This is a genomic window from Chitinophaga tropicalis (genome assembly GCF_009758205.1).
GTDB classification, from domain to species: domain Bacteria; phylum Bacteroidota; class Bacteroidia; order Chitinophagales; family Chitinophagaceae; genus Chitinophaga; species Chitinophaga tropicalis.
Window position 1 is genome coordinate 1 of sequence record NZ_WRXN01000009.1, and the last position, 115343, is coordinate 115343.

Annotated in this window: 96 protein-coding genes (1 of these 96 running past the window's edge); 46 read left to right on the forward strand and 50 right to left on the reverse strand. The window is 46.2% G+C overall.

Annotation, left to right across the window (positions count from 1 at the left end; translation table 11 throughout):
- Positions 1–182: 182 nt before the first annotated feature.
- Positions 183–2930 (reverse strand): putative LPS assembly protein LptD, encoded by a 2748-nt coding sequence (locus GO493_RS19145; protein WP_157307842.1) that lies wholly within the window; start codon positions 2928–2930, stop codon positions 183–185.
- 240 nt (positions 2931–3170) lie between these two features.
- On the opposite strand from GO493_RS19145, the gene GO493_RS19150 reads away from it, so the two are divergent.
- The 9 genes from GO493_RS19150 to GO493_RS19190 all read left to right on the forward strand — a co-directional run bounded on the left by GO493_RS19150 (position 3171) and on the right by GO493_RS19190 (position 14099).
- The gene (locus GO493_RS19150) at positions 3171–4787 is read left to right on the forward strand and encodes an N-acetylmuramoyl-L-alanine amidase family protein (protein ID WP_157307843.1); all 1617 of its coding nucleotides are present in this window, start codon (positions 3171–3173) and stop codon (positions 4785–4787) included.
- A gap of 152 nt (positions 4788–4939) precedes the next feature.
- Positions 4940–5938 carry an MlaD family protein gene (locus tag GO493_RS19155; RefSeq protein WP_157307844.1) on the forward strand — a complete coding sequence of 333 codons (999 nt, stop codon included), beginning with the start codon at positions 4940–4942 and terminating at the stop codon, positions 5936–5938.
- 2 nt (positions 5939–5940) lie between these two features.
- Complete coding sequence (locus tag GO493_RS19160; protein ID WP_157307845.1) at positions 5941–7740, forward strand: OstA-like protein; 1800 nt, start codon at positions 5941–5943, stop codon at positions 7738–7740.
- Between the two features lie 146 nt (positions 7741–7886).
- A complete protein-coding gene (locus GO493_RS19165; RefSeq protein ID WP_157307846.1) occupies positions 7887–8348 on the forward strand; it encodes a hypothetical protein in 462 nt (153 codons plus the stop codon).
- Positions 8349–8382: 34 nt separating this feature from the next.
- Positions 8383–8895, forward strand: coding sequence for a hypothetical protein (locus GO493_RS19170; protein WP_157307847.1), 513 nt, complete (start codon positions 8383–8385; stop codon positions 8893–8895).
- Between the two features lie 107 nt (positions 8896–9002).
- Positions 9003–10541 (forward strand): NAD(P)H-hydrate dehydratase, encoded by a 1539-nt coding sequence (locus GO493_RS19175; protein WP_157307848.1) that lies wholly within the window; start codon positions 9003–9005, stop codon positions 10539–10541.
- An 84-nt stretch (positions 10542–10625) separates the two neighbouring features.
- On the forward strand, positions 10626–12851 hold the full coding sequence (locus GO493_RS19180; protein WP_157307849.1) for a sodium-translocating pyrophosphatase: 2226 nt from the start codon (positions 10626–10628) through the stop codon (positions 12849–12851).
- Between the two features lie 151 nt (positions 12852–13002).
- On the forward strand, positions 13003–13416 hold the full coding sequence (locus tag GO493_RS19185; protein ID WP_157307850.1) for an Rrf2 family transcriptional regulator: 414 nt from the start codon (positions 13003–13005) through the stop codon (positions 13414–13416).
- A gap of 53 nt (positions 13417–13469) precedes the next feature.
- Entirely contained in the window at positions 13470–14099 is a 630-nt protein-coding gene (locus GO493_RS19190) for an NAD(P)-dependent oxidoreductase (RefSeq protein ID WP_157307851.1), read from the forward strand.
- A gap of 78 nt (positions 14100–14177) precedes the next feature.
- Here the strand turns inward: GO493_RS19190 and GO493_RS19195 are convergent, their stop codons facing one another.
- Positions 14178–15182 (reverse strand): helix-turn-helix transcriptional regulator, encoded by a 1005-nt coding sequence (locus GO493_RS19195; protein ID WP_157307852.1) that lies wholly within the window; start codon positions 15180–15182, stop codon positions 14178–14180.
- A 106-nt stretch (positions 15183–15288) separates the two neighbouring features.
- Here GO493_RS19195 and GO493_RS19200 point away from each other — a divergent pair, with 106 nt between their 5' ends.
- The 7 genes from GO493_RS19200 (at position 15289) to GO493_RS19230 (ending at position 23416) form a co-directional block, all read left to right on the forward strand.
- Positions 15289–15504, forward strand: coding sequence for a hypothetical protein (locus GO493_RS19200; protein WP_157307853.1), 216 nt, complete (start codon positions 15289–15291; stop codon positions 15502–15504).
- A 125-nt stretch (positions 15505–15629) separates the two neighbouring features.
- The gene (locus tag GO493_RS19205) at positions 15630–18008 is read left to right on the forward strand and encodes a TonB-dependent receptor (RefSeq protein WP_157307854.1); all 2379 of its coding nucleotides are present in this window, start codon (positions 15630–15632) and stop codon (positions 18006–18008) included.
- Positions 18009–18028: 20 nt separating this feature from the next.
- On the forward strand, positions 18029–18898 hold the full coding sequence (locus tag GO493_RS19210) for a DUF4249 domain-containing protein (RefSeq protein WP_157307855.1): 870 nt from the start codon (positions 18029–18031) through the stop codon (positions 18896–18898).
- Between the two features lie 80 nt (positions 18899–18978).
- The gene (locus GO493_RS19215; RefSeq protein ID WP_157307856.1) at positions 18979–19590 is read left to right on the forward strand and encodes an outer membrane beta-barrel protein; all 612 of its coding nucleotides are present in this window, start codon (positions 18979–18981) and stop codon (positions 19588–19590) included.
- A gap of 199 nt (positions 19591–19789) precedes the next feature.
- Positions 19790–20182 (forward strand): BlaI/MecI/CopY family transcriptional regulator, encoded by a 393-nt coding sequence (locus tag GO493_RS19220; protein WP_157307857.1) that lies wholly within the window; start codon positions 19790–19792, stop codon positions 20180–20182.
- Positions 20183–20212: 30 nt separating this feature from the next.
- Positions 20213–22165 carry a M56 family metallopeptidase gene (locus tag GO493_RS19225; protein ID WP_157307858.1) on the forward strand — a complete coding sequence of 651 codons (1953 nt, stop codon included), beginning with the start codon at positions 20213–20215 and terminating at the stop codon, positions 22163–22165.
- Positions 22166–22270: 105 nt separating this feature from the next.
- Complete coding sequence (locus GO493_RS19230) at positions 22271–23416, forward strand: C1 family peptidase (protein ID WP_157307859.1); 1146 nt, start codon at positions 22271–22273, stop codon at positions 23414–23416.
- A 41-nt stretch (positions 23417–23457) separates the two neighbouring features.
- Here the strand turns inward: GO493_RS19230 and GO493_RS19235 are convergent, their stop codons facing one another.
- The 14 genes from GO493_RS19235 to GO493_RS19300 form a co-directional block, all read right to left on the reverse strand.
- Entirely contained in the window at positions 23458–23733 is a 276-nt protein-coding gene (locus GO493_RS19235; RefSeq protein WP_157307860.1) for an acylphosphatase, read from the reverse strand.
- Between the two features lie 213 nt (positions 23734–23946).
- Entirely contained in the window at positions 23947–24555 is a 609-nt protein-coding gene (locus GO493_RS19240; RefSeq protein ID WP_157307861.1) for a 2'-5' RNA ligase family protein, read from the reverse strand.
- Positions 24556–24747: 192 nt separating this feature from the next.
- Entirely contained in the window at positions 24748–25509 is a 762-nt protein-coding gene (tpiA, locus tag GO493_RS19245; RefSeq protein WP_157307862.1) for a triose-phosphate isomerase, read from the reverse strand.
- Positions 25510–25551: 42 nt separating this feature from the next.
- On the reverse strand, positions 25552–26712 hold the full coding sequence (locus tag GO493_RS19250; RefSeq protein ID WP_157307863.1) for a putative sugar nucleotidyl transferase: 1161 nt from the start codon (positions 26710–26712) through the stop codon (positions 25552–25554).
- Between the two features lie 70 nt (positions 26713–26782).
- Entirely contained in the window at positions 26783–27031 is a 249-nt protein-coding gene (locus GO493_RS19255; RefSeq protein ID WP_157307864.1) for a type B 50S ribosomal protein L31, read from the reverse strand.
- 159 nt (positions 27032–27190) lie between these two features.
- The gene (locus tag GO493_RS19260; RefSeq protein ID WP_157307865.1) at positions 27191–27682 is read right to left on the reverse strand and encodes a YajQ family cyclic di-GMP-binding protein; all 492 of its coding nucleotides are present in this window, start codon (positions 27680–27682) and stop codon (positions 27191–27193) included.
- A gap of 139 nt (positions 27683–27821) precedes the next feature.
- Positions 27822–28562: a head GIN domain-containing protein gene (locus tag GO493_RS19265; RefSeq protein WP_157307866.1), complete on the reverse strand. Its 741-nt coding sequence runs from the start codon at positions 28560–28562 to the stop codon at positions 27822–27824.
- Between the two features lie 53 nt (positions 28563–28615).
- Positions 28616–29698 (reverse strand): hypothetical protein, encoded by a 1083-nt coding sequence (locus tag GO493_RS19270; protein ID WP_157307867.1) that lies wholly within the window; start codon positions 29696–29698, stop codon positions 28616–28618.
- Positions 29682–30233 carry a hypothetical protein gene (locus tag GO493_RS19275; protein WP_157307868.1) on the reverse strand — a complete coding sequence of 184 codons (552 nt, stop codon included), beginning with the start codon at positions 30231–30233 and terminating at the stop codon, positions 29682–29684. The genes GO493_RS19270 and GO493_RS19275 overlap by 17 nt, the downstream gene beginning before the upstream one ends.
- Positions 30233–30802 (reverse strand): RNA polymerase sigma factor, encoded by a 570-nt coding sequence (locus GO493_RS19280; protein WP_157307869.1) that lies wholly within the window; start codon positions 30800–30802, stop codon positions 30233–30235. Before GO493_RS19280 ends, GO493_RS19275 begins: the two co-directional genes overlap by 1 nt.
- 177 nt (positions 30803–30979) lie before the next feature.
- Positions 30980–33442, reverse strand: a complete 2463-nt coding sequence (locus GO493_RS19285) for a TonB-dependent receptor (protein ID WP_157307870.1) — start codon at positions 33440–33442, stop codon at positions 30980–30982.
- A gap of 264 nt (positions 33443–33706) precedes the next feature.
- Positions 33707–34132: a hemerythrin domain-containing protein gene (locus GO493_RS19290; RefSeq protein WP_157307871.1), complete on the reverse strand. Its 426-nt coding sequence runs from the start codon at positions 34130–34132 to the stop codon at positions 33707–33709.
- 2 nt (positions 34133–34134) lie between these two features.
- Complete coding sequence (locus GO493_RS19295) at positions 34135–35433, reverse strand: prolipoprotein diacylglyceryl transferase (RefSeq protein ID WP_157307872.1); 1299 nt, start codon at positions 35431–35433, stop codon at positions 34135–34137.
- Between the two features lie 198 nt (positions 35434–35631).
- Positions 35632–36045: a BrxA/BrxB family bacilliredoxin gene (locus tag GO493_RS19300; RefSeq protein WP_157307873.1), complete on the reverse strand. Its 414-nt coding sequence runs from the start codon at positions 36043–36045 to the stop codon at positions 35632–35634.
- 237 nt (positions 36046–36282) lie between these two features.
- On the opposite strand from GO493_RS19300, the gene GO493_RS19305 reads away from it, so the two are divergent.
- Positions 36283–36738, forward strand: a complete 456-nt coding sequence (locus tag GO493_RS19305) for an Hsp20/alpha crystallin family protein (RefSeq protein WP_157307874.1) — start codon at positions 36283–36285, stop codon at positions 36736–36738.
- Between the two features lie 162 nt (positions 36739–36900).
- Entirely contained in the window at positions 36901–37758 is an 858-nt protein-coding gene (locus GO493_RS19310; protein WP_157307875.1) for a hypothetical protein, read from the forward strand.
- A 352-nt stretch (positions 37759–38110) separates the two neighbouring features.
- Here GO493_RS19310 and GO493_RS19315 read toward each other — a convergent pair whose 3' ends face one another.
- Positions 38111–39508, reverse strand: a complete 1398-nt coding sequence (locus GO493_RS19315; RefSeq protein WP_157307876.1) for a type III PLP-dependent enzyme domain-containing protein — start codon at positions 39506–39508, stop codon at positions 38111–38113.
- Between the two features lie 231 nt (positions 39509–39739).
- Positions 39740–40375, reverse strand: a complete 636-nt coding sequence (locus GO493_RS19320; protein WP_157307877.1) for a WbqC family protein — start codon at positions 40373–40375, stop codon at positions 39740–39742.
- Positions 40376–40715: 340 nt separating this feature from the next.
- Here GO493_RS19320 and GO493_RS19325 point away from each other — a divergent pair, with 340 nt between their 5' ends.
- Positions 40716–41171, forward strand: coding sequence for an LEA type 2 family protein (locus GO493_RS19325; protein ID WP_157307878.1), 456 nt, complete (start codon positions 40716–40718; stop codon positions 41169–41171).
- Between the two features lie 78 nt (positions 41172–41249).
- Here GO493_RS19325 and GO493_RS19330 read toward each other — a convergent pair whose 3' ends face one another.
- Positions 41250–41627 carry a heavy-metal-associated domain-containing protein gene (locus GO493_RS19330; protein ID WP_157307879.1) on the reverse strand — a complete coding sequence of 126 codons (378 nt, stop codon included), beginning with the start codon at positions 41625–41627 and terminating at the stop codon, positions 41250–41252.
- A 99-nt stretch (positions 41628–41726) separates the two neighbouring features.
- Positions 41727–42374 (reverse strand): orotate phosphoribosyltransferase, encoded by a 648-nt coding sequence (pyrE, locus tag GO493_RS19335; RefSeq protein WP_157307880.1) that lies wholly within the window; start codon positions 42372–42374, stop codon positions 41727–41729.
- 27 nt (positions 42375–42401) lie between these two features.
- On the opposite strand from pyrE, the gene GO493_RS19340 reads away from it, so the two are divergent.
- Entirely contained in the window at positions 42402–43028 is a 627-nt protein-coding gene (locus GO493_RS19340) for an NUDIX hydrolase (RefSeq protein WP_157307881.1), read from the forward strand.
- 36 nt (positions 43029–43064) lie between these two features.
- Here GO493_RS19340 and GO493_RS19345 read toward each other — a convergent pair whose 3' ends face one another.
- The 8 genes from GO493_RS19345 to GO493_RS19380 all read right to left on the reverse strand — a co-directional run bounded on the left by GO493_RS19345 (position 43065) and on the right by GO493_RS19380 (position 48912).
- Positions 43065–43499 (reverse strand): hotdog fold thioesterase, encoded by a 435-nt coding sequence (locus GO493_RS19345; RefSeq protein WP_157307882.1) that lies wholly within the window; start codon positions 43497–43499, stop codon positions 43065–43067.
- Positions 43500–43543: 44 nt separating this feature from the next.
- Positions 43544–44017, reverse strand: a complete 474-nt coding sequence (gene coaD / locus GO493_RS19350; protein ID WP_157307883.1) for a pantetheine-phosphate adenylyltransferase — start codon at positions 44015–44017, stop codon at positions 43544–43546.
- 4 nt (positions 44018–44021) lie between these two features.
- The gene (locus tag GO493_RS19355; protein WP_157307884.1) at positions 44022–44573 is read right to left on the reverse strand and encodes an RsmD family RNA methyltransferase; all 552 of its coding nucleotides are present in this window, start codon (positions 44571–44573) and stop codon (positions 44022–44024) included.
- The gene (locus GO493_RS19360) at positions 44564–45439 is read right to left on the reverse strand and encodes a DUF3822 family protein (RefSeq protein WP_157307885.1); all 876 of its coding nucleotides are present in this window, start codon (positions 45437–45439) and stop codon (positions 44564–44566) included. Before GO493_RS19360 ends, GO493_RS19355 begins: the two co-directional genes overlap by 10 nt.
- Before the next feature lie 134 nt (positions 45440–45573).
- Complete coding sequence (locus GO493_RS19365) at positions 45574–46329, reverse strand: tetratricopeptide repeat protein (protein ID WP_157307886.1); 756 nt, start codon at positions 46327–46329, stop codon at positions 45574–45576.
- Positions 46330–46466: 137 nt separating this feature from the next.
- Positions 46467–46817: a dihydroneopterin aldolase gene (locus GO493_RS19370; protein ID WP_157307887.1), complete on the reverse strand. Its 351-nt coding sequence runs from the start codon at positions 46815–46817 to the stop codon at positions 46467–46469.
- A gap of 63 nt (positions 46818–46880) precedes the next feature.
- Complete coding sequence (gene trxB / locus GO493_RS19375; protein WP_157307888.1) at positions 46881–47831, reverse strand: thioredoxin-disulfide reductase; 951 nt, start codon at positions 47829–47831, stop codon at positions 46881–46883.
- A gap of 223 nt (positions 47832–48054) precedes the next feature.
- Positions 48055–48912: a sigma-70 family RNA polymerase sigma factor gene (locus GO493_RS19380; RefSeq protein ID WP_012793808.1), complete on the reverse strand. Its 858-nt coding sequence runs from the start codon at positions 48910–48912 to the stop codon at positions 48055–48057.
- Positions 48913–49241: 329 nt separating this feature from the next.
- Between GO493_RS19380 and GO493_RS19385 the strand changes: the two genes are divergently transcribed.
- The 3 genes from GO493_RS19385 (at position 49242) to GO493_RS19395 (ending at position 53589) form a co-directional block, all read left to right on the forward strand.
- On the forward strand, positions 49242–50261 hold the full coding sequence (locus GO493_RS19385; protein ID WP_157307889.1) for a threonine aldolase family protein: 1020 nt from the start codon (positions 49242–49244) through the stop codon (positions 50259–50261).
- Between the two features lie 139 nt (positions 50262–50400).
- On the forward strand, positions 50401–53046 hold the full coding sequence (locus GO493_RS19390) for a valine--tRNA ligase (RefSeq protein ID WP_157307890.1): 2646 nt from the start codon (positions 50401–50403) through the stop codon (positions 53044–53046).
- A gap of 60 nt (positions 53047–53106) precedes the next feature.
- Positions 53107–53589, forward strand: a complete 483-nt coding sequence (locus GO493_RS19395) for a hypothetical protein (protein WP_157307891.1) — start codon at positions 53107–53109, stop codon at positions 53587–53589.
- Here GO493_RS19395 and GO493_RS19400 read toward each other — a convergent pair.
- From GO493_RS19400 to GO493_RS19425, 6 genes are all read right to left on the reverse strand, one after another.
- Positions 53586–56384 carry a TolB family protein gene (locus GO493_RS19400; RefSeq protein WP_157307892.1) on the reverse strand — a complete coding sequence of 933 codons (2799 nt, stop codon included), beginning with the start codon at positions 56382–56384 and terminating at the stop codon, positions 53586–53588. The genes GO493_RS19395 and GO493_RS19400 overlap by 4 nt on opposite strands.
- Positions 56385–56490: 106 nt before the next feature.
- Complete coding sequence (locus GO493_RS19405; RefSeq protein WP_317165443.1) at positions 56491–57924, reverse strand: L-serine ammonia-lyase; 1434 nt, start codon at positions 57922–57924, stop codon at positions 56491–56493.
- A 206-nt stretch (positions 57925–58130) separates the two neighbouring features.
- On the reverse strand, positions 58131–58634 hold the full coding sequence (locus GO493_RS19410; RefSeq protein ID WP_157307894.1) for an FKBP-type peptidyl-prolyl cis-trans isomerase: 504 nt from the start codon (positions 58632–58634) through the stop codon (positions 58131–58133).
- Positions 58635–58685: 51 nt separating this feature from the next.
- On the reverse strand, positions 58686–59189 hold the full coding sequence (locus tag GO493_RS19415; protein WP_157307895.1) for an FKBP-type peptidyl-prolyl cis-trans isomerase: 504 nt from the start codon (positions 59187–59189) through the stop codon (positions 58686–58688).
- A gap of 132 nt (positions 59190–59321) precedes the next feature.
- Positions 59322–60956, reverse strand: a complete 1635-nt coding sequence (groL, locus tag GO493_RS19420) for a chaperonin GroEL (RefSeq protein ID WP_157307896.1) — start codon at positions 60954–60956, stop codon at positions 59322–59324.
- Between the two features lie 58 nt (positions 60957–61014).
- On the reverse strand, positions 61015–61296 hold the full coding sequence (locus tag GO493_RS19425; RefSeq protein WP_072356767.1) for a co-chaperone GroES: 282 nt from the start codon (positions 61294–61296) through the stop codon (positions 61015–61017).
- Positions 61297–61583: 287 nt separating this feature from the next.
- Between GO493_RS19425 and nusB the strand changes: the two genes are divergently transcribed.
- From nusB to GO493_RS19455, 6 genes are all read left to right on the forward strand, one after another.
- Positions 61584–62513 (forward strand): transcription antitermination factor NusB, encoded by a 930-nt coding sequence (gene nusB / locus GO493_RS19430; RefSeq protein WP_157307897.1) that lies wholly within the window; start codon positions 61584–61586, stop codon positions 62511–62513.
- Positions 62514–62540: 27 nt separating this feature from the next.
- Positions 62541–62975: a DUF1573 domain-containing protein gene (locus GO493_RS19435; protein WP_157307898.1), complete on the forward strand. Its 435-nt coding sequence runs from the start codon at positions 62541–62543 to the stop codon at positions 62973–62975.
- Positions 62976–63031: 56 nt separating this feature from the next.
- Positions 63032–63376: a preprotein translocase subunit YajC gene (gene yajC, locus GO493_RS19440; protein WP_232538897.1), complete on the forward strand. Its 345-nt coding sequence runs from the start codon at positions 63032–63034 to the stop codon at positions 63374–63376.
- A 69-nt stretch (positions 63377–63445) separates the two neighbouring features.
- Positions 63446–64036 (forward strand): dephospho-CoA kinase, encoded by a 591-nt coding sequence (coaE, locus tag GO493_RS19445; RefSeq protein ID WP_157307900.1) that lies wholly within the window; start codon positions 63446–63448, stop codon positions 64034–64036.
- 24 nt (positions 64037–64060) lie between these two features.
- The gene (locus GO493_RS19450; RefSeq protein ID WP_157307901.1) at positions 64061–66934 is read left to right on the forward strand and encodes a DEAD/DEAH box helicase; all 2874 of its coding nucleotides are present in this window, start codon (positions 64061–64063) and stop codon (positions 66932–66934) included.
- Between the two features lie 59 nt (positions 66935–66993).
- Entirely contained in the window at positions 66994–68115 is a 1122-nt protein-coding gene (locus GO493_RS19455) for a glycoside hydrolase family 5 protein (protein WP_157307902.1), read from the forward strand.
- Between the two features lie 246 nt (positions 68116–68361).
- On the opposite strand, the gene secDF is transcribed toward GO493_RS19455, so the two are convergent.
- Positions 68362–71526 (reverse strand): protein translocase subunit SecDF, encoded by a 3165-nt coding sequence (secDF, locus tag GO493_RS19460; protein ID WP_157307903.1) that lies wholly within the window; start codon positions 71524–71526, stop codon positions 68362–68364.
- Positions 71527–71746: 220 nt separating this feature from the next.
- On the opposite strand from secDF, the gene GO493_RS19465 reads away from it, so the two are divergent.
- The 4 genes from GO493_RS19465 to GO493_RS19480 all read left to right on the forward strand — a co-directional run bounded on the left by GO493_RS19465 (position 71747) and on the right by GO493_RS19480 (position 75837).
- Positions 71747–72964 carry a serine hydrolase gene (locus tag GO493_RS19465; RefSeq protein WP_157307904.1) on the forward strand — a complete coding sequence of 406 codons (1218 nt, stop codon included), beginning with the start codon at positions 71747–71749 and terminating at the stop codon, positions 72962–72964.
- A gap of 38 nt (positions 72965–73002) precedes the next feature.
- On the forward strand, positions 73003–73707 hold the full coding sequence (locus GO493_RS19470) for a DUF4397 domain-containing protein (protein WP_157307905.1): 705 nt from the start codon (positions 73003–73005) through the stop codon (positions 73705–73707).
- Between the two features lie 165 nt (positions 73708–73872).
- A complete protein-coding gene (locus GO493_RS19475) occupies positions 73873–75072 on the forward strand; it encodes a pyridoxal phosphate-dependent aminotransferase (protein WP_157307906.1) in 1200 nt (399 codons plus the stop codon).
- 237 nt (positions 75073–75309) lie between these two features.
- A complete protein-coding gene (locus GO493_RS19480) occupies positions 75310–75837 on the forward strand; it encodes a DUF7935 family protein (protein WP_157307907.1) in 528 nt (175 codons plus the stop codon).
- 5 nt (positions 75838–75842) lie between these two features.
- Here the strand turns inward: GO493_RS19480 and GO493_RS19485 are convergent, their stop codons facing one another.
- A complete protein-coding gene (locus GO493_RS19485) occupies positions 75843–76772 on the reverse strand; it encodes a M23 family metallopeptidase (protein WP_157307908.1) in 930 nt (309 codons plus the stop codon).
- A 113-nt stretch (positions 76773–76885) separates the two neighbouring features.
- Between GO493_RS19485 and GO493_RS19490 the strand changes: the two genes are divergently transcribed.
- Positions 76886–78433, forward strand: a complete 1548-nt coding sequence (locus GO493_RS19490) for an acyl-CoA mutase large subunit family protein (protein WP_157307909.1) — start codon at positions 76886–76888, stop codon at positions 78431–78433.
- Between the two features lie 49 nt (positions 78434–78482).
- On the forward strand, positions 78483–79376 hold the full coding sequence (locus tag GO493_RS19495; protein WP_157307910.1) for a class I SAM-dependent methyltransferase: 894 nt from the start codon (positions 78483–78485) through the stop codon (positions 79374–79376).
- Between the two features lie 113 nt (positions 79377–79489).
- Here GO493_RS19495 and GO493_RS19500 read toward each other — a convergent pair whose 3' ends face one another.
- The 8 genes from GO493_RS19500 to GO493_RS19535 all read right to left on the reverse strand — a co-directional run bounded on the left by GO493_RS19500 (position 79490) and on the right by GO493_RS19535 (position 88951).
- Complete coding sequence (locus GO493_RS19500; protein WP_157307911.1) at positions 79490–80311, reverse strand: M57 family metalloprotease; 822 nt, start codon at positions 80309–80311, stop codon at positions 79490–79492.
- A 524-nt stretch (positions 80312–80835) separates the two neighbouring features.
- Positions 80836–82242 (reverse strand): dihydrolipoyl dehydrogenase, encoded by a 1407-nt coding sequence (lpdA, locus tag GO493_RS19505; protein ID WP_157307912.1) that lies wholly within the window; start codon positions 82240–82242, stop codon positions 80836–80838.
- A 109-nt stretch (positions 82243–82351) separates the two neighbouring features.
- Positions 82352–83020: a LolA family protein gene (locus GO493_RS19510; protein WP_157307913.1), complete on the reverse strand. Its 669-nt coding sequence runs from the start codon at positions 83018–83020 to the stop codon at positions 82352–82354.
- Positions 83021–83130: 110 nt separating this feature from the next.
- Positions 83131–85713, reverse strand: coding sequence for an FtsK/SpoIIIE family DNA translocase (locus tag GO493_RS19515; protein ID WP_157307914.1), 2583 nt, complete (start codon positions 85711–85713; stop codon positions 83131–83133).
- A 77-nt stretch (positions 85714–85790) separates the two neighbouring features.
- Positions 85791–87197, reverse strand: a complete 1407-nt coding sequence (locus GO493_RS19520) for an alpha/beta hydrolase family protein (RefSeq protein WP_157307915.1) — start codon at positions 87195–87197, stop codon at positions 85791–85793.
- Between the two features lie 77 nt (positions 87198–87274).
- On the reverse strand, positions 87275–87670 hold the full coding sequence (locus GO493_RS19525) for a DUF423 domain-containing protein (RefSeq protein WP_157307916.1): 396 nt from the start codon (positions 87668–87670) through the stop codon (positions 87275–87277).
- Positions 87663–88184, reverse strand: a complete 522-nt coding sequence (locus tag GO493_RS19530) for a shikimate kinase (protein ID WP_157307917.1) — start codon at positions 88182–88184, stop codon at positions 87663–87665. Before GO493_RS19530 ends, GO493_RS19525 begins: the two co-directional genes overlap by 8 nt.
- A gap of 53 nt (positions 88185–88237) precedes the next feature.
- Positions 88238–88951, reverse strand: a complete 714-nt coding sequence (locus tag GO493_RS19535; protein ID WP_157307918.1) for a 4'-phosphopantetheinyl transferase family protein — start codon at positions 88949–88951, stop codon at positions 88238–88240.
- Positions 88952–89049: 98 nt separating this feature from the next.
- On the opposite strand from GO493_RS19535, the gene dcd reads away from it, so the two are divergent.
- Entirely contained in the window at positions 89050–89586 is a 537-nt protein-coding gene (gene dcd, locus GO493_RS19540; RefSeq protein WP_157307919.1) for a dCTP deaminase, read from the forward strand.
- Between the two features lie 98 nt (positions 89587–89684).
- Here the strand turns inward: dcd and GO493_RS19545 are convergent, their stop codons facing one another.
- Both GO493_RS19545 and GO493_RS19550 read right to left on the reverse strand, forming a co-directional pair.
- On the reverse strand, positions 89685–91625 hold the full coding sequence (locus GO493_RS19545) for a hypothetical protein (protein ID WP_157307920.1): 1941 nt from the start codon (positions 91623–91625) through the stop codon (positions 89685–89687).
- An 18-nt stretch (positions 91626–91643) separates the two neighbouring features.
- Positions 91644–93098: a 3-keto-disaccharide hydrolase gene (locus tag GO493_RS19550; RefSeq protein ID WP_157307921.1), complete on the reverse strand. Its 1455-nt coding sequence runs from the start codon at positions 93096–93098 to the stop codon at positions 91644–91646.
- 254 nt (positions 93099–93352) lie between these two features.
- Between GO493_RS19550 and GO493_RS19555 the strand changes: the two genes are divergently transcribed.
- The 6 genes from GO493_RS19555 to GO493_RS19580 all read left to right on the forward strand — a co-directional run bounded on the left by GO493_RS19555 (position 93353) and on the right by GO493_RS19580 (position 106027).
- Positions 93353–95554, forward strand: a complete 2202-nt coding sequence (locus GO493_RS19555; RefSeq protein WP_157307922.1) for a TonB-dependent receptor — start codon at positions 93353–93355, stop codon at positions 95552–95554.
- A 45-nt stretch (positions 95555–95599) separates the two neighbouring features.
- Complete coding sequence (locus GO493_RS19560; protein WP_157307923.1) at positions 95600–96196, forward strand: RNA polymerase sigma-70 factor; 597 nt, start codon at positions 95600–95602, stop codon at positions 96194–96196.
- Between the two features lie 106 nt (positions 96197–96302).
- Complete coding sequence (locus GO493_RS19565; protein WP_198315772.1) at positions 96303–97472, forward strand: FecR domain-containing protein; 1170 nt, start codon at positions 96303–96305, stop codon at positions 97470–97472.
- A gap of 315 nt (positions 97473–97787) precedes the next feature.
- Positions 97788–101060, forward strand: a complete 3273-nt coding sequence (locus GO493_RS19570) for a TonB-dependent receptor (RefSeq protein WP_198315773.1) — start codon at positions 97788–97790, stop codon at positions 101058–101060.
- A gap of 17 nt (positions 101061–101077) precedes the next feature.
- A complete protein-coding gene (locus tag GO493_RS19575; protein ID WP_157307926.1) occupies positions 101078–102523 on the forward strand; it encodes a RagB/SusD family nutrient uptake outer membrane protein in 1446 nt (481 codons plus the stop codon).
- A gap of 81 nt (positions 102524–102604) precedes the next feature.
- Positions 102605–106027, forward strand: coding sequence for a carbohydrate-binding protein (locus tag GO493_RS19580; RefSeq protein ID WP_157307927.1), 3423 nt, complete (start codon positions 102605–102607; stop codon positions 106025–106027).
- Between the two features lie 73 nt (positions 106028–106100).
- Here GO493_RS19580 and GO493_RS19585 read toward each other — a convergent pair whose 3' ends face one another.
- Complete coding sequence (locus tag GO493_RS19585; protein ID WP_157307928.1) at positions 106101–106589, reverse strand: protease; 489 nt, start codon at positions 106587–106589, stop codon at positions 106101–106103.
- Positions 106590–106681: 92 nt separating this feature from the next.
- Complete coding sequence (locus GO493_RS19590) at positions 106682–107125, reverse strand: lipocalin-like domain-containing protein (RefSeq protein ID WP_157307929.1); 444 nt, start codon at positions 107123–107125, stop codon at positions 106682–106684.
- 182 nt (positions 107126–107307) lie between these two features.
- On the opposite strand from GO493_RS19590, the gene GO493_RS19595 reads away from it, so the two are divergent.
- A complete protein-coding gene (locus GO493_RS19595; RefSeq protein WP_157307930.1) occupies positions 107308–108108 on the forward strand; it encodes a hypothetical protein in 801 nt (266 codons plus the stop codon).
- 23 nt (positions 108109–108131) lie between these two features.
- Here the strand turns inward: GO493_RS19595 and GO493_RS19600 are convergent, their stop codons facing one another.
- Positions 108132–109247: an AAA family ATPase gene (locus GO493_RS19600; protein ID WP_157307931.1), complete on the reverse strand. Its 1116-nt coding sequence runs from the start codon at positions 109245–109247 to the stop codon at positions 108132–108134.
- Complete coding sequence (locus GO493_RS19605) at positions 109225–109941, reverse strand: RNA ligase family protein (RefSeq protein WP_157307932.1); 717 nt, start codon at positions 109939–109941, stop codon at positions 109225–109227. The genes GO493_RS19600 and GO493_RS19605 overlap by 23 nt, the downstream gene beginning before the upstream one ends.
- Before the next feature lie 789 nt (positions 109942–110730).
- Between GO493_RS19605 and GO493_RS19610 the strand changes: the two genes are divergently transcribed.
- The 3 genes in view from GO493_RS19610 to GO493_RS19620 are tightly spaced (at most 21 nt apart) and all read left to right on the forward strand, a layout consistent with a single transcriptional unit that may run on beyond the window.
- Positions 110731–113790 carry a SusC/RagA family TonB-linked outer membrane protein gene (locus GO493_RS19610; RefSeq protein WP_198315774.1) on the forward strand — a complete coding sequence of 1020 codons (3060 nt, stop codon included), beginning with the start codon at positions 110731–110733 and terminating at the stop codon, positions 113788–113790.
- A gap of 17 nt (positions 113791–113807) precedes the next feature.
- Positions 113808–115310, forward strand: coding sequence for a RagB/SusD family nutrient uptake outer membrane protein (locus tag GO493_RS19615; RefSeq protein ID WP_157307934.1), 1503 nt, complete (start codon positions 113808–113810; stop codon positions 115308–115310).
- 21 nt (positions 115311–115331) lie between these two features.
- Positions 115332–115343, forward strand: the 5' portion of a protein-coding gene (locus GO493_RS19620; RefSeq protein WP_157307935.1) for a glucoamylase family protein. 1362 nt of this gene lie beyond the right edge of the window; 12 of the gene's 1374 nt are visible here — the first part of the coding sequence; the start codon lies at positions 115332–115334; the stop codon falls past the right edge of the window.

Consider the following 115343-nt stretch of genomic DNA (forward strand, 5'->3'; position numbering starts at 1 on the left):
GATTTACCTTAGGCTTCCTTCAGATTCCTCCTCACGAAGGACACCCTTGCCATCGGTTAACGCTTCCCACTATCAAGGCGCGTTCGGGACTTACACCCTAGAGTTTGCGCCCGTGCCGGGCGCACCATCAAGAAGAAGGGTATTGCCAACTGACAATACCCTTCTTTATATAACATAAATAGCTAGAGATCATAGAACGTTCGCGATCGATTGATCCTGAGGTCCCGCAATATCCCCGACTTCGGACTGATAGTGATACTGAACTGACGATACGTACCAATCGGTATCAGGTTGATAGACATCTGCCAGCAGTGCAGATCGCGGGAAATGTATATGGTAGTATATGCCAGCTGCCTGTTAATGAAGTCAAAACCGCTGTTCATACCTATCTTCCATTTAGGCGTCAGGCTGAAATCACCGTTAAAGCTCAGGTACTGGTTAAAGGATGTCACCACCCCGCCGGAATCCGGTATGATCGTTTTACTGTAAGACAAGCTATAAGACAGGTCCAGCTTCCACGGAATATCAAAGTCTACATACTCTCCCGGGTTCTTCCTCACAGCCGCCAGCTGACGTTGCTGTGCCTGGAAGGCAGCATCTGTGCTCTGCTCATTCTCCAGGTTCTGTATCTCCTGCTCTTTTGCCTTACTCTTTTTATCTGACGACTGGAAAGAGGTGCTCATCGCAATAGTTCCACTCGTTAAGCGGCCCAGGCTGAAACTCCCCTCCTGCCATACATACTTATCCAGCCTTTTTCCTCTGGCATTAACCACGTAAGGATCTATATTACCGCTGGCCGTGATATTCAGCTTATCGAACAGGTTGGTACGGGCATAAATGTTGAACGTAGACAGCTTAAAGCTATCTGCCAGCAGGTTGTAAGAGCCGGTAATACCAAAACCATCCAGCAGCTTGATCTTCTTCTCTTTATTGGCCGATGTATCTTTTTTGGAAAAGACCTTCATTTCCAGGTTGTTATCCAGACCAAAGGAGATCGATCCCGATCGTCCTTCAGAAGGTACACCCACAGATGAACTGGTATAATATGATTGCCTGATGCTATCCCCACCCCTGTTATATCTCAGATCGTAATACGCACTTCTGGCCAGGTCAGGCTGATAACTTGCACTCAGCGTAGGCCTCATTACGTGCCTGATAGCCTTGATCTTGGAATTTTTACCAAACTGGTACATACCATACAAAGCTGTAGAAAGCGATATGCTGGCGCTTGCCTGTCTGGCAGCAAAGAAACCAGCCTGGTATGTAGTATCTATACCACCCACGGAGTCTATACTTACACGCTTGGTATCATTCCAGGTACGGATAGTCTTTTTGGTATACCAGTATTCCGCATAACTGACACCTGGTGAAAGCGTAAAGTTCTTCATAACGGGTATAGAGAACGAAATAGGTACATTATGTTTCATTCCTGACTGCAAGGCGTCAAACATCTTTGACTTACCAAAAACAGAGTCCTTGAAAGTCACGTTGTTAGCCAGCGTAGTAGTATACCCAATACCCAGCTTATGATACCATTTAGCCTTACCTACCACTTCCTTGGGCTGGAAAGGATACAGCGTATTTACTGTAAATGTAGCCGCGGGAAAAGATATACTTACATCACGCGTACTCAGGTTCTGAGAGTGTGTAAGACCGGCTGTAAAGTTATACGGCTTTCCCTGCCATGTCTTGGAGAACGTGATAGAGGAACCGATGTTATTATTTACGCGTGTAGAGTAGTCATAAACGTTGTACGTATTATAACTGGAGGTACCGAAGTTCACGCTGGCGCCAAAGTTTACGCCAGGACGGGCCTTGCTGTCCATACTATGGTTCCAGGTAACACGGAAGTCACGTGACCGGCTAAACTCAGTCTTTACCGACGGGTCTCCGAAACGGGTATTGGCAAAGCTGAGCGTCATACCACCATTATAATGGTAGCGTTTCCGGTAGGTAGGGCTGGCTGTCAGCGACCAGCTGCCGTAAGAATATACATCCCCACGGATGGTCAGGTCCATATTATCCCCCAATCCCAGGTAATAACCACCATTTTCCAGGCCCATACCCTTCTGGGCATTCACCACATAGCCAGGTACCAGGATACCGGAAGCCTGTCCGTGGGTGATAGGGAATATGGCAAAAGGTATAAATAAAGGTGTGGGTACCCCTTCAATTTCCAGGTTAGCGGGACCGGAAATCACCAGTTTATCAGGTATCACCTTTATCTTACGGGCCCTGAACTGGAAGTGCGGGGTATCCAGGTTACAGGTGGTATACCCGTTCCTGAAGCCGAAAATACTGTTGTCAGGGGCCCTTTTGGTCTGTTCGCTATGCACGTACCCCTCTCCGTACTGGGAGCGGGTATGGTAGATCTTGGCCCTCTGGGTATTGATATTATATCTTAAGGTATCTGAATCAAAAGCCTGACCGGCGTCTTCCAGCTGCGGGCGGCCATAAGGATTACCACTGGTGTCCGTAGCTGTGGTAGCCTCCATGATGCCGGTGCTCTGGCTGTAGTTCATACGCTCTGCAGAGAGGGATGTTTTCTTATATTTGGTATTGGCCGTTCCATAGAAGTAGAACTTTTTGTCCGGCACCACCAGTATGATAGAGTCCTTCGCTTTATAGGTAATAGGCGCATCCAGGCTGTCTTTAGACAATTTAGGCCCGTTTAAATGAAGGCTGTCGGTCCCCGTACTGTCTGTATACGCAGGAATACTGTCTGTAGAGGGCAGATTTGCCTTAACAGGTTTCAAAGTGTCCCTGATGGTATTTACCTTTGAAGAATCAGGAACTTTGCCGGCAGGCACCGTATCTGTGAAACTTTTGTTAAAAAGGAAGGAGCCATCTGGCGTGGGACTGGCAACAGCGTTAATAATAAAAGGAATGACTATTATTATACCGGCAAAAAGCAGGTATATCTGTCGCAAAAACTTTTTATAATTATTTTTGTGATTCAGGTGCATGTGTTAAGCGGGCACAAACCTACAAGATTTTATACAAATTATTATCAATTGTAAAACGAAAAAGAGTGCAAGGCCGAACAAAGCATCTAATCATTTTCAGCTTTCAATTTACATCCGAAGGCTTAAGGATCAAAACACAAGCTACGAACTGCGGACAATTTAACAAACTACTAACGCCCATTAAAATATAATAAAAACTGAGTCATGCGCTGGAACCGATTTTGGATTTTTTTAGGATGTGCCATCTTTCTTGGAAGTATTATTCTTTACGCAGCCAATCGCCCTGTCATCAGCGGAAAGCAGCAACCTCCCCTCAGGACCATTGTCATAGATCCCGGTCATAGCGCCCAGACTCCCGGTGCACGCGGTAAATATTCTACGGAAGAAGAAGTTGTGCTGGATGTGGCCCTGAAACTGGGCAAATTGATCGAGGCCAATATGAAGGATGTACGCGTTGTGTATACACGTAAAAACAGGAATGCCCTGGCGGGTACCCTCCGGGCCGACCTTAACGAAAGAGCAATTATTGCCAACAGGGAAAAAGGAGACCTTTTTATATCTATTCACTGTAACTCTGCTGGCCCTACCCGCAGGGTAACCGGCTATAAAACAGTATATGTTAAGAAAGGTAAGCGTAAAGTGCCTGTAAAGAAGGCCATTTATGCCACCTCCCCCAGCACGGCAAAAGGTACTGAAACGTACGTATGGGCAACGGGAAAGAACAATGCCAAGACAGAATCACTGAAAGAAAGCTCCGTTATCATGCTGGACGCCAATTCTGAAGATGCCAATTCCGTACTGGATATGAGCGATCCGGAGACCTTTATATTATTAAACACCCTCAGGAACGCATACTTTGACCAGAGCCTCCGTCTCTCCACTCTTATTGAAGACGAGTTCACCAACGTAGGCCGTATCAGCCGCGGAGCCCGTCAGCGTGACGAGAAAGGTATCTGGGTACTGCAGGCTACCGCCATGCCAAGCGTACTGGTGGAACTTGGCTTTATCAGCAATCCCGAGGAAGAAGAATACCTGAACTCAGACGATGGCCAGCAGGAAGCTGCCAGCTGCATCTACAAAGCCATCAAACGCTATAAAGACGAACTGGGAAGATACAGCTCTCCGGAAGACCGCCAGGCCGCCCCTGCAGAGTCCACCCCTGCCCCTGTCACTAAGAACAAAGGCAAGAACAACGCTGGCAGAAAACCGGCAACTATAGCCAAAAACCAGGGCACCCGGAAAAACGAACAGAAAGAAACCGTTACCTCCCGTAAAGACTATGATTATAATGTACAGCTGCTGGTGAGCGATAAAACCTATACCCGCAACGCCTCCATATTTCATACACTACGGGGCACTATCCGGAAGGTGCCTGTCGTCATAAACAGGAAAAAGACAAATAAATATATCTGGGGTGGCTTTAAGTCCCAGACGGAAGCCACCGCTGCCTTGCGACGCGCAAAGCAGGTGGGCTTCCGTAAAGCGGTGCTCATATCCCCCGAAGGAGAAACACAGCTGGCCGCAATCACTCCCAAAACAAATACATTCTCAAATACTTCTAAATCAGTCTCTTCTTCCTATAATATCCAGTTAGTGATCACAGAAAAGACCTACACCCGTTCAGCATCAGTGTTCACTAACCTCCGTGGTACCATCAGGAGAGTACCCGTTGTTATTAACAGGAAAAAACTCAATAAATATGTATGGGAAGGTTTCAAAACTGAAAAAGAAGCCAATACTGCCCTAAATAAAGCCAAAAAAGCGGGATTCTGGAATGCCTCTGTAGTATCCCCAAACGATAACACTCTGGCCCGCCGTTAATCCTACCCCTGCAATACACCACTGCATTAGCCCCTTCCCTCAACCTACTTACACTTTTACAAAGATTTTCCGCTTTATTCCCTGGTATTGAAAACCCGGTATCAGATTTGGTATTGTTTTGTTTATTTTTGCACGAACGTATAACGTATTCTATGTTTAAAGTATCGAACGAAACCAAAGTAGGCGTACTTGCGGCGCTAGCCATCGCAATGCTGATATTGGGTTTTAACTTGTTAAAGGGCAAAAGCCTTTTCTCAAAAAGTAAGACTATTTATGCTGTATATACCCAGGTGAACGGACTCCAGCCCTCTGCCACAGTTCAGGTGAACGGCCTTGTAGTAGGAAGTGTGGCTAACCTTGACCTCATGGACCAGAAAGCCGGTAAAATATTGGTAACTATCAGGATCACAAAAAAAATTGACATCCCTTATAATTCTGTAGCACGTATCACTAGTGACCTTCTCGGCACCAAAGCTGTACAGATCGACTTTGGTAACGCTAATGAATATCTTAAAGATAAAGATACCATCTACGCAGCAGTTGATGGTTCCATCACTGACGCTCTGAAGGAACAGCTTAATCCGCTGGTGAAAAAACTGGAAGGCACACTGGGATCTGTTGATTCTGTGCTTCTTACAGTAAATTCTATCTTTGATACCACTACCAAAGGTAACCTGCGTCAGGCCATTGGCCACCTGAACACCACTATGAGCAATTTTACCAGGACTTCCGCATCCCTCAACAACATGCTGGATCCCGATCATGGTAACGTAAAAGCTACCTTCGATAACCTGGAATCACTCACGGCCAATCTGAAAAATAATAACGATAAGATCACAGCTATCCTTGGCAATGCCGAAAAAACTACGGCAGCACTGGCTAACGGACAACTGGACAAAACGCTTGCAGAACTGCAGCAAATGGCTACACGCCTCAACGAAACGCTTGCTAAGCTGAACAGCACCGATGGTACTGCCGGAATGCTCCTGAACGATAAGAAAGCATATTACAATCTTCAGAATTCGCTTAACAGTCTGAATAAGCTGCTGGAAGACCTTCGCATAAATCCAAAACGGTACGTGCATTTCTCTCTGTTCGGCAAAAAGTCCAAAGTACAGCCCATACCATCTGACACCGCAAAGGCACTATGATTTTGAAAAAGAAGCAATTAGCAAGATACGGGCTTATCCTGGCAGGGATCTGTCTGGGCTGGCTACTACCCGCCTCCGCCCAGGAGACTAAGGACGATACCACAAGGGTGATCCACATCATCCAATCCGATAAACTGAACGTGATCACGAAAGACAGTGTACAGCTGAACAGGTTTATCGGTAACGCCATTTTCCGCCAGGCCAATACCTTGTTTTATTGCGACAGCGCCCTCATTAACAGGGCCGCCAACATACTGGATGCCTACGGTCATATTCATATTAACCAGGCAGATAGTATTCATATCTATGGTGAATACCTTCATTATGAAGGAAATACCAAAATAGCCACGCTCAGGGATAATGCCCGTCTTACTGACAATAAGATCGTCCTTTCCGGCCCCGAGCTGGAATACGATATGGGCGCCAGGATAGGCACCTACACACAGGGAGGTAAACTGGTGAACGGCAGCAGCGTACTGACCAGCCAGGAAGGCTATTACTATGCTGATACCAAAGACGTGTATTTCAATAATAATGTACTGCTTGTAGATCCGGAATACACACTTACCACAGATACATTATTATATAATACAGAAACAAAAATTGCCACTATCATGGCCCCTACCACCATCAATGACGGTAAAACGGTCATGTATACTACTTCCGGCGATTATAACACCGAAACCGGCCAGGGCAATTTTGACAGTCGCCCTACCATCGAAGACAGCACTGCCACTATCACGGCAGACAGGATCACAATGGACAAACGTACCGGCCTGGCATTCGCTACCGGCAACATGGTCTACCGCGATACCGCACAGAAAATGACACTGCTTTCCAACTATGGAACGGTAAACCAGGTAAATAAAACCGTCCTGGCTACCCAACATCCGCTCATGATCCTGGAAAGAGAGAAAGATACCATGTATCTCACCGCAGACACCCTCTACTCTGCTGTTATTAAACGGGACAGCATTACCGTGGCGCCTGTAAAAACAGCCGGTACAATGCCGGACACGCTCACTGCCTCCGTTATACCAGACAGTACCGCAACGGTCAGGCCGGACAGCATAACAATTGTTGCGGCAGACAGCACAGCGGTGGTCCCGAAAGACTCCTCGCTGGCGTTACAGCCTCAACCACTGGCTATTAATGCTGATACATCATCAGCAAAAGACACTTCCGAGATCCGGTATATTATGGCCTGGCATCATGTACGCATCTTCTCCGACTCCCTGCAGGGCGTAGCAGACAGCGTCTACTATTCCAGCAAAGATTCTATCTTCCGCTTCTACCGCAACCCGGTATTATGGGCCAATATGACCCAGCTAAGCGGAGACAGCATCTTCCTCTACACAAAAAACCAGCAGGCAGATAAAATATTACTTGACCAGAACAGCCTGATCGTAAAAGAAGCAGGCCCGGAATTATATAACCAGATCAAGGGCAACCAGATAACAGGATATTTTGCAGGTCAATCACTGGATTGGATGCATGTTGACGGAAATGCCGAAAGTATCTACTACATCCAGGACGATGATAAGGCCTTCATCAGCATGAACAGAACGCTGAGTGGTATTATCAACATTTACTTCATGGAAGGCGAGCTGCATCATGTTACTTTCATCAAAGATCCGGAAGGCACCATGTACCCGTTTTCACAACGTCCTGTAGAACAGACCCTTCTGGAAAATTTCCACTGGGATATACGCCGCCGGCCCAAAAGCAAATATGAGCTGATGGGAGATGTGAAGATAAAAGAAGAAGAGCCCCCGGCCACAAAAACTGATCAGGATTTCTAAACCTTATATAAACGCTCCCGTCACTACAGACCGGAGCGTTTTTTTATGGTGTATAAAAAATCTCCCTGATAAATACAACTCATTTACATTAAAAAAATAATAATTTGTATCTTGGCACCGTTATTGCGAAGCATTTGCCGAAACCAATGAAAAAAAGTCTGTTCATAACCCTGCTGCTTGGAGTCTGCGTTTTTAACGCACATGCTCAGACAAAAAGTAATCTGCAAGCCGGCTTACGCCTCGGATTACCTTTTGGCGGTACTGCGCGTTATTTTCTGAACGATGCAAATGGCCTGGAAGCGATAGCCGGCGGTTATGCCCATACCTTTACCGTAACCGCCCTGTATGAGCACTATTTCGACCTCTCTGCCCTTACTACTGAGGGTTTTGCATGGTTTATAGGAGGTGGTGCACATATGGGAAGCAGAGAAACAGATGGCAACGTGAAATTTATAGGGGGAGTGGACGGGATTGCAGGAATTGATTACACATTCCCAACATTTCCGCTAAACCTGAGTCTGGACTGGAAGCCTGCCATTCACTTCAACACATCGTCAGATCTCGCTGATTTTGCTATTTCTGTAAGATATACTTTCGGCAGACGATAAAACCATCATTAAAAATTTTAAACCAGATACATTTATGAAACAACTTGTGTTATTATTAGGTCTGTGTACAATCTTAACAGTACAGACAAATGCACAAAAAAGATCGGCTACGAACTATCAGACCGGAATTGGTCTCAGAGTGAACCCATGGATGGCAGGATTTACCATCAAACATTTCGTTAAAGGTCCTCATGCAATAGAAGGCATTGTTGCCTCCAACTTTGCACATGACGAGAACGTTACCTTTACCTTCCTGTACGAATATCACTGGCAGCTGGGACAACCGGATTTCCGTCTGTTTGCCGGCGGTGGTGCACATATTGGTATATATGACCGCTGGTATTATGACCGTGAACGCTACTATGAGCATGGGGACGGTGCTTACGTATCTCCGGGCCTGGACGGTATCATCGGTCTTGAATACAGGTTCAAGAAAATACCTCTGGCTATAAGCGGCGACCTGAAGCCTTACTTTAACTTCACCGGCGGACATAAATTCTATGGAGAGCAGATCGGTGGAGCTACTGCAAGATGGACATTCAGATAATCTTTTAGTATAAAAGAACTTTAGAGCGACCATCCCCGGATAAAACCGGAGATGGTCGCCTTTTTTTATTTATATTTATAATCTTTGCCCTGCGGGCGATATTGGCTATGAAAATATTTACAGCACAACAAATACGTGACGCAGATGCATATACTATCATGCATACCCCGATCAGCAGTATAGATCTGATGGAAAAGGCCGCCATGGCCTGTACCAACTGGATATGCAAAAACTACGGAGAACAGCTGCCTGTTTATATTTTCTGTGGAATGGGCAACAATGGCGGCGATGGCCTGGCCATTACCCGTTTACTGTTAAACCGCGGATATCAGGCCAAAGCCATTATCCTCCATCACAGCCCCAATGCCTCTGCCGATCATACGACCAATTACCAAGCCCTCCGGCATCGTTACCCGGACAGTATCCACCACGTACACGAAATAAAAGACCTCCCTCCCGTTCCTGAAAATGCCCTCATTGCCGATGCCATTTTTGGTACAGGATTAAGCCGCCCTGCAGAAGGCTGGATGGCCGATGCTATAGAGCAGCTAAGCCATTACTACGATCAACATACGGTCATTGCTATTGACATTCCCTCCGGATTGATGGCTGATGCCTCTTCTGCACACATGCCCGTCATAAAAGCGCATCACACGCTGAGCTTCGAGTTTTACAAACTGGCCTTCCTCCTGCCGGAAAACGCAGCGCTGACGGGCGAAGTACATATTCTTTCCATCGGCTTACTACCGGACTATATAGCGCAAACACCTGCACGCTACCAGGTTACAGAGGCCACTCATATACATGATATCTACAGACCGCGTAAACCCTTTTCACATAAAGGCACCTTCGGCCATGCGTTACTGATAGCCGGCAGCGAAGGCAAGATGGGTGCAGCAGTGCTCAGTGCCAAAGCCTGTCTCCATACAGGCGCAGGCCTGCTTACCTGCCACGTACCCCGCTGTGGTTACGACATCATTCAGATCTCCGTGCCATCAGCTATGTGCCTTACTGACGAACAAAAAGACCATAGCTCCGTATTTCATAATAATGTAGCTACTCCTGAAGCGGCCTCCCGCTATAAAGTGATAGGCATAGGCCCCGGGCTGGGCACAGCCGCCGGCACAGCATGGGCGCTGGAAAAACTACTGGAACACTATCACTCTCCTATGGTACTGGACGCGGATGCCCTGAATATCCTGGGCGCATCCCCTCACCTGCTAAGGAAAGTTCCGCAACAGTCGCTGTTAACACCCCATCCAAAAGAATTTGAGAGATTGTTCGGCAAAACCGCCAATGATATAGAGCGGCTGGAACTCTTATCCGAAAAGGCCCGGGCCCTGCAGCTCAACATCCTGCTGAAAGGACGTTATACAGCCATGGCATTTCCCGACGGGTCCGTCTGGTTTAATGCAACCGGCAACGCAGGCATGGCCAAAGGAGGCAGCGGAGATGTGCTGACAGGTATACTCACCTCCCTGCTGGCGCAGGGCTATGCTCCAAAAGAAGCAATGCTGATGGGCGTATACCTCCATGGGCTGGCCGGCGACTATGCCGCAGCAGAATGCTCACAGGAGGCCATGACAGCGGAAGACATCATCAGGCTCCTGGGAAAAGTATTCCTGGAACTACGGAAATATGCATAAAGAAACCCCGGTATTTCCCACTTTAATCCCCATGCTTCTTAATCGATAAAAGATTATATTTATAGAATTGTTAAAATCACGTATATGAATATCGTTTACCTCGTTCCATGTTTTGGCTTACTGGCTTTACTATTTACAGCATTCCGCAGCGCCTGGGTATCCCGCCAGGAGGCCGGCAATGAAAGGATGACAGAAATTGCCCGGTATATTGCAGAAGGCGCAATGGCATTCCTGAAAGCTGAATACAAGATCCTTACCTATTTTGTTATTATAGCCGCACTACTGCTGGGCTATATGGGCGCATCGCACCACAATTCAGACTGGACTATTGCCGTTGCCTTTATTATAGGAGCCGTATTCTCGGCCTCCGCAGGTTTTATCGGCATGCGCATCGCCACTAAAGCCAATGTACGCACAGCACATGCTGCAAGGACAAGCCTGGCACGCGCATTACAGGTATCCTTCACCGGTGGCTCTGTAATGGGTATGGGAGTAGCCGGCCTGGCTGTACTGGGACTGGGTGGACTCTTCATTGTATTGAAAGCCTACTTTGGCGCCGCCGCCAACACCGCTGAAATGATCAAAACAATTGAAGTGCTGACAGGCTTCTCCCTCGGCGCAGAAAGTATAGCCCTCTTTGCCCGCGTTGGCGGAGGTATCTATACCAAAGCTGCCGACGTAGGCGCTGACCTGGTAGGTAAAGTAGAAGCCGGCATTCCGGAGGATGATCCCCGTAACCCCGCTACCATCGCAGATAACGTTGGCGATAACGTAGGCGACGTGGCAGGTATGGGCGCTGACCTCTTCGGCTCTTATGTAGCTACTGTACTTGCTACCATGGTGCTTGGCAGTGAAACCATTTCCAATGATGACTTCGGCGGACTGGCACCTATCCTGCTTCCTATGCTGATTGCAGGTCTCGGTATCGTATTTTCAATCGTAGCCACTTTATTTGTCCGTATCTCTGACAGCGCAGGGTTGAACACCGGTACCGTTCAACGGGCGCTGAATATGGGCAACTGGGGCTCTATCATATTATCTGCTATAGCCAGTGCGGCACTGGTATATTATATATTGCCCGCAGAAGCTATCTACCTCAAACGCGACTTCATTGAAGGCACATCTGAACTCAGGCCAGGCACTAAAGCCATTACACAGAACGGCGTTGTAGGCGCTATCCTGGTAGGTCTGGCAGTAGGTACCCTGATGAGCCTCATCACAGAATATTACACCGCCATGGGTAAACGCCCGGTGTTGTCCATCATCCGCCAGTCATCTACCGGTCATGCTACAAACGTTATAGGTGGCCTTGCAGTAGGAATGGAATCTACCATGCTGCCCATCATTGTACTGGCAGGCGGTATCTTTGGCTCTTACCAGTGCGCTGGCCTTTATGGCGTAGCTATCGCCGCTGCCGGCATGATGGCTACCACTGCTATGCAGCTGGCTATTGATGCTTTCGGTCCCATTGCAGATAATGCAGGCGGTATAGCCGAGATGAGCGAACTGCCCAAAGAAGTACGTGAAAAAACAGATATACTGGACGCTGTAGGTAATACTACTGCCGCTACAGGAAAAGGCTTTGCCATTGCCTCTGCAGCACTTACCGCACTGGCGCTCTTCGCTGCTTTTGTTGGCGTGGCACAGATCAGCGGTATTGATATCTACAAAGCCAATGTATTGTCCGGCCTCTTTATCGGCGCTATGATCCCCTTCATCTTCTCCTCCCTGGCTATCAGGGCTGTGGGCGAAGCCGCAATGAGCATGGTGGAAGAAGTACGCCGCCAGTTCAAAGAGATCCCGGGGATTATGGAAGGCACCGGCAAACCTGAATACGATAAATGTGTGGCTATCTCCACTCAGGCATCTATCAGGAAGATGATGGTACCCGGAGCAATTGCCCTGATCACCCCTCTCATTATCGGATTTATCTTCGGCCCTGAAGTACTGGGCGGCTTCCTGGCAGGAGCTACTGTGAGCGGAGTGCTGATGGGAATGTTCCAGAATAATGCCGGAGGCGCATGGGATAATGCCAAGAAATCATTTGAAAAAGGCGTTGAGATCAAAGGACAGGTATACTATAAAAAATCAGAGCCTCACAAAGCTTCCGTTACCGGTGATACCGTAGGCGATCCGTTCAAAGATACCTCCGGTCCGTCAATGAACATCCTTATCAAACTGATGTCTATTGTTTCACTGGTAATAGCGCCTACTCTTGCAGAGCTGCATGGTACAGCGCATACAACAGCGGCGAAGAAAAAGGCGCAGGTTGAGCAGATAGCGAAGGTGAATCATCAAAAATCACATTAGTTTTTCTTTCAGCTGCGCACAGCACAAAAGATATTCTCTTAAAGAAAGGGGTTCGCCAAATGGCGAACCCCTTTCTTTCTTTTGAACAGTTCCGATTTTTTTATTCCAATAATTTCCTCTTACTTTGTACTGTAATTATTTTAGTTACAGTATGGTAAAAAGTAAGTTTGCAATATCAATTCACATTCTCAGCCTGTTAAGTTTATCTGAAACAGAATGGTTATCGTCTGATATGATCGCAGGTTCACTCAATACCAATCCCGCCCTTGTCAGAAAAGAGCTGGCCGCTTTAAAAGAGGCTGGTTTTGTAGAAGGCAAGGAGGGCAAGAATGGCGGCAGCAAACTGGCCCGGCCGGCTGATAGCATCCTGCTGTCAGAGATCTTCGGACTGGTAAAGGAGACCCATATCTTTGGCTTCTCTCCTAACCTTCCCAATCCCAACTGTGCCATAGGTGCTAACATCAATGGCGCACTGGACCATCTTTTCAATGAAATAGACCGCTCTGTTTATGAGCAGCTGAAAAATATAACCCTGGCTGAATTCAGCGCCAGGCTGGTGTCTTAAAATTTTTTACTAAAACTGTAACATTTTTTATAACAATAATAAACAGATAGAACATGAAAGTTGTCATCATCGGGGCCTCCGGCTTTGTAGGCTCAGCTATTTTGAACGAAGCACTGAACAGGGGACATGTTGTTACTGCAATTGTGCGTAATCCTGAAAAGATCAGCATTACCAGCCCCAATCTGAAAGTTGTCAAAGCAGATGTTACCAATGCGGAAGAGGTAGCAAAAGCTGTAGCGGGTAATGAAGCTGTTATCAGCTCTTACAGCTCATTTGATACACCTACTTATGTAACAGCGATAAACGCTATCATTGATGGTACCAGGAAAGCAGGTATTAAACGCATACTGGCAGTAAGTGGTGCTGGCAGCCTGGAAGTAGCGCCGGGAGTACAGATGGTGGACACTCCTTCTTTCCCCGCAGAATGGAAAGGCGGAGCCCTGGCTACCCGCGAAGCATTCTATGTGATCAGGCAACAGAATGATCTTGACTGGACGGTATTCAGTCCTGCAGCAGAAATAGCCCCGGGTGAACGTACCGGCAAATTCCGTCTTGGCAAAGATCAGCTGGTAACAGATGCTGATGGCCATAGCAGGATATCAACCGCCGATTATGCTATCGCTATGATAGATGAGCTGGAAAAGCCACAGCATATCAAAGCACGATTCACAATCGCTTATTGATACAGCTAACATCCTCTTATAAAAAAAGAGCTTTCACCTTTGGCGAAAGCTCTTTTTAGTATCTTAAAAAATTATCTTCTAATTATTCATCTTACTGGGGCTAACTCCAAACTTCTTTCTGAAAGCATTGCTGAAATGCTGTATAGAAGAGAATCCCAGCTTGTCCGCAATCTCTGTCATCGATTCCTGCTGTGTAAGGATCAGCTTCCTGGCATGTTCCATTCTATGATCATTCAGGTATCCGAACACTGTATTACTGAAAACATGTTTAAACCCATTCTTCAGCTTGAATTCATTCAGACCCGCCATTCTTGACAACTGCTGTAACGAGGGAGGCTCGTGCATATGCGTGATCAGCAGGTCTCTTGCATGATAGATCTTCTCCTTATCTGTAGCAGAAAGAGTGAATACTTCTGTTTTCAGCTCTTCAAACCGTTCATGCTGCTCACATTGCAATGCCAGCATTTCCAGGACCTTTGACTGAAGATATAACTTCTTGACACCGCCGTTAAACGGACATAGCCTTATCTCATCCAGTATCATCATCATCCGCGCCGTAATAGGATGATTACTTTTCCTGTTCAGCAGTATCGCTCTGTTTCCCGCCACCATATTCGCCATATTCTCCAGCACACGGCCGTTATTTATGGTCATCTCCAGGAAACGTTCCTTTGAGATACTAAGCGTTACCATTTCCAGTCCGCTTTGCTTCATCACATCAATATACTCTCCTTTATGAGGAGTATACATCAGGTTATGCTCCAGCGAAATGAAACGGCGTTTGCCCTTCAGGCTGTATACACCATCCACGCTGGTTTCAAAGTGGCCATGTATCAGGAAAAGCAGGGAAACAAAAGGCTGGTACTCATCCACCTCAACATGCAGGTTCTGAAAGGTGTTAGCGGCGCCAAATGCTATATGATATCCGTCAAAATAAAACTCACGGAAAGAAGCGTTCCCGAAATCAAAATTAAGGTCCTGTACCTCTTCAATAAGAGATCCGGACTGGACCTTTTCTATCGGAAACGGAAAGTCTTCTTTCAGCAAAATCTCACTTGCATCATTAGTGATCTGGAATGCCATAAAAAATCCTTTAAATATAAATTTTAATCCCTCTCGTGCAACAGCTATCCGGGCAAAGTAAAACAACTTTGCACAAAAATATTCCTAAATCTCTAATATATAAGTCATGGTCGGAATATTCCGGACAAATATAAGTACCCAACTGGATAAGAATAGCGTGATAGAGGCTATCTATACAAACTTTAACGTCAGTACATGCAGCATAGATATGGAAGATTGTGACAAAGTATTAAGAATCGTAGCACAACAGGCCCCTATAGAAGAAAAACTGGTGATCAGTTTTTTACAACAGATGGGGTATCAATGCGATATACTCGATTAGTTAAAAATTTCTAAAATTTCTTCTACCCTTTTTTAGGGGTAGCCTTTTTTACCTGCGTCATATTAGGGAACAAAAAAACAGGTATCCTCAAACTGCCTGCACAATAAAACTTACAAGATCCTGATATGAAGACAAGGTTAATTATGCTGCTCTCCCTTTGCCTGCTTTTGCTGCGGGAGCAACATGCCAATGCACAACAACGATATACTGTTAGCGGTTATGTAAAAGACCAGCAGAACGGTGAAAGCCTGATAGGCATCTCCGTTTCCAAAGCGGGCACCAGCCTGGGTACTGTAACAAACGAATATGGTTTCTACTCTCTGACGCTCCCTGCAGGAGAACATGATATCCAGTTCTCCTATATTGGATATGCACCTATGAAAATGCATGTCTCCCTGAAAGGCAATAAAACGCTGGACATAAAGCTGGAGAAATCCAGCAGCCAGCTCAGCACTGTTACCGTAAGAGGCGATAAACAGGAAAAGGCTGTAAATACACTGACCACCAGCATCAACAGGCTGGACATTGCACAGCTGAAAAAGATGCCTACTTTCATGGGTGAGGTAGACGTGCTCCGTTCTATCCAGACACTGCCTGGCGTAAATACCGTAGGTGAAGGCGCCAGCGGCTTCAACGTACGCGGTGGCGCTGCCGACGAGAACCTCATCCTGCTGGATGAAGCGCCGGTTTACAACTCCACCCATATGCTTGGATTCTTCTCTGTATTCAATCCTGATGCCGTTAAAAACATCAATCTCATTAAAGGTGGTTTTCCGGCTGAATACGGCGGTCGTACATCTTCTGTACTGGATATACGCATGAAGGACGGAAACAACCAGAAATTCAACGCAAACGGCGGTATTGGCAATATCTTCAGCCGCCTGTCCCTGGAAGGTCCTATTCAGAAAGATCAGTCCTCCTTTATCATAGCAGGCCGCCGTTCCTATGTGGACGTGCTCATGAAACCTTTCCTGAAAGGCGATATGAAAGATACCAAGTTGTATTTCTACGACCTCACGGGTAAAGTGAACTTCAAACTGAATAAGAACAATAACCTGTTCATAAGCGGCTACATGGGAAGGGACGTATTCGGTTTCGGCACACAGGTGAATATGAACTGGGGTAACAAAACAGCCACTGTACGCTGGAACCACGTGTTCAACAACCGCTTGTTCATGAACCTCACCACCCTTTACAGCAACTACGATTACAGCCTGGATTTCAGCAACAGCTCTGAAAAAGGAGCAGGAGAAGATGAGCAGGCATACAGCTGGACCTCCCATATCATCAACTATGGGGTAAAACCAGCTTTCACTTACTATATCAACGCACATAACAGCCTGCACTTCGGTGTACAGGGTCTCTACTACACTTTCAAACCCGGTAAAGGCACAGGAACGGAAGCCGGAGAAGTTTCAGTAAAGGAAATGACACAACAGCACGGTCTTGAAGCAGCGGCATACCTGGACCACGAATGGAAACCCAGCAGCCGCTTTGGAGTACAGTATGGCGTAAGGTTCTCCGCTTACCAGTTCCTTGGAAAAGGCACTGCTTACTACTACAACGATACAACACCTGGTATCCGCAGGAGGCTGATTGGCACGAAAGAATATGGTGCCGGCGATCTTATCAAGGCATACAATTACCTTGAGCCCAGGATCACTGCCCGCTATGCGCTGAACGACAACCACGCACTGAAAGCGTCTTACGCACGCACCACCCAGTACATGCACCAGTTGTCAAACACAGCCTCTCCTACTCCGCTGGATATCTGGACACCCAGCACCAACAACATCAAGCCACAGGTGGCCGACCAGTACACTGTAGGATATGTATATGATGCCCCATCCGGTACATACGAGATCTCTGCAGAGGCTTTCTATAAGAATATGGAAAACCAGCTGGATTACATCGATAATGCTAACCTGCAGCTGAACCAGCTCATAGAAGCAGACCTGCTGCCTTCACACAGCCGCTCCTACGGCCTGGAACTGATGGCAAAGAAAGAAGTAGGCGCTACCACAGGCTGGATCAGCTATACACTGTCCCGCTCTGAAAGACAGACAGAAGGTATCAGCCTGAATGAATGGTTCCTGAACCGTTACGACCGCACACATAACCTGAACCTCGTGGTAACACACGACTTCACCAAACGCACCTCTCTTTCCGCCAACTGGGTATATGCATCAGGTACACCAGCTACGTATGCAGATAGCCGCCTGGAATTCCAGGACTGGGATATTCCATACAACAGCACTGAAAAACGTAACAACTACAGGCTGCCAGCCTTCCATAGACTGGACCTCTCTTTCACACTGAAAGGCAAACAACTGAAACGCTGGAAAGGTGAATGGGTATTCTCATTGTACAATGTGTATGCACGCAGAAATGCCTACACCGTCTACTTCAGGCAGAACGAGGATGATAAGAACAAGAAAGAAGCTGTACGCCTCTCTATCATTGGTTCCATCATTCCTGGTATTACTTACAACTTCAAATTCTAACCATCCTAAAAACAATACAGATGAAAACATTACGACTTGGAATACTTATAGCGATGGTTACAGGGTTCACTGCCTGTGAAGATGTAGTGGACCTCAATGTAGCAAAAGGAACATCTTATCCTGTACTGGACGCATGGATCACCAACGAACCCGGTGTACAGGTAATAAAATTCACCCAGTCATTACCATATACAGACCAGGCGCCGGCGCCCATTATAAACGATGCAGTTATCACCCTTTATGATGAAACGGCAGGTACCTCATATCCTTTCGTCTTTAAGGATACCGCTTATGTGTATGACCCGGGAGATAGCCAGACCATTGGCGTGATCGGACATGCCTACCGTCTGAAAGTGGAATATAAAACAGAGGTTTTTGAGGCGATAGATACTATCAAAAGGATCACTCCTATAGATTCCATCTCATACAAGTATAAAACCAAAGACGAGAACCTGGTGCCTGAAGATGGTTACTTTGCCAAGTTCCATGCAAAGGACATAGCTGGCGGAGTTGACTACTACTGGATCCGTTCTTACAGGAATACTATCTATAACAGGGTAAATGACGATTTTTCTGTTGATGGATATTTTGACCAGAGCGTTGACGATGGCGCTTCATTCGTTTTGCCGCTGCAGGAATCTATCACAGAATACGACAAGCCTTTCCAGAAAGGCGAGACGGTAATAGTGAAACTGCGCTCGCTCACCTACGGAAGCCACTTCTTCCTGACCCAGGTAAAACAACAGCTTGAAGATGGCGGACTTTTCGCCAAAGTGCTTGAAAACGTAAGATGTAACGCTGTTAACGTAACGCCGGGTGGCGGCAAATCCAAAATACTGGGCTGGTTCGGTACCTCCGCAGTAAGCAGTAAGCAGAGAGTAATAGAGTAACACAACTTCTACTATACAGCCTGGCTAAAAGCAGATCTTTTAGCCAGGCCCTTTCCAACAATCTTTACAAAACATTTTTTATGAAAAAGCTTTTACTAGCGCTGCTGGTGCTTGCCGCACAGCAGGCCTGGGCTCAGCATGGCACACCCGAAACCTTATTCGGTTCCGGTAAGCCCAAATCAATTGGCGGCTATGGCATGGCAACAACCAAATTCACCTCTATTGACGATAACCTTGGTGTAATAGTTGGCGCACAAGGCGGGGTATTCCTGAACAAAAAATGGATGCTGGGCGTTGCCGGTTATGCACTTGCTAACAATATCTCCATGCCGGTGGTAAATACAGGCGCCTATAAAGAATACCTGAATTTCTGGTACACGGGCCTGGTAGCAGAATATGTACACAATTCAGACAAGCTGGTGCACTGGAATGTAGGTACCTTGATCGGTGGTGGAGGCGTAGGCAGAAGAAGCAAGTGGCATGATGATTTCGATGACGAGGATTTTTCTGACGGCAGCGGTCTCTTCATAGCAGAGCCCTTCGCCAACCTGGAACTGAATATCACCAAATTCCTCCGCCTGGATATCGGCGCTTCCTACAGATACATCCAGGGAAGCAGTACCGTAGGCATTACAGATGGCAAACTTAGCGGCCCATCCTTACAGGTAGGCCTCAAAGCCGGCAAATTCTGATCATTCTCTCTCCTTCTGGCTGTCAGCCTGATTGCTTGAAAGTCAAGTAATCAGGCTGACGGCTTTTTATCCCCGCTCAACCTTTCCAATAACCACTCCTCCCCCTCTTTCATTAATTTTTCCCTTTAAATTTTGCAATTACGAAAACTATCGTACATTTGTTTACGAAAGTATTCGTAGTAAATAATCGTTGAATAAAATGAGTGCCTCCAAGAACATAAAGCCTACAGAAAGTGAACTGGAAATACTGGGAGTATTATGGGAGAAAGGTGCAGGAACTGTAAGGGAAGTGCATGAAATACTGGAGAAAAGTAAAGACGCCGGCTATACAACCACTCTCAAGCTGATGCAGATCATGCATGAGAAAGGGTTGCTTAAAAGGGATACCAGCAGTAAGACACACGTGTATGAAGCTGCCATTTCGAAAGAAAATACCCGGCAGCAATTACTGAATAAGATGATAGATACTGTGTTTAACGGATCAGCTTCACAGCTGGTGTTGCAGGCATTGGGAAATCACCGTTCTTCACAGGAAGAGCTGGACAAGATCAAACAATACCTGGATCAGATCGAACAACAACAGAAAAAATAACCTGTGCCCGGCGCACATAATTTTACTATCATGATTGCACAACTCCCTTTCACGGCAGATCTTGTGCCTGCTTTCGGCTGGGCGCTCCTTCACTCTTTCTGGCAGGCGTTCTTCATATTTGCATGTCTTAGGCTGGTGCTGCTGATATGGCCACAGGCAAGCTCCGGGATTAAATATAACCTCTCTTACATTTCACTTACAGGCATCTTTACCTGGTTTACCGTAACACTGGTACAACAGATACAGGCTATCAGGAAAGTTAAGGAAGCCGCACAGATGATGATAGAAACAGGCGTCAGGCAAACTGTACCCGTACAGGTACCTGTCATCTACCACAGCCAGGAAGAACTGACCGGGCTGTTCCCGAATCTTGAAATGTGGTTTCCTGTAGTTGTGGCTATCTATGTTGCAGGCGTTACAGTCATGACCATTAAACTGATCATGGACCTGTTACAGCTGCAGCAGATCAAACAAAAACAGGTACTGGCAATTGATCCCGTATGGGAAAGACATCTGGAGAAACTGGCAGCCCAACTCCGCATTCCCAGGAAGATAAAACTGCTCATTTCACAGCATATCGAAGTACCGGTGATGATAGGTTTTCTTAAACCTGTTATCCTCATGCCCATAGCCATGTTCAATAACCTGACGGCAGAACAGCTGGAAGCCATCCTGCTGCATGAACTGGCACACACTAAACGCAACGATTATCTACTGAATATTTTCCAATCCATTGTTGAAACCATTCTCTTCTTCAACCCCTTTGTATGGTGGATCTCTAAAAACATCCGCCTTGAAAGGGAACACTGTTGCGACGACCTTGTAATAGCAAGTAAGGTGCAACCCCTGCATTATGCCAAAGCCCTTGTAGCATTGGAAGAATACCGGTTAACAGTCAATGCCCTGGCAATGGCGGCTGCAGACAACAAACAACACTTGTTTCACCGCATCAAACGCATTATGGAAATGAAAACGAAAAATATTAACTATACACAGAAACTGCTGGCCGTTATGATCATTGCTGTTGGATTAGTATCCATAGCATGGCTCAATCCTTCTTCCGCCAATAAGGAAGAAAGGAAAGAAACGCCCCGCAAAACTACACATGCAGTGATCATCAACCCGGTAGCTCCTGCTATTACTACTCCGGTAATTATCCATGCACTGAAAACAGCACAGAAATACCTGGATACTGTACCTGCCTCTACAGAAGCAGCAAGAAAAGCCAAACTGGAGGCAGAAAAACAGGCTCAAGCCAGCATAGAAGCGGCAAAAGCCGGCATGGAAGCAGCCAACGAAGCAATGAAGAATATTGACTGGAATGAGATCAATAAAGAAGTCAATAACGCCATGAAAAACATTGACTGGAACCAGATCAACAAGCATGTGGAAGAGGCTATGAAAAATATAGACTGGAATAAGATCAACGAAGAAGTTAAAAACAGTCTCAAGGATACTGATACTAATATTGATCCCAAAGTAATAGAAGAAAGTGTGCGTGCAGGCATGGAAAGTGCAAGAGCTGCCATGTCTTCCGAAGCTGTCAAAAAAAGTATAGATGAGGCCCGCAACGCAATGAACAGTAAAGAATATAAAGAAGCCATGGCAAATGCCAAGAGGGAAATGGACAGAGCACAGGCTGAAGTAAGGCGCGCGCAGGCTGAAGTAAGAGAACAACAGATCAACATACAGAAAAACCAGGTCATCCTGCAACAGAACCATCAGGCAGCTGTCAGAGCAGACCACGCAAGAAAGCTTAACGATGAAAAATATCATACCCTGATCGACAAAATGGCGGCAGATAAACTGATCAATGTTGATGAAGGATATACCATCGAAAATAAAGACGGCGTTCTTAAGATCAATGGTGTAGAACAACCGGCAGAAGTACAGAAAAAATATGCAGGCTTCATTAAGAGTACAAGCACTCTCTACATCCAGGGTAAAAAAGATATTCTGAACATCACAGTCAACGAAAAATAAATATTGCCTTTTTTCCGTCATTCTATGCGCTACTGCCGTTCATCAGCAGTAGCGCTTTTTTATTGAAACTTCCACTTATCTTTAGTACTTAAACCTCAAATCATCATGAGATCTTACTGCGCAATAGCAGCCCTGTTCCTGTCCATGCAGGTATATGCACAGGACATAACAGTCTTAAAGAACAATGTGGCCACATCTGTCAAAAACCAGGCGCTCACAGGTACCTGCTGGTGCTTTTCCACAACATCCATGATAGAATCGGAATGCCTGCGCAAAGGGCAACCCTCTCTCGACCTGTCAGAAATGTTCACAGTACGCAATATCTACATAGAGAAAGCGGAAAATTACATTCACCGCCAGGGGTACGCCCGTTTCGATGAAGGTGGCCTGGGGCATGATGTACTTCATTCCGTTTCCACTTACGGTATTATTCCCGAAAGTATCTACAATGGGCTTAAAGATGGCCGCACTTCGCATGATCATACCGAAATGATAGCTGCGCTCAAAACTTACCTGGATAATGTCCTGAAGCAAAAAAGGCCTATTCCTGATAACTGGAAAGCAGGTTTTACAGCTATTCTCGACAAATACCTGGGAGCTCCGCCCTCTAAATTCACCTGGCAGGGAAAAATATATACGCCACAGACCTTTGCAAAAGAAGTCGTGAAATTTAATCCTGATGATTATGTAAGTCTTACTTCCTTTACAGATCATCCTTTCTATAGCTCTTTTGTAGTCGAAGTGCCCGATAATTTCTCCAATGGCGCGTACTATAATATTCCACTGAATGAAATGATCAGTATTACAAAAAATGCTGTTCAGAAAGGATATACTGTACTATGGGATACAGATGTAAGTAACCGGGGATGGATGGTAGGTAAAGGATACGCATTACGCCCCGCTTACGACTCACTCACCAAAGGCAACGCTATCAATCCTGACCTTGAAGAGAAGAAATATTCACAGGAAGAACGGCAGCAATTGTATGAAGAGCTGATCACTGAGGATGACCATCTCATGCATATCACCGGCTTTGCAAAGAGCAAACAAGGTAAAGAGTTCTTTATAGTGAAGAACTCCTATGGCAGTGGTTCCGGTCCTTTTGCAGGATTTGTGCGCGTATCAGTGCCTTATTTTGCTATTAACACTATCACCATTATAGTGCCTAAAGCCGCGCTGGATAAATCACTCAGCACCAAATTGTCATTAACAGACAAGCAGGAACAAAGAGAGGGTGTATCAAAGAATTGACACACCCTCTTTATATATAGATAGAGTATAGAAGCAACCTGTTAACGGGCAACCTCAAACGTTGTATAATGTTGTAACGGACCGACTGTGATCAGTAACTCTGCCACTTTTGCCAGGGGAGGCCCCTGTCTGCACCAGGCTATAAAAGCCTCCATTTTATTCTCCTCCGCTTCTGCTGCTATCCAGACATTACCATCCGGCAAATTCCTTACCTCTCCTTTAATTCCAAGCTCTTCTGCAGCACTTTTAGTGCTGGCCCTGAAGAATACTCCCTGCACCTTTCCTTTCACCACGATCTCTTTATGTATCTTTTCCATATGCGCGATGTAATAATAGATGAGTAAAGTACATTACCTACCAAAACTACAAACAGCGCCCGGGAAAGAAAAATTAATCTCTGACGCAGCTATTACAGTTCAGAATTTTAAAAAACTAAACCGGTACACTGCAAAATATAATTCAGCGCAATTTATCTCTTCTGAATCCCGGGGGTTAACAGATATGGACTCAGACCGGTAATAATATTTCTCTTACGCGGCGTAATTGAAAAGTGTTCTTTCCTGCTGAACAGCTTCATCTCCAAAAGTAAATTCCTTCACAGGCTCATAATGCCCGCCCGTTGCAGGTTTACGCAGCAGCATGAAGCTTTTGCACTGGAAGCTGCGCACAAATACCTGGTTATGGAAATGATCATACACCTGGTTAAATTCCGGCGTACTGATTGCCCTGGCTAATGTAATATGTGGTTTGAATGATGCAGGTTTTATATCAAACTCCTGCAGGATCTTCCTGTGCAGTTCTTCAAGCGGCTTGGGATTCGCAACATTGATATATATAGTACGCTTATCCGGACCATGCTCAAAATGATCAAATTTAGAAGTATAAAGCGTAAAACCGGATTGCTTCCTGGCTATATTATCCAGCAGGCTGACAAAATCTTCCTGGAACCTTTCAGGGAATACAGAACGGAAAAGACTGATATGCGCCCTGGAAAAACGACTGCCATAGATACCCAGTTCCTGTGCTATCAGCTTTTTTAATGCTGTTACATCATTGGTAATACTGGTACTGGGACTTACTACCAGCAGGTAATCATATAATGTTTCCTGTTCGAATGCAATGTTGTTATTTGTTTGCATAACCAAGTAAGTTTTAAACTTAAAAGTGTATTGGTTATTTGACTATTGACATTACAAATATACAAACTTTATTCAGAAATACTAATTTATTTAGCAAATATTACTAACTTTTTTAACGGCCGGCATTTTTACATACAAAAAGGCCACTGTCCTGCATTTCAGACAGTGGCCTTTCATTTATTTGCTAATAATTTACGCAAGACTCTTTACGATAGCAACAAAATCAGCTGCTACCAGGGACGCGCCTCCGATCAATCCACCGTCCACATCTGGGCAGGCAAACAATTCACCGGCATTGGAAGGTTTTGCGCTGCCGCCATACTGAATAGTAGTACGTAAAGCCGCTTCCCTGCCATATTTGGCAGCTATCTGCGACCTGATATAAGCGTGCATGTCCTGTGCCTGTGCAGCGCTGGCAGTCAGACCGGTACCAATAGCCCAGATAGGCTCATAAGCAATCACTACGTTCTTCAACTGCTCTTCAGTAAGATGGAACAGGCTTTCTTCCAGTTGTTTTGCAACATATTCATTCTGGGTTTCTGCTTTCCTTACTTCCAGCGGCTCTCCGCAGCAAAAGATCGGCTTCAGGCCATTAGCTAACGCGAGATCTATCTTCTTTGCCAGTATAGCATTGCTTTCCTGGAAATATTCCCTTCTTTCAGAGTGGCCCAGTATCACATAATCTACTCCGATAGACTGTAACATCTCTGCAGATACTTCACCTGTATATGCGCCCGATTTTTCAGATGCACAGTTCTGGGCTGCTACATAAAAACCAGGATTGTTCTTCAGTAATGCCTTTGCCTTTAACAGGTAAGGAAACGGAGTTGCAACCACAACTTCCTGTCCGTCCTGTAAACGCAGACCAGCCTGCAGAATGTCATTGATCAGTTGTTCTGCCTGCGCCAGGGTCAGGTTCATTTTCCAGTTGCCGGCAACGATTTTCTTTCTCATGTTATTCGCTATATTAATTTTTAACGTCTGTATACAAATGTTTTATACCGATTCAAAAACTGTTTTAAGCAGGCTGGCCTCCGCTTCTCCCAGCTCCTGTCCTTTAAACCTCATCCATACGGCGGCATCCTTCAACGCCTCGTCCAGCCGGTACGGCTCAAGTACGTTTGCTCCTCCCCAGGAAAAAGAAGGGACGAACTTTGGCGGGAAATCGCCCCCAAAGATATTGCAGGAAACGCCTATTACAGTGCCTGTATTCAGGATGGTCCCCACCCCGCAGCGGCTATAATCCCCCATCAGCACTCCACACTTCTGTCCTGCCGGCCGGGTTTCTTTTAATGCCTCTATCCAGATCCTCACGGCACTGCCATTGTTCTTCAGGTTGGAACAGGTAGTATTGGCGCCCAGGTTACACCATTCTCCCAGCACAGCATCTCCCAGGTAACCGTCATGTCCTTTATTGGAATACCCGAACATCACCACATTCTTGATCTCGCCTCCTCCCACACTATATGGACCCAGCGTTGTAGCTCCGTACACCCTGGTTCCCATTTTCAGCACTGCCTTCTGGCCCAGGGCCAGCGGCCCCCGTACCAGGCATCCTTCCATGACCTCCGCTTCCTTACCTATATATATTGGCCCCGTCGCGGCATTTAAGATACTATGCTCTACAACAGCGCCTTCTTCTATAAAAATGTTCTCAGGCGCCGTAACCCGGTTGCTTGCGGGAATCGGTGCAGAAATCCTACCCGCAGTCAGCAGCTTAAAATCATCCCGTATAGCCTGGTCATTCCATAGAAAGATCTCCCAGGGCATACTCAGTATCTTCACAGGTCCCTCATACCCCACTTTCTCTCCTGCTTCCTCCGGGTCCGTTCCTTCTACCGCCTTTGCCAGAAGATAGTCGTCCTTGTAGAGCGACTGCCCAACCTTCAGTTCCCTGACAGCTTCCGTCAGTGTGGCATCAGGCAGTAAATGACCACTGATCAGCACGTTCACGGCTGGCTCACCAGGATTGTAAAGCGGGTATTTTTGTTGTAAATGAGTAACTGTAAGATAGCTGGTACCGGCATTCAGCCAGCGCTCCCATTTTTCCCGGATGGTAAGAATGCCTGTACGGCACGCTGCAACCGGTCTTGTATGGGTGAAGGGATATAACAAGTCTCGCGCGGGTGTGTCGAAAAGAATGTAATTCCGCTTCATAAGGGGATAAAAATAAAAAATCCCATCGAAAATGCCGATGGGATTCCTGAAAATTATTTCGAAAGGTAGATTATTTCTTACCGTAACGTTTGTTGAATTTGTCGATACGACCTGCTGTATCCACCAACACGTTCTTACCAGTGTAGAAAGGGTGAGAAGTATTGGAAATTTCCAGCTTGATTAACGGATACTCATTACCATCTTCCCACTTCAGGGTTTCTTTGGAAGGAGCGGTAGAACGGCTTAAGAAAGTATGTCCGTTAGACATATCTTTGAATATTACAAATCTGTAATTTTCCGGATGGATTCCCTGTTTCATCTGAATATTAATTTTCTTTTTGTTACCAGATGCAACCCTGCATATTCATTCCTCTTGTGCATGATGAATGCCATGCCTGGTTTCATACCAATATATTTAATACAGGCTGCAAAGGTAAGAATTAATTTCTAAACCAACGCCTGTATCTTAAAATATTTTTTAGCTCTTCATATTTACGTACTGCAGGGGTATTCCCAGGTTAGCTTCCTTGGTTTTCTGGATAACTTCCTGCAAATCATCAATTTTCTTACCGGTCACACGTACAATATCATCCATAATGGCAGCCTGTACCTTAATACCGGAGTCTTTTATGAGCTTCACGATCTTCTTGGCATCCTCCTGCTTAATACCATTCCTTACCGGGATCTCCTTTTTCACCACTTTTCCACTCTGGTAAGGTTCCTTGCTCAGATCATAGATATTGGCATCCAATCCCTGCCGCATAGTACGGCTGATCAGTACATCTATCACCTGCGTCAGCTTCATGTCACTCTCTACCTCCACATTCAGGGCCAGGTCCTTTTTATTCAATTCCATATTCACATGTGAATCCTTGAAATCGAACCGGTTGGTAATTTCTTTTTTTACGGTATTCACCGCATTATCAAGTGTTTGTGTGTCCACTTTGCTAACAATATCAAAGGATGGCATGATCTGTTATTTTTTATGATTAGGACAGCAAATTTAGTGAATAGTACGGAGTAATAAAAAACCCCGGGACCATACCCGGGGTGGGTTGCCGCGATTGCTCCGGCAACAGGTCACTTTTACAAGCGACCAACAACTAAAATCAATCTATTTTGATCACCTTTGCCTGGCCAGATGAAGACTGGTTAATGCTGGGAGATCCTTTATAACGTACAGTTCCTGATCCGGAAACGCTGACAGCCAGCTTCTTCTCTGCATTTACGTCCAGCCTGCCGCTGCCGGAAATGTCAATATCCACATCGCTTGACTGCAGTTCCAGCGCCTCTACATGACCGGAACCGGAAATATCATAATCTACTGCTGCAATAGCCCCTTTCAGATTCAGACGGGTAGAACCGGATAACTCTACCTTCAGCTTGGAAGCATTGATGTCCAGGTCTACAATGGTACTGCCGCTGAAAGAAAAAGCCACATTGCCTCCTTTTAATGCTCCCTTACCATAGAATCCGCCGCTACCGCTTGAAGTCAGTCTCTCTACTTCATCCATGGTAACATAGATATTAATGCTCTTCGTTGGGCGGACATCATATCCTCTCTTTGTATGGATATCCAACGTATTACCATTTACTTCTGTAACGATATAAGGCAGAATATTGTCATCCGCTTCTACTTTTATGTCATGTCCGCTACCCTGCTGTATATATACGTTATATGAGCCCGACGTACTGATGCTTTTGAACGATCCTGCTGTACGTGCTTCCTGTTTAATATTCCCGTTTCCTTTTATTTTTTCATTAAAACCGGCCACTGTAAAGGCAGAGAATATGAACAAAGAAAGGGCTAATGATACCCCGAGGTACCAACTCATACGTTGTGTTTTCATAAAAGAGGATTTTGCTGTTAGTTTAAATAAGATATTTCTGATGGGTTTAAAAATCAGTTACCGCCAAGGTTTACGTCACTGTACACACCACGTACATTGATCTCCGGCGACCGCTCATCGCCTCCGGTGGTAATGGCAGAATATGATAACGAAGAGTTCTTTTTGATATTGCTGACTGTCTTCATACTAAGCTCGCCCGTACGCACACTGCCATTTGTCAGCTGCACCCTGATCTGCACCGGAAGACGCAATGGCACTCCCAACTTCACATCAGAATAGGTCAGGTCCATATCTGCACCCTTAAAACCGTTGGTCAATGTCTTTACAGAAAAATTCCCATACGTCATCCGGGCACTGGCCGTTGTCTGTAATTCTGCAATACGAAAATCTGTATAGTTGCATCTGGCAGTTACAGATCCGGCTTTAGTAACATTGTATTCATCATAATTGGCCGCTACTGATAAGCTACCAACTGTGCCTATTGTAAAATCACTGTAGTTAGATCTTATGGTAAGTGAAGTGATGGCATCACTTTTTACATTGGAATAATTAGCTTTTATAGTCACAGATTCCGCCTTTCCTATCCATCCTTTATCACAGTAATTCATATTCAGCTCAAGCGGTTGCTGCGCTTCCTTTATATCATAGCTGCAATAGTTCATTTTGATCCAGGCAGGGAAAGAAAGCACATCTGTGATCACATCTCCGAAATTATTATCAAGCTCAAGCCCTTCCATTTTCTCAGGAACGAAAAGCTCATAATCAATATTCACATAGTCTTTTGAATTCTTCTTGCTGCCCCAGGAAAACCACCTGTTACCGGAAGACGTATTGTAATTGGTGCGCAGCACTATATCATCTCCCGGTGTTTCTGCACCTATCTCTACCATTTTGGTGATAGCCTGCGCTTCTTCAACGCTCTTACCAAAGCCGGTAATAACTATCACTGCTTTCACCTGGTTCTTCCTCCAGGTATGCACAACAACCTTACCATACTTGTTTGTTACGCTTAACTTTGTTGAGCTGCCTGCATTGAACTCTTTTACGATAGTCTGCTTAAATTCACTATCTCCCTTTTTGCCGAAAGCCAGTATAGGAAACAACAATAATAACAGTATCTTAAATCTCTCTTTCATATTCAGATTGCTTTTGTCTAACGGGCTGTTTGGTTCTCAGCTCGTCTAATATTTTGTCCAGTAGGTCAAGTTTTAGCTGGTAATAACGTACCATAGCTGCTTTGATGCGTTCATTACCCGGATTCTGTATCAGCTCAGCCTCCAGGAGCTGGTATGTATCATTACGCAGCTCAAGTTCTTTTCTTGCGGCACTATCCAGTCCCAATACAGAAGCAGGATAAACCCTGATAGCTTCCAGCCGCTGCTCTATCTGCGTAGTGTAATACATGCTGGCTTCCTGCAGCTCCGGTGATATGTTCTTCAATGACTGCGCCTTTTTCATTTGCAGGAATTGAATGATCATCACACTGTTCACTACCAATACCAGTATGGCTGCTGCTTTTAACCAGTGACGCCCCAGCATCTGTATCACCTTGTTCTTTTTCGGTGGATGCAGCTCCTTTTCCAGCTGCGTCCACAGCCCCGGAGGGGGGCCTTCTTCTTCAAAGGCAGAACGGTGTTGCCTGATAAAATCTTCTAAACTCTTTTCCGGCATCAGCGTATTGCATTTTTTTGTTTAACGATCTGTCTCACTTTGTCCTTTGCCCGCATATATTGTGTTTTAACTGTAGACTCTGAAATATCCAGCATTGCTGCTATCTCCTTGTGTGAATACTCCTCAAATATGTACAGGTTGAGCACAGTACGGTAACCATGCGGCAACACATGTATCGCATCCCTGATAGCTGCCACCGTCCAGGCAAAACTGTCCTCATCCACGGCGCCATCCTCATCTCCCACATCTATATTATCCACTTCTTCAAAATATACTTTCTTTTTTCTCAGGTGGCTCAGACAATGATTCACCACTATCCTCTTGATCCAGGCGGTAACACTGCCCGCATTCTCCAACCGTTCTATATTCCTGAATACCTGCATAAACGCCTCCTGCAAAGTATCCTCCGCATCAGCCGTATTCCCTGTCATACGCAGGCAGATGTTGTACATTGCCGCAGAATAGGCGTTATACAGTTCACGGAATGCGTGCACATCTCCCTTTTTACACCGGGACACCAGGTGGTCTGTTATGGTTGTATTGTTCAAGTTGTTGGCTAATGCTTGCATTATAAAGACATTATTTCAGGAAAAAGTTGCACAGAGAAAAACTTTTTTTGGGGCAAAGGCCTATCTGGCTATCTATACGACTGATTTACAAATAATTGAGAATTAAAAAAAGGACGCAACCTGAGAACAGGTCACGTCCCTTCCATCCTTATATATACCTAAAAAATAGGTCATATATCAGTTGCCGTCCTTCACACGGCTTTGTTCATCCTCCAGACCGGTCTTGCGGGTACGTGCTGCCTTGATGTTGGTGTTACCGAAACGGTAAGTGAAGGATAATCTTACCTGACGGCTTTCCCATTTACTGTTCACGGCAGTTGTACGTCCTGCATTCTCAAATGTGCCACGGAAACGCTGAACATTAAAGACGTCATTCACATTCAGTTTCAGACTGCCTTTTTTCTTCAGCACCTGTTTTGACACACCGAAGTCCATAGCATACATGGGCTTCATTCTGAATAAACCCTCTTCTGCGATCTGGGGAGACATATAGAAGAAGCTAAGCTCTGTTGTAATACCCTTGGGCAATGTAAATGTCTGCTGGGTACGTCCCATAAACCCGCCTCCGGAAACAGTCACTAACCGGTTATCAGCCATTGTCTGGAACCTGTTGTAGTAGCCGGAAAGGTAAGTAAAGCTGTTCCACCATTTAGTGATCTGAAAGGGAAAAGACACGTTCAGGTTCACCAGGTCTGATTTTGCTACGTTCAGGTATTTATAGCGCAGAATGGTAGTATCGCCTGTCACCGGGTCTTTATCAGCCTCTATTATCTGGGTGATCTTGTCTTTGGTATGCGTATAGCCTACAGAGGTGGTGAGGAACTGCTTAAAAGTATGCGTCAGCTCTATACTGTTGGAGTAAGACGGCTTCAGGTAAGGATTGCCCGCAGCAATGGTATACTTGTCCAGGTAGTACTCGAACGGATTCAGATCTTCATAGCTTGGTCTCTGTAAACGGCGGCTGTATGAAATTCCCAGTACATGATCTTTTGAAGCATTGTAGCTTACAAATATGCTGGGAAACAGGTTAAAGTAAGTGGTATCTGTTACCTGATTCCTGGTCACCGAATTTCCTTTCACATTACTCTGCTCTCCACGCAGGCCCAGTTGCAGACCCAGCTTCTTATACTGCTTGTGGAAGTTGATATATGCAGCGTTGACATTCTCTTTGTAGATAAAATGATTAGATCTGTTCGTGTCATAGATCCAGTTGCTGTGACGCAGTGAATCATAACGCACATCACTGTTTGTCTCAACAAAGCTCAGTTTGAAACCTGCTTCCAACTTTGCCTGGTTACGCAGCGGATGTACATAGTCTGCTTTCACGGTCTTAATATCGATAGTATTAGGCTGGTTGTTACGGATAGTATCTCCGCGCATATAATCCTTACCAATGGCATCCCACATGGTTGAGTAGATCTGAATGTTGTTCCTGTCAACATTACGTGCATAGTCAAGGTCTACATTCAGCTCTTTCCCTGTAGTATCCAGTATGGCTTTATAGTTGATGTTATACGCGTACCTTTTCCAGTTACCGTTACTGACAGTCTTCGTTCTCAGGGTGGAATCCACTGATTCCCTGTCACCAATAAGGGTTATAGAATTAGCTGGTCTTTCTTTTGGCATACGCGCTACGTCTGCCATTATACCTATAGTATGGTTCTTATTGATGAAATAATCCACACCTACTTTTGCACCCTGGTAATCGCTTTTCCAGGAACTGGTATTATGCTGGTCGTATATTGTGTAATTATCACCTATCATACCGGAACGGTACACGCCAAGGTTCTGGCGGTTTTCCCGGTGATTATAGTTATAGGAACCATACAGGTTGAACTTCTCATTCCTGTGGTTCAGGTTTAGCGCTCCGCTCCATTTGGGCGTCAGTCCATAGGCGCCTCCAATAGTAACACTACCGTTGGTACCTACTGTTCTGTTTTTCTTCAGTTTGATGTTGATGATCCCGGCGTTGCCCGCTGCGTCATATTTGGCGGAAGGATTGGTAATCAGTTCTATCTGCTCAATATTACTACTGGGCATACTTTTTAGCAGCTGGGCAACATCCTGGGAACTCATATTGGTTAGCTTGCCATCTATCATGATAACAACGCCGTTTTTTCCTTTCAGGGTAATATTATCGTCTTTATCTATTGAAATACCGGGCGATTTCTCCAGCACTTCCATAGCAGTACCACCGGCGCCTACTATACTGTTCTCAACGTTCACCACCATTTTATCTACCCTTTGTTCAATAAATGGCTTCTTGCCGGTCACATTTACTTCTTTCAGGCTCCTGGTATCGGCAGCAAGTGTCAGCGCTGCCAGGTTAAGCGGGCCATTTCCCTTTACTTCAAAAGGTTTGCTGTAAGCTTTTGTCATGCTTACATAAGTGGCCGCTACCAGGTATTTACCCTGTTTGATCTGTTCAAATTCATACTGACCATTAATATCAGCAATAGCTCCTTTTACCAGGGAGGAGTCCTGGGCTTTTAATAAAGTAACAGTGGCAAATTCCACAGGTTTATCACCTGCCTCTACCACTTTACCGGAAATTTTTACCGGGGGGGCGCTCTGCGCTTGGGTGCTTTCAACACCTAAAATCAGCATAAAGGAGGTCAACAATGTAGCAATAGTCTTCATATAAGGAGGATTTAAATTTATAATAATCTGTTTAAGAATCTCTAGTCAGCTAATAGAACCTTTACTAATACAGAACCTTTCTTAAACAACTACAGTGTAAAGGTAGGTATTGTGCATTGCATAGTACATAGTTTTACATAAGCGGTCACCAGGTAGGGATGATTGGTAAAAAGTTTATAGAAAGACGAGTGAGATATCTTTTTGTTGCAAAAAAATAAGGCGCTGCCATGTGGCAGCGCCTTAAACAGTTATATTATCAGCAATTTATTTCCAGTGAATGTTGTCCAGTATTTCCGGAAGGTAGGACTGCAGTTTCTCAAAAAATTCCCTTTCCTCCTTCCTGATATGGTTTTCAAGACTGTTGGCAAGCAGGTCCATAGCAGCTATCATATCTGTAGTGACGGTCAGGGCGCTGTACATGCGGGAAATATGCTGATGTTCCTGGATCAGTTCCCCTATCAGCTGATCTATTTCGGGGTGACGGCCGGTACATATCTCGAAAAGATATTCCTCTTTCTGGATATGTGGCACCATCACTTCCTGGAATACTTTTACAATGTATGCCAGTTTTGCTTCAGTTTCGAGGGGAAAGCCCTCAAAGGGAGCAGCATCTTTTTTCAGATAACGGCACACAAATAACAGTCGCTGGTGCTCTTTCGATAAGGGCACTAAAGTAGAATGACGTTGCATGATCAGGATACTGGTTTAACCGCTTTTTGCAATTTACGGCAATACCAGATCCATACAGCCCCGCCTATTACCATTAAAGAAGAGATGATCTCAGCCTGTGTGGGATGAAATCCGAAAATATCATATTTGGTGTTCACCCTGATCTTTTCAATGAAGAAACGTTCTACCCCGTTCAATACCAGGTAAATACCAAATATTGCGCCCGGTATGGTCACTTTTTTACGGATGCTCCATAATACGGCAAATAGTAAAAGGCAGGCAATGATCTCATATAACGGCGTAGGATAAACGGCTATGGGCAGTACATTACAGTACTTACCTCCACATCCTGCCATCTGTACTCCTTCATTGATCACGTTATGTGGATAACCGTATGCAAACATCCAGTCCGGCAGGAAGCTCAATGCGCCGGGTTTGGCAAAAGGCGCATGTGGAATATGCTCAAGGCTTCCATACTGCCGGGCAAAGAACTGCTCACTGGCTTTCACTACTTCCTGGAACTTTGAAGGGTCTGCCAGCTGTACATGGCCACTGGCATCTGTTATATAACTGCTGTTATAGATGCCCCAGTCGCCATCTCCTGAAAAATGACATCCCATACGGCCCAGGCCATAGGCCAGCATCAACCCCGGAGCCGCACTGTCTATAAGATGCAGTACATTGATCTTTTTGCTGTTGGCATAATATATAATGACGATAGATGCGAGGATCAGGCCACCATAGAATGTCAATCCGCTGAAGGACAGCAACGCACCAATGGGGTCTTTCACAAAATCGCCCCAGTTCTCCAGGTTATGGAATATCTTGGCCCCCAGCAAACCGGCAATAGCTGCCATTACTGTAAAGTCAGGCACACGCTGATGAGGCATTATAGTAATAGTCTTCTCTTCCGGTTTGGCTGATGCCTGCTTTTTCCCGGACGCATATTTCAGGTATCCTAAAACACCACCCAGGATAAGACCGCCCAGTAAATTTCCCCTGCCGGACATGATATATGATTGCAGGTCCTGTGAAGCATCCGCCCACTCAAAGGCTATTCCCAGTATCTTGAAACCGAGAAGAAATCCAAGCAGGGCATGTCCGAATACTTCGGTCATTGTTACCGGCTTGCCTACAATCACCTTTTCCGGGATACCGATCAAAAGCCCCATCCTCTCTCTCCTTTTAAGCTCGCTCGTTAACACGTAAGCAGCCGCCAGGAAAGCGATAGCCACAAAAAAACCAAATGTCTGGAAAAGTTTAAAGAAAGGGATCTCTACTCCTAATAGGTCCTTGAATGCGTAATATAAATTAGGATACATAGCCAAATAAAATTGGTGATCTGAATTTTCCTATGAACAAAGCCGAATTAGTCAAAAAGGAAAATCAAACCACCAAAGTAAGCTGTAAAAATTGCAAATTCCAAATCATAATTCCTTTTTCCACTTTATAATGCACAGATAATAATAAGGTAATAATATAAGTGCAGTAAAAAAAGGAATTATGATCAATATAACGTCTTAGCAATACTGTTCGAACGCATCCACCAGGTTAGCCGCAATCATCTGGGCAGGACGGCCCTCAATCATGTGACGCTCAATAAAGTGAACCAGTTGTCCATCTTTAAACAACGCAATAGCAGGTGAAGACGGAGGATAAGGCAACAGGTGTGTACGGATCTGCTGTACTGCTGCCGTATCAAAACCTGCAAAGCTGGTAGTCAGCCTGTCCGGCTTCTTCTCACTGTGCGCTACGGCCATTAATACACCCGGACGGGCAGAACCTGCAGAACAACCACATACTGAATTGATCATCACCAGGGTAGTACCCTCTTTACTCAGAGTTTCATCTACCTTCTGAGGTGTCAGCAACTCTTCAAAACCATTGTCTGTTAATTCTGCCTTCATTGGCAGTACTAATTCTGCTGGATACATATTAATACAATTTTTTTTGTTCTAAAGTTTTGACAAAGTTAATCAATCGCCCGATAAATAGAAAAACTTGAATGAATATGCCGTTATGACATCTTAAAACAGCCCAAAGAGACATAAAGTCATACCACATTCATCAATTCATAGCAAAATTGCAGTTTTTTTGGCATGGTATCCGGTTTGCTTATACATCATCGTTCAGATTTTAAATTTTAAAACAAACACTAAAAATTATAAACTATGACATTCGTAAAATTCAATCAGGCCCCCGCAGTAAAATCATTTGGCGGTTTAGTAGAAGAGATCTTTAATAATGCCGCTTTCAACAGAGCATGGAAAGATGATTTCCACACCAATGACTTCTTTGGTGCTTATCCCCCGGTAAACATACAGGAAACCAAAGATGCTTACCTGGTAGACCTGCTGGTACCAGGGCTGAATAAAGAAGACTTTAAGATCAGCCTGGAAAACAAAGTATTGACAGTTAGCGCCGAAAAAGCTACTGAAAATAAAGAAGAAGAACAGAAACATATCCGCAGGGAATTTAGTCTCCGTTCATTCAAACGTTCCTTTACCTTAAATGAACATGTGGACGCTGAAAAGATCCAGGCTAAATATGAAAATGGCGTTCTGAAACTCAGCCTCGCCAAAAAAGAGAAAGTACAGGATGCAGCAAAAGCTATTGTGGTTGAATAAAGTGTGATTGAATATAGCTGTATAGTGGAAGTGGGTCCCCCTCATGTTGTATGAGGGGGATTTTTTTTGCCGGAATTACCTCTGACCACTTACATAATTCACACAAAAGTTGAACAACTATCCTGTTTTTATGGAATAATTTGCCATATAACCGTATGGCTTATGCCGCATTTATTAAACAGGATCAATATACTGGCTGTTAAAATTTACAAGAACACTGAAAACTCAGTGATAGGCAATGCTTTACGTATAACTATAGATTCCAGGGAAAGGTGTAAGACCCTGCTTTTATTCGACTATATATTCTTCCATATCCTGTTCCTGGTCCCTAAAACATTGATTTCCCTTTACATACAGAATACAACGGATCTGGTATTAATACCCGCCCTTCTCCTTCTGCTGCTTACCTGCATGCTGATGGTGAAAAATGGTGTTTCGGTAAAAGCCACCAGTGTAACTGTAGCTTTTGTCACCCTGGTCATACCTGTACTATCTTCATTTTACAATAACCAGGATACCTCTCCCAAGTACGCAATGGCCTGGTTGCTCAGTATCCTTTTCTGTTATATTGCCACTAACATCACTGTGACCCTGAGCCTGGGAGCGCTGCTCTGCGGGTACCTCAGTCTTGTGGCATGGATGAAAATAAATCACATAACAGTATACATATCAACAGGTTATACTCCTGAACAGAACCTGCTTTTCTCGCCGGTAATGACAGCTCTTTATATCCTGTTCATGATCAGGGTGTTAGGCGCCCACTACAGGAACATCTTTATATATGAACAGGAAAAGACCCTGCAGAAACAGCGGCAGCATTCCTCCCTGCTCAACCAGCATCTCACCAAACAGTTCATTATACTTAAAGGATTGTCCCGGTCAGGTAAGTCAAAATACCTGGATGGCAATAAAGAGCTACTGGAGGCCTGCCTGGGAGAAATAGAAAAACAATGTGAAAGCGCAATAGATTACCTGGATAACGGGCATCATGTGGATAGTAATGCCAGGGCTGAACATTAATGGTCTTGTCCGCCGGCTACACTTCTGTGTTACTGATACCCGCCGGATGGTAAATACCACTTCAAAAAATTACATCTTTCCGGGTATTTCTGTCTTCTTTTCCCTGAATTACCTTTGATCTATCAGAATAACAATGTCTTATTCTCCTTTTTACACCTGCTGACACCGTCTTTTTTTCCCTGTACACCACCACACGCTATTTATCCCACCGTCTTATTTTCCTTTATGCTTTGATAAGAAACCTATGCCATGAAATTGGCTCTTCTGCATACGGGAGAGCCATTATTTTTTATATAAAAAATAACCCCGCGAAAAATCGCGGGGTGTGTCAGTGGATTACTAACCCATTTTTTTAATAACCCAAAATCTTTAACATACTCTGGGCAGTTTGTTCCTTGGCATACAGCCAGTCTTTCAACTGCCCGTTTTTGTCATATCCTACGATCACATGCTTAGGCGATGGGATCAGGCAATGTTTTATACCACCGTAGCCGCTTAGCTGGTCCTGGTAAGCTCCTGTATGGAAGAACCCTATATACAGAGGCTCATCTGCAGACAGTTTAGGCAGGAACACGGCGTTAATATGTTCTTCTGAAGTATAGAAGTCATAACCGTCGCAGGTCAGTCCTCCCAGGTGCACCTCCTGGTATTCCTGGTCCCATTTATTAATGGGCAGCATCAGGAATTTTTCACCGATGCCCCAGGTGTCAGGCAATGTAGTAATGAAGGAACTGTCTATCATATACCAGTTCTCACGGTCATTCTGCATTTTCTCACCTACCACGCTGTATATTACGGCACCACTTTCGCCTACAGTAAAAGAACCAAACTCAGTATAGATATCCGGTACCGGCACCTTGTTCTTCTTACAAACACTCTTGATATTTGCAACTATCTCATTTACAATATAATTGTAATCATAGTCGAAACCAAGTGAATGTTTTATCGGGAAGCCGCCGCCTATGTTGATACTATCCAGCTCAGGGCAGATCTTCTTCAGCTGACAGTACAGGTTCAGTACCCTGTTAAACTGGCTCCAGTAATAAATATCATCCTTGATACCCTTGTTCATGAAGAAGTGCAGCATTTTCAGCTCAAACTTCTCATTTCCCTTCAGTTTATCAACATAGAACTCCAGTACATCGCGGGAGCGGATACCAAGCCTTGAAGTATAAAAGTCAAAGGTGGGCTCCTCTTCTGCTGCAATACGTAATCCCAGCTTTACTTTATCTTTTATACGGATAAATTTCTGATAATCCTCCAGCTCTTCTTTATTGTCCAGCACCGGGATCACATTCCTGAAACCGGTATTGATCAACCTGGAGATCGCCCTGGTATAAGCCTTTGTCTTATAACCATTACAGATCACGAAAGTGTCCTTGTTGATCTTCTTTCGCTCATACAACTTGGTAATAATATCAATGTCGTAAGCAAAAGAGGTTTCTATGTGTACACCGTGTTTCAGTGTCTCCTCCATTATAAAGGAGAAGTGAGAGCTTTTTGTACAATAGCAGTAATAATAATTACCATCGTACCTGTTCTTCTTAATTGCATCCTGGAACATTTTCTTTGCCTTGTTCACCTGCATCCCTATCTTGGGAAGGTAGGTCAACTTGAAAGGTGTTCCATACTTGTCGATTAACGCCTTGATATTTACATCATTAAACCGCAAGTAGCCATCCTTAACATCAAAACCTTCTTGCGGAAACTCGAAGGTTTGGTTAACGAGATCTGTGTAGGTGCTGTTCATTTAAACCTGTCAAAAATTAAAGGATTAGTAAAAAGCAATCACAACCCTCGCTGGAAAACTCCTGGTTTACACACCTACGTCAGTTCGAAACCCAGCAAAATTGGTTGCAAAGCTAAATATTTTGTCTAATTGCCCGGGCAAAAACTTCCATTTTTTTTTGAATGACTAGACATTAAGATAAAACGTTACATTTCAAGCGACTAACCTCAACTTACATATGATTTTTTAATACTATTTAAGCAATTCCAGACTACGCTTTCCCTCACAGAAAATCAGGTCCAGGATGCTCATATCAGGCAAAAATCCTACCCGTTCCTGGAACACCTGGGTATATTCCGGCAATTTTTCTTTTTCACTGCTGCCGGGAGGGATCAGGGTATCCCTTGCATCAGTAACGCCCCTGCCAGGCTCATATGTTTTCTCGAACTCATCCGTAAAAGTGATAGGGGAGGATATTCCTACTACCTTATTGGCCCATTCCAGGCATGCCAGGTTCCAGTCAATCAGGAAACTGAAAGATCTCTCATATAAACTGCCCAGCTCTTCCTCATAATACTCAAACCAGGGAGAACGACGGTAAGCAGATACCAGTGTTTTCCAGTGCAGGGACTGCCACCTTTCCTCATTGCTGATCCTTACGTCCTTCATGACCGTTCTCTGGTTCTTTCCCTTCGTTAACGGAACACTTAAAAGTATGCTTCCGTTAGGTCCGGCAATGTAACATCTGTTCCTGAAACTAACCTTCTGATAGTGTTCATATCTTTCTATCAATAATATATCGTGGTTAATTAAAGCTTTATAAAAGCTAATACTCGGAAAGTACTGTGATTCAATGAGTAAAGTAGCATTATTTGTACTAACTGCCATATCGTCAAAATTTAGAATCTGATGCGTAAAAAACTATCTTTCAAGTGATTGAAAAGTTTACTTTTAATTACTTAACAATTAATTATAAGTAACTGTAAAACAGTTCATAGAAAAACAAAAAATATGCTATTGATCTTAGCATTTCTGCGTTTAAAGCAAAATTTTAAGCAGACGCAAATTTACTAAACTATTTAGTAGCTTTTTCATTCATTTTCAACAACTTTTAGACTTAAAGTAAAATGTTAAACAGGGCTTCCGGGCCAGGTTAAAACTTTCACAATTCGTCTCTTACCCTTTTGAGATCTCTTCCCTTTCATGTAGGTTTGGCAAAAATTTTTGAATGAAATTTCTCAGACTTAGCATACTCGTTTTTGTAATCTGGGGCATGGCAAGCTCTTGCGAAAAAATGAAAGACCTTGAATTTGTGAGAGTGGCAGGATTTAACGTTGACAACTTCGGATTAACAAAAAGTACTGTAAAGATGACCCTGGCATATTACAATCCGAACAACTTTCAACTGAAACTGAAAGATGCAGACTTCGATCTTTTTCTTAACGATACACAGGTAGGACATTCTATACAGGATACAATGATAGTGATACCGGCAAAAGACACTTTTTATTTTCCGGTCAGACTGGAGGTAAGTATGGAGAATGTGCTCAAAAATGCCTTCGGCGCCTTCGCTAATAAGGAGGTGACCATCAAGGCAACGGGCAATTGTAAAGTCGGTAAGGGAGGTATTTTCCTGCCGTTCCCGATAAAATGCGAAACCAAACAGGCCCTGAATTTCTTCTGATCATAACCATGTAAAAACTAAAAGGCCTCGTTGCATAATGCTAACGAGGCCTTTTTTAATTTCTTTCTGCCAAACAGATCAATGCTTCTTCGGATCCAGATGCCCGCCATCTTCCGGCTTTTTACAATTCTTAGGCAACCTGGCATAAGCTTCTTCATTTGCCGTCACATTATCTGCATCATATCCCAGATTGGCAATGGCCGTTTTCACATTCTCTATATTGGTACGGTCGCTGTAATATTTCACGGTAGTGATCCCTTTTCTGAAATCCACTTTAGATGAAGCTACCCCCTCTTCACGTAACAGGTATCGCTCAATACGCTCTTTACACTGTTCACATTTTGCCGTCGGTGTGCTGATCTTCGCAGTCAGCAACGTAGTCCCCTTTTTGGCCTGGGCCATAGTCATTCCTACACCCACAAATAATAAAGCAATTACAAGTTTAACTATACGCATAATTTACATTTTAACTGATCTAATATAATAATTAGTTATCAACTGATAGTGCTTCAGTACAGAAATTGCTGCGTGCAGCTAAAAATTAAACAGCATTCATTACACCGCCGGCTGTATATTCCATTTATCAGGCGCACTTCTCCACGCTTCCAGCGTAGCCAGGTCAGACTGGGAAACAATCCCCTTTTCTACCGCTACTTCTATCAGCGCTCCATAATTGCTCAGAGAATAAAATTGTACCTGTGCAGCTTCAAACGCTTTCACCGCTACTTCAAATCCGTAGTTGAAAATAGACACCATTCCTATCACTTCCCCACCCGCAGCACGAATAGCGTTCACCGCCTCCAGGCTGCTTTTACCGGTAGAGATCAGATCTTCCACAACCACCACAGGCTGCCCCGGCTGTAATACACCCTCTATCAGGTTGCCCATACCGTGCTCTTTTGCCTTTGCACGCACATAGATGAAAGGCAGTTTCAGCTGGTCAGCCACAAGAGCTCCCAGAGGTATACCACCGGTAGCCACGCCGGCCAGTACAGCCGCATCCGGAAACGTTTCAAATACAACATTACATAACTCCGATTTTACATAATCGCGTATGTAAGGATATGACAATATTTTACGGTTATCGCAGTAAATAGGCGATTTCCAGCCCGAAGCCCATGTAAAAGGCTCTGACGGACGAAGTTTTACTGCCTGTATCTGCAGTAGTTTTTCTGCTACCTGTTTTTCGCTGATCTTACTCATAGGAGGCAAAAATAGTACTTTTGCCTTATGCAAAAAGATACCATTATTTACATTAATGAACATCCGCTGCTGATCTTAGCTACCCATCAGGCCATCCCGGCCAGATACAAAGATGCAGAGCTGTTCACAGAGCCCGGCCAGGATACTATCAGCACTACCCTGCTTGCACTGGAAAAAGGTACTTCTACCGCTGCCATCTTTATTCAGCCGGATACAGAAGCGTTACTGGAAACCGTTAAAAAAAATTTTAAGGTGCACGTAGCCGCCGGCGGACTGATCACCAACCAGCAGGAGGAGATACTGCTGATGTTCCGTCGTGGCAAATGGGACCTTCCGAAAGGCAAACAGGACCCCGGAGAAAATCTTGAAACAACCGCATTAAGGGAAGTAGCCGAAGAAACAGGACTTCATAACGTTGAACTGGAACACAAGATCACAGAAACTTACCATTTCTATGCAGCCAGAAAGGAGAAGATCCTTAAACACACTTACTGGTATAAGATGAAATTTACAGGTACTGAGCTAACAGTGCCCCAGATAGAGGAAGATATCATTGATATTCAGTGGATTAAACCTGAAAATATTAATAAATACCTGCAGTTTTCCTACCAGAACATCATCAACGTCTTTGAACGGGCGGGATACGCAGTATGATCTTATTTCCTGTAATGCCGGGCCATGCGTCCGGCATTATACTTTTTTATCTCTCACTGCCACAGTAAGGCGGCTTATACATACCAGCTTATTATGATCGTCACAGATCCGGATATCCCACACATGTGTGGTAGAACCAATATGCAAGGGCCTGGCCACCGCATGTACATACCCTTCCGTTACCCCTTTCACATGATTGGCATTAATATCCAGTCCCACACAGATCTGCTTCTCCGGATCAATGATCAGCGATGAGCCCACACTTCCCACCGTTTCCGCCAACGCGGCAGACGCTCCCCCATGCAACAGGCCATAAGGCTGTTTGGTACGCTCATTTACAGGCATCATCATCCGCAGGTAGTCAGGACCTATCTCCGTAAACTCCATACCCAGGTAACTGGCCATTGTATTATCGCCGGATTCATTCAGCTGATCGAGGGAAACATCGAGAGAATGCCAGATCGGTTTCATTACTAGTGACTGATTTTAAGTGAAAGATTAAAGGGGCGCCCGGTTCAGGCTTTTTTTATATCCTGCAATACCCGTTGGGGCAGCAGTTGTGACGCATCTCCTCCATAACGTACTACATCACGTACCAGGGAAGATGCCAGGGTAGAATATTGTGGGGTACAGCTCAGGAATATCGTTTCAATATTACTTTCCATCATACGGTTCACATCTGCAATAGCCTTCTCATACTCAAAATCCCCAATAGTACGGATACCTCTTAATATGAAACGGGCATTGATCTCCCTGCAACAGTTAATGGTAAGCCCCTCATAGGAGATCACCTTCACTTTAGGTGTATGACTATAAATATCCCTGATCCACTGCATACGCTGCTCCAGCGGGAACATCGGCATTTTGGAGGAATTGACGCCTATTCCTATCACTATCTCATCAAAAAGGTCCAGTGAGCGGTCAATGACATCTGTATGCCCAAGTGTAATAGGGTCGAATGTGCCGGGAAATAAACAAATACGTTGCATCCTGTTATTTTTTCAGCTCCTCTCTGTTGATAAAAATTGAAAAGATAGTTGTCCCGTAATTACGTTCTGTACGGTAATAAGAATAGTTCTTGTAGTTATTCCGCGGAGTATGCTCCAGTACAAACCATCCCTCCGGCTCCAGCAGTCCCCTTTCAAAAATGATGAGGGGTAACTGGTCGATAGTGGTCAACGCATACGGAGGTCCGGCAAATATGAAGTTGAACTTTTCAGTGCACTGCTCCAGGTATTTGAATACATCCATACGGTGAAGCTTCAGCGGCACTTCCAGCTTTTCAGCTGTTTTTTTAATGAAATCTGCCATGGCAGGGTCTTTCTCCACAATTGTCAGGTCGGTCGTTCCCCTGGAAGCCAGCTCATAGCTGATACTTCCGGTCCCCCCGAAGATATCCAGCGTTTTCAGTGCTGGAAAATCAAGATTATTCTCAAGGATGTTAAACAGTCCCCCTTTGGCAATATCAGTTGTTGGCCGTGTATGCGGCATATTGGCCGGCGGCTGGAACCGCAGTCCTCCCTTCTCTCCTCCGATTATACGCATAAAGCCATTGCATACAGGTTATTGAAATAATATTCCGGCAGCTCTTCCATCTTGCCGATGTACCAGAAACCGGACAAACGTTTCATCCATTCCAGTTTAGGTATGAAACGACGTAATTCTTCATGTATCTGCGAATCTGCCGTAACCGCCCCTCCCACTTTCACTTTCACCTGCTGCTCATCCAGGCCGGCCTGGCGGATAATGTTCACCAGGTGATAAACCACATCCAGTCCTGTCTGACTGGCCACTTCCTGCTGGATCAGCAGTTTACCGAAACGGAAAATGGTCAGGGTGAACTTATTGACCTGGATGTCAATATATGCTATCCCGTTCAGCTCCAGGAAATCATTGTCAAAACGGTAGGCTTTCAGCAATGCGGTATTTACATGGATCAGTTTATCTGAAGAGAACTCCTTCCGCAGGTATCCCATAACATCTTTATCAACCGCATAGATATTCACGATCTGCTGGTCTGTCAGTACATCCGCCAGTATTACTTCCTGGGGTTGCTCCGGGTGGATCACATGCAGGAAGTCCTTTTTCAGCGACGGATTGTAATGCTGTTCAGGCACAAGCGTACTGTTCCCCCCATCAAATGCCAGTTGCACCTGTGCAAAATTGGTATAGAGAAGCTTGTCAGCGTCAAATATCTGTTCTATCATAACCAGGTCTGCCTGCGCGGACTTCTGAGGCTGAAACCTGTATGATTTCAGCGCCAGGAATTTTTTACCGGCAGGATTATACACTACATAGCTGAAAGTACCTCTTCCCACAAGCACAAGCAGGTGGCATGCGGTAAGATCAGTTTCAAGCAGAGAAGCATCATCTGCAGCAAAAGCCGGATGAATATTGTACGTCACAGACATTATTAATTGATTAGATATGGCACAATAATAACCATTTTCCCGGAGAATGATACCAGTTTGATCTTTAGCTACGTACGCCATAAAGAAAAAACCTGCAAAAAGTGATTTTTGCAGGTCCTGTCAGTTACAACCAACTACTCCATATCTTCCAGCATCTTCTTACACTCTGCCTTAATACCCGGATCATCCTGGAAAACAGGACGCAGGCTAACCGCCTTCCTCAGCACCTCTATCGCTTTATCCTGCTCCTCATGCTCTTTATATGCCTTTGCCAGTTCCAGGTAGTTCAGCAGGAAAGAAGGGTCCAGCTTACGGCACCTCTCATAATTAGCAATAGCACTATCCAGCGATCCCTCCGGTATCCCGCCAAAAAGCATTTTCGCCGCAGCTCTCTCCAGGGCATTCATATTAGCCACTTCATAATTCCATTTCCCCAGCACATGCCATGCCCTGGCATATTTAGGATTGAATTTAAGCGCCAGTTCAGCATATTTCTTCACCTCCTTACTAGCAGCTACTTTCTCCTTCGCTCCTGCCACCATAGCAGCACGCCCCATAGCCACGGCCATTACATAATTGGCATCTGCATTTTCCGGGGCCAGCTTTATAGCCTGTTCAGCATATGCTTTGGCATCGCTGTAAGAACGGTTCCTTTCCTCCTTGTCTTTCTGCCGGTAACCTTCACGGGCACTGAGCTCGCTGGCGCCCGTCAGCGCTGCAAGGTTGTCAGGTTGTATTTTAAGTGCGTCTTTGAAACTTGTAAGTGCAGCACTCTCCTTCATTTGTTTTTCCTGCTGATGGGCTTGCTCAATCAGGTCTTCTGCAGTCTGGGAATATGAAATGCCGGAAAATAAGAGTAAAGCTGCAGCTAAAAGTACCTTACTTAACATAGGATGGAATTTTTCATATATGAGATAACAACTAAATTTAAAGATTTCTGTCAGAAATACCTATAACACGAAAAGAACAATCTGTTGAACGGTTGCTATTCCATTCAAAAGGCATTTTTTCTTAATAAGAGACCTTTCTAGTAGTTTTTCTCGAGAGAAACTATAGAATTACGTACGGAAGCGCCCATTGGAGGGTTCATTTTGCGAAGGGAAACAACAGAACGTTGTATTTCGGGATATTTATGCTTGATGGCATCGCTCATGCTGTATACAACCTGCTCCAGCAACGGCTGTGGTATAGCCATGATCTTCTTTACGATATTATACAGTCCCTGGTAGTTAACTGTTTCGGATATACTATCTACAGGATGGGTGCCTGGAATGGTTACATGTACATCCACTATAAATTCATTTCCTATAATAGCTTCTTCCGGGTACAAACCATGGAAAGCGTGAAAGTGTACTTCTTCTAGCCCGATCGTTAACATGAGAGATTCGTTAAAATACACAGGGACAATGAAGTGATCAATGTCCCTGTGTTACCAGTTTTTTTATTGATGTTCTTTGGCAGACAGGTAACGTTCTGCATCCAGTGCGGCCATACACCCGCTGCCGGCTGCTGTTACCGCCTGACGGTAGATCTTGTCCTGTACGTCGCCGCAGGCAAAAACCCCTTCCAGGTTGGTACGGGAAGAACCGGGTATAGTTTTGATATATCCCTGCTCATCCAGTTCCAGGTAGTTCTTAAAGATGTCAGAGTTAGGCTGGTGACCGATAGCTACAAAGAATGCGCTCACCGGAACAACAGTTTCCTCCTGTTTACGGGTATTCAGCAGCTTTACTGCTTCTACCTTGTTATCTCCCAGTACTTCCTGTGTTTCAGTATCCCAGTAAACAATGATATTGGAAGTTTTCAGTACACGGTCCTGCATTACCTTGGAAGCGCGCATTTCATGACGGCGTACTATCATATGCACGTTAGTACACATTTTAGAAAGATACAACGCCTCTTCAGCAGCAGTATCGCCCGCACCAACAATAGCTACTTCCTTACCACGGAAGAAAAACCCGTCACACACTGCGCATGCGGAAACACCGCTGCCATTCAGTCTTTGCTCTGACGGTAATCCCAGCCATTTGGCTGAAGCGCCGGTAGCAATGATCACAGCATCTGCCGTGATCAGTTTCGTTTCATCTATGGTAATTTTATACGGCTGACTGCTGAAATCCACCGATGTTGCCAGTCCGAAACGTATATCCGCACCCATACGGGCCGCCTGTTTTTCGAAATCCACCATCATTTCCGGCCCCTGCACGCCTTCCGGATATCCCGGATAGTTCTCTACCTCTGTAGTGATCGTAAGCTGACCACCAGGCTGAATGCCCTGGTATAACACCGGTTTAAGGTTAGCCCTTGCTGCATAGATGGCCGCTGTATAACCTGCCGGCCCGGAACCTATGATCAATAAATGTACATGCTCATGCTGTTGGTTAGTTTCCATACTTGCTATGTAAAATTAATGAAGGTATAAAGCTCGCTATGAATTGACAATGAGAAGAGGTCTTCTAAAATTCATATGACGTGCAAAAATACACTTCCCTATAAAATAAAAAACACCGGCTATAAAATATACAGCCGGTGCGTCTATAGACATTATAGATTTCAGATTTGAATACAGCTGCAGGTAAAACCGGCACCTGTTTCTCTTCATCCTACCCTGGTTATTAACCCAGGTAAGATTTTAATGCGCCGCTGTAGCGGGCTTTTTGCAGCCTTTTAATGGCGCGTTCCTTGATTTGACGAATCCTCTCCTTGGTCAGATCATATTTCTGACCTATCTGTTCGATCGTTGCTCCATTCTCTCCATCCAGACCAAAATACGCGTTTACTATTTCCGCTTCGCGGGGGCTGAGTGATTTCAGCACACGGCGGATCTCCTCACGCAATGAATCACGCATCACATCATCATCAGTGATATCGCCACCTTCCAGCAGATCGCCCATTGCTACGTCTTCAGCTTCATGTACAGGAGCGTCGAGAGACATGTGACGGGTATTGCTCTGGAAAATATTGTTGATCTCTGATTCAGACATTTCCAGGATCTCAGCTAACTCTTCGGTAGAAGGTTCTCTTTCATTTTCCTGCTCGAAAGCCATATAGGCCTTGTTCGCTTTATTGTAAGTGCCGATTTTATTCTGCGGAAGACGAACCAGACGGCCCTGTTCTGCCAAAGCCTGCAAAATGGACTGGCGAATCCACCATACGGCGTAAGAAATGAATTTGAACCCTTTCGTTTCATCGAAACGCTGCGCAGCCTTAATCAAGCCAAGATTGCCCTCATTAATGAGGTCGCTGAGGCTAAGCCCCTGGTGCTGATATTGCTTTGCAACAGATACTACGAAACGAAGGTTGCCTGTAGTTAAACGTTCAAGAGCCTTCTGGTCACCCATTTTAATGCGTTGCGCCAGTACGGTCTCTTCCTCAGGTGTTAACAAAGGGATCTTTGAAATTTCCTGCAGGTATTTTTCTACCGCCTGCGAATCACGGTTTGTGATCTGGGTGGCAATTTTAAGTTGCCTCATATTGAAAGTTTATTAGTTTATATAATTAAATAACATCAAAAGAATTTTTTTGTTGAGATACATTAAATAATTATCTTACAACCTATTCCACTCTTCCAATATTATCGTTTTAACAAATTAGCCTGCAAAGATCGTGCTAATCCCCCACATTGCCAAATTCTTCCAAAGCTTCCCTTTGCTATAACAAAGTACTCTATATAAACGAAATTTAATAACCCTTTATTAGGTATTTTTGCTCCTTTAATTAAATTTTAACAATTGATAAATAATCATATTCAAATTAACAACTTCACTAATTTATTATTCAATACATTGCAAATTCTTTAAGAATGACGATCGATTTCAGGAGTGATACCTTTACCCGGCCAACACCCGCTATGCTCCGCGCTATGACCGCAGCCAACGTAGGAGATGACGTATACGGAGAAGACCCAAGTGTGAATCAGCTCGAAGCCATGATGGCAGATTATTTTGGCAAAGAGGCAGCCATGTTCTGCCCTTCCGGCACTATGAGCAACCAGGTTGCTATTAAAGTACATACGCAACCGGGCGACGAAGTGATCTGCAGTAACCTCGCACATGTATACATATACGAAGGAGGCGGCATCGCCTTCAACGCCGGCGCCCAGGTACGCGCACTGGAAGGAGACCGTGGCATGATCACCGCATCACAGATAGCAGCTGCCATCAATCCTGACGATGTACATAAAGCCACTACCCGGCTGGTTTGCCTTGAAAATACCTCCAACCGCGGAGGTGGCTGCTGCTATGACGTTGAAGAAATAGCACACATCAGGGAAGTCTGCCTTGAAAATGACCTGGAACTCCACCTGGACGGGGCAAGACTGTTCAACGCCCTCGTAGCTACCGGGGAAGATCCAAGAACCTTTGGGGAGCTCTTCGACAGCATCTCCGTATGCCTAAACAAAGGAATGGGATGCCCCATGGGATCCGTCCTGCTTGGCAGCCACCCCTTCATCAGATCTGCCCGACGCATTCGTAAAAAATTAGGCGGCGGCCTGCGCCAGGCCGGCTTCATGGCCGCCACCGGCATCTACGCGATGGAACATCACATTGCCAGATTGGCAGAAGATCACCGCCACGCTAAACTGCTTGCTAATGCTTTGTTGCAGAAGACCTTCGTTGGGCACATGCTGCCCGTAGAAACCAACATCATAATATTTGATATACAGGGAGAATGGAACGCACGCCTCTTCACAGATTACCTGAAAAATGAAGGCATCCTCGTCACTCCCATCTCTGAACACCAGGTACGTATGGTCACTCACCTGGACGTTACCACAGAAATGATTGAAAGGACCGCCGCCGTGATTGCTGAAATAGAATAGTAATCTCTCAAAGCCGCGCGCAGCACAAAAAATCTCTGCAAAAAGTTGGGTTTTGCCTTCGGCAAAACCCAACTTTTTGCGCAACCATCCCGGTTATTCTCTTATTTTTGCAGACTTATATAAATGATATATCGCAAGCATGGAACTTTCTAAAAATTACACGCCTGCTGCTGTTGAAGGCAAATGGTACCAGCATTGGATGGACAAAGGCTATTTCCGTAGCAAACCGGATAACCGCCCCCCCTTTACCATTGTTATCCCACCACCCAACGTCACAGGCGTACTGCATATGGGCCATACCCTGAACGAAACAGTACAGGATATACTGATACGCCGCGCCCGTATGAGCGGTTACAACACCTGCTGGGTACCGGGCTCAGACCATGCTTCCATCGCCACCGAAGCAAAAGTGGTGAACATGCTCAAAACCGAAAAAGGCATAGAAAAATCCCAGCTCACCAGGGAAGAGTTCCTCAAACACGCTTTTGAATGGAAAGAGAAATACGGCGGCATCATCTACAGCCAGATCAAAAAACTGGGATGCTCCTGCGATTGGGACAGGGTAACCTTTACCATGGACGACCACTATTACAAAGCCGTTATCAAAGTATTCACAGATCTCTATAATAAAGGGCTGATCTACCGCGGCGCACGCATGATCAACTGGGACCCGAAAGCTAAAACTGCATTGAGCGATGAAGAGGTGCAGTATAAAGACCTGCAGGGTAAACTCTACCACGTTCAATACGCCATTGCCGATCCCAGTGGCGAACCTACCGGCCAGTTCATCACCATCGCCACACAACGCCCTGAAACCATCATGGGCGATACCGCTATCTGCGTAAACCCGGAAGACGACAGGTATAAACACCTGGCAGGCTACTTCGCCATCGTTCCGCTGGTAAACCGGCGTGTGCCCATCATCTTCGATACCTACGTGGATAAAGAATTTGGTACAGGCGCCCTGAAAGTAACACCTGCACACGATATCAATGACTACAACCTGGGCCTGAAACATAACCTGGAAGTTATAGACACCCTCAACGACGACGGTACCCTCAGCGCCGCTGCAGGCGTATTCATCGGGGAAGACCGCTTCGTTGCACGTAAAAAAGTAATAGCCACCCTTCATGAACACGGACTGCTGATAAAAGAGCAGGAATACACTACCCGCCTGGGTTACAGCGAACGTAATCCCGACACCGTAGTAGAACCGCGTATCAGTACCCAATGGTTCGTGAAAATGGCAGAACTGACAAAACCGGCACTGGACGCAGTTGTAAACGGAGATGTGAACATCCACCCTGGCGATCGCTTCCTCGCTACCTATAAATACTGGATGGAGAACGTAAAGGACTGGTGTATTTCCCGCCAGCTCTGGTGGGGCCAGCAGATCCCTGCTTACTACGCTCCGGATGGCACATTCGAAGTAGCCAACAGTATAGAAGAAGCTATCGCACAGTTCAAAGCCAAAGGCGCAGATTATAAAGCGTCAGACCTCCGCCAGGACGAAGACTGCCTCGATACCTGGTTCTCCTCCTGGCTCTGGCCCATGGAAGTGTTCAACGGCATCTCCCAGCCAGATAACGAAGAGATCAAATATTACTACCCTACCAACGTACTGGTAACCGGTCAGGATATCATCTTCTTCTGGGTTGCCCGAATGATCATGGCCGGCCTGGAATACAAACATGAAAAACCATTCAGCGACGTATACTTTACCGGTATGGTAAGGGATAAACTGGGCCGCAAAATGAGTAAGCAGCTGGGCAACTCCCCTGACCTGCTGGAACTGATAGACCGCTTCGGCGCAGACGCCGTTCGCTTCGGTATCATGATCTCCTCTCCCGCCGGTAACGACCTCCTGTTTGACGATGCCAGCTGCGAACAGGGACGTAACTTCTGTAACAAGATCTGGAACGCCCTGAAACTGGTAAAAATGTGGGAAGACCGCGTGGCGCCAGGCACCAATGCCGGTAACGACCACTTCGCCATTCAATGGTTTGAAAGCAGGTTGAACGAAGTACAGCAACAGGTGGCAGAGCTCTTTAAAGACTTCAAACTGAGCGAAGCCCTGAAGATCATCTATAGCCTGGTATGGGACGACTTCTGCAGCTGGTACCTGGAATGGGTGAAACCCGGCTTCGAACAACCGGTAGATGCCGCCATCTATTCAAAGACCGTTTACTTCTTTGAACAGCTCATGCAGTTACTGCACCCCTTCATGCCTTTTGCTACGGAAGAGATCTACCAGCAGCTGCAAAACCGCACTGCCGGCGATGACCTGATCGTAAAACAATACACCGCTCCTGCCACTCCGGATGCCTCCATCCTGGTACAGGGCGCCCTGGCTAAAGAAGTGATCAGCGGAATCCGCGATGCACGTAACAAACACCAGATCAAACCAAAAGATCAGATAGCCCTGCATATTGATACCACACAGGAAAACACCTTCAAACAGATTGAAGAAATGCTGGCAAAACAGGTGAACGCAAAATCCATCGCCTACACCAAAACCGCCATCCCTAACTGTATCAACATGGTAGTGCAGAAAGACAAGTTCTACCTCGAAACAGAGACAGAACTGGACCCTGCCGCACAGAAAGAACAGCTGGAAAAAGACCTGGTATACCTGCAGGGATTCCTGGTTTCGGTAGAAAAGAAACTGAGCAACGAACGCTTTGTACAGAATGCCAAACCGGAAGTGGTTGACGCAGAACGGAAAAAGAAGGAAGATGCCGAGGCTAAAATAGCCGCTATAACGGAAAGTTTAAAAACATTATAATTTTCAATATCGCCCGGACGTTAACCAATCCGGGCGATTTTTTTTTACAGCCCTTCTACTATGCGCAAATATTATCTGCTATCCGGTCTTTTCGCAATCCTGGCCCTGCCGGTATGCGCCCAGTCCGGGAAACCGAAAACACCAGCCAAAAAACCGGCTACAGCCGCTACTAAAACCAATCTGCGATTCCGCAGCACCTGGGGCGTCTTCCTGAGCGATACCCTTCCCCGGCCTGAAATATTGAAACTGCTGGACTCTGCACTGGTAGTCAGGGATGAAAAGAATAACAAATACCCGGTCGTTTCCTTCCGCTTTACCTATGAAAGAAAGGAACCTTACCTGAACGATACTACCGGCAAACCGGGATTCTATTCAGAATTTGTAGGGGATGACTTTACAGGCAATAAACTCCCCGAATTCTGGAGCACCCGCTTAAAGGAAATGCTGGAAAGGAACGAAGTCCTCATATTCGACAATATCATTATCCGGTACACGGGCGATAAACTGTACCGGGCGCCACAACTGCGTTTTAAAGTCCTTTAATAGCTTAATAACTGCTGTAATGGCAGTATGAATGAAAAGCGCTGCTTTGCATTATCTGACGGGTCCTGGTCAAACAGGTGGCTATACCGTACGCCAAATGTGAATGGCAGCACGTTTCCTATTTTGGTATCAAAGAATACCTCGGTACCGGCAGAACTATAGCGGTTATGCCGCCCGTTCAGGAAATCGTACGCCCTGCTGTAATCGTAGAACAGGTTGGCCCTGATACGCATGAAATACAACATCTGGCCAAATCCCCAGTCAGGATACACCAGCGGGAAATGATAATTCACTCCCACTTTGTAGATATACTCATAGAAAGGATCATTATATCCGCGGGCATAAGAGAAATTGTCCGTATAAGAGTAATTCAGTGAAGTATCCCGCCGCTGGTACGCTCCCTGCAACACCAGGCTGTGACTGGGAAATAATCCCGGCAGGTACAGGTCCAGCCTTCCATACAATTGCTCTGCAAAAACATTGTTGATAGAACGGTTATAGCTGGCCACCAGGTACTGCCCGAAATGAGAGTAAATATGCTGCTGTGCCCTTATCCGCTGATTATTGAATACCAGCGTATTTCCGATATATTGCAGCGAAGGGTTCCGGAATTTGAAATTACCCTGCGGATAGCGCTCCAGGTAATGATACATAGAACTGAACGACAGGCTCCTGGCAAACAGGCCGGAAGAGAAGTTCAATGGTACCGTCAATCCCCCGTGTAGATCCATCTCATGCCAGTACAACCTTCCCCTGCTCCCGAAAATATCTGAACGGTTGAAAGTATAGGTGGCCCCGGCCTGTACATAAGGAAACCAGGCACCGTACAGGAAGTTCGCCCCCAGTGCAGAGCTGCCTTCATTCCTGTTATAGGTATACCCTATACTGGTAGAAGCCGTATTGAGGATATTATCTCCATAGAGAGTAACATTGTAATCCGGATCATCGAACGTAGGAAGCCAGCTGTGGAAGTTGAACAGCTTATGGCCCTTGGAATAAGTTGTAACAGGATACGCATTATGCGGCGCGTTGGTAAGTATATCACCTCCTTCGTTAAACTCCGGCCGCAACCATGCACTGTGATAATTATGACCGGTATCTATCTGCGTCCAGTTCTCCTTTTCAACCGGTAATGTATACAGCGCATATCCCTTTGTTCCAAAGCCGCTGTATATTACCTGCTGAGAAACATCATCCACCGCCGCATGCAGCACACCATTAGGATGCTGGGTTACCTGCCATATCTTTTTATCCGCTATCGCATAAACATTATCAGCATCCTTATATGCGGCAGTATAGTACACGGTATCATGCACTACAGCCGGAATACCTAACACAGTATATCCGAAAGGCGTCAGCAGCTCTCTTTCACCGGTGGCAATATCCTGCCTGATCATGGCCATCTGCCCCAGCCTGTTGCGCACAGCGCTTATCACAGACCGTTCATCGGCAGAGAATTTAGGGAAAGTGTAATACCAGTTCTCCGGGTTGGGCAAAGTTGCAGTAACAGCGCCAGTTTCCCCATCCAGCAGCTGCAGGCTGAATTGCTGTGAAGGCAGTGTAACTGCCACCACTACACGTTTACCATCCGCACTGATATCGGGTGAAAAATAACGGGTGCCACGTGTAAGTGTAACCGTTTTACCTGTAGCTATATCATATCGTTTTACAACAGAGTAATCTTTCCATGACCAGCGTGGGTCAAAACGTGCTTCTGCCCATACCAGCCGGCCGTTCCGGTAGCTGAAGTAATCGTCAAAGTTAATACCCGGACGTGTCAGCAGCTCTTCTTTCCCCGTACTGTCCAGCAGGTAAAACCCGGGTATCTTCTGGTAAGAGCCTTTCAGTACCACCCATTTTCCGGGTTGCACTGCATAGATATATTTATAGTTGGTCACCACACATGGAGCCGGCAGCAAGGCCTTTCCCGGATGGCTTTCCTCTTCATACTTCCTCCACAACGGCTGATATTCCTTCAGCATATCCTTGTAAAATCCCACTACATTACGACCGGTATGACGTTTCAGGCTTTGCGAAAAAGGATAGAACACGCCACGGTAACGCACCGCATCTGTAGTAATTCCTTTCCAGAATGCCTGTCCGTAATGTTCCCGGCCATACATGCTCATCAGGTACCCCAGGTTGTAATGGTTAGGTACATAGTCTTTGTAGGAACCATTGCGCATCTTCATGAAGCTGTAGTTCTTCTCTTCCTGCGCCAGCGCACGGAAGCCATCAAAGAAAGAAGGCAGTCTTCCTCTTCCCTGCTGACTAAGCGCCGTTTCCATGGTTACAGCATCTCCCTCCCAGAACCAGTTAGGCACTGAGATATTGGTAGCTGCGGCCTGTCCCATTTCTCCCAGGATGTAAGATACTACCCTGGATGCCCCCTGCCTGAAATTACTGTTCTGCAGCACATGCCTGTATTCATGTATGGATAGCTGGTCTTCCCAATGCAGAGAGCCCAGGTCTGTAGATGACGGTGGTGGCGTCATGTAAAACTCAGAACGGAAAGGCCCCATCATCACATAACCATTGGATTCCAGTGTCTGGTTCTGGAGAACGATACTGACCTTCTTATGCATACCTCCTATGGTGGTACGGTTGTTCCGCTCCATATAGCTTACCAGGTTGGCTACCCGTTGTCCCTGCAGTTCCAGTCCGCGGGGAAAAATGATCCGTACCGTATCATTGTTGATCTGTTGCCACTTCAGTGAAGGCGGGTTCCCACCAAACTGTTGTGCCAGTAATGTAATGGGGAGGAATATGAAAAGAAGGCACGATAAAGTTCTCATGAGATTGCTGTAGGTATAATGGAATCAATATACGCAAATAATTCGCTCAAAAAACCACTTATCCGGCCACAGGCCGGATTCCTCCTCTCAAAAAGCTGATATGCCATCAGCATTCAGGAAGACTGATAGGTATATTCACAGCAAGCCCGCCGTCAGAAGTTTCCTTATACTTACTATTCATGTCCAGCGCAGTTTCCCACATGGTCTTCACCACCGCGTCCAGAGATACTTTAGCCAGTTCGGGGTTACTCTGCAAAGCCAGCTGTGAAGCGGTGATAGCCTTAATAGCCCCCATGGTGTTACGTTCAATACAAGGAACCTGTACTAAGCCGCCAATAGGATCGCAGGTAAGTCCCAGGTGATGTTCCATCGCAATCTCCGCAGCCATCAGCACCTGTCGCTGAGAGCCTCCCAGGCATTCTGTCAGTGCCGCCGCCGCCATAGCAGAAGATACTCCTATCTCCGCCTGGCATCCGCCCATAGCGGCAGAAATAGTAGAGCGTTTCTTAAAGATGCTGCCTATCTCGGAAGCAGTCAGTATGAACTGCATGATCTTATCTTCCTGGTATCCGTCACAGAAGGTGATGAAATACTGTAATACTGCAGGTATCACACCGGCAGCTCCGTTTGTGGGAGCAGTCACTACCCGTCCAAAAGAGGCATTTTCCTCATTTACGGCCAGGGCAAAACAGCTCACCCAATCCAGCGTATAGGCAAAATGGTTACCACCTTTACGGATAGCATCTATCCAGGAATCATAATCTGTATAGGTATTGCCTTTCAGCAGTTTCTTATTCAGCGAAGCCGCCCTCCTCGCAACTTTAAGTCCTCCGGGCAGCTCCCCGGAAGTATGACAGCCACGGTAAATACAATCTCTCATCACTTTCCAGATATTCAGTACTCCCTGGCGGGTAGCTGCTTCCGGTCTCCAGGCCTGCTCATTTTCCATTACCAGTTCAGAAATGGAATATCCTGTTTTGATACACCATTGCAGCAACTGCCTGGCTGTATCTATGGGGAATGGCAGATCTACCTGGTTAGCTGCACTCCCTTTATCTCCTCCTTCTTTCACTACAAAACCACCACCTATGGAATAATAGGTAGAAGCCAGCTGTTCTCCGTCCCCGAAGGTAACCAGGAAGGTGAGCGCGTTGGGATGAAAAGGAAGGGACTCTTCATACAGGAAACTGATGTGTTGCAGGGGTATGAAAGGAATATTGTGATTGCCACCCAGCGGTAATATATTGTTCCGCCGGATATCATCTATTTTATTGTTGATCTCGTTTACATCAAAAGTTACCGGATCATCTCCGCAGAGACCCAGCTGAACAGCTATATCTGTTCCGTGGCCATGTCCTGTTTTAGCGAGAGAACCATATAATAAAACGCTTACGTTCTGTACGTCTGTGAGCTTTCTGCCTGAGGCCTGCATTTCCTGCAGGAACTGTAAGGCGGCCCGCCACGGGCCTAACGTGTGTGAACTGGAAGGGCCTACCCCTATCTTGAAAATGTCAAAGACTGAAATGCATTCGTGTGCCACTAGTGGGAATTTGAGCAAATTTAAGGGATTCCCTGCTCATAAAATTTAAGCTTTCTTAAAACCGTTTTAAGCCTGTTACAGGCCTTCTCATTTAAAAAGCTTTCGCCTTTATCCCGGCAGGCCACAGGCCTGCCCCTCTCTTAAAAAGGAAAGCTTTCGCAATGCGAAAGCTTTCCTTTTTAAGCAATTTATCCGCGCCAGTCAAATTATTGCGGATAAGTAATATCTAACAGTTCCATATCGAAGATCAATGTTGAATTAGCAGGAATACCTGCCAGGGAGCGGGTGCCATAAGCATACCAGGAAGGAAGATACATACGCAGTTTACCTCCTTTGGTGATTTCCAGCAACGCCAGCTGCCATCCGGAAATGAGCTGATCATAAGCAAATTCCCTTGGCTCTGTGGTAGTAGAATCAAACACGGTACCGTTAGATAATAATCTGCCGGTATAAAGCACTTTTACTTTTGCATAAGGAGAAGTAATGCTGTCTTTACCATTACCCGGGTTCTGTATATTGTAATAGATACCGGTAGTAGTATCTCTTTCTGCGCTCAGGTTATTGGTTTTCAGGTAAGCTTCAATGGCAGCTGTTTCTTTTATGAACTGTTCCTGCACGTTAAAATCATCGTTGTTCTTGCTACAGGCTGCTAATAATACTGTCAAAATACCGGCTAACAGTGCAAAATATCTCATGCTCGTTCTTTTCATGAAGTGCTTCGTTTTTTATGATAGTCAAGTAATAAAATACGATTGGAAAATTCATTTGAAATCCACTACGGTCACATCACATACCAGGACGGTATTGGGAGGGATGATATTACTCACTCCTGTAGTGCCGAAAGCCAGCGGCGAAGGGATGATCATTTGCAGGCGCCCGCCCCGCCCTACTTTCTGCAAACCTATCTGCCAGCCAATAATATGATCTCTCAGCTGGCGGCCGTCAAAATTGGTATCCCCGAACGATGCGTCCAGCACGGAATCAGCCAGGTTGCTGCGGGTAAAAATGATAGTAGGTACTGAATTAAGTGTCATGTAGGCGGTGGTATCTCCCGGTTTTTCAATATGGTAGTACATACCACTCGGATCTTTTACCATTACCAGGTTATGCGCCTGTATGTAGGTGTTGATCTCCTTATCCTGTTCCTGGATAATTCTTATGGCGCCGTCCATGGAAAGAGACCCATCGTACTCGTTCTTTGAGCAGGCCGGAAAAAGCAGAACAGAAAGCAGACAGTTGTAAATGACAGGTAAAAATACTTTCATATATGGTATAACGGAATACGAAGGGCCAAAGTTACACTTTTTGATTCTTCGTGTTCCCGGACAAAGTTACTTAAAAGAAAAGGGAGCCTGTTTTCACAAGCTCCCTTTCTTCTGTATTTTCTGGTAACCAGATTAATAATCCATACCCATACCGTGACCTCCGTGCGGAGCAGGAGCAGCGGATTTAGGTTCAGGTTTATCTGCGATCACACATTCTGTGGTCAGCAGCATACCGGCAATGGAAGATGCGTTTTCCAGAGCGATACGGGTAACTTTAGCCGGGTCAATAACACCAGCAGCCAGCAGGTTTTCATAAACCTCAGTGCGGGCATTGAAACCGAAGTCAGCCTTACCTTCTTTTACTTTCTGTACAACGATAGAACCTTCGATACCTGCGTTTGCAGTGATCTGGCGCAGAGGCTCTTCGATAGCGCGTTTAACGATAGCGATACCGGTCTGCTCGTCTTCGTTGTCGCCTTTCAGTACGTCCAGGCTTTCGATAGCGCGGATGTAAGCTACGCCACCACCGGGAACGATACCTTCTTCAACAGCAGCGCGGGTAGCGTGCAGGGCGTCGTCAACACGGTCTTTCTTCTCTTTCATTTCAACTTCGGTAGCAGCACCTACGTACAGTACAGCAACACCACCGCTCAGTTTAGCCAGGCGTTCCTGCAGTTTCTCACGGTCGTAGTCGGAAGTGGTTACTTCTATCTGGGCTTTGATCTGGTTGATACGGGCCTGGATAGCTTCTTTTTCACCTCTGCCGCCAACAACGGTAGTATTGTCTTTGTCGATAGTTACTGATTCAGCACGACCCAGGTAGCTCAGGTCAGCATTTTCCAGTTTGTAACCCTGGTCTTCGCTGATCACGATACCACCGGTCAGGGTAGCGATGTCCTGCAGCATTTCCTTTCTTCTGTCGCCGAAGCCAGGAGCTTTAACAGCAGCAACTTTCAGCTGACCGCGCAGTTTGTTCACCACCAGGGTAGCCAGTGCTTCACCTTCCAGGTCTTCAGAGATGATCAGCAGCTGCTGGCCGTTCTGAACGATTTTTTCCAGGATGTGCAGGATGTCCTTCAGGGTGCTGATCTTCTTGTCATAGATCAGAATGTAAGGATTCTGCAGCTCAGCGTGCATTTTCTCGCTGTTGGTGATGAAGTAAGGAGACAGGTAACCACGGTCAAACTGCATACCTTCTACTACTTCTACAGTAGTGTCGGTGCCTTTTGCCTCTTCAACGGTGATAACGCCGTCTTTGGTTACTTTATTCATTGCTTCAGCGATCAGTTTACCGATCTCTGCATCGTTGTTTGCAGAGATAGCAGCCACCTGCTCGATCTTTTTATTGTCGTTACCAACTTTTTCAGACTGTTTAGCCAGGTTCTCAACAATAGCTTTTACAGCCTTGTCAATACCACGCTTCAGGTCCATCGGGTTAGCACCGGCAGCAACGTTTTTCAAACCTTCGCCGATGATAGACTGTGCCAGAACGGTAGCTGTTGTAGTACCATCACCTGCAATATCTGCCGTTTTGGAAGCTACTTCTTTCACCATCTGGGCGCCCATGTTCTCGATAGGATCATCCAGTTCAATTTCTTTTGCAACGCTCACACCGTCTTTAGTTACACCGGGAGCACCGAATTTTTTCTCGATTACTACGTTACGACCTTTAGGACCCAGGGTTACCTTCACTGCATCAGCCAGGGTATCAACGCCCTTCTTCATCTTGTTGCGGGCATCTGTGTTAAAGAATATCTGTTTTGCCATAATAGCTTAAAATTTTTTTGGTTTACTTTTTTGTTTTGCCTGTTAGTCAGCGGGTTGATTAAACAATTGCTAAAATGTCAGACTCACGCATGATTAAGTAGTCGCCACCTTCAATGCTGATCTCAGTACCGGAATACTTGCCATAAAGAACGGTATCGCCAACTTTTACTGTCACCGGCTCATCTTTCTTACCAGGACCGGCAGCTACTACTGTACCTCTTTGTGGTTTTTCTTTTGCAGTATCAGGGATGATGATACCACCAGCTGTTTTTTCTTCTGCGGCTGCGGGTTTCACGATCACCCTGTCAGCTAAGGGTTTAATACTTAAATCTTTTGCCATATAATTATACTTTTTAAAAAGGTAAGATGAAGATTTATTGTGACTTGCCCCTTCGATAATTATGCCAAGGCATATTTCGGGTCAATTTTTCAGTGTATAAAGATAGACAAACCGGGCACACTGACAAAAATGCCATTTTTTCAGAAAAAACCTGACAGATCAGGCCGGAATCTCCCCTGTCACCTTTGCACTACAGACAATGTAAAAATCGCCCCCCCATTCTCCCTGTTTGGAACCCGGCTTTTTTTTCACTAGCTTTGCGGCCTCATACAGTTCTTGATTATAAGATGATTAGCAGAAGAAACATCCGGGTGAAGGTCATGCAAACCCTTTATGCCCTGGAAACAATGGAGCCGGGTACGGTGAAGCCGGGTACGGCCACCAGTTTACTGAACGAAAAACTGGACCAGACCAGTCAGATCTTTACTTACTTACTATACTGCCTCACAAGGGTAGCACAGTATGCGGAAATTGATGCCCAGACCCGCGCATCCAAACACCTCCCTTCCGCAGAAGACCTGCAGGTGAACACCAAAATTGCAGGTAACGAATTTATTTACCAGATCATCAGCGACAAAGGCTTCCAGGTAAACCTGGAGCAATGGAAACTCAAACACCTGCCCGAGCAGGAAATGCTCCGCAAACTGTATAACACACTTACCGCTTCAGATATCTATAAAACATATATCCAGGACCCTTCCCGCACTAAAGCCGGCGAAAAAGAGATCATGGAATATCTTTATAAAGAAGTGATTTCCAAAAGCGAACTCTTTGTCCAGCACATGGAAGATAACTTCCTGCACTGGGGAGACGACCAGGACATGATGGACCTGCTGGTAGCCAATTATATGCATAAACCACACCTGTTCAACTTCTTACAGCTGATCAGCAAGGAAAAACTGGAATATGCAAAAGAATTGCTGCTCACAGTAATAGATAAAAAAGAATACTGCCTGGAGCTGATAAAGCCCAAACTGCAGAACTGGGACCCGGAACGCATCGCCGCCGTAGACATGCTGCTCATGGAAATGGGCGTATGCGAATTCCTCTACTTCCCCACCATCCCTACCAAGGTTACCATCAACGAGTACATCGACCTGGCAAAAGCTTACAGCACGCCTCAGAGCGGACAGTTTGTCAATGGCATACTGGACAATATCCTTAAAGATCTTGATCAGGCCAGCCAGATAAAGAAAATAGACCGTACAAAAAAATAGCTACTTTTGGGTGCAACCAGTATGAATATGAAAAAATTATTCCTTTACTTCATAGCCGGCAGCCTCTTTGCCGCAGCCTGTAACTCAAAAAACGGGGGCCAGAAAGGTGAAGAAACCGCTACAGCAGCTGCTCCCAGTGTAAAAGGCACCGCCGCTATCTCGTTTGACCAGATGATACACAATTTTGGCGATATCAAACAGGGCGAAGTCGTGGAATATGCTTTCAAATTCACCAATACAGGAGATAAAGACCTGCTCATCACAGACGCTCACTCCACCTGTGGCTGCACAGTGCCAGACTGGCCTAAAGAGCCCATTAAACCGGGTAAAAGCAGCTACATGAAAGTAGTATTCAACAGCGCAGGAAAAGAAGGATATACAGAGAAAGAGATCACTATCACTGCCAACACAAACCCTGCAGAAATAAAGGGCCCGAAAATACAGTGTACAGTAGTGAAATAAAAGATCAATAACAGCAATTAAACAACTAAATACAATTTAATACAATGCACATTAACATGCTGAACATTTTACTGATGGGCGGTGGCGCAAGCGGCCAGGGTGCTGCCGGCGGTGGTATCCAGTTCATCTTCATCGGTGGTATGATCGCCGTGATGTACTTCTTCATGATCCGTCCTCAGACCAAAAAAGCTAAGCTGCAGAAAGACTTCACAGCCAACCTGCGCGAAGGCGACAAAGTTGTTACCATTGCAGGTATCCACGGAAAAATAAAGAAAATGAACGATAACGGTACCGTACAGATAGAAGTTAGTCCCGGTACTTTCTTCACTATGGAACGTTCCGCTATCAGCATGGAATATACCACTGCACAGCAGAAAGCAGCTGAAACTGCAGCAAAATAATTGCAACACAAGCATTATCTGTCCCAAGTTCCTTCACGGAATTTGGGATTTTTTTTGGAATTTGGGCCTATGTTAAAAGTTGGTATCACAGGCGGAATAGGATCAGGAAAAAGCACGGTGGCAAGCATATTTGAATTGCTGGACATCCCGGTTTACTATGCAGATACAAAAGCCAAAGAGATCATGCAGACAGACCCGCTCCTCATTTCCCAGATAAAACAGCATTTCGGAGAGCATATCTACAACGGCCAGGTGCTGGACAGGGCCGCCCTGGGAAAGATCGTATTCAATGACGCCGGCAAACTGGCCCTGCTCAATTCCCTTGTTCACCCGGCCACTATCCGCAACAGCGATGAATGGGCTAACAACCAGTCAGCCCCTTACATCCTCAAAGAAGCCGCCCTGCTGTTCGAATCTTCCTCTTTTCACTACCTGGATAAGATCATCGGCGTATCTGCCCCCCAGCCGCTGCGTATCAACCGCGTCATGAAACGGGACAATGTAACCCGCAATGACGTACTGGCACGCATGCACAAACAGATAGATGAATCGATCAAGATGAAACTCTGCGATTTCGTTGTATACAACGACGAACAACAGATGGTCATCCCGCAGGTACTGGCCCTGCACGAAAAACTCCTGCAGCTGGCAGGAGCCTGATAACCACTATAACCATATTCATGCATGGGTAAAACCATTTCACAGAGCGGGAACAATCGAAATAAAACCACACCGGTACTATTGCTGGAACTGCAGAGTAACCACCCTGATCCTGTAAAGATCAGCGCAGGCCTGCTGAAAGAAGATGCCGGCGGCCGCACCTGCCAGCGTATACCCCTGAACGATAAAAAATCGCTCACCATCTTCAATACCCTCCCGGCCGGCGTACAACACCTGCTCCAACCCTGCACCCAGGAAGCAATGGTATACCGGGAACTGCAGCTCAGGGAAAAATTCCGGGACGCTCCCGTCAAATCCCTCACACAGGACCAATACGTACGGGAAGGCATGCGGCAATACCTCTTCAATACCCTCCAGCAACTCCGCCCCCTCACACCCGTTCTGCCATGGTATACCATGATCACGGACGACAGTATGCTCCTGAAACATACACGGCCCGCTACTGTCAGCAACTTTCCGCCAGTGCTCTCCTTCGGACTGCACCGCTCCTCCGCCGGTAACCTGCAGGTCATTGCCCACGTTACCATCAACGGACAATCATACCCCCTCTCAGATTTTGAACACTATGGCTTCGTCCTGCGTAGCCGGGGAGAAATCTTCATCCTGCCCCATACCGCCGCCGCCACCCTGGAAAAATTCCCGGGAGGTGTGATGGACATTCCCGGCGGACATGAAACCGATTTCCTCCAGAATACCCTGCCGGCCCTTAGCCAGCAGTACACCGTCAACAAAAGCATTCTCCTGCAAAAGGAGGTCATAGACAGCTCCCCGGCCTGTAACATCTGGCTGAGTGAACTGAATAAGGCCTTCCTCGTGCTCACCATACAATGGCAATACGGCGACTTCTCCATCGAAGACAACGGAGAGCCCCTGGTACTCCTTACCGAAGGCGATACCCAATACGAGATCAGGCGGGACATGGACACAGAAAAAGAGCTGACCGCCTTTGTACGCGCCCTCCATCCCCGCTTCTCCCAACAGCGTAACGGTTACTTCTACCTGCCCTTCGCAGATGCAGAAAAAAGCCAGTGGCTGGTAAAGACCTACCGTAAGCTGACAGACAGGAACATCGGCGTATACGGCATGGACCAGCTGCAGCATTTCCGTTACAACACCCATATTCCCGTCATGGACATCCAATGGCGGGGCGATGATAAAGATGCCTTTGACCTTGAAGTGAACGTGCATTACGGCGATATTGCCGTACCACTGACAGACCTACAGAAAGCCTTACAGCACCGCCAGCCCCACCTCCTGCTGAAAGATGGCACCATCGGCGTTATTCCGGAGGAGTGGCTGCACAAGTATGACCTTCTCTGGAAACTGGGACAGGTCAACAAGAACAAGCTCCGCATTTCCCGGCTACACTTTACCCTGGCCCAGGAAATGCTGGAAATGCAGTCCACCACAGCAGACGCCCTCCAGCAACTGCAACAGCTGCAGGCACAACCCTCCCGCCATTTCCCCGTACCAGAAGCCATCGATGCACAACTCCGTAACTACCAACAGGCCGGTTTTGAATGGATGTGTCTGTTGGACGCCATGCGCTGGGGAGGCTGCCTGGCAGATGATATGGGTCTGGGTAAGACCCTGCAAACCATTACCTTCCTTCAGTACCTGAGCGAAAAATACCCGGGAGAAACACACCTCGTTGTATGTCCTACCTCCCTGATCTACAACTGGCAGAATGAGCTGCAGAAGTTTGCTCCTGCTCTCCGCTATACGGTCTACCACGGCGGCAACCGCCAGTATGATGCTTCAGCATGGCAGCAACAGCAACTCATCATTACCAGCTATGGCACTGTTCGTAGCGATGCAGAAATCTTTGCGCAGCATGTATTCGGATATGTGGTACTGGACGAAAGCCAGGTGATCAAAAACCCTTCTTCACAGACTACAAAAGCCCTGCAGGTATTGCAATGCCGCAACCGCCTGATACTGAGTGGTACTCCCATACAGAACAATACCATGGATCTCTTTGCACAGATGAACTTTGCCAACCCGGGCCTCCTGGGCAGCCAGGCATTTTTCCGCTCAGAGTTTGCCATGCCGATAGATAAATACGCTGACGCCGAAAAAGCAGGCCAGCTGCGCAAACTCATTTACCCCTTCCTGCTGCGCCGTACCAAAGAACAGATTGCACAGGACCTGCCAGATAAAACAGAGATCATCATGTGGTGCGAAATGGGCGATGAACAAAGACAGGCCTATAACCGCGTCCGTGACCGTTATAAGGAGAAGCTGCTGAACCGTATCCGGGAAGACGGTATGGCCGCCAGCACCATTTACGTGCTGGAAGGTCTGACCCGCCTCCGGCAGATCTGTAATGCGCCCCAACTGGTGGAAGAAGAATCCCATATCACCAGCTCCGTAAAACTGGATGAACTGACCAGGGAGATCACCGAAAACACAGGTACACATAAAGTGCTGATTTTCTCACAGTTCACCAGCATGCTCCAGCTCATTGCCGGCGCCATGGAAACAGAAGGTCTCCCCTTTCTCTACCTGGACGGCAGCACCAAAGCAGAACACCGGCAGCAACTGGTAACCCGCTTCCAGGAAGATGAAAGCGTACGGGTATTCCTCATCAGCCTGAAAGCCGGTGGCGTAGGTCTTACGCTCACAGCGGCCGACTATGTCTACCTCGTGGATCCCTGGTGGAACCCGGCTGCAGAACAACAGGCCATAGACCGTACCCACCGTATCGGACAGCAGAACAAAGTATTCGCCTATAAAATGATCTGTAAGGACAGTGTAGAAGAAAAGATCCTGGCATTACAGCAAAGGAAGAAGATGATTGCAGACGATCTTATTAGTGAAGATACCGGCTTTGTGAAAAAACTGACAGAAGATGACGTGGCATTCCTGTTCAGCTAACTTTCTACCTCTAATAAAAATTCAGACTGAGTATTGACTAATTTTAGAATATTTGCGACATGTTCAATAGCCCAAAACCACTCATTGTCATTCTCATTGCCTTTCTGGCGACTGCCCCTTTTTCCCTGCTCTGCGCCCAGGAACAACCTCAGCAGAGAATAGCGGAAGGGTTCAATATCCAGCGCGGCATAAACATCAGCCATTGGCTATCCCAATCAGGTGGCCGGCATGGCATTTCCCAGGCTGACTACTTCACCGAAAAAGACGTTGCCTTTATTGCAGAAAAAGGCTTTGATCATATCCGTATCCCGCTTGAAGAAGCAGAGCTATGGGACTATCGTGATGAAAAATACAAAGATGCCTTTATCCTCCTGCACAAAGCTCTCGGATGGTGTAAACAATATAAGCTCCGTGCTGTGATAGACCTCCATATTCTGCGCAGCCATCATTTTGATGCCCAGAACAAACCCCTCTGGGAAGAAGCAGCTGCACAGGAACGCTTTCTGCAATGCTGGAGAGAGCTTAGCGCAGAACTGAAGAAATATCCTACCAGCCAGGTAGCATATGAGCTCCTGAATGAGCCGGTGGCTGACAGCGCTTCCCAATGGAATGAATTACTGGCCAGGGGTGTTACCCTGCTCAGGGAACTGGAGCCAAAACGAGTGATCATTGTAGGAAGTAACCGCTGGCAATCATACAATACTTTCCCCGCCCTGAAAGTACCTTCGGGGGATAATCACCTGATACTCAGCTTTCACTACTATAATCCCTTCTTTTTTACACATTACAGGGCCAGCTGGACACGTCACAAGGATTACAGTGGTCCGGTACATTATCCCGGCGCCACCATTACCGACAGGGAACTCAATGAACAGCCCGCCACTATCCGAAATCTGCTGGCAGGCAGCACGCAGGAGTACAATGCCGATGTAATAAATGAACAGATAGAAACCGCCGTGAAAGTAGCCCGGAAACTCAGGTTGCCCATTTATTGCGGGGAATGGGGCTGCCTGAACACAGTCCCCCGTAAAGAACGGCTCAGATGGTATAAGGATATGCGTAAAGTATTAGAGAAGAACAACGTAGCATGGGCCATCTGGGATTATAAAGGTAGTTTCGGGATCATTGACGATAACGGACAACCGGACGATAAGCTGATTAAAATACTCACTAAAGAATGATCAGGTTCACAGACATAGATACTGTATGAATACTCCTACTCAAAGCCTACTATAAGGTATGGGTAGTGTATGGACTGCGGTAGCACTTTAGCGCCACAGTACTTCCCGGAAGAAAGCGGTCAAAACACTATTCTACTCACAAAAACGCCTTTGCCTTCAACAAGGCGTTTTTCTTATATACAGGAAAAGAAAAAAGCCCCTCGGTTGGACCGAAGGGCTTTTAATTATCAAACATTTAATTGAACACTATTTCTTAGCGGTAGCCAGCGGAGCTTCCTTGGCAGGCACTGCTTCACTTTCGTTAGACAGCTCGTTCTTCCTGTCAAAATCAACCAATACAGGAGCAGCCACGAAAATAGAGGAGTAAGTACCTGTTATTACACCTATCAGCATCGCAAATGCAAAACCACGGGTTACTTCACCACCAAAGATGAACAGGATCAGGATGGTCAGGAACACTGTCAGTGAAGTCATTACGGTACGGCTCAGCGTATCGTTGATGGCTTTGTTGATCACCTGGTCCCTGCTGGCGCCTTTCAGCTGTCCGGTACGGAAGTATTCACGGATACGGTCAAATACGATCACCGTATCGTTCATGGAGAAGCCTATTACTGTCAGAATGGCCGCAATGAAGTGCTGGTCAACTTCCAGTGCAAACGGAACGAACTCGCGGCAGTAAGAGAATACAGCCAGAGTTACCATTACGTCATGCAGCAGGGAGAAAATAGTACCGATAGAGTACTGCCATTTGCTGAAACGGATCAGAATATACAGGAAGATCACAACCAGTGACAGTATGGTTGCCTTCACAGCACCTGCACGTAAGTCGTCAGAGATGGTTGGCGATACTGTCTGTGATGCTACGATAAAACGGGGAGAATTAAATGCTTCGTAAGTAACAGATGGGTCGTAGAATTTCTTCAGACCGTTGTACAGTTTCTCTGTTACTTCTCTATCTACAGCTTCACCCTGATCTTCAATTTTGTAGTTGGTAGTGATGCTCAGCTGGTTGCTGCCGCCGATGGTTTTTACATACGGCTCAGTACCAAATTCTTTTTCCAGTACATTACGTACTTCTTCAGATTCTACCGGCTGTTCGAAACGGATGGTAAAGTTACGTCCGCCGTCAAAGTCAACACCGTGACGGAAACCGTGGAAGAAAGAAGAAGCACCCAGGGCAATCATGATGAATGATACCACATAAGCATATTTCCTCTTTCCTACGAAATCGAAAGCTGCGTGTTTGAATATTTTACGGGAGATAGGAGTGAAATACTCAAAGTGCCTTTTCTTGTTAGTCCACCAGTCGGTAACAATACGGGAGATCATGATACCACAGAACAGAGACAACAGCAAACCGAGGATCTGAGTGGTAGCAAAGCCCAGTACCGGACCAAGACCGAAGTAGAACAGGATGATAGCAGTGAGCAGGGAGGTAATGTGACCGTCCAGTACAGGAGCGTAAGAACGTTTGTAACCGTCTTCTACTGCCTGCTGGTAGCTCTTACCGCGGCTCAGTTCATCTTTAATACGTTCAAATATGATTACGTTCGTATCCACTGCCATACCAATAGTCAGCACCAGACCGGCAATACCAGGCATTGTCAGTGTAGCGCCGAGAGAAGCCAGGATACCGAAAGTGAACAGCAGGTTGAGGATCAGTGCGATGTTTGCCACCCAGCCGGCAGTGTTATAGTACACCAGCATCAGCACGAAGATGACAATGAAAGAGATGATGAAGGATTTGGCACCTGCAGCGATAGATTCAGCACCAAGGGTTGGGCCTACGATCTGTTCAGAAACGATCTTTGCAGGAGCAGGCATTTTACCTGATTTCAGGATGTTTGCCAGGTCATTCGCTTCTTCCAGGGTAAAGCTACCGGTGATAGAAGAACGGCCGCCGGCAATCTCGCCCTGTATAGATGGAGCAGAGTAAACGATGTTATCCAGTACTACGGCAACATAATTAAAGGAGGCAGGATCATTAGGGTTGGAAGGCACCAGCTCTCCGGTCAGTTTTTTCCATTCCCTTGCACCAATGTTATCCATTGTCATGGAGATCTCAGGATTACCGGTCTGGTCATAATCCTGTTTTGCATCAACGATCCTTTCACCGCTTACACGTGGAGTAGGATTGCTTGGATTTACCTTGATAGCGTAAACAGGGATCGGTGCACGTTTATCTTCTTTATTCTCAGAACCGAATACAAACACGAGGTCTTTAGGCAGTACGCTCTTTACAGCAGGAAGCTGCAGGTAGCGGTTGAAAGTAGCGGTATCCTGAGGCAGGATGCTACCTACTGAAGGACCGGGAATGATACCCTGCTGCTGGGAATATCTTGGGAAGAAGATGCTGAAGAAAGGCTCAGCTTTGGCCAGTTCGGCCCTGCGCTGATCTTCAGTTTTCAGGGAGTCTGCCAGTTTGGCTTTGCCGCTGTCTTTATTCAGATAGTTGGCAAGGCTTCCGGTAGAAGAAGTATCTGCAGCTGCTTTACCGGCAGTAGCAGTAGAATCTTTTTTGGTAGTGTCCGCAGGAGCAGTAGCGCCCGTGGCTCTTTTAATAGCCTCGTTCATTGGCTGGATCACACCTGCCACAAACTCGTTGCTGTTCTTATATACTTCACGAAACTCCAGGTTAGCGCTGGCCTGCAGGTATTTCCTTACACGCTCAGGGTTGTCAACACCGGCCAGTTCCACAGAGATGATACCTTTGGTTTCATCCAGGCTGATGTTCGGGGAAGCAACACCGAATTTGTCAATACGTTTCTGCAGTACGAGATAAGTATTCTTGATGGCAGCAGATGCTTCCTTGCGGATCACATCCAGCACTTTGCTGTTGCTGCTGTTGAAGTCAATATCTTTCTGATAGGCATTCGCGAAAATAGTAGAAAGACGGCCACCTGGCTGTACTTTCTCATAAGCCTGTCCGAATAATGTAACAAAATCCGACTGGCTGGTCTTTTTCTGTTGAACTGCCAGCTCCAGTGCCTTATTGAAGGCAGCGTCCTTGGAGTGACCGCTCAGCGCACGGATCACATCATCCACACTCACGTCCAGTACTACGTTCATACCTCCCTGAAGGTCAAGCCCCAGGTTCAGCTCTTTTCCCTTCGCCTTATCATAATTGACGAACCATGGGAAACCCGCTATCTCTTTGTTACTGGTACTGTCCAGGATCCTCTGTCTCCTCTCTTTTACCAGATCTGCCAGTGTATCCTGATAAATTGCCTGAAGCTCTTTATTGCCAGGATATTTCTGTTCAGCGCTGGGAAATGATTTGCTAACATCACTCTGGGCCTGCGCAGCTACCTTCTTCTCGTAGTTGCGTACCAAAAACGTGAAAGACAAATAATACACAGAGATAAGGATCAATGCACCGGCAAAAAATCTAACCAGTCCTTTAAGTTGCATATTCTTTCGGGTTTATAAAAATTTTTTAAGAGTTGCAAAGATAGAATTTAAATTGATATATTAAAGCCGTTCAAAGGTAGAAAAGGAAAAAGGTAGAATTTATTGATTTTCAATGTATAAACCCTTACTTTTCTGCATGTATAATCAATCTTCTGTTATGTTCCGGTGCTTTTATCTATGGTTGATGCTATGCTTTGCAGCCTGCAATACTAGTAAAAATATGTTAACTGGTCACTTAAATCCTACAAGCTCTTTCCTGGACACGCTTTTAAGCTCCCACGCCGCAAAGCTGGGACCGGTGTTCAACGATCCGTCCCGCTACCGGCTTCAGATCATTTACACCCGCATAGACAGGGATGCCGGCAACCGTCCGCATTTCACCGATTATTATTACCGGACAGACACAGGCAGTTATTTTTACCCGGCCTCTACCGTAAAACTGCCCGCCACCGCCCTGGCGCTGGAAAAGCTGAACGATCTGAACATACCGGGGCTCAACAGGAACACCCCTATGTTCACTGACAGCCTGCCAGGCATCTCACCGGCAGTACTGACAGACAGTTCTGCCGCAAACGGACTTCCTTCCATCGCTCAATATATTAAAAAAATATTATTAGTAAGTGATAATGACGCTTTTAACCGGCTGTACGAGTTCATTGGGCAGGAAACCTTCAACAAACGCCTCTGGGAACAAGGCTACAGTAGCACCCAGATCCGCCACCGGGTGGGCGTTACAGGTATTACACCGGAACAGAACCGCTACACCAATGCCATTAGCTTCCGGCAGAACGGAACAGAAATATACCATCAGCCGGTAGCTCACAGCAACCTGGAGTTTTCTTCCCGCCATGACCTCATGGGCAGGTCATATTATAATGATAAGGAGGAACTTGTGAATAGCCCGATGGACGCCTCAAAGAAAAACCGCATCCCCCTGGCAGATCTTCACGGCATACTCAGGAGTATAATTTTTCCGGAATCTGTAACAAAATCAAAACGTTTCCGTTTAAATGATAGCGATTATCATTTTTTATATTATTGCATGTCTGCTCAACCGGAAGAATCGTCACACCCGGTCTACGATACAACGGAATTTCATCATAACTATGTGAAATTCCTCCTGTTTGGCGGAGAGACGAACAACCATATCACCGCGAACATACGTAGTTTTAATAAACCCGGCTGGGCATACGGGTTTTTAACAGATATAGCTTATATAGCGGACTTTAGTAACAAAGTGGAATTCATGTTATCGGCAACTGTTTACGTAAATGAAGATGGTGTTCTCAATGATAAACATTATCAGTTCCAGGAAACCGGAGAGCCCTTTATGAAAGCATTGGGTGAAGTAATCTACGAGTATGAACTGCAACGCAAAAGACAGCACACACCAGATCTCTCCCGCTTCATTATAAACTATGATAAAAGCATACATTAATTATACACCCAAAATCAACTAGTACAAAAAATAGCGTAATGACAACTAAAACTTCCCGCGTATGGGCAATTGGTGCCCTTGTGACACTGGTAACCGGATTAACGGCCTGTCTGAAATCAAGCGATGTAACACCTCAGGAACCATCTTCCTATTTTTATGTGGCCAATGCCTCTTCTGCACTTACCGCCATTGACTTCTTTGACAATGACGTAAAACAGACCAGCTCCAACGGCTTCAGCTTCCTGGCCAATACCATTTACCAGACCTCCACAGGAGTACATACTTTCAAGGTGAAAAAATTAGGCGGAGACAGCACCATGGCTACTGCAACCAACGTTTATGACTCCCTGGAGCTGACCTCCCTGTTCATATACGACCTTCCTACCTATGCCACCGGCATAAGGGAAATTTCCGAGAACTTTACTAATCTGAGCAGCACCAAGATCAATGTCCGCTTCTTCAATCTCAGCGTGGATGCACCAGCTGTAGACGTATACCTGGACAATATCAAGATAGACAGCACCCATTCCTATGAAGGTAATGGTAATAACTTCTATCCTGCATTTGACCAGATCACCGCTTCCACTACCAGCACCATCAAGCTGACAAAAGCCGGCTCTGATTCTACCATTGCCCAGATCAACGCAACCCTGGCAGCAGGGCGTACCTACACCATCTATCTTGGCGGCCGTAAAGCCTTCACTGATAGCAGGAAACTGAACGTAGCCTACATCACACACTAAGTCTTACCCTGAAAAGATCTAAATACCGAAGGGCGTCCGTTATAACCGGGCGCCCTTTTTAAATTCCATGCTTTTTATCCGCTGCCTCCTAATCAGCATTCCCCCATTTTCAAATAAATTTATTGTAGGTTTGTCCCGGTCAACCCAAAAAAACAGTCATTACTTATGAAGCAATTGGAATTAGCCGAACGGCTGACGAGGATCTCCGAACCTCAAACGATCAAGATGGCAAAACTAAGCCGTGAGCTGAAAGCACAGGGTATAGACATTGTAGACCTGAGTATCGGCGAGCCTGATTTCGACACACCTGCCCATATCAGGGAGGCAGCGAAAAAAGCTATTGATGAAGGCTTTACGCATTATACACCGGTAGCCGGTATACTGGAATTACGACAGGCAGTAGTGAATAAGCTGAAGCGGGATAACGGACTGGAATATACGCCTGAACAGATCGTAGTCTCTACAGGAGCCAAACAAAGTATTGCCAACACAGTATTAAGTGTGATCAACCCGGGCGATGAAGTGATCATCCCTACCCCCTACTGGGTCACCTATTCTGAACTCGTAAAACTCTGCCAGGGAGAAGTAGTATTCGTTCCATGCAGCATAGAGAACAAATACAAAATCACGCCGGAACAGCTGGAAGCCGCCATCACGCCTAAGACCAAACTCTTCATGTTCTCCTCCCCCTGCAACCCTACCGGGTCGGTTTACAGCAGGGAAGAACTGAAAGCACTGGCAGATGTATTTGCAAAACACCCGCAGATCTACATCATGGCAGACGAGATATACGAATATATTAACTACGTTGGTAAACATGAGAGCATTGCCCAGTTCGAAGGCATGCAGGAACGTACCATCATCATAAACGGCCTGAGTAAAGGCTTTGCTATGACCGGCTGGCGCCTTGGCTACCTGGCCGCACCCAAAGCACTGGCCAAAGCTGCCGATAATATCCAGAGCCAGTTCACATCCGCCACCTGCTCCATCACACAAAAAGCAGCAGTGACCGCCCTCACCGGCGATCTCAGCACCGCTCACGCCATGGTCGAAGAATTCAGGAAAAGAAGAGCATATATATTTGAACAGCTGAAAAGCATACCCGGATTGGAACTGATCGAACCAGACGGCGCATTCTATATGTTCCCCGATGTGAGCGCTTTCTTCGGAAAGTCTTACGAAGGCACCACAGTCAACAATGCAGACGATCTCTGCATGTACCTGCTGCACAAAGCCAACGTATCTACAGTTACAGGAGCCGCATTTGAACAGCCCAACTGTATCCGCCTCTCCTATGCCACATCCATGGCCAAGCTGGAAGAAGGTCTGAAACGCCTGAAAACCGGACTGGCTTTATTAAGCTAATTGTTTATTACTATAGAAAAAAGCAAAAAGGAATACCTCCGGGTATTCCTTTTTATTTACTGAAGCCAGCCCCAGGCCCTCCGCCTCCCGAAAAAATTGCTTTGCCTGCGGCAAAGCAATTTTTTCGGCCAGTTTTCTTTGCACAGTACACAGCACAAAAAAACTTAACCAGTCAGGCCTTCTATTTGCATATTAATTCATTTTCATATATTTGCATCTGTAAATTAACAGAGCTAAATGGATTCTCGCACCCTACTGTACATCGTATTAGGCGGAGGTATACTGGTAATACTGTACATGACATTAAAAGACCTCATCGGCAAAAAGGAAGAACCTGCAAAACCGGCAGCAGACGTTCCTCAGCGTAACGCAACAGACAAAACCATACTGCCCATGCAACTGCAGGCATATGAAAGACTGGTGCTCCTGGTAGAACGTATCAACCTGCAAAACCTGATCAGCCGTACATTCCAGCCAGGTCTTACCGCTACAGACATGCAGATAGGCCTGATCCAGACCATCAAAGCTGAATACGAGCACAACATTGCCCAGCAGATCTATGTATCTCCTGTAGCCTGGGAAGCAGTAAAAACATTGAAAGAGCAGACCATCACGCTCGTTAACCAGGTAGCCAGCCAGCTTCCGCAGGAAGCCACAGCGATGGACCTTAACAAACAGATACTCGAAGTCTTCCTGCAGGCAGAAACTTCTCCTTCAGAACTTACCTCACAGATATTAAATGCAGAAGCTAAACGGCTGTTCTAAGCCGTTTACTTCTTTACCATCTCTACCCGTTTGGGCCTGATCACTTCATATAACAGGTACCCTTTTCCATTAAAATGAATATACAAAGGGGGTGACTGATACCACGGCATTCCAGGTACTTTCCTGTGCGCCTGTATATGCAGATGCGGTTCTGAACTGAACCCCGAATTACCCACACATCCCAATGGCTGCCCCTGCTTCACCCTATCTCCTTCCTTCACTATCACACTATGCTTTTTAAGATGAGCCAGGAACACGTAACTGTTCTTCGTTTCTATCAGCACCTGGTTGGTATTATTGGCACCACGTGTCATATCCGGCGGTATATTGTCAGGATCATCACTAACGGCCCTGGCCACTACCCCGTCACACGGACTATACAGCGTATCCCCGAAGATCTCATAGTCTTCCAGCCTTCTGCTGAAAACCGCATTGGCGCGCTTCCCGTCAGGCCGCAGCTTTACAATATCCATTGCATATATAGCCCCACGCAAACTGTAATGAAAAAGATTGGTAGGCAACCCCTTACCTCCCTGCAGCACAAAATAACGGCCCGTTCTCAGGGGAAAAGCCAGCTCTATATTCTCTGCCCTGCCCGTAGTGCCGGTAAAATAAAGAACACTTAACGTAAGCAGCAACGCCGAAAAGAAAAGATTGATAATCATTTTCCATTTTGCCGGAGGTTTATCCTTCTTCCATTTTCTGAAAAAAATACTTATTCCCAGCAGGAACAGCATACTCAGGCCAAAAGCCCACTTGGCAGTAACGCTGAGATATATCCATGTACCATACAGGTAAATAAAAAGACCAAGAGAAAGCGCCAGCAGGAGACCGGACCAGCTATGCCGGTAAACTTTAAAAAGTGTTTGAGACAACAGGAACAGGCTAAGCAATGCCAGGGCGAATGTGATACACAGTATTACGTAAATAAACATGGCTATACAGGAATACTTCCGTTGCTAAATTACCAATTATCTGTACGCCGCAGCAATCCCACAATAATTATGTAACATTGCTTTCACTACATTATTCCACGAACATTCAAATTATGGAAAATATTGTCAGGACAGACGCCGGAATTACCATTGCGCCCGTATATACCACCCCCATCCCTATGCAGGAGCAGCCGGGAGAGTTTCCCTTTACACGGGGAGTGCATGCCTCCATGTACAGGGACAAGCTGTGGACAATGCGGCAATATGCAGGATTCAGCACAGCAGAAGCATCTAACCAACGTTATCATTATCTGCTGAGCCAGGGCGTTATGGGACTAAGCGTTGCATTTGACCTGCCCACACAGATCGGGTATGATTCAGATCATCCCATGGCGGAAGGAGAAGTAGGGAAAGTAGGCGTAGCCATAGATTCCCTGGAAGATATGGAACGCCTGTTCAAAGGCATCACACTGGAACAGATATCCACTTCCATGACCATCAACGCCACAGGGTTTATACTGCTGGCCCTCTATATTGCACTGGCAAAAAAACAGGGAGCAGACCTGAAGAAAATATCCGGCACCATTCAGAACGATATACTGAAAGAATATGCCGCCCGCGGCACTTTTATCTATCCTCCCAAGCCCTCTATGCGGCTCATCACAGATATTTTTGACTATTGCAGCCGGGAAGTGCCTAAATGGAATACCATCTCCATATCCGGCTATCATATACGGGAAGCCGGGGCCAATGCTGTGCAGGAGCTGGCATTTACATTGGCTAACGGTAAGGCATACCTGAAAGCGGCCCTTGAAAAAGGACTGGATATCAACGTATTTGCCCGTCGTTTGTCTTTCTTCTTCAATGCCCACAACCACCTGTTTGAGGAAGTAGCCAAGTTCAGGGCGGCAAGACGCATGTGGGCGCATATCACAAAGGAGCTGGGCGCCACAGATACAAAAGCCCAGATGCTGCGCTTCCATACACAGACCGGTGGCAGCACCCTTACAGCCCAGCAGCCGCACAACAATATTGTTCGCGTGGCCGTACAAACACTGGCCGCAACAATGGGTGGTACACAATCCCTCCATACCAACGGATACGACGAAGCTCTTTCCCTGCCTACAGAATCTGCCGCCCGCATTGCCCTCCGCACACAACAGATAGTAGGGTATGAAAGCGGTATAGCTGATACCGTAGACCCGCTGGCAGGCTCTTTCTACGTAGAAGCGCTCACCAATGAAGTAGAAGCAAAAGCCTGGGAGCTGATTCACCGTATAGACGCAATGGGTGGGGCCGTCAGTGCTATAGAACAGGGCTTTGTACAGGATGAAATAGCCCGCAGCGCTTATCTTTACCAGCAACAGATAGAGAACGGAGAAAAGATCATCGTAGGAGTGAATAAATTTACTGTAGCAGAAGAAACTGTACCCGAAATATTCAGGATAGATGACAGCATCCGCCAGGTACAGTCGGAAAGGTTACAGTCATTGCGCAGCAGGCGTAATAATGAAGTAGTTACATCGTTGCTCCAACAACTTGAAAACGCAGCGCATACAACTGAAAACCTGATGCCCATTGTCGTGGAAGCAGTTGAAAACTATTGTACACTGGGTGAGATATCAGACACACTACGCAAAGTCTGGGGTGAACATCGTTAATAATAAGTTTTCAGCCGGTGAATTGCCAATTGTATTGTAATTTTAGGCCATGCCTTTTATCTATCATAATGTTTGCCCGATATGCGGGGCTTCGAATACAAATAAAGTGCTGACAGCCAAAGACCATACAGTGTCAGGTGAAACGTTTGATATTATGCACTGCGGCCATTGCAGCGGACGCTTTACACAACGGGTACCCAACAATGAAGCAATAGGACACTACTATCAGTCGCAGGAATATATTTCGCATTCAGAAACAAAGAAGGGATTGATCAACCGCTTATACCACAGTGTGAGAAAGATCACTCTGCGTTCCAAACAAAACTGGGTAAAAGCAGCTACAGGACTGAAGCAGGGCTCTTTACTGGACATCGGTTGCGGCACCGGTGCATTCCTTCATTATATGAAACAGGGAGGCTGGGAAGTAACAGGCCTGGAGCCCGATGAAAATGCACGCCACAACGCAAAAACGCTTTACAATATAGAGGCGCAGCCATCCGCAGAGCTGTTTAACTTAGGGGCGCAGCAATTTGACGCTATCACTATGTGGCATGTATTGGAACACGTACACGCATTGCATGAATACCTGGACCAGATCCGTAAATTACTGAAACCTGGAGGTACCCTGCTGATAGCCGTACCGAACTACACCTCTCCTGACGCAGAATACTATGGCGAATACTGGGCAGCATATGATGTACCCCGCCATCTCTACCATTTCTCTCCCGAATCCATGGAAGTATTGCTCAAAGCACATAATATCAGGATAGTAAGAAAACATCCTATGGTATTTGACGGCTTCTATGTGAGCCTGCTGAGCGAGAAATATAAAACTGGCCATAGCCGCCTGCTGGCCGGCTTCCTGCATGGATTTGCCTCCTACAGGAAAGGACTTAAGGATGTAGACAGATGCAGCTCTGTCGTATACGAGTGCAAGCTGTAAAAAAATACTTACTTTATTAAATGAGGACGATAGCCATAACAGCCAGCGCTTCCGCAGGCTGCATGGACTATCGTCGTTTTGCTCATGCATCAGCTAATAAGGGATCTTATCAACTAATACAGGTAGTTCAATGCGATCAGATCGTTCGCATTGAAAGTTCTGTTACCGCCGTTAGAACATGCCAGCATCCAGGAATTAGGATCAGCACCGGTAGGAGTGCCAGGAATGTGGATAGCGCCAACATCAGCAGCTCCTTCGTTCACATTCTGGCCACAGCTGGAACGGGTAGCATAATCTGTATGACGGAAACCAATACAGTGACCGATCTCATGCTGGATCACAGAACCTACATACAATACATTGGGACTGGAACCATAAGCCTGTGGATGTGTGTTCATCAGGATGCTGTTATACGGATTGCCGGAGCTGGTAGGAAAACCGGCAGAACCCAGCGTAATATAACCACCGCTCGGGCCTTCATAGAAACCCTGGATAGTGATATTGGCAGTACCACTTGTAATGCGGCTGAATCTGATTGTCAGGTTAGCCCTGTTGTAACGGGCAATAGCTGTGTCAGCACCGGCTATAAAAGCAGAACCAAGACCAGTTACACGCACGGTGATAGTACGTGTTGAACCGGGAACAGATACGACATTGGTAGTACGGTACTGCTCATCGTCTGCTATTCTTAAGAATGGGCTGTTGATCTTTGTATTCAGGTTTTCTTCCGTGAGAACGATGTCATTCTCCACCAGGTAACCATCTTTTACTTTTCTTACATCAGAAGTGCCGAATCCCAGCGCGTGGATCTTGGCGAGGGTTTCATCGGCAATAACGGTTTCCGGAGTGGTTTCCTTAACGGCTTCTTTCTGGCAGGAGATTGCGAAAGCGCCTACGCACAGGCAAATGAAGGCGTTTAATACGTGCTTGGACATATCAGACAGATTTTGGGTTTAGATTAATGCTCATGCTTCCCGTCGGGGAAGAAATACAGAAATAAAATGAATAAGGATAGCAAAGCAGCTACCCATAAAGGAAACAGGTTATAGCAGGCCAGGCGGTCCGGAATCAGACAAGCCGGTAGCTACCCGTAATGGGTGATTACGCATACATGTGAATTTGGGTTTCAAAAATGTAGATATTATTAGCTGATCATTCGCTGAAGACAGTGCACTATCATCAGTAAATGCAGCCAACCTGGCAAAACAAAATACTTTGTATTGGTTAGCACCCGGAATCCGGGTATGGGCATTGTTCCTCTGCGTTTAGATTTTAGTTGCTCGATTCCAATATTACAACATTCCCTCTTACATTGAAAATAAAAATGACTGCAAAATAAAAGTACAGATAATAACGCAGGGAAAGGCTGAAGATGCACGCAGTATGGGGATGAAGGAATATGTACAAATAAAAACAGCCGGTAATACCGGCCGTTTCAAACATATATAAGATGATCTTATTACAGGTGGATAGCTTCACCATAAGCAACCTCAATGGCGTCTTTTACAGACTCGCTCATAGTCGGGTGCGGGTGGATAGAATCCAGTACTTCCTGGTAGGTAGTTTCCAGTTTACGCGCAGTCACTGTCTGTGCAATGATCTCAGTAACGTTGGCACCAATCATGTGCGTACCTAACCATTCACCATATTTGGCATCGAAGATAACTTTTACGAAACCTTCAGTAGCACCGGCAGCAGAAGCTTTACCGGAAGCAGAGAATGGGAATTTACCCACTTTCACTTCATAGCCGGCTTCTTTGGCAGCTTTCTCAGTGTAACCTACAGAAGCAATTTCCGGAGCGCAGTAAGTACAGCCTGGAATGTTCATGTAGTCAATCGGCTCAGGTTTATGCGCATATTTCTTTTCGTTGTATCCGATAGCTTCCACACAAACGATACCTTCTTTAGAGGCAACGTGCGCCAGCGCCTGGCCGGGAACCATGTCACCGATCGCGTAAACACCGGCAACATTGGTCTGATAATATTTATCTACCAGTACTTTACCTTTATCAGTTTTGATACCCAGTGCTTCCAGGCCCAGGTTCTCAATATTAGCCTGGATACCTACAGCGCTCAGTACCACGTCTGCTTCCAGGGAAATCTCACCGGTAGCAGTCTTTACTTTAGCTTTTACGCCTTCACCATTAGCTTCAACAGCTTCTACAGAAGAATTGACCATGATCTCAATACCTTTCTTCTTGTAGATCTTTTCCAGTTCTTTGGAGATATCTTCATCTTCAACCGGAACTATGCGAGGCATGAACTCAACGATGGTCACTTTAGTGCCCAGTGTTGCATAGAAGTAAGCAAACTCAACGCCGATAGCGCCGGAACCTACAACTATCATGGATTTAGGCTGTTTAGGCAGTACCATTGCATCACGGTAACCAATTACCTTCTTGCCATCTATCTTCAGGTTAGGCAGCTCGCGGGAACGTGCACCTGTAGCCAGGATGATATATTTAGCTTCATGAACAGCTACTTTACCGTCTTTATCAGTTACTTCTACCTGTCCTTTTGCTTTCAGTTTACCATTACCCACCAGCACCTCGATCTTGTTCTTCTTCATCAGGAACTGAACACCCTTGCTCATCTTATCAGCCACACCACGGCTACGCTTTATAACTGCGTCAAAATCAGCCGTACCTTCGCCAACGTTAATTCCATAATTTTTGGCATGCTGTATATATTCCATTACCTGCGCGGACTTTAACAATGCCTTAGTGGGGATACAACCCCAGTTCAAACAAATACCGCCCAGGCTCTCTCTTTCAACTATTGCTGTCTTAAATCCCAGCTGAGAAGCACGGATAGCAGCCACATATCCCCCGGGACCGCTACCAATTACGATTACGTCGTATGCCATATTGCTTAATTTTAATTTAAACTTGCCAAAGGTAATAATAAAATAGAAAAAGCCCGGCCAAAAATAGCCAGGCTTTTCTTGTCTCCGAGAATGAAGACCCATCAATATTTTAGCGGAGGTCTACCACCTCTACCCCGGGATATTTCTTCGGATCAAAGCTGAAAGTAGCATCTGATACGTTCCCGTTGGGAGTAAAGCTGGTGATCTCATATGTATAATGGTTACCGTTCTTTTCAAAAACCTTCATCTTGGAGATGTTCTGGTTCTTCTTATCTATAGATACGATCACCTTGAATACGTTCTTGCTCTTATCTGTAGGCGTCATTTCAATGTTCTGCAGCACTTTACCTTTCTCAGTGGTCTCTCCGTTAAGACGGTACAGGTAATCCTTATCATAGAAATTAGTGAACAATTTAGCCGGAGACAGGGATGAGCTGCTCTGATCTACATTATTGATAGTCACCTCATTAGCGTCTTTCGCGTAAGTCCAGGAAGTCTTATTATCGCTGATAATCTCCTGACCGTCAAGGTTTACCTTGTATTTATTGCCTTTCAGGTAAACAGTTCCTTTTTTCGATTCTGTCACGCTGTTATTGGCGCCTTCTACTTTGAGTATAAAATTAGCAACTACTGATTTTAAAGATGAGAATTTCTTACTTACATTGTCCAGGATGGTCTTTGCCTTCGGATCATTCTTTCCAAGACTACCTTTGGACTGAGCCATGCCGTTCATTACTACACCGCCTGCTAACATGGCCATTAATACAATTTTCCTCATTGTTGTTGAATTTAATCTGTTGTTTGTGTGACAAATGTGTCTGATCTGTTCAGACAAATGTTATGCCGATACGTCTATAAATAGTTAATAGAATGCCAAATTGCCGGCCCTCAGCCCAGGTCGTTCAGTATCTCCTCCAGGTCTGCCTCCGTCTTCACTATCACGTCCCTTGCCTTGCTACCCATGTTAGGGCCTACTATACCGGCCGCTTCCAGCTGGTCCATGAGCCGGCCGGCCCTGTTATAACCCAGTTTCATACGGCGCTGCAGCAAAGAGGTTGACCCCTGCTGGTTCTGCACAATAACACGGGCCGCCTCTTCAAACAGGGGGTCCCTGTCCTGCAGGCTGATCTCTTTCCCTTCCATCTCTTTTTCATCCACATATTCAGGCAGCAGGTAAGCTTCAGGATATGCCCGTTGCTCCCCAATATATTCTGCCACTTTTTCCACTTCCGGCGTATCTACGAAAGCACACTGCAGTCTCACCAGTTCTCCGTTGAAAGACACCAGCATGTCACCCTGTCCTATCAGCTGCTCAGCGCCGCCAATATCAAGGATGGTGCGGGAATCTATCTTGGAAGACACCTTAAACGCAATACGGGCCGGGAAGTTGGCCTTGATAGTACCGGTAATGATGTTGACAGACGGACGCTGGGTAGCAATGATCAGGTGAATACCTACAGCACGCGCCAGCTGTGCCAGTCGCGCAATAGGCATTTCCACCTCCTTACCAGCTGTCATGATCAGGTCGGCAAACTCGTCTATTACCAGTACTACAAACGGCAGATAACGGTGCCCCCTCTGCGGGTTCAGCCGGCGCTGTACGAATTTATTGTTGTACTCACGGATGTTACGGGTACCCGCCTCTTTCAGCAGGTCATAACGGAGGTCCATCTCAATACACAGGGCATTAAGGGTATGGATCACCTTCTTCGTATCTGTAATGATCGCTTCCTCTTCTCCCGGCAGCTTGGCCAGGAAATGCTTTTCTATTAGCTTGTACAGGGAAAGCTCCACTTTCTTGGGGTCTACCAGTACAAACTTCAGCTGGGAAGGATGCTTTTTATACAGCAGGGAAACAAGTAATGTATTGATACCGACTGACTTACCCTGACCAGTAGCACCTGCCATCAGCAGGTGGGGCATTTTGGCAAGGTCGGCTATAAAGTTCTCGTTATCAATCTTTTTACCGATGGCGATAGGCAACTCCATACTGCTCTGCTGGAATTTCTCAGACGCCAGCAGGTTACGGAGAGACACCATGCTCTTTTTCACATTGGGCACTTCTATACCAATAGTGCCTTTACCCGGAATAGGAGCAATAATACGGATACCCAGCGCCGAAAGGCTGAGGGCAATATCATCTTCCAGGTTCTTGATACGGGAAATACGTACTCCTGCCGCCGGAACTATTTCATACAACGTTACGGTAGGACCTACAGTAGCGCTGATCTTCTGGATTGAAATATCATAGTTCTTCAGCGTATCAATGATCTGGTTCTTATTCCTGTCCAGCTCCCCTGCATCCTGTACTATCTTTTCTGTATTGTGGTTGTCAAGAAGCTCAAGCGAAGGATATTTATAGTCGCGCAGGTCCAGCGTTGGCTCATAAGGGTCCATCTGCACAGGCTGTCTCACCGGCTCTTCCTCCTCATCTTCCTCTTCCACTACAGGCGGTTTGATCTCCCACGCCACATCTTCCGTTGCCGGTTTCTTTTTGCGGGATGCGGGTTCTACTGTCTCCTCTATATACAGCAAAGGACCGCTTTCTTCCGCCTCTTCTTCCACTTCCTCTTCAATCTCCTCCTCTTCTTCTTCGTGAACCTGGGCTGGTGGAGGAATGAGCGTAATAGATTCACTTCTTTCTATCAGCTGCATTTCTGCCGGGCCTTCAGTTTCCGAAGGCGGTGGTATCACCGATACATTGCCCTCTTTCAGACCATTCTTGCGATTATTGGCTGTGGCAGCATGTGCAGGAGGTGGGGTTGAAACAACAGCAGACTCGGGTACGGCCACAGAATCTGTTACAGGTTCTGCTTTAGGCTTACGTTCCAGCCATTTGCTGAAATCCAGGTTGTATTTCCAGATCAGCCATGCCAGTCCGGCCACCATCAGCAATAAAGCGGCTCCTGTTCGTCCGAGGAAACCACTCATCCATTTGCTGATAGACTCTCCCATGGCGCCACCCCAGGGAAAATCAGCGAAAGAAGATACAAAAGCAGCGGTGGTACTGATAAATACCAATCCGAAGAGCAGGTATTTCACATTACGCCATATGCGGAAAACCCGGCGGCCAACAATAAAATTGACCCCGAGTATAAAAAACAAATAACAAAAGAGATAGGAAGCTATACCGAAACCTTTATAGAAGAACCAGTGTGAAACGAAAGCTCCCAGGCGCCCCAGCAGATTCTCAACCTTCACATTGTCCATATCCATCAGCAGAATACTGGCTGAATAACGGAACACCTTGTCCTGGTCTTCTTCCCAGGTAAAGAGATAAGACGTGAAAGCAATGAAACAGTAAACAGCCAGGAGCAGGCATACAACGCCCATCACCTTGTGGGTACGCTCGTCTTTTACCAGTTCTTTTACCTTTACCTCTGCTTCTTTTTCCTGTTTCAGTACGTTGGGGTCGTTTCCACGAGGTTTCTTGCTCTCCGGTTTTTCTGTTTTCAGTTTATTCTTAGACATAATTATAGCGTTCCAAAATTACGGCCGCTGTTCGACATATTAAGAAATTATTTTGACAATAACGTCAGGAAAACCCCTTAATACAACAACTGTACCCATCTGGTGATAAACTCCATCACAGCAGGATTTATTGTTTCATCCAGGGCCCCGTATTCTTCTGCGCTACAGGTACGGCAGGCCTGGAACAGGTGGTTTAACCATGCGAAGGTACGGACTGTAACCAGTTGATTGCCACCTTTTATCAATCCTTTCTCAATACCTTTCAGGTTAGGCGTGGCGTCTGTAAGCAGGTCCTTTTCCCCATTGATGGCCAGCACCGGGCATTTGATCTTTCCAAGATAAGGCTCCGGATCATACTTCAACAGGGATAACGCCTCCCCGCGCACATCTGCTTCATAGGCCTCTTCTATAAAATGCTGCTGACCAGCTTTATTGGTACTATCCCCGAAATGATTGAATACCAGCTCCAGTTCTGCGAAAGCCCTTTTCTTCCTGGCGGCCGGATCCCCCTCCATTTCAAGCACATTCAGGTAACGCTGGTAGCTGCTCACATAAGCATTGATGTATTCATCCTTCTCCCCATAGGCGGCAGCGGTATGTACCAGGCGGCTATTATACAGCTTCCGGCCGTCAATTCCGGGAGAGGCCATTTCCACCAGAAAAGCGATCTTCGGATCGCCGGCAGCTACTATCTGCGCCACCACACCTCCTTCACTGTAACCCAACAGGCCTATGGCATTGGTATCTATATCCGGGCGCTGTCTGAGCCAGCTGATGGCAGTACGTACATCGCCGGCAAAATTGTAGATAGTGCTGGAATCATAATTGCCTGTACTCTCCCCTACTCCACGGTCATCCCAGCGTAAAGTAGCAATGCCACGTTTCACCAGGTAATCTGCCAGCACAGCAAAAGGTTTGTGCCCCAGTATCTCATTGTCCCGGTTTTGCTGTCCGGCGCCGGAAATCAGGATGATGACCGGGTGCACATCTTTAATGGCAGGCTTGGTAAACGTACCGCTGAGCAGAACCTTATCTGTCTTGTTGACAAACTTTACGTCCTGTACATCGTATACCTGGTTGGGTGCAGGGTCTTGCGGACGAACGGTCTTAACATCCTCTTCCTTTATTTCTTTACGGGAAATATTCAGCGCAGCACGGTTACCCACCTGTTCAAAATATCCCATATAACCATTGTAACGGATGCCCCACGCACCGGTGTATTTGAAATTGATCCTGTTAATGGTGAATTTCAGGGAATCACCTTTAAGGATAACCGTATCTATCTCAATAGGCTCCGGAGTAATGTCCGGGCTGAGCATCTCACCTGTCCATACGCCGTCCTCCTTTTCAAACTGCAGCTGCAGCCGTTGCTGCTGTCCCTGCGGGGTGCTGAATGTTCCATACCAGGTGCCGGTAATATCCTGCGCGGTTGCCGTTCCAATTCCTGCCATAAAAAGGCAGAGGGTGATCAGTTGTCTAAGCATAATTTCCTTAATGGGCAGGGGCCAACCTGCTAAGGTTAGCCCCTGGATAGATATTCAGATTCTTATTTCGTTCCTGTTTATTTCTTAAGGATAGCCAGTAACAGGCAGATCCAGCCGGCTATGAAGAACAGGCCGCCAAATGGTGTGACGATGCCTATTTTACTGAGCCCTACAGTTTCTGTAGCCTTGATAGCTGTCAGAAAATACAGGGAGCCTGAAAATAAGATGATGCCTATTATAAAACATCTGCCTGCCCACTCCAGCATACCTGCTGATGCTACCGGCAAATGTGCCGCTAAAATGGCTACTGCCAGCAGGGCAAATGTGTGATAAAACTGGTAAGTAACGCCTGTCTGAAATGTACTTACCGTCTCGGGGGGCACCAGCTCCTTCAGCTTATGTGCGCCGAATGCTCCCAGTGTAACTGCCAGTGCTCCTAACACAGAAGCACATATGAGAAATCCTTTATGCATGGCTATTGTTGTTATTATTCAGTCTCTTCGTAAATGTATCCAGCGTGATGGTCTCAGATTCAGGAATGGTAATGCTTGCCTGCTCATAGAAAGGCAGACGTTCAGCCAGCTTCTTTTCTACAAAAGCCAGCAGCTCATCGTCCGGCAGGTCCTGGATAAGCGGGCGCTTGCCCTTTTTACGCTTCAACCGCTCTACAATGAGGTGCAGGCTGGGATTCAGCCAGATAGTAACCCCGTTGTTATTCATCGTATCCATATTATCCTGGAAACAGGGCGCTCCGCCACCACAGGAAATCACAAAGTTCTCCTTGCGGGACAGCTCCTTCAGCCAGAAACCTTCCTTCTGACGGAAATAATCTTCGCCCTTTGTTGCAAAAATATCACTGATAGACATCTCCTCAGATTCAACGATCACATCATCCAGATCATAGAAAGGCAGGGATAAATGTTCTGCAAGCTGTTTGCCCCAGTATGTTTTGCCGGCGCCCATAAAGCCGAGTAGAAAGATTTTCAAATTAGCCGATTTTATAACATTAATGTATAAGGTGCCGGTACCGCTGTGATTGCCTACACCGGCCTGATGCCATGTTTCAGCACTTTAATGGCTGCTTCCACAGCCGCATTTTCAGTAGTAATAGCCGCAATGGTTGCTGCAGATTCATCTGCTTCATTTGTCCAGGTCAAACACAGGTTATCCTCCATCACATATTGCAAATATAACCGAGCAATTTTATCTGCTTTGTTAAAATTGCAGGTCAGGAAACCTTTAGACTGGAACGTAAAAGGTGCAATTTGCATATTTTCCTTAAAATCAACGCCTCCGAGGCCATACCATTTATAAACAGCCTCCTTGGCGCTCCAGCAGATGGTCTTGTGCGCCAGCCCGTGCTGACCGTCTATAAAATCCCTCTCGGCGGGCGACAGGAACTTATGAGACACCTTTTCTATCTTAGGTTTCATTTCCTCAATATCAATGCCTACCACTCTGTCACTACTCACAATGGCAGCCACAAAATCACCGCAGTGAGAAATGGAAAAATGCAGGCTATGTCCATCCAGGTAAGGCTTCCGGCTCTGCATAACCTGTATATTGGCTACCGGGAAGCCCGGGTAAAGTTCCTGCAGCAGGTACCGCCCCGCAAAATGCTGTAAACGCTTGTGCGGGTGATGAATAGCCGGGGAAATATTGACCTTTTCTTTGAAAAAGTCCTCATCCTCAGCTATCTTCCAGACTCCCAGCCGGTTGGTGGGATTGATTTGTATGGTACGTATTAATGGCATATCTTGCCAAATTAATGCAAAAAAGCTGAATGCAGATTGCTTTCTGTGCAGCCAGAACAACTCACAACTATTAACGACTAACTAATCACACCCGATCTATGATCCTGTCAGACAAAAGGATATTGGAGGAAATTGAAAAAGGCACCATCGTAATCTCGCCTTATGACCGGAAGTATCTCGGCACCAACTCTTATGACGTTCACCTGGGTAAACACCTGGCCACCTATAAGGACAGGATACTGGATGCCCGCGCTCACAACGAGATCGTCCATTTCGAGATACCCGAGGAAGGTTATGTACTCCAACCCGGCACCCTCTATCTTGGTGTAACACTGGAATATACCGAAACACACGCCCATGTGCCTTTCCTGGAAGGTAAGTCCAGCACCGGCCGCCTGGGTATAGATATTCATGCTACTGCAGGTAAAGGGGATGTTGGCTTCTGTAATACCTGGACGCTGGAAATTTCCTGCGCACAGCCGGTACGCGTATATGCAGGTATGCCTATCGGTCAGCTGATCTATTTTGTAGTAGAAGGAGAAGTAGAAACTTTTTATAATAAGAAAGGGAATGCCAAATACAACAGCCGCACTGTAAAACCGGTGGAAAGCATGATGTGGAAAAACCAGTTTTAAGCCCGGCCGCAGGCCAACTTCCCCACAAAAAAAGGTTTCGCCAATATGGCGAAACCTTTTTTTGTGCGCAATCCCTTGCGCCAATCTCAAACAATCCCCTATCTCAGTGAATTGATCCACGCCGCTATCTTCAACCCGTCAGCACGTGGCACCTGCGGCATAGGAGGCATCTCCGTTGCATAATCAGGCCAGTTCTGCGGTTTAGGATTAGCCAGCAGCTTCAGGATCTGCTCTCCGGTATATTTACGTTTGGCAATGTCTTTGAAAGCCGGACCTACCTGGCGCTTATCTGCGTTATGACAGGCATTACAGGTATATTTTGCCAGCAACGGTTTTACTTCTTCATAAACCGGCGCCTTTGCTCCCGCAGGCTTAGCCGCAGTTGCAGCTGCTGGTTTGGCCGGGGCAGGTTTTGCCGCTACCGCCACTTTGGAAGAATTATAGGTACTGGCCTGGCTCAATGCCAGCTTCTCACCTTCCGGCAGGTTATGCAGGGTATAATATCCTGTAGGATGTATCAGTGAATAAGAATGATCTTTTTCGCGCACTCCTTCCAGGGTAATGTTATGTACATAATCCAGTCTCAGGCTATCTACAATGATCCTCGCTTTCAATCCGTCTTCAGAGACCTTTACGCCTTTTACCGGGCATTTAGCAATATTCACCATAGGGCTGCCATATACTGAATGATATTTGTAGGTAAAGCTCTCAACAGAATAGGAAGCCAGGTCCTCGGCCGATTTCCTGCTCACCGGCTGTGTGAACTCTATCTCAAAACCATCAGGCATTGCTTTGATATTGCGCATTTCGAACGGTATCTTCCCATTCCATGTCAGGCGTTGCAAACCTTCGTTGGCTTCACCTGCAGAACCCCACCCACGATTGGTCTCGCCTATGAACAGGGAGTTTCCGTCCTTTGCCCACGCCATGCGTAATACACCGGACTGAAAACCACTACGGAAATCGAATGATACACCCTGGTATTCACCTTTCACTTTTTCCAGCACTACACGCATGATCTTACTTTGTCCCTGATCACCTACCAGCAGCTGTCCGGCAAAAGGACCAAAACTGCCTTCAGGTACAGGTACTATCTCTGAGTTGGAAATACCCTGTATACCGTGAGGTAGTACTACTGCAGGTAAACGCAGCTCAGGTATTTTCTTCTTTACATCCATCAGCGTTACAAAAGGCGCATTCACCTGGTTCTCCGGTTTGGTGTAATTACCTTTCTCATCTTTAGGACGGCCTTCATCCACAAAAGAGAAAAACTTCTCTGCTGTCAGCTTTACGGGCGAATTAGGTTCCTGCGTCCAGCGCAGACCTGCCGGGTGACCAATAAAATCTCCTTTCTTTACCTGCCATACACCACCGGAGCCGAACCAGTCGCCCTGGTTATCTGTATAGAACAGTTCCCCGTTTATCATTCCTAGTCCGCAGGGAGAACGGAAACCTGTAGCATAAGGCTCCATACGGCCATCTTCATAGATATGCATCATCCAGCCTCTCCAGGGGACGCGGCTTTCACCACGCCACCATTCCTGGTTACCGAAGGCAACGTTACCGGAAACAAAGAAAGAGCCGTCAGGCGCTAGTTTGGGACCGAAGCTGTATTCGTGGTAGTGACCGGACAATGGCCAGGCATAAACAGTTTCATACACATCTGCCTTACCGTCCATATTGGTATCTACCAGCTTTGTCAGTTCCCCACGCTGTGCACAATAAAGCGCACCATCTTTCCACACAAGTCCCAGCACTTCATGCAGCCCGGAGGCAAATTTGCGGAAGTAAGGTTTGCGGCTGTCGGGGTTCTCTACGATATAAATATCCCCGCGACGGGTAGACACGCCAAGATCTCCGTTAGGCATTACCGTTAGCCCTCCCACTTCCAGCAATGTGCCTTCCGGTGAGGATACTTTCATGATCTTGTAAAAGTCTTCTTCTTTAGGCGTTTCCTGGGCATATACCCCGGAAGCAACACCTGTAACCGCAGCTGCCAGCAGCGAGTATAACGCGGCCTTTTTAAGTATGTTCTTCATCTGTAATAGTCAAAAGGATTAGAAAAGGATGGAATAGCTCAGTTTACTGTGTACAGGAATGATGAGTTCTTTCAGCTCACCTGCATCACGCACCAGTGGCTGTTCGCCGCCACCATCTTCCAGCTGCAGGTAATATGATCTTCCATCGATGATATACAGATCTTTTGAAGGTGATTCAATTGTACGTCCTTCCGCCAGTTTTGCATACAATCCTGCAACAGGCGTTTCCACATTCAGCTCTCTCCTTACCCCACGTCCGTCAGGCAGTACACGCACAGCATCTTTCACTGCAGCACCATACAGGATATAACGGAAGGTAGGAAGGTCTTTATCATCCAGCACATATCCTTTTGGACGATAACCGGTACCGGTAGTATCAGTGAGCCATGCAGCCTGCGGAGAAGCCAGTTTTGCCAATGTAAAAGCTGGTTTGCCCAGGTACTGTACCGCACCACGGGGGCGGGAGCAGCCATTCCCCCTCTCATGCCACATAGGCGTGGCATCCAGGAACTCGCCACGCCATACCTGTGCTACCATGCCCCTGTCAAGATCATATGTATAGTGGATCTTTTCGGAGCTGCCTACTGAAACAGCATGCACAATGCGGGTGCCCGGAACGTCCATAAAGCTGCGCAGGATGGTGCTGGATGGGGCATCTACCAGGATAGGGTCCGCGTCACGGTCCCACCTGTTGCCGGCAGGAGTAGCCGGAGCATTGCCTCTTTTGTTGATCACCAGGTTACGGAAAGCCACAGCGCCATGGTCACCCTGGAAACGCAGCGGACCGGCAGCTTTTTCATCACCTCCTCCTATAGCGCCACGGGTTGGGCCCATCAGCTCTACGTTATCATGTATCTGCACACCGTTCAGCTCTACCAGCAGCATACGTGCATTGGCCGTTTTTTTACCGGCAGCGTCAAAACGGGGAGCCTGAAAGGAGATCTTCATATGCTGCCATAAACCGGGCGCGCGGCTGGCATTATAGCGGGGCGCATGACCATCATAACCCTGCTGACCTGCAGGACGGCTATCATCCCAGCGTTCATAGATACCGCCGTTATCACCCGGCTTGGGCACCTGCGTGGTCCAGCTGTCCAGCAGCTGTATCTCATACCTGCCCTGCAGGTAGATACCTGAGTTGGAACCCGGCGCCATCATATAATCCAGCTCAATGTCCACATCACCGTACTCCTCGCCGGAAAACAGGTCCTGACCCGGACGTTTTTTATCCGGTGTGTTCAGTAATACTCCAGTACCGCTCACTCCTGTCAGTTCATGAGGCTTGTCCAGCAGTGCAGATGCATCGCTTACAATACTCCAGCTTTTACCTGGTTCACGGAAAGAGGAAAGGTCCTGCAAAGGAATTTTACCGGTCTGACCGGCTGCAGGATGAACAGCCGCCATACCTATGCCACATAGGCACAGAAATCCCTTCAGAGACCGGCTTGCATGATTTTTCGATCTAAGTAACATAACGTTAAAATAAATTAAGTCAAAAGAGGAAAAAATAGAAATAGGAATAATGCCATAGCTTGACTTCCAAACCACAACATTACCATAGTTGAGACCTTTTGACGTGGCGCTAATATAGAGATAGTTTATTGCGGACACAAGTAAAGACAGCAGAAAAAAGGATGAACGGAGATATTTTTAGAAGAAATATTAAACGAAATGTTAACCCCATAGTCTCACATTCTATTAATTTGCACTACAACTACAACCAGATAATGCGATACTTCTTTACTGTTCTTTTGCTGGCATTCACTTATCCCGTTTTTGCCCAGACCTTCAGTGGTACTGTGTATAACAAAGAGAGAAGCCCCCTGCAGGACGCCACTATTTACAACATGCGCACAGGGCAGCACACGCACAGCAATGAAGCAGGCGCCTTCCGGCTGAAAGAGACACAGAAAGGCGATTCTGTAAAAGTAACGCATGTTTCCTACCAGACTGTTTACTTTGTAATACAACGGGAAGTGCAGCGCATAGCGCTTGAAAGATCCAACCTGCAATTGAAAGAAGTAGCTATCAACTCTACACTCAAACATCTTAACATTATTTCTGATATAGATCTGCAGACCAATCCTGTAAAATCTTCACAGGAATTACTGCGCAAAGTGCCCGGCCTTTTTATAGGGCAACATGCCGGCGGAGGTAAAGCAGAACAGATCTTCCTGAGAGGTTTTGATATTGATCATGGTACAGATATTAATATTTCTGTGGATGGTATGCCGGTAAATATGGTGAGCCATGCACATGGACAGGGATATGCAGACCTTCATTTCCTGATCCCTGAAACAATTGCTACAATTGATTTTGACAAAGGCCCTTACCATGCTGACAAAGGTAATCTTGCCACAACAGGATATGTAGCATTCAAAACAAAAGAACGGCTTGACAACAGCTCAGTAACACTGGAAGCAGGTAAATTCAATACCTTCAGGACACTGGGTATGTTTGATCTTGTAAACAACAACAAACAGTCAGCATATGTAGCAGCAGAATACCTGATGACAGACGGATACTTCGTGTCTCCTCAAAACTTTAACCGCATCAACATGATGGGTAAATACACAGCGTATTTACCGGATGATGATAAATTATCCATCTCCATTTCACATTTCAAAAGTAAATGGGATGCCAGCGGACAAATACCACAGCATGCAGTAGATGAAGGACTGATCACACGTTTTGGTTCTATTGACAATACTGAAGGCGGTAACACGCAACGTACCAACATCAATCTTCAATACCTGAAAAATATTGATGCAACTACATTTGTAAAAAGCAGCGCTTTCTTCAGTCACTATAGTTTCGAGCTCTATTCCAATTTTACGTTCTTCCTGGAAGATACTGTAAACGGAGACCAGATCAGGCAGAAAGAAGACCGTAACATTTTCGGGTTTGAATCTGCCCTTAATAAAACCTTCTCTTCCGCAGCCTCTTTACAGGCCGGCCTGGGCTTGCGTAATGATGATGTGAACAATATTGAGCTATCACATACGGTGAACCGTAAAACCACATTAAAGCAGATACAGCTGGGAGATATCAATGAAACAAACCTCTATGGTTATGTAAGCAGTGAGATCAAAGCCGGTAAGTGGCTGATCAATCCTGCTGTACGTATAGATCATCTTGAATTCAATTACGTTGACAAGCTGGCTGCTGCTTACAGCACGCAATCACAAAATAAATCCATCATCAGCCCAAAACTGAACTTCCTTTATAATCCTAGCAGCAGGATCCAGTATTTTCTTAAACTGGGGAAAGGTTTTCATAGTAATGATACCCGTGTAGTAGTAGCACAGAGTGGCCATGAAATACTGCCTGCTGCATATGGCGCAGACCTGGGGCTTATCTGGAAGCCACTTCCGTCATTGGTGGTAAATACAGCACTATGGTATCTGTACCTGGAACAGGAGTTTGTATATGTGGGTGATGTTGGTATTGTTGAACCCAGTGGTAAAACAACACGCAAAGGTGTAGATATTGGCGCACGTTATCAGCTTGGGAAATGGATCTTCATCAATGGTGATCTCACTTATACGCATGCACGTGCGAATGATGCCGCCAAAGGAGAAAATTATATTCCACTGGCGCCAAAGATCACAGCAACAGGTGGTATCAGCATCAAACATCCCTCCGGCGTTAGTGCAGGTATTAATTCACGCTACCTGGGACACAGACCAGCTAATGAAGATAACAGCATTGTGGCAAAGGGCTATTGTGTTACTGATGCAAATGTGAATTACCAGTGGGACCATCTTAGTATTGGCCTGATCACAGAGAATATTTTTAATACAGCATGGAATGAAACACAGTTCGCTACCGAAAGCAGGTTGAAAAATGAAGCGGCTCCTGTAGAAGAGATCCATTTTACGCCAGGTACTCCTTTTAATATCAGAGGTGTATTACGCTACAACTTTTAGATCAATTATATTTACTACTTTAGTCAGGTAGTTATCAATCAAACATTGTCTGCTCACTCATACAGCGATAAAGAACTTTTCAGGTTAATTTCGGAAGGCGACGAGAACGCCTTCCGGAAACTGTTTCATACCTATGTGCCTCAGCTGCGGCCATTGGCGCAGCATATTACTAAGACGCCTGCTGTTGCAGAAGATATTATCCAGGAAACATTTTTAAGGTTATGGATCAGCCGGGATAAACTGGCAGCGATAGAAAATCCCCGGTCCTGGCTGCTGAAGATCGTTTTTCACCAGTCATTCAGCTATCTGCGCAGGCAGACGGTGCATTATAAGGCTATGGATATTATAGCCGAAGGGCAGCCCCCTGAAGGATTGCTGAACAGTACCGAAGAGGCGATGGCCTATACGGCAATGACAAAGCTCATTGCAGAGGCTGTGACCCGCTTACCGCCCCAGGCTAAAAAGATCTACCTGTTAAGCAGGGAAAAGGGCATGAAGATCCAGGAAATAGCGGCAGCGCTGTCTTTGTCTCCCAATACGGTCAAGAATTCCCTGGTCAGGTCCTTACAATCCATCCGTAAGTACCTGGAAGCCTCCGGGCACTTTTTACCGTTCCTTATCCTCTGGTTATTAGAGCTTTAAAAATTTTTTAAGAATAATAGGTCCTTAATGAACAGTTGTGCGTCTGTTTAAATGGGGGCCACGTCACCAGGAAAAACGAACCACGTTAAAAATAAAAGAATTGTCTGTGCAAGATCGCTTATCATACCTTGTGAATAAAGCTTTACAGCATTCAGCTACGGATGCCGAGTTGCAGGAACTGTCTGATCTGCTGCGGGCTGATGAAAGCGGCGTAATATCCCGGCAAATAGAAGAACTGTTGCGGAAAGATCTTGTACCTGTGGAAGAGCCGTATAACACCGCTTATTGGGATAATATAGCCTCCCGTATACTGGCGGCAGACCATCCGCAGGATACACCTGTGGTCCCTATCCGGCGCAGATGGGGATGGGCCGTTGCTGCCGGCATTGCATTACTACTGATGTCGGGCAGCGCATGGTGGCTGGTAAATAAACGTAGCCCCGCACCGGCAGCCCTTACCAAACAACAACCAGAGAAAGATATCCTGCCTGGTGGCAACAAAGCTACGCTGACACTGGCAGACGGTACGGAAATACCGCTGGACAGCGCCGTTAGCAACTCGCTGGCCCAACAGGGCAATACTACTATCAGCAAACCAGGCAACGGTCAACTGGCCTATACCCTGCAGAATGGTAAGCTGCAGAACGGGCCACAGCAATACAATACACTTCGCACTCCGCAGGGGGGACAATTCCAGTTACAACTACCTGATGGCAGCAAAGTATGGCTTAATGCCTCCAGCAGCCTGCGTTATCCTACTGCTTTCAGCAACACAAGAAAAGTGGAGCTGACAGGAGAAGCTTATTTTGAAATAGCTCCTGACGCCGGCAGGCCCTTCAGTGTAAGCGTGGATGGTATGGAAGTACAGGTGCTTGGTACAGCATTCAATGTTATGGCTTATAATGATGAAGATGCCATTAAAACAACCTTATTGCAGGGGGCGGTAAAAGTGAATAGCAAACGTCTTTATCCCGGGCAGGGCGCCAGTCTTAACAGGCAGAACGGACAGATGTCTGTGCTGGATGATGTTAACACAGATGAAGTGCTGGCATGGAAAAATGGTTATATACAATTTGAAGGGAATGATATCCGATCTGTTATGCGTCTTATAGCTCGTTGGTATGATGTGGAAGTAGTATATAAGGGGACTGTGGCAGCTCACTTCCGGGGTACTGTTCCAAGTAATGTTCCTGTATCCCGGGTGTTGAAAATGTTAGAAATGACAGGAGAAGTGCATTTTGAGATAAAAGGAAAACAGATCATTGTTTCACCATAAAATATTATGCCTATTGAGTCCTTAGCTATTCATTCCTATACCACGTTATTCTCAATAATAGTCTGGCTGGCCTGCGGCCGCCAGACTGAGATATAAGATTATTCTGTACGGGGGGACAATCAAAAAAAACCGGAAGTGTTGCGACCACTTCCGGTTATAAAGTCCAGGTACAATAAAGTACAATCGTTTACGGCAATTATTCATTACTTACCCAAACCATACAAATGTATGCAATTGATGCTTTTTTCCCAAAGCAGCCCGGCTGGCGCTGCCTGGGGGACTATTCCACGCTTATCAGCAAAAACGTTACTGATTATGAAATTAACGGTGCTTTTGATGACGATGGCCTTGCTGCAGGTACATGCAGCAGGGTACTCACAAACAGTTACCCTGTCTCAACGTAATACATCCCTGGATAAAGTTTTCCGGGAAATAAAGAAGCAAACGGGATATACCTTTCTGTACACTGATGAACAATTGGTACACGGACGTGAAGTAACTGTGCAGCTGAAAAACGCTTCTCTGCAACAGGCTCTGGACGCATGTTTCCGAGATCAGCCATTGACCTATACCATCAATGACAGGATCATTATCGTAAAGAGGAAAATACCTGAAGCACCTTCGTCCCAGGCCGCGGAAGATAAAGAGATCAGCGGAAAGATAACGAATGAAAAAGGAGAACCGCTACCCGGTGTTACCATACAGGTAAAAGGCACATCAAAAGGAGTAGTGACCAACGAACGCGGAGAATACAGCATCAGCATACCTGATGATAATGCCGTACTGATAGTTTCCTCTCTCGGGTACAACAGGGCTGAAGTGCCTGTCAACGGAAGGTCCAGCCTGCCCGTTACCCTCACTCCTTCCGCCTCCAATATCAACGAGCTGGTAGTAGTAGGTTATGGCGAGCAACGGAAAGGTACATTGACCAACTCCATCACCTCTATCTCATCAAAATCTTTTGAAGACCAGCCGGTGAACCGGCTTGACCAGGTATTGCAGGGCCGTGCGGCAGGCGTACAGGTTACCAACGCGGCAGGATCTCCCGGAGGTAGTGTACGCATCCGTATCAGAGGTGCTAACTCCATCAATGGAGATAATGGTCCGCTTTACGTTGTAGATGGTTTCGTGGGCGCTGAATTTTTCTCTATCAACCCTGACGATATAGAATCCATACAGGTACTGAAAGATGCTTCTGCTACTGCCATCTATGGTAGCAGGGGCGCTAACGGCGTTATCATCGTCACCACCAAAAAAGGAAGTAAGAGCGGTATGAAAGTGAATTTTACGTCCCGCTTTTCATCAGCTACCGTCATCAAAAAAATGGACCTGCTGAATGCAGCAGAATTTGCAGAAACAGCCAATGCCCATGCAACAGCTGTTGGCACTACCCTGCCATTCACTGACGAGCAGATTGCCGGATTCAAAGCCAATGGCGGCACCAACTGGCAGGACGAGATATTCAGGCGCGCACCCAGCCAGGAATACCTGTTAAGCCTTGCAGGCGGTAATGAAAAGACCGGTTATTTTATCTCCGGCAACTATCTTGACCAGGACGGTGTGATCAACAACTCTTACTACAAACGTTACACAGTAAGGTCTAACATCAATTCCAACCTGAATAACAGGATATCTGCCTTCCTGAACATTACCGGTTCTTACAGCACAGCACAGAATGTGGACATACCGGCCGATGGCCCCAGCAGCCCGCTGGCACAGGCTATCACATGGTCTCCCACAGTGCCGGTAAGAAAAGCGGACGGTACCTTCACCGTCAGCGATCCGGTAGGTTCTATCTTCTTCAACCCGGTAGCGCTGACAGTAGACAGGCTTGCAGTAACCGACAGGATGCTGGCCAATATGATAGGCGGATTCAAGTTTGACCTGCTGCCGGGGCTGACCTTCAACATGCAGTATGGCGCCAACTATCTTGAATATGAGAATAAATCTTTTGGAGGAAAAGTTACCAATTCAGGCAGCGCCACCAGCAGCCTCCGTTCAAATAAGGAGATCAGGCTACAGAACACCAATACACTGAATTACCGCAAAACATTCAATAACGTACACAATATAGATATTACTGCTGTAACAGAATATCAGCAGTCTACCTACAACTTTGTTGCTGCAGGTGCATCCAATCTCACTTACGAAGCATTTCTCTGGAATAACCTGGCACTGGGCACTCCCGGCAGCCCTTCTTCCGGTTATTCAAAATGGGGATTGTTCTCTCTTGTAGGCCGTGCCAACTACGGTTATAAAGACAAATACCTGCTGTCTGCAGCATTAAGACGTGATGGTTCTTCCAAATTCCTGGGCAATAACAAATATAGCTACTTCCCTTCCGTATCTGCCGGCTGGGTGGTTTCCAATGAACCGTTCATGCAGGACATACCCGTGCTCAGCCTGTTGAAAGTAAGAGGCAGCTGGGGATTGACAGGCAGTCAAAGCGTAAACGCTTACAGCACCTATTCATCCTATTCAAGGTTAATTGCATCTTTCACCAATTCCACTTTCCTGAACGGTATTGTAATGGGTAACATCGGCAATCCCGACCTGAAGTGGGAGACTACGGAACAAAAGAACGCGGGACTGGATATTGGTCTCCTGGACGGCAGGATCTCCCTCTCTGCCGACTACTTTGTGAAAGACACCCGGGACCTCCTGCTCAACGAAAGTCTGCCTATGTACCTGGGTGGTAACACCATTACACGCAATGTAGGCGCTGTACAGAACAAAGGATGGGAATTTTCTGTTGAAGGCGATGTTGTGAATAAGGGCCCTGTTACCTGGAACACCGCGCTGAATGTATCCTTCATTAAGAACAGGGTGGTATCTCTGGGCGCGGGTAAGAAACTCATCTTTGATCCTACTGATCGTAAGATAGGCGGTGGCATGTCTCCACAGTCTGAATTTGTAATTATGCCGGGACAACCGCTGGGCGCTATCTGGGGGCTTACCTACCTGGGAACCTGGAAACCCGGCGATGCCAAAGCTGCTGAATTTGGCGCCAAAGCAGGCGATGCCCGCTACCTGGATGCAGATAATAACGGTGTGATAGATGCGAATGATTACGGTGTTATAGGCACCGGTATCCCAAGAACATCTATTGGCTGGAATAACACTGTCGCCTACCGGAACTTCACCCTGAACCTGCTGTTCCAGGGCCTCTTCGGGTTTGATAAGCTGAACTACAATAAAGCTGCTGCTATGTATTACGGAGGAGATGCAAGAGAAGCTACTTCTGTCGATATCAAAAACAGGTACATACCAGGTGTAAATGAAACATCTGATATCCCGGCTTTCAGCACTACCAACAGGAACTTTACACAGAGCACCCGCTTCCTGGAGAAGGCAGATTTTCTTCGGTTAAAGAACGTCAGCCTTTCTTATGATATACCAAAATCAAAACTCAGAAATGCAGTAGGAGTAAAGCTGTTTGTGAGCGCCACCAATCTGCTCACTATCACCGATTACAGTGGTATAGACCCGGAAGCCAATTCTTCTGCCGGAGATATCCGTCAGGGTATTGATTTCGGTTCTTATCCCAATGCTAAAACAATTACTGGCGGTATTACGCTGAGCTTTTAACTATAAAGAGATCCCACATGAAAAAGATATATCTGGCAGTATGCCTGTTATTTGCGGCAGGATGCAGCAAGGAGTTAACAGAAGATCCAAGGGGGCTGGTAGGCGGTTCTGCTGCGCTGAGCAGTGTAGCAGGCCTGGAATCGGCGTTGACAGGCGCCTATGGTAGCCTGATGGTGCCATGGACAAGCGGGTTCACCTCCGTATCGCAGATCGCTATGACCATGGGCGGTGATGATCTTACCACACATCCCGGTTCCAACAAGGAAGAGTTCCGCGAGTTTGACAGGTTCAATGTGTCCTCCCTCAACAGCAGGATGAACCCTATCTGGCTGGGCTGTTACAAAACCATCCAGTCCACCACCAACATCATCAACAACTACAGTCAGGTAAAAGACGGTACCACCGCCACTATCAATGCCATTGTAGGAGAAGCCAGCTTTCTGCGTGCACTTTCCTATTACTGGCTTACGCGCCTGTGGGGAGATGTGCCCATCATTCCTTCTGAAAATTATTCTCCCGATTACCTGACCCTGAAGAAAAGCCCTCCTGCTGATGTTTACAAGCTCATAGAGGCCGATCTTGCCAGGGCTGAGGAAATGGTGCCCAACACCAAACGGGACCCGGGAAGGCCTAATAAAGGCTCAGTAAAGGCATTGCTGGCAGATGTATACCTGACGGAAGCCGGATGGCCGCTGAAAGACCAATCAAAATATGCTCTGGCGGCTGCCAAAGCTAAAGAGGTAATAGACAACAAATCAACTTATAATTTCGATCTGTACCAGGATGGTTTCCTGAAAATCTTTGCAGGTGGTACAAAAGAAGATGTGTTTACACTGTTCACACGTGGTCAGTGGTCAACCTACAATTCATTCTATGGTCTTTCCACTATGCCGGAGAATGAAGGCGGCTGGAGCGACTTCTTCTCCGAGCTGAACTTCTTTAACGACTTCCCTGCAGGCAGCAGGAAAGATGCAACTTTCTCTACCCTGTTTGTAGTGAACGGAGATACCATTTCCTGGCAAAAAACTACTACCCGGCATCCTTACTATAAAAAATTCACCATACAGAGTGGTGCAAAGAACGTATACATGTCCAACAACCCAGTTATTATGATAAGGTATGCACATGTATTGCTGATCTATGCAGAAGCGCAGGCCCGCGCCACCGGTACTCCGGACGATGCTGCCTATGCGGCGGTAAATGCTGTAAGATCACGTGCCGGCCTTTCATCCTTATCTATCGGGCTTTCCGGGCAGGATTTTGCCACAGCTGTAGTACAGGAAAGAGCGTGGGAATTTGCAGGAGAATGGAACCGCTGGTTTGACCTGGTCAGACTGGAACAGGTAGAGGCGGCCAATGCCAACAAAGCGCCGGAAGATCTGCAGCCGGCGGGCCCTATCACCAAAGCTAAATACTGGATGCCCATTCCCGGAGCGGATGCATTAGTGAACCCAAATCTGTAAATATTCTTCCCGGTAAGGCAGGGCGTTATAACGCGCCTGCCTGCCGGATTTATTTTTAGAACCACGTTAAATAAATCCGTTATGAAAATCATCTCAACACTTCTCGTGTTGCTGGGGTTATTGCTATGCAATCAACTCAGCGCACAATTTATTCTTCTTGACGATATGGAGGGCCATGGCCCTTGTTCCGGGAGGTGGACCTGGTACGCAGGTAACACCACTACCGGCAAAGTGGAATTTGGTGTACCCAATCCCGCCCCTTCCACGGTGAATCCCAGTCCGCTGGTGGCAAAATTCACCAAAGACACCACCTGCTTTGAATATATGAGCGCAGGCTGTTCACTGGCCGACTCATTTGACCTCTCTTCAAACAGCGTGTTTAAAATGCTGGTGTATAGCACTACGACTGACGAGATCATGTTCAAGCTGCAACCAGGCAATGACTACGCCAAAGCGGTCTACTTCACTTACAAAGTAAGCCGCATCAATCAATGGGAAGAAGCTGCCTACAATTTTCAGAGTGTAAAGAACAGAACTGATTTCAACCGCATAGAAGTACATTATATAGACGGCAAAAAAGCGAATGGCACCCTCTACTTTGATCTTGTACAGGCCCCCAATCCCACTGGTATTACACTGACCAATGCCAGTATTCTCATGGGACATGAAGACAGCACCGTTATCACCGCAAAAGTGAACGGTACCACCTTTAAACCTACACTGAATGCTGCCAACTGGGTATCTACTAACCTACCTCCCGGCGTATCTATTGCCGGTGTACAACGGATAAATGACTCTATCGCCACAATTACACTCAGTGGTAACTCCCCCGCCAATTATTCAAGAACTACACTGAAACTCTATATATCCGGGCAGGAACTGGACTCTGCCAATGTTGATACTTACCTTGCAAAAGGCAATGTAGTTTTTGAAGGCAATCCCAACTGGACAATGATCTTCAACGATGAGTTCAACGCAAACGGATTACCCGACGCTACAAAATGGAAAGTTGATCCACGCCCTAAAGGATGGATCAACGGCGAGCAACAGGTGTACACTGATACTACCCATGATAATGCGCTTGTAAAGGATGGTAACCTTATCATCACAGGTAAAAAAGACTTTCCGAACAACAATACAACAGAGCCATGGTCTTCTGCCAGGCTGATCACACAGGGCAAAATGGATTTCCAGTATGGCAAAGTAGAAGTAAGGGCAAAGCTACCACGCGCCCGTGGATCATGGCCTGCTATCTGGTTAATGCCTACTACCGGCGCATACGGCGCATGGCCCAGGAGCGGTGAAATAGATATCATGGAACATGTAGGCAATAACTTTGGCACTGTACTGTCTACCGTACATACGGAGAACAACAACTGGACAAACGGCGGACATCTGTCAGACAACATTAAGCTCATGGACGCAGATAGCGTCTACCATGTCTATGCACTGGAATGGACACCGGATTCCTTACGTTTTACATATGACAGCGCACATTGCTACACTTACGTAAACCCACATACAGACTGGAAGGACTGGCCATTTGATCAGAAGTTCTACGTCATTCTTAATGTTGCTATTGGCGGAGGAATGGGCGGCAATATTACGGAGGCCGACTGGCCGGACAGCATGACCGTAGATTATGTACGTATCTACCAGAAAGGCCTGGGAACACCAGTGCTGGATACTATCATTATCTCCCCTGCCAATATCTCTTTCACTCCCGGCAAACAGCAGCAGTATACAGCCAAAGCATATGATCAGAATGGTCAGGTTATGAACATCACATCTGTATGGAGCATCACAGGAAACGGAAATTCCATTACCACCGGTGGACTGGCCACGCTGGACACTTCTGGTGTTGTTACTGTCACAGCTACTGTAAACGGGGTCACCAAAACCAGCAGTACTTTTGTCAACCTGCGTACAACCAATTACAGGCCTCTGCCGGTAAAAATAGAAGCAGAACAATTTGACAACAGCAACTCCTGCTGTACAGAAACCACATCTGATGCCGGTGGTGGCAAGAACGTCAGCTATATCGGATCAAGCACCTGGTTTGAATATGATATTGCCGTACCACCTGGTAACACTGATTACCGTATCCAGTTCCGCGTAGCGGTAAATACTGCATCCAGTTTAAAGATCCAGCTGGATACCACTACCCTGCAAACAGTCAGTCTGCCCGCCAGCGGAGGGTGGCAGAAATGGATCACGGTAACATCTGCGCCTGTGCATTTTGGGCCGGGCAATAAGACTGTCCGCATAGCTTCTAATATAGACGGCTGGAACTTCAACTGGCTACGCATTATACCTGAAGATTCCATCGCCCTGTCATTCCTGTCTGTGAAACCTGATACAGCCCAGCTTACCGTCGGACAGACAAGGCAATTTAAAGTAACCGGCTATGGCCAGGACAGCAGCATCTTCAATATCTCTCCTGTATGGAGCGCTACAGGCGGTAGTATTAATGCAAACGGATTGTTTACCAGCACTACACCGGGAACGGCTATTGTTAAAGCCACTGTGGGCTGTGTCAGCGATACCGCCAGCGTGTATAATATAGCGCCGCCTGTGCTTACCCGTATAGCATTATTACCGGACAGCATCACCGTTCCTGTCAATGCTTCACAGCAATTCACTGCAACCGGTTATGATCAGCGGGACAGTGTTATGAACTTTACGCCGGTATGGACAGTAACCGGCACTGACAATACGATCGGCGCAAATGGTGTCTTTACCGCCGGCAGCACACCCGGCAACTATGTAGTAACTGTCGCCTCAGGAAGTCTTAGCAAAACAGCAAATGTTACCACCGGATATACCTGCAGCGTGAATAATAAATACGAAGCGGAGAGTGCGTCCAACCGGACCACCCGCCCAACGCTGCAGGCATGTACAGACGTTGGCGGCGGACAAAACTTCACTGGTCTGTATGGAGGCGACTGGTTTGCTTACAATACGATCAGAGTACCTGTAGCAGGCAGGTATACTATCAGCTTACGTGTATCGTCCACAGTTGCATCAAAAGTATGGGTAGGGCACAGCGGGCTGAATTTCGGCACTATAGACATTCCTTCTACCGGCGGAGTATGGAAGACCATTACAGATAGTATGACGCTGCCGGCGCTTAACTACACAGGTATTCATATAACCTCCGGTACCTTCAAGTTCAACTGGTTCAGTATTGATAACTGTGCTGTTGATCCGGCTGATACCAGTGCTGCAAGAATAGCTTATTCCAAACCAACAGAAGAAGCTGCAGCAGGTAAGATCATTATCTATCCTAATCCTACAGCAGGTCCTGTAAATATTGACTTTCATGGTCAGTCTTACAACACTGTAACATTACTGGATATGAGAGGTAATATGGTCAGGCAGTGGAATGTACGGCAGGGAGAAAACCGGCTCAGTAAAGATCTCAGTTTCCTGGCGCAGGGCACTTATATTTTAAAACTGGAAAACGGGCACAAACATGTCACTTACCGGATCATGAAATTCTGATTTGTATAAATATAGTACACAAAAAAGCTCCCGCACAAAACCGGCGGGAGCTTTTTTATTGACATGATCAGTGTTATTTAGTGATTGTTACATTCACTTCATTAACTTTTTCAATACCGCTCATGCTACCACCCTGGTAAATTACTTTGTAGGTACCGGGAGTGGAAAGATCATATGCTTTCAGTAGGTCTACTTCAGCAGAGATGCTTTTACCTGCTTTTACGGTGATGTAAGATTCAGCAGGAGGCGGCATTACTCTTTTTGCCATCACACCTTTGTAACGGGCATCAGTACCACTACCATCCTTAATGTCAAAGTAAGAATTAAGAAATCCTTCAAAAGGCGTATGCCATTTACAGAATTTCAGGTCCTTTGCAGAATTGTTGCTTACAGTGAACTTCAAGGTAACAGGGGCGCCTGTTTTTACTGACTGGGGAACTGACATTACAGCTGTAAGTCCTTCATTGCCAGCCTGGCTGTTTGTTGTTTTTTGCGTATGCTTACAGGCAGAAAAGGTAAAAACTGACAGCAGGGCTGCCACGATCATAAGAGGGTTTCGCATTTAAAATTGAATTTACTTTGCCAAAAGTAAGCTCTTTGTGCAATTAAGTCAAAATGATTGCATAAACACTCAACCCTCCGGACGTGACATCCCTACTGTCTTACCAATGTATATGTCAGCCTGTCCCCTTTTTCAATAGCGTTATCTATATAATAGACCAATGTTTTGCAATCATAGCTGCCAATAGTACCATTTAAGATCCCGTCGCTGGTTAAAGTGTTGCCCTCAACCACCCAGGTACCGTGCTCAGTTCCGTCTGGGGAGCAAACGGACCCTATATCATTATAATCGTAGGTTCCGTCGCTTTTCAGGACCAGGAGATTATCTTTCTCACAATCGTCCATATAAGCCATATAGTCTGCAGGTTCAGCATTTGCGCCGGATTTGTATTGCAAGGCTGTCAATTTGTAAGAACCGGCAAGACCTGTCAGGGTTTTTCCGCATTCAGGCGTATTCTCTTTCTCTTTTTTACAGGAAAAAAACATGCTTCCGGACATAATTGCCATTAAGGCCCATTTCATTGTAGTTGTTTTCATACTTTTTGTTTGAAAGGATATTAATTGTTGTTTGATAGTAATACCCTCCCGTTGGTCCAAAGGGTTGGCTAAAATGAAAAAAAATCTTTTTGAGGGTTACCCAACCCTTTTTTGAAAAAAGAGGTACTATAATAATTAACTTGTAACATTCAATGAATCAAATGAAAAACATACTATTAGTCATGTGTGTAGCTTCACTGGTAAGCTGTAGTACTTCAATAAAGCTGTCCATTCCCGAAAAATTTAAGGAACAGGCAACCATGCAGCATGTAAGCGGAGCAAGGGGCAACAGAATGTCTTTCGCCAATTTTAACACTTCCAGGATAAAAAGAGGCATCCATTTAAGTTATCCCGGGTGGGGAGGGCGCGGTTTTTTCCTGGAAAACCTGTTATGGAACCAGGTTGGCATCCAGAAAGAGGAAGGCGTAAAAAAGGAGAAAGCCAGGTTCCGTTATGCGTTGACAGATGGCAGGAACATTGTAGAGATCTATGCTGATGAAAAAGAAGTCACAAAAACGTTGACCTATGAGGCCATCAATAAGAATATATATAATCCCTTTGAGCAATTGCAGCAATACAAGTATATATTTTCAGCCCTTATCAGTGTCGACACAACACAGGAAAGCAAAAACTGGGAATTGCTGATGACAAATATTTATGACAGGAAGGCTGAAAATGACAGGAACCCATTTACCTATATTAAGCCGGGCGCTCATGGACTGGCAACAAATGGTGTTGACACCATCTTTATAAAGCCGCTGAATATTAAAGAAACAGAAGCAGAGGATGGTAAAATAAGAAAACTGCCGTTTAAATTATTATCAGGTTATGAATTAAGTACCAGTGGCGGTGTGGTGGCTATTATTGATCTGATTGAACGGAATATCTGGTTTTACAATGAGCTGGACCCGGCAGAGAAGTTAAATATAAGCGCAATTGCCACAGCTATTTTTGCAAGGAGAGTGCATGATGAAAAATGGTAAGGCATTTAAAAGTGCCCTGTTAATTAACAAGGCACTTCATATATCACTTCATGTGCTTCCGTCAGATCAGGTATTTCCAGTTTGCTGATCAGCTTTTGCATGACAGGCAGAGGCACTACAGCCTCCCTGCTTTTATTCTGCCTGAAAAGGTCTTTATAAGGTACTTCCACATATACGACGGTAATATATGCATCATATTGTAAACAAAGCCCTATCAGCTGTTCACGCATCTGATGCGTTGTATTGGTGGCATTCCAGACAAAGGGTTGCTTATTACGCAGATGTGTGCGGGCCAGTTCTTTAGCAGCCTGTATTACACGGCCGTTCCCACTTTTGTCTGTCGGAGCGATATTCATAGAACTCCGCAGATCATCCAGTGAAACTATAGCCCATTGGGGCCGCGGATAATGTTTCCGTATATAGGAATCCTTACCTGCGCCTGGCAGTCCGCTCATGATCACCACTTTGTTCTCCCCTGCTTTGTAAGGAGTATATGCAGGTTCCGTTCCATCCTTCCGCAGGTAATGCATACGGGCAGTCGCAGAGGGGAACTGCCAGGAACTACCCCAGCAATCTTTCTCTTTACAATATTCTTCGAAGCAGTCTATCCTGTACAGCAGATCGGCCTTATCGTAACAGGTACGCCCTATTACGTCTGCACGTGCCAGCAACGCCAGGTATTCAGTATTTACCTGCAGGGAAGCATTGATAATGGTGCGTAAGGGGTCCCTCCTTTCCAGCAACCAGAGAGGCAGGCTGTGAAAGCGTACCAGTTTGGCTATCTGTTCACGGATATGAAAAGGGGCCGGGATGTCCCTGTAAAGGATCTGTCGTGCCGTTCCTTCTCCTTTCCTGGCATGGCCCGCAGAAGATATATGACCATCCGGCTCAATGACCGTGGTACTGCGTTTTTCCACGTCATGCAGCAGCGCTGCTGCCCAGAGCATTTCTTTATCCTGCGGGTCTAATAACCTATAGGCAGGTAAATCCTGCAACGCATCCAGCACCATCTGTGTATGAATAGCAACATTACCTTCTGCGTGGTGTACAGGGTCCTGGGGTATCTCTTTCATGATACGGACCCAGTCGTAAGTATTTTCAAGATATGTCCAGCTTTTATCTGGAGTAATAGTCCACATAGTTACCTCCTTCATTATTCAGGCGGGCACGGCGCCAGTTGCGCGTCCAGTGTGCATCTGTTTTAACGTGCCCTTTCCTGACATGTTTAAATACATGCTGTGCAAATGCTGCAACAGCAAAACTATCTGCGTCACGCGTTACAATACCTTCCATAGTAGCGGGCTGACCAGTAATAGCATCATGCGCATCAAAAGCGCCGGGTCCGCTTACTATGCTGAGTATTTCCTGTTCAAAGATCTCTTTTACAAGAGGCGTACCTGAACTCTTAATTACAGGTACTACCGGCAGGTCCAGCATAGCGGCATAAAAACCGGTCTCTTCCCAGCTGAGCCAACGATCGTTTTCCCTGATGGCGAACACATAGAAATGATGGTCCAGGCGATGGTATGCAATAGAATGTACTGCATAGAGATTTTCCAGGAAGATCTCCAGGTTGCCGAGATCATTTTTGATCAGTTGCCAGTAGCGGCGCAGGCTTTCTGTCCACGGAGAAGTAGTGGGCGCTGCATGAGAGCGCGCAAATACTCCGTAACGGGACAGGCAATTATTTTCACCGTCCAGCTTTTCCGTATGTATCAGCTGTGGAATGTTACTGATACATTGCCAGTAATCATGCTGAATACGATCATCGCTGGTAGTACCAGGCGAGAACGGAAAATGATAAGTACGGCTATATTTTTCTGAAATAGCCATGTCATGGGATTTATATTAAGAAAAAAGGATTCACAGGCCATACCCACGGGGATGTGGGTGGCGAAGCTAACAATGATATGCCTGTGATATTACATGACGCAAAGTTTGTCTGTTTTTAAATTGAGTTGCGAAGGTAAGTATTTTTATACAAATCTGATTCGGATAGTGAATCAGTCTGATTTTTCTGGCGGAGGGCGAAACTAAGACATTATAAGATTTTCAGTATTTTCTGCCAATTGTATTATTCAACTGATGAGTGAAATCATCACACATACCAACCGGTACAATTGTGCGATGAAGTATAGCATTTTTGTACCTCACGTTATTCAGGTTAAATAAATATTCCTATCTTAGCCCACGCATTGTTAATGTTTTACCGAAAATGATGTAGCCTTACACGTTATTTGTGGAAACTGATTTATTATGAACAACGAAACTATGTGAACTTTAGGGCATGCAATATCCAGGTAGCTAACCCGGTTATTTTTGCTTAACTATTGAACTATAAACGTTATGTAATTTAACCTTTTGCCCTCTGGGGGACTGCTTTTTATGCGGTGATAATAAAACAGCTTTATTCACCCGCTATCTTATATTTTTTGCTGAACAGGCAGTAGTATAGTCATGTCTGTAACGGCCCATATATTCATTCATCAATAAAATTCCACTTCAATGTGTAGATCTCTTATCGTCATGAATCCTGTGCATTCACCTTAATGCATTTCTCTGCTACAGAGTGACTAAACACAGCCATAAGCGCTGAATACTTTTTACTACAATTATTATAAAATGAGCAATCTCATGAAGGCTGTCCGCCACAGGCGGGCATCAGGTTTGCTATGCCTGGTACCACTATCAACTATATGCATGTTTACGGCCATGCCCTCAGCTGCCAAAGCTGAAATTCCTTTTACAAAAATAACTGCCGCAAAGCGTGCAGATATTACCATTAAGGGTAAAATAACAGGAGATAACGGAGAAGCGCTGCCGGGTGTTTCCATTGCTGTTAAAGGCACTTCCAGGGGTACTACATCCGATGCAGAAGGTAATTATACTATTGTGGCAGATGCCAATGCAACACTGGTATTTACGTCTATCGGCTACACCGTACAGGAAGTGCCGGTAAATGGTAATGCTACGCTCAACGTAACCTTAAAAACAGGCACCAGTCAGTTAGACCAGGTGGTAGTGGTAGGTTATGGCACCCAGCGCAGAAGCCAGGTAGTAGGCTCCATCAGCTCTGTAAAAGGTGCTGAGATCACCAAACAACCGGTATTGACCGCCGCACAGGGCCTGCAGGCTAAAACACCCGGCGTACAGGTAATGGCCAGCGGTACTCCCGGCGGACAACCACAGATGCGCATCAGGGGCGTAAGTTCTGTTACCGGCGATGCCAATCCGGTGTATGTAGTAGATGGAATGATCACTACAGATATCACCAACATTAACAACTCAGACATCGAATCTATCGAAGTACTGAAAGACGCTTCTGCCCAGGCTATCTATGGTAGCCGTGCAGGCAATGGAGTGGTGCTTATCACCACAAAGAAAGGCAAGGCCGGCAAAATGAAGATAGGCGTTGACGCTTATTCCGGCTTCAGGGCTGCTACGTCCAAAGTAAAAATGGCCGATGCCCGCGCATATGCACAGTATACCAATGAAGCAAATATCTACGACGGCAAACCTGCCATTTTTGATCTCGACACACTGCGTTCCAATACAAACTGGTTTGACGAGATCACCCGCAAAGGCATGGTCCAGAACTATACACTGAACATCAGCGGTGGCAGTGAGAAAACCACATACTACTTCAGCGCAGGTTATTTCAAGGACAACGGTATTGTGAAAGGAAGCGATTATACCCGTGGCGTGATCCGCATCAACAATGAATACCGCCTGGCTCCTTTCTTTAAACTGGGGCATAACCTGAACGTGAATATATCCAAAACAAATACTAAACCGGACGAGTTTGCCAATGCTTACCGTATGGCACCTTCCACTCCCGTTAAATTTGCTGACGGCAGCTGGGGCTATGAGCCTAACCTGAGTATAGCCAACCCTGTTGCAGACCTGGCATACAATACGAATTTCCTTAACCAGGTACGTTTACAGGGTAATGTATATGGTGAGCTCACCCTCTTAAAGGGACTGACCATACGCAGCAGCTTCAACTTTGACCGGAGAGATAACAAGAGCACTATATATGTACCGGCGTATATGGTATGGAGCGTACAGAAGAATGATACTTCCCATCTCACTACTACCAGGGGCAATGGTTTCTACTATATAGCCGATAACAATATTACTTACAACAAGACTATTGCAGAGAAACATGAACTGTCTGTTACCGTTGGCTATTCAGCAGAACGTAACAAGGAAGATTCACTCAGCGCCAAGGTAAAGAATGTACCCAACAAGCGTAACCTCTGGTATCTTTCACAGGGCGATCTGAACAACGCGGAGCTTTATGACAATGGTTCACTGATAAGAAGGGCTTCTGCATATGGCCGTCTTACTTACACCTTCAACCGTAAATACAACTTCAGCGGCTCACTCAGGCGGGATGGTTCCAGTAACTTCCCTGTCGGTAACAAATGGGGGACCTTCTACTCTGCAGGTGCTTCCTGGATAATCACAGAAGAAGGTTTCATGCAGGAGCAAAAGATATTTAATGATCTGAGAGTACGTGCAGGCTATGGTAAAGTAGGCAATGATAACATTGCCAACCTGGCGGTACTGAACGGTATTCCCATCCTGGATTATTACTATGCCTTTGGCGGTAATGGTACAAGTCAGCAACAGGCTATCACCATCAACCAGGTAAAAGATATGAACGCTTCCTGGGAGCCTACCAAGGGTATAGATGCAGGAGTGGAATTTGCCGTCCTGAAACGCAGACTGAGCGGTGGTGTAAGCTATTATAACAAACTGACCAACGCCTATGTAGACCTGACCGTTCCAAGTACTTTCGGTGATAAGGAAAAGACTGTTTCTTCAAGGGTAGCTGATGTTCGCAACAAAGGTGTGGAGATCAACCTGAACTGGAAAGATGAGCTCAGCAAAGACTTCTACTATTTTGTTGGCGGTAACATTACTTTCAATAAGAACAATGTTGAAAAAGTAAATGGTAATCTCCAGCTGAGGGGTGGCAGCCTGGGTAATGGCCAGATCACTACAAATACAGTGGTAGGTCAGCCAATAGGCAGCTTCTGGGTATACCAGACAGATGGCATCTACCAGACACAGGAAGAGATAGATAATTCCGCTCATCTGACAGGGGCTAAACCAGGCGATTTCAGATTGAGGGATATAAGCGGAAGCAAAGGAGAACCAGATGGCGCTATTGATGATAAAGACAAGATCTTTGCAGGCTCCTATCAGCCTAAAGTTTACTATGGCATCAATGCAGGATTTACTTACAAGAGACTGGACTTCTCTATAGATTGCTATGGCAATGCGGGTAATAAAGTGTATAATGGTAAAAAAGGCGTACGTTTCGGTAACGATAACATAGAAGCAAATGTTGCCGCTAACCGCTGGACTACCACCAATACAAATACCAACATACCAAGAGCATCCAACTCTATCCCGGTCCCATCCACATATTTTGTTGAATCCGGTTCTTTCTTCCGTATCAACAATATCACTCTCGGGTATACTGTACCTACTTCCCGCTGGGGCGGCGTGAGCAACCTGCGTGTATTTGCTACAGCGCAGAACCCTGTTATTTTCAAGAAATACAGCGGGTATACGCCAGAGCTGCCGGGCCCTGCCACTGCTGCTGGTATTGAACTGAACATTTACCCGATCACCTCCACTTACATGGCAGGTTTTAATCTCTCTTTCTAATTTTTAACAGCCGAGAAATGAAAAAGTACTTCTTTATCATAGCAGCATCCGGACTTGTCTGGACACAGAGCGCCTGTAACAAGGACTGGCTCAATCCTGCACCGGAAAACCTGCAGACCGGAAACGACTCCGTTTATTCAGATAACAGCAACGCTACAAAATTTGTGAATGCCTGCTACGCCAACCTGCTTACCTGGGACCAGACATCCTTTGCATTCATTGGTGTGACCAGCATCACTTCTGACGATGCCGACAAAGGCAGTTCTCCGGGCGATAACGGTTCTGACAAAGACCTTATGGATGCCATCACCTACACTCCTACTGCCTCCAGTGTAGCCGGTGTGTGGAGCGGTAACTACCAGGGCATCTCCAACTGTAACCAGGCACTGGCAGCTATTCCAAAGTTCACCCGCCTGGATGCGGCCACTGCCAGCCGGTTGAGAGGGGAAACCAGGTTCCTGAGAGCATTCTATTATTTCAACCTTGTACGCACATTCGGGTTCATTCCTCTTGTGGATACGGTAGTGGATGCAAACAATCCTGAATCAGTAGCTAAAGCCAATACACAGGTACAGGCAGAACAGATCTACACACTGATAGAAAGTGATCTGAACTTTGCCATGAGCGTACTGCCCACCCGCGATGAACAGGCAGCAGCCGATGTAGGCCGCGCTACCAAAGGCGCAGCTATGGGCCTGCTGGCTAAGGTAAGCCTGTATGAAAAGAAATATCAGCAGGCATATGACCTTACCACACAGATCATGCAGGGCAGCGCAGGCAGCTATGCACTGGTGAACGACTACTCTACCATCTGGCGGGAGATAGGTGAGAACAGCTCAGAATCACTCTTCGAGATACAGGGAAAAATGGGCAACCCGAAAGCAGGCGTACAACAATATTCTGCTGTACAGGGTATACGTGCAGGCGTATTTGCCGGTGTTACAAGAGCCTCTACCGGCTGGGGTTTTAACACCCCCAGCGAGGACCTGGATAACGCTTATGAAGCTGGTGATGTGCGCAAAAAAGCCACTATTATACATGTAGGCGATACATTGTTTGACGGCGTTATCCTGGTAAGTGCAGCCAATGAAAGATATAACTACAAAGCATATGTCAGCCAGACACAGGAGAACTATGACGGTAACGGAGATCTTACCAACAAGAATGTACGCATCCTGCGCATGGGAGATATCTACCTTATCAACGCAGAAGCTGCCAATGAACTGGGAAATACCTCTACGGCACAATCCTCTCTTAATGCAGTTAGAAACCGTGCAAAGCTTGGCAACACCAGTGCGGCAGACCAGACAGCATTACGCACTGCTATCTGGAATGAGAGAAGAGTAGAGCTGGCTATGGAGCATGACCGCTTCTATGACCTGGTACGCCAGGGACGTGCAGGTACCGTACTGCGTGCGCATGGTAAGAATTTTGTGGATGGCAAGAATGAAGTATTCCCCATTCCCCAGGCAGAGATAGATGCAAGCGGTAATGCATTGATACAGAACGACGGGTATTAAGAAAAAAACTAACTTACAGATATGAGATCTGCC

Coding starts and splice junctions, on each gene's coding strand:
- GO493_RS19525 (WP_157307916.1), bottom strand. CDS start 87,670: ATGCATAAAGGATTTCTCATATGTGCTTCTGTGTTAGGAGCACTGGCA.
- GO493_RS19535 (WP_157307918.1), bottom strand. CDS start 88,951: ATGCCATTAATACGTACCATACAAATCAATCCCACCAACCGGCTGGGA.
- GO493_RS19295 (WP_157307872.1), bottom strand. CDS start 35,433: ATGTATCCTAATTTATATTACGCATTCAAGGACCTATTAGGAGTAGAG.
- GO493_RS19455 (WP_157307902.1), top strand. CDS start 66,994: ATGTTCAATAGCCCAAAACCACTCATTGTCATTCTCATTGCCTTTCTG.
- GO493_RS19170 (WP_157307847.1), top strand. CDS start 8,383: ATGAAACAACTTGTGTTATTATTAGGTCTGTGTACAATCTTAACAGTA.
- GO493_RS19250 (WP_157307863.1), bottom strand. CDS start 26,712: ATGAAGCGGAATTACATTCTTTTCGACACACCCGCGCGAGACTTGTTA.
- GO493_RS19370 (WP_157307887.1), bottom strand. CDS start 46,817: ATGTTAACGATCGGGCTAGAAGAAGTACACTTTCACGCTTTCCATGGT.
- GO493_RS19205 (WP_157307854.1), top strand. CDS start 15,630: ATGAAGACAAGGTTAATTATGCTGCTCTCCCTTTGCCTGCTTTTGCTG.
- GO493_RS19615 (WP_157307934.1), top strand. CDS start 113,808: ATGAAAAAGTACTTCTTTATCATAGCAGCATCCGGACTTGTCTGGACA.
- GO493_RS19580 (WP_157307927.1), top strand. CDS start 102,605: ATGAAAATCATCTCAACACTTCTCGTGTTGCTGGGGTTATTGCTATGC.
- GO493_RS19210 (WP_157307855.1), top strand. CDS start 18,029: ATGAAAACATTACGACTTGGAATACTTATAGCGATGGTTACAGGGTTC.
- GO493_RS19550 (WP_157307921.1), bottom strand. CDS start 93,098: ATGTTACTTAGATCGAAAAATCATGCAAGCCGGTCTCTGAAGGGATTT.
- GO493_RS19415 (WP_157307895.1), bottom strand. CDS start 59,189: ATGAAAGTATTTTTACCTGTCATTTACAACTGTCTGCTTTCTGTTCTG.
- GO493_RS19595 (WP_157307930.1), top strand. CDS start 107,308: ATGTGTGTAGCTTCACTGGTAAGCTGTAGTACTTCAATAAAGCTGTCC.
- GO493_RS19320 (WP_157307877.1), bottom strand. CDS start 40,375: ATGGCAGTTAGTACAAATAATGCTACTTTACTCATTGAATCACAGTAC.
- GO493_RS19360 (WP_157307885.1), bottom strand. CDS start 45,439: ATGTCTGTGACGTACAATATTCATCCGGCTTTTGCTGCAGATGATGCT.
- GO493_RS19410 (WP_157307894.1), bottom strand. CDS start 58,634: ATGAAAAGAACGAGCATGAGATATTTTGCACTGTTAGCCGGTATTTTG.
- GO493_RS19590 (WP_157307929.1), bottom strand. CDS start 107,125: ATGAAAACAACTACAATGAAATGGGCCTTAATGGCAATTATGTCCGGA.
- GO493_RS19605 (WP_157307932.1), bottom strand. CDS start 109,941: ATGGCTATTTCAGAAAAATATAGCCGTACTTATCATTTTCCGTTCTCG.
- GO493_RS19220 (WP_157307857.1), top strand. CDS start 19,790: ATGAGTGCCTCCAAGAACATAAAGCCTACAGAAAGTGAACTGGAAATA.
- GO493_RS19500 (WP_157307911.1), bottom strand. CDS start 80,311: ATGTCCAAGCACGTATTAAACGCCTTCATTTGCCTGTGCGTAGGCGCT.
- GO493_RS19305 (WP_157307874.1), top strand. CDS start 36,283: ATGACATTCGTAAAATTCAATCAGGCCCCCGCAGTAAAATCATTTGGC.
- tpiA (WP_157307862.1), bottom strand. CDS start 25,509: ATGAGAAAGAAAATCGTTGCCGGCAACTGGAAAATGAACCTGACCCTG.
- GO493_RS19225 (WP_157307858.1), top strand. CDS start 20,213: ATGATTGCACAACTCCCTTTCACGGCAGATCTTGTGCCTGCTTTCGGC.
- GO493_RS19570 (WP_198315773.1), top strand. CDS start 97,788: ATGAAATTAACGGTGCTTTTGATGACGATGGCCTTGCTGCAGGTACAT.
- GO493_RS19510 (WP_157307913.1), bottom strand. CDS start 83,020: ATGAGGAAAATTGTATTAATGGCCATGTTAGCAGGCGGTGTAGTAATG.
- GO493_RS19470 (WP_157307905.1), top strand. CDS start 73,003: ATGACAACTAAAACTTCCCGCGTATGGGCAATTGGTGCCCTTGTGACA.
- GO493_RS19585 (WP_157307928.1), bottom strand. CDS start 106,589: ATGCGAAACCCTCTTATGATCGTGGCAGCCCTGCTGTCAGTTTTTACC.
- GO493_RS19215 (WP_157307856.1), top strand. CDS start 18,979: ATGAAAAAGCTTTTACTAGCGCTGCTGGTGCTTGCCGCACAGCAGGCC.
- GO493_RS19315 (WP_157307876.1), bottom strand. CDS start 39,508: ATGAACAGCACCTACACAGATCTCGTTAACCAAACCTTCGAGTTTCCG.
- GO493_RS19255 (WP_157307864.1), bottom strand. CDS start 27,031: ATGAAACAGGGAATCCATCCGGAAAATTACAGATTTGTAATATTCAAA.
- GO493_RS19270 (WP_157307867.1), bottom strand. CDS start 29,698: ATGAAAGAGAGATTTAAGATACTGTTATTATTGTTGTTTCCTATACTG.
- GO493_RS19485 (WP_157307908.1), bottom strand. CDS start 76,772: ATGTTTATTTACGTAATACTGTGTATCACATTCGCCCTGGCATTGCTT.
- GO493_RS19390 (WP_157307890.1), top strand. CDS start 50,401: ATGGAACTTTCTAAAAATTACACGCCTGCTGCTGTTGAAGGCAAATGG.
- GO493_RS19325 (WP_157307878.1), top strand. CDS start 40,716: ATGAAATTTCTCAGACTTAGCATACTCGTTTTTGTAATCTGGGGCATG.
- GO493_RS19610 (WP_198315774.1), top strand. CDS start 110,731: ATGAGCAATCTCATGAAGGCTGTCCGCCACAGGCGGGCATCAGGTTTG.
- GO493_RS19395 (WP_157307891.1), top strand. CDS start 53,107: ATGCGCAAATATTATCTGCTATCCGGTCTTTTCGCAATCCTGGCCCTG.
- GO493_RS19285 (WP_157307870.1), bottom strand. CDS start 33,442: ATGAAGACTATTGCTACATTGTTGACCTCCTTTATGCTGATTTTAGGT.
- GO493_RS19330 (WP_157307879.1), bottom strand. CDS start 41,627: ATGCGTATAGTTAAACTTGTAATTGCTTTATTATTTGTGGGTGTAGGA.
- GO493_RS19400 (WP_157307892.1), bottom strand. CDS start 56,384: ATGAGAACTTTATCGTGCCTTCTTTTCATATTCCTCCCCATTACATTA.
- GO493_RS19465 (WP_157307904.1), top strand. CDS start 71,747: ATGTTAACTGGTCACTTAAATCCTACAAGCTCTTTCCTGGACACGCTT.
- GO493_RS19385 (WP_157307889.1), top strand. CDS start 49,242: ATGACGATCGATTTCAGGAGTGATACCTTTACCCGGCCAACACCCGCT.
- GO493_RS19300 (WP_157307873.1), bottom strand. CDS start 36,045: ATGTATCCAGCAGAATTAGTACTGCCAATGAAGGCAGAATTAACAGAC.
- GO493_RS19180 (WP_157307849.1), top strand. CDS start 10,626: ATGAATATCGTTTACCTCGTTCCATGTTTTGGCTTACTGGCTTTACTA.
- GO493_RS19280 (WP_157307869.1), bottom strand. CDS start 30,802: ATGCAAGCATTAGCCAACAACTTGAACAATACAACCATAACAGACCAC.
- GO493_RS19150 (WP_157307843.1), top strand. CDS start 3,171: ATGCGCTGGAACCGATTTTGGATTTTTTTAGGATGTGCCATCTTTCTT.
- GO493_RS19495 (WP_157307910.1), top strand. CDS start 78,483: ATGCCTTTTATCTATCATAATGTTTGCCCGATATGCGGGGCTTCGAAT.
- GO493_RS19185 (WP_157307850.1), top strand. CDS start 13,003: ATGGTAAAAAGTAAGTTTGCAATATCAATTCACATTCTCAGCCTGTTA.
- GO493_RS19340 (WP_157307881.1), top strand. CDS start 42,402: ATGCAAAAAGATACCATTATTTACATTAATGAACATCCGCTGCTGATC.
- GO493_RS19310 (WP_157307875.1), top strand. CDS start 36,901: ATGCCGCATTTATTAAACAGGATCAATATACTGGCTGTTAAAATTTAC.
- GO493_RS19265 (WP_157307866.1), bottom strand. CDS start 28,562: ATGAAAACACAACGTATGAGTTGGTACCTCGGGGTATCATTAGCCCTT.
- GO493_RS19190 (WP_157307851.1), top strand. CDS start 13,470: ATGAAAGTTGTCATCATCGGGGCCTCCGGCTTTGTAGGCTCAGCTATT.
- GO493_RS19235 (WP_157307860.1), bottom strand. CDS start 23,733: ATGGAAAAGATACATAAAGAGATCGTGGTGAAAGGAAAGGTGCAGGGA.
- coaD (WP_157307883.1), bottom strand. CDS start 44,017: ATGCAACGTATTTGTTTATTTCCCGGCACATTCGACCCTATTACACTT.
- GO493_RS19575 (WP_157307926.1), top strand. CDS start 101,078: ATGAAAAAGATATATCTGGCAGTATGCCTGTTATTTGCGGCAGGATGC.
- GO493_RS19345 (WP_157307882.1), bottom strand. CDS start 43,499: ATGAAACCGATCTGGCATTCTCTCGATGTTTCCCTCGATCAGCTGAAT.
- pyrE (WP_157307880.1), bottom strand. CDS start 42,374: ATGAGTAAGATCAGCGAAAAACAGGTAGCAGAAAAACTACTGCAGATA.
- GO493_RS19520 (WP_157307915.1), bottom strand. CDS start 87,197: ATGCTTAGACAACTGATCACCCTCTGCCTTTTTATGGCAGGAATTGGA.
- GO493_RS19380 (WP_012793808.1), bottom strand. CDS start 48,912: ATGAGGCAACTTAAAATTGCCACCCAGATCACAAACCGTGATTCGCAG.
- GO493_RS19165 (WP_157307846.1), top strand. CDS start 7,887: ATGAAAAAAAGTCTGTTCATAACCCTGCTGCTTGGAGTCTGCGTTTTT.
- GO493_RS19290 (WP_157307871.1), bottom strand. CDS start 34,132: ATGCAACGTCATTCTACTTTAGTGCCCTTATCGAAAGAGCACCAGCGA.
- GO493_RS19490 (WP_157307909.1), top strand. CDS start 76,886: ATGGAAAATATTGTCAGGACAGACGCCGGAATTACCATTGCGCCCGTA.
- GO493_RS19545 (WP_157307920.1), bottom strand. CDS start 91,625: ATGAAGAACATACTTAAAAAGGCCGCGTTATACTCGCTGCTGGCAGCT.
- GO493_RS19195 (WP_157307852.1), bottom strand. CDS start 15,182: ATGGCATTCCAGATCACTAATGATGCAAGTGAGATTTTGCTGAAAGAA.
- GO493_RS19275 (WP_157307868.1), bottom strand. CDS start 30,233: ATGCCGGAAAAGAGTTTAGAAGATTTTATCAGGCAACACCGTTCTGCC.
- GO493_RS19425 (WP_072356767.1), bottom strand. CDS start 61,296: ATGGCAAAAGATTTAAGTATTAAACCCTTAGCTGACAGGGTGATCGTG.
- GO493_RS19355 (WP_157307884.1), bottom strand. CDS start 44,573: ATGCGTATAATCGGAGGAGAGAAGGGAGGACTGCGGTTCCAGCCGCCG.
- coaE (WP_157307900.1), top strand. CDS start 63,446: ATGTTAAAAGTTGGTATCACAGGCGGAATAGGATCAGGAAAAAGCACG.
- dcd (WP_157307919.1), top strand. CDS start 89,050: ATGATCCTGTCAGACAAAAGGATATTGGAGGAAATTGAAAAAGGCACC.
- yajC (WP_232538897.1), top strand. CDS start 63,032: ATGCTGAACATTTTACTGATGGGCGGTGGCGCAAGCGGCCAGGGTGCT.
- GO493_RS19435 (WP_157307898.1), top strand. CDS start 62,541: ATGAAAAAATTATTCCTTTACTTCATAGCCGGCAGCCTCTTTGCCGCA.
- secDF (WP_157307903.1), bottom strand. CDS start 71,526: ATGCAACTTAAAGGACTGGTTAGATTTTTTGCCGGTGCATTGATCCTT.
- lpdA (WP_157307912.1), bottom strand. CDS start 82,242: ATGGCATACGACGTAATCGTAATTGGTAGCGGTCCCGGGGGATATGTG.
- GO493_RS19365 (WP_157307886.1), bottom strand. CDS start 46,329: ATGTTAAGTAAGGTACTTTTAGCTGCAGCTTTACTCTTATTTTCCGGC.
- GO493_RS19260 (WP_157307865.1), bottom strand. CDS start 27,682: ATGCCATCCTTTGATATTGTTAGCAAAGTGGACACACAAACACTTGAT.
- groL (WP_157307896.1), bottom strand. CDS start 60,956: ATGGCAAAACAGATATTCTTTAACACAGATGCCCGCAACAAGATGAAG.
- trxB (WP_157307888.1), bottom strand. CDS start 47,831: ATGGAAACTAACCAACAGCATGAGCATGTACATTTATTGATCATAGGT.
- nusB (WP_157307897.1), top strand. CDS start 61,584: ATGATTAGCAGAAGAAACATCCGGGTGAAGGTCATGCAAACCCTTTAT.
- GO493_RS19200 (WP_157307853.1), top strand. CDS start 15,289: ATGGTCGGAATATTCCGGACAAATATAAGTACCCAACTGGATAAGAAT.
- GO493_RS19175 (WP_157307848.1), top strand. CDS start 9,003: ATGAAAATATTTACAGCACAACAAATACGTGACGCAGATGCATATACT.
- GO493_RS19450 (WP_157307901.1), top strand. CDS start 64,061: ATGGGTAAAACCATTTCACAGAGCGGGAACAATCGAAATAAAACCACA.
- GO493_RS19230 (WP_157307859.1), top strand. CDS start 22,271: ATGAGATCTTACTGCGCAATAGCAGCCCTGTTCCTGTCCATGCAGGTA.
- GO493_RS19155 (WP_157307844.1), top strand. CDS start 4,940: ATGTTTAAAGTATCGAACGAAACCAAAGTAGGCGTACTTGCGGCGCTA.
- GO493_RS19600 (WP_157307931.1), bottom strand. CDS start 109,247: ATGTGGACTATTACTCCAGATAAAAGCTGGACATATCTTGAAAATACT.
- GO493_RS19515 (WP_157307914.1), bottom strand. CDS start 85,713: ATGTCTAAGAATAAACTGAAAACAGAAAAACCGGAGAGCAAGAAACCT.
- GO493_RS19480 (WP_157307907.1), top strand. CDS start 75,310: ATGGATTCTCGCACCCTACTGTACATCGTATTAGGCGGAGGTATACTG.
- GO493_RS19555 (WP_157307922.1), top strand. CDS start 93,353: ATGCGATACTTCTTTACTGTTCTTTTGCTGGCATTCACTTATCCCGTT.
- GO493_RS19240 (WP_157307861.1), bottom strand. CDS start 24,555: ATGCAAACAAATAACAACATTGCATTCGAACAGGAAACATTATATGAT.
- GO493_RS19475 (WP_157307906.1), top strand. CDS start 73,873: ATGAAGCAATTGGAATTAGCCGAACGGCTGACGAGGATCTCCGAACCT.